90 protein-coding genes, 1 tRNA gene and 1 pseudogene are annotated in these 115343 nt (G+C 58.4%); 66 read left to right on the forward strand and 26 right to left on the reverse strand.

Annotation, left to right across the window (positions count from 1 at the left end):
• Nucleotides 1–288: 288 nt before the first annotated feature.
• From QP981_RS01465 to QP981_RS01475, 3 genes are all read right to left on the reverse strand, one after another.
• Entirely contained in the window at nt 289–3957 is a 3669-nt protein-coding gene (locus QP981_RS01465) for a multifunctional oxoglutarate decarboxylase/oxoglutarate dehydrogenase thiamine pyrophosphate-binding subunit/dihydrolipoyllysine-residue succinyltransferase subunit (RefSeq protein WP_284857366.1), read from the reverse strand.
• A gap of 103 nt (nt 3958–4060) precedes the next feature.
• Nucleotides 4061–7930: an ABC transporter ATP-binding protein gene (locus QP981_RS01470; RefSeq protein ID WP_284869998.1), complete on the reverse strand. Its 3870-nt coding sequence runs from the start codon at nt 7928–7930 to the stop codon at nt 4061–4063.
• A 58-nt stretch (nt 7931–7988) separates the two neighbouring features.
• Nucleotides 7989–8807, reverse strand: coding sequence for a hypothetical protein (locus QP981_RS01475; protein ID WP_284857363.1), 819 nt, complete (start codon nt 8805–8807; stop codon nt 7989–7991).
• A gap of 187 nt (nt 8808–8994) precedes the next feature.
• Here QP981_RS01475 and QP981_RS01480 point away from each other — a divergent pair, with 187 nt between their 5' ends.
• Nucleotides 8995–9807, forward strand: coding sequence for a (2Fe-2S)-binding protein (locus QP981_RS01480; protein ID WP_284857362.1), 813 nt, complete (start codon nt 8995–8997; stop codon nt 9805–9807).
• A 198-nt stretch (nt 9808–10005) separates the two neighbouring features.
• Nucleotides 10006–10836 carry a hypothetical protein gene (locus QP981_RS01485; RefSeq protein ID WP_070601567.1) on the forward strand — a complete coding sequence of 277 codons (831 nt, stop codon included), beginning with the start codon at nt 10006–10008 and terminating at the stop codon, nt 10834–10836.
• 28 nt (nt 10837–10864) lie between these two features.
• Here QP981_RS01485 and QP981_RS01490 read toward each other — a convergent pair whose 3' ends face one another.
• Entirely contained in the window at nt 10865–11419 is a 555-nt protein-coding gene (locus tag QP981_RS01490; RefSeq protein ID WP_284857360.1) for a hypothetical protein, read from the reverse strand.
• A gap of 277 nt (nt 11420–11696) precedes the next feature.
• Between QP981_RS01490 and QP981_RS01495 the strand changes: the two genes are divergently transcribed.
• The 5 genes from QP981_RS01495 to QP981_RS01515 all read left to right on the forward strand — a co-directional run bounded on the left by QP981_RS01495 (nt 11697) and on the right by QP981_RS01515 (nt 17815).
• Complete coding sequence (locus tag QP981_RS01495) at nt 11697–12779, forward strand: chymotrypsin family serine protease (protein WP_284857359.1); 1083 nt, start codon at nt 11697–11699, stop codon at nt 12777–12779.
• A gap of 255 nt (nt 12780–13034) precedes the next feature.
• Nucleotides 13035–14174 carry a trypsin-like serine protease gene (locus QP981_RS01500; protein ID WP_284857358.1) on the forward strand — a complete coding sequence of 380 codons (1140 nt, stop codon included), beginning with the start codon at nt 13035–13037 and terminating at the stop codon, nt 14172–14174.
• Nucleotides 14175–14284: 110 nt separating this feature from the next.
• Nucleotides 14285–15214 carry a NaeI family type II restriction endonuclease gene (locus QP981_RS01505; protein WP_284857357.1) on the forward strand — a complete coding sequence of 310 codons (930 nt, stop codon included), beginning with the start codon at nt 14285–14287 and terminating at the stop codon, nt 15212–15214.
• A 164-nt stretch (nt 15215–15378) separates the two neighbouring features.
• Entirely contained in the window at nt 15379–16380 is a 1002-nt protein-coding gene (locus QP981_RS01510; protein WP_284857356.1) for a DNA cytosine methyltransferase, read from the forward strand.
• A gap of 52 nt (nt 16381–16432) precedes the next feature.
• Nucleotides 16433–17815, forward strand: a complete 1383-nt coding sequence (locus tag QP981_RS01515) for an MFS transporter (RefSeq protein WP_502869548.1) — start codon at nt 16433–16435, stop codon at nt 17813–17815.
• On the opposite strand, the pseudogene QP981_RS01520 reads toward QP981_RS01515, so the two are convergent.
• Nucleotides 17812–18745: pseudogene (locus tag QP981_RS01520) on the reverse strand (bile acid:sodium symporter family protein). The gene QP981_RS01515 and the pseudogene QP981_RS01520 sit on opposite strands and share 4 nt — an antisense overlap.
• 712 nt (nt 18746–19457) lie before the next feature.
• Between QP981_RS01520 and QP981_RS01525 the strand changes: the two are divergent.
• Nucleotides 19458–21635 (forward strand): DEAD/DEAH box helicase, encoded by a 2178-nt coding sequence (locus QP981_RS01525; protein ID WP_284857354.1) that lies wholly within the window; start codon nt 19458–19460, stop codon nt 21633–21635.
• A gap of 174 nt (nt 21636–21809) precedes the next feature.
• Here QP981_RS01525 and QP981_RS01530 read toward each other — a convergent pair whose 3' ends face one another.
• The 3 genes from QP981_RS01530 to putP form a co-directional block, all read right to left on the reverse strand.
• Nucleotides 21810–22310, reverse strand: a complete 501-nt coding sequence (locus QP981_RS01530; protein ID WP_070643423.1) for a DUF2269 domain-containing protein — start codon at nt 22308–22310, stop codon at nt 21810–21812.
• Nucleotides 22311–22418: 108 nt separating this feature from the next.
• Nucleotides 22419–23060: an HNH endonuclease family protein gene (locus QP981_RS01535; protein WP_070643421.1), complete on the reverse strand. Its 642-nt coding sequence runs from the start codon at nt 23058–23060 to the stop codon at nt 22419–22421.
• A 97-nt stretch (nt 23061–23157) separates the two neighbouring features.
• Nucleotides 23158–24681 (reverse strand): sodium/proline symporter PutP, encoded by a 1524-nt coding sequence (gene putP, locus QP981_RS01540; protein WP_070603715.1) that lies wholly within the window; start codon nt 24679–24681, stop codon nt 23158–23160.
• A gap of 578 nt (nt 24682–25259) precedes the next feature.
• Between putP and QP981_RS01545 the strand changes: the two genes are divergently transcribed.
• From QP981_RS01545 to QP981_RS01590, 10 genes are all read left to right on the forward strand, one after another.
• Nucleotides 25260–28499, forward strand: a complete 3240-nt coding sequence (locus tag QP981_RS01545; RefSeq protein ID WP_284857352.1) for a DEAD/DEAH box helicase — start codon at nt 25260–25262, stop codon at nt 28497–28499.
• Complete coding sequence (locus QP981_RS01550; RefSeq protein ID WP_284857351.1) at nt 28499–29557, forward strand: hypothetical protein; 1059 nt, start codon at nt 28499–28501, stop codon at nt 29555–29557. Before QP981_RS01545 ends, QP981_RS01550 begins: the two co-directional genes overlap by 1 nt.
• Before the next feature lie 2 nt (nt 29558–29559).
• Nucleotides 29560–30735, forward strand: a complete 1176-nt coding sequence (locus QP981_RS01555) for a metallophosphoesterase family protein (RefSeq protein ID WP_284857350.1) — start codon at nt 29560–29562, stop codon at nt 30733–30735.
• Nucleotides 30736–30738: 3 nt separating this feature from the next.
• Nucleotides 30739–33396: an ATP-binding protein gene (locus tag QP981_RS01560; protein ID WP_284857349.1), complete on the forward strand. Its 2658-nt coding sequence runs from the start codon at nt 30739–30741 to the stop codon at nt 33394–33396.
• Between the two features lie 14 nt (nt 33397–33410).
• Nucleotides 33411–33902 (forward strand): MarR family winged helix-turn-helix transcriptional regulator, encoded by a 492-nt coding sequence (locus tag QP981_RS01565; RefSeq protein ID WP_284857348.1) that lies wholly within the window; start codon nt 33411–33413, stop codon nt 33900–33902.
• Between the two features lie 71 nt (nt 33903–33973).
• Complete coding sequence (locus QP981_RS01570) at nt 33974–34426, forward strand: MarR family winged helix-turn-helix transcriptional regulator (protein ID WP_016422437.1); 453 nt, start codon at nt 33974–33976, stop codon at nt 34424–34426.
• 171 nt (nt 34427–34597) lie between these two features.
• Entirely contained in the window at nt 34598–35800 is a 1203-nt protein-coding gene (locus tag QP981_RS01575; RefSeq protein WP_284857347.1) for an ABC transporter substrate-binding protein, read from the forward strand.
• Nucleotides 35801–35830: 30 nt separating this feature from the next.
• Nucleotides 35831–37006, forward strand: a complete 1176-nt coding sequence (locus tag QP981_RS01580; RefSeq protein ID WP_038628438.1) for a FecCD family ABC transporter permease — start codon at nt 35831–35833, stop codon at nt 37004–37006.
• The gene (locus QP981_RS01585) at nt 37006–37797 is read left to right on the forward strand and encodes an ABC transporter ATP-binding protein (RefSeq protein ID WP_284857346.1); all 792 of its coding nucleotides are present in this window, start codon (nt 37006–37008) and stop codon (nt 37795–37797) included. The genes QP981_RS01580 and QP981_RS01585 overlap by 1 nt, the downstream gene beginning before the upstream one ends.
• Before the next feature lie 93 nt (nt 37798–37890).
• Nucleotides 37891–37963, forward strand: a tRNA-Arg gene (locus QP981_RS01590).
• Between the two features lie 194 nt (nt 37964–38157).
• Here the strand turns inward: QP981_RS01590 and QP981_RS01595 are convergent.
• Nucleotides 38158–39180: a pirin family protein gene (locus QP981_RS01595; protein ID WP_284857345.1), complete on the reverse strand. Its 1023-nt coding sequence runs from the start codon at nt 39178–39180 to the stop codon at nt 38158–38160.
• Nucleotides 39181–39297: 117 nt separating this feature from the next.
• Between QP981_RS01595 and QP981_RS01600 the strand changes: the two genes are divergently transcribed.
• Entirely contained in the window at nt 39298–39702 is a 405-nt protein-coding gene (locus tag QP981_RS01600) for a hypothetical protein (protein WP_016422442.1), read from the forward strand.
• Nucleotides 39703–39718: 16 nt separating this feature from the next.
• On the opposite strand, the gene QP981_RS01605 is transcribed toward QP981_RS01600, so the two are convergent.
• From QP981_RS01605 to QP981_RS01615, 3 genes are read right to left on the reverse strand one after another with little or no spacing between them, the layout of a single operon-like run.
• Nucleotides 39719–40435: a LutC/YkgG family protein gene (locus tag QP981_RS01605; RefSeq protein WP_016422443.1), complete on the reverse strand. Its 717-nt coding sequence runs from the start codon at nt 40433–40435 to the stop codon at nt 39719–39721.
• A gap of 2 nt (nt 40436–40437) precedes the next feature.
• A complete protein-coding gene (locus QP981_RS01610; RefSeq protein ID WP_101687633.1) occupies nt 40438–41985 on the reverse strand; it encodes a LutB/LldF family L-lactate oxidation iron-sulfur protein in 1548 nt (515 codons plus the stop codon).
• The gene (locus QP981_RS01615; RefSeq protein WP_070595721.1) at nt 41985–42773 is read right to left on the reverse strand and encodes a (Fe-S)-binding protein; all 789 of its coding nucleotides are present in this window, start codon (nt 42771–42773) and stop codon (nt 41985–41987) included. Before QP981_RS01615 ends, QP981_RS01610 begins: the two co-directional genes overlap by 1 nt.
• 213 nt (nt 42774–42986) lie before the next feature.
• Here QP981_RS01615 and argS point away from each other — a divergent pair, with 213 nt between their 5' ends.
• The 4 genes from argS to thrB all read left to right on the forward strand — a co-directional run bounded on the left by argS (nt 42987) and on the right by thrB (nt 48381).
• Entirely contained in the window at nt 42987–44639 is a 1653-nt protein-coding gene (gene argS, locus QP981_RS01620; protein ID WP_069358828.1) for an arginine--tRNA ligase, read from the forward strand.
• Nucleotides 44640–44704: 65 nt separating this feature from the next.
• Nucleotides 44705–46123 (forward strand): diaminopimelate decarboxylase, encoded by a 1419-nt coding sequence (gene lysA / locus QP981_RS01625; RefSeq protein ID WP_284857344.1) that lies wholly within the window; start codon nt 44705–44707, stop codon nt 46121–46123.
• A complete protein-coding gene (locus QP981_RS01630; protein WP_070858445.1) occupies nt 46120–47454 on the forward strand; it encodes a homoserine dehydrogenase in 1335 nt (444 codons plus the stop codon). The genes lysA and QP981_RS01630 overlap by 4 nt, the downstream gene beginning before the upstream one ends.
• On the forward strand, nt 47455–48381 hold the full coding sequence (gene thrB, locus QP981_RS01635; RefSeq protein WP_005509404.1) for a homoserine kinase: 927 nt from the start codon (nt 47455–47457) through the stop codon (nt 48379–48381).
• 45 nt (nt 48382–48426) lie between these two features.
• Here the strand turns inward: thrB and QP981_RS01640 are convergent, their stop codons facing one another.
• Nucleotides 48427–50145: a long-chain fatty-acid--CoA ligase gene (locus QP981_RS01640; protein ID WP_284857343.1), complete on the reverse strand. Its 1719-nt coding sequence runs from the start codon at nt 50143–50145 to the stop codon at nt 48427–48429.
• A gap of 515 nt (nt 50146–50660) precedes the next feature.
• Between QP981_RS01640 and rho the strand changes: the two genes are divergently transcribed.
• The 17 genes from rho to QP981_RS11265 all read left to right on the forward strand — a co-directional run bounded on the left by rho (nt 50661) and on the right by QP981_RS11265 (nt 66547).
• On the forward strand, nt 50661–52613 hold the full coding sequence (gene rho, locus QP981_RS01645; protein WP_049172046.1) for a transcription termination factor Rho: 1953 nt from the start codon (nt 50661–50663) through the stop codon (nt 52611–52613).
• Between the two features lie 66 nt (nt 52614–52679).
• Nucleotides 52680–53753: a peptide chain release factor 1 gene (gene prfA / locus QP981_RS01650; protein ID WP_005509382.1), complete on the forward strand. Its 1074-nt coding sequence runs from the start codon at nt 52680–52682 to the stop codon at nt 53751–53753.
• Nucleotides 53740–54684 (forward strand): peptide chain release factor N(5)-glutamine methyltransferase, encoded by a 945-nt coding sequence (prmC, locus tag QP981_RS01655; protein WP_070429333.1) that lies wholly within the window; start codon nt 53740–53742, stop codon nt 54682–54684. The genes prfA and prmC overlap by 14 nt, the downstream gene beginning before the upstream one ends.
• Nucleotides 54685–54721: 37 nt before the next feature.
• Nucleotides 54722–55378 carry an L-threonylcarbamoyladenylate synthase gene (locus QP981_RS01660; protein WP_005509411.1) on the forward strand — a complete coding sequence of 219 codons (657 nt, stop codon included), beginning with the start codon at nt 54722–54724 and terminating at the stop codon, nt 55376–55378.
• Between the two features lie 82 nt (nt 55379–55460).
• The gene (locus QP981_RS01665; protein WP_284856910.1) at nt 55461–56693 is read left to right on the forward strand and encodes an MraY family glycosyltransferase; all 1233 of its coding nucleotides are present in this window, start codon (nt 55461–55463) and stop codon (nt 56691–56693) included.
• Complete coding sequence (locus QP981_RS01670; protein WP_005509564.1) at nt 56690–57139, forward strand: Cg1360 family ATP-synthase-associated protein; 450 nt, start codon at nt 56690–56692, stop codon at nt 57137–57139. Before QP981_RS01665 ends, QP981_RS01670 begins: the two co-directional genes overlap by 4 nt.
• Nucleotides 57140–57529: 390 nt before the next feature.
• Complete coding sequence (gene atpB, locus QP981_RS01675) at nt 57530–58324, forward strand: F0F1 ATP synthase subunit A (RefSeq protein ID WP_016422455.1); 795 nt, start codon at nt 57530–57532, stop codon at nt 58322–58324.
• 141 nt (nt 58325–58465) lie between these two features.
• Nucleotides 58466–58717, forward strand: coding sequence for an ATP synthase F0 subunit C (locus tag QP981_RS01680; RefSeq protein ID WP_016422456.1), 252 nt, complete (start codon nt 58466–58468; stop codon nt 58715–58717).
• Nucleotides 58718–58749: 32 nt separating this feature from the next.
• Nucleotides 58750–59313 carry a F0F1 ATP synthase subunit B gene (locus QP981_RS01685; protein ID WP_005509352.1) on the forward strand — a complete coding sequence of 188 codons (564 nt, stop codon included), beginning with the start codon at nt 58750–58752 and terminating at the stop codon, nt 59311–59313.
• 5 nt (nt 59314–59318) lie between these two features.
• Nucleotides 59319–60137, forward strand: coding sequence for a F0F1 ATP synthase subunit delta (locus tag QP981_RS01690; protein WP_070429330.1), 819 nt, complete (start codon nt 59319–59321; stop codon nt 60135–60137).
• A gap of 54 nt (nt 60138–60191) precedes the next feature.
• Nucleotides 60192–61835, forward strand: coding sequence for a F0F1 ATP synthase subunit alpha (gene atpA / locus QP981_RS01695; RefSeq protein ID WP_005509387.1), 1644 nt, complete (start codon nt 60192–60194; stop codon nt 61833–61835).
• Nucleotides 61836–61888: 53 nt separating this feature from the next.
• The gene (locus QP981_RS01700) at nt 61889–62869 is read left to right on the forward strand and encodes a F0F1 ATP synthase subunit gamma (RefSeq protein WP_005509705.1); all 981 of its coding nucleotides are present in this window, start codon (nt 61889–61891) and stop codon (nt 62867–62869) included.
• 2 nt (nt 62870–62871) lie between these two features.
• Nucleotides 62872–64311, forward strand: coding sequence for a F0F1 ATP synthase subunit beta (gene atpD / locus QP981_RS01705; protein ID WP_005509621.1), 1440 nt, complete (start codon nt 62872–62874; stop codon nt 64309–64311).
• A gap of 11 nt (nt 64312–64322) precedes the next feature.
• On the forward strand, nt 64323–64694 hold the full coding sequence (locus QP981_RS01710; RefSeq protein WP_016422459.1) for a F0F1 ATP synthase subunit epsilon: 372 nt from the start codon (nt 64323–64325) through the stop codon (nt 64692–64694).
• Between the two features lie 235 nt (nt 64695–64929).
• The gene (locus QP981_RS01715) at nt 64930–65415 is read left to right on the forward strand and encodes a DUF2550 domain-containing protein (protein WP_240593322.1); all 486 of its coding nucleotides are present in this window, start codon (nt 64930–64932) and stop codon (nt 65413–65415) included.
• A 77-nt stretch (nt 65416–65492) separates the two neighbouring features.
• Nucleotides 65493–66185, forward strand: a complete 693-nt coding sequence (nucS, locus tag QP981_RS01720; RefSeq protein WP_005509457.1) for an endonuclease NucS — start codon at nt 65493–65495, stop codon at nt 66183–66185.
• A 2-nt stretch (nt 66186–66187) separates the two neighbouring features.
• A complete protein-coding gene (locus QP981_RS11265) occupies nt 66188–66547 on the forward strand; it encodes an Rv1322 family protein (RefSeq protein ID WP_088611476.1) in 360 nt (119 codons plus the stop codon).
• 2 nt (nt 66548–66549) lie between these two features.
• Here QP981_RS11265 and mce read toward each other — a convergent pair whose 3' ends face one another.
• A complete protein-coding gene (gene mce, locus QP981_RS01730; RefSeq protein WP_005509354.1) occupies nt 66550–67002 on the reverse strand; it encodes a methylmalonyl-CoA epimerase in 453 nt (150 codons plus the stop codon).
• 31 nt (nt 67003–67033) lie between these two features.
• Between mce and QP981_RS01735 the strand changes: the two genes are divergently transcribed.
• Nucleotides 67034–67339, forward strand: coding sequence for a thiamine-binding protein (locus QP981_RS01735; RefSeq protein ID WP_049172056.1), 306 nt, complete (start codon nt 67034–67036; stop codon nt 67337–67339).
• Between the two features lie 83 nt (nt 67340–67422).
• Complete coding sequence (locus QP981_RS01740) at nt 67423–68472, forward strand: co-chaperone YbbN (RefSeq protein ID WP_070546753.1); 1050 nt, start codon at nt 67423–67425, stop codon at nt 68470–68472.
• 51 nt (nt 68473–68523) lie between these two features.
• Here the strand turns inward: QP981_RS01740 and QP981_RS01745 are convergent, their stop codons facing one another.
• On the reverse strand, nt 68524–68919 hold the full coding sequence (locus QP981_RS01745) for a TIGR02611 family protein (protein WP_016422463.1): 396 nt from the start codon (nt 68917–68919) through the stop codon (nt 68524–68526).
• A gap of 333 nt (nt 68920–69252) precedes the next feature.
• Here QP981_RS01745 and QP981_RS01750 point away from each other — a divergent pair, with 333 nt between their 5' ends.
• The gene (locus tag QP981_RS01750) at nt 69253–70425 is read left to right on the forward strand and encodes a serine hydrolase (RefSeq protein ID WP_049172060.1); all 1173 of its coding nucleotides are present in this window, start codon (nt 69253–69255) and stop codon (nt 70423–70425) included.
• A 128-nt stretch (nt 70426–70553) separates the two neighbouring features.
• On the opposite strand, the gene glgB is transcribed toward QP981_RS01750, so the two are convergent.
• Both glgB and QP981_RS01760 read right to left on the reverse strand, forming a co-directional pair.
• Nucleotides 70554–72749: a 1,4-alpha-glucan branching protein GlgB gene (gene glgB / locus QP981_RS01755; RefSeq protein WP_016422465.1), complete on the reverse strand. Its 2196-nt coding sequence runs from the start codon at nt 72747–72749 to the stop codon at nt 70554–70556.
• 180 nt (nt 72750–72929) lie between these two features.
• Nucleotides 72930–74960: an alpha-1,4-glucan--maltose-1-phosphate maltosyltransferase gene (locus QP981_RS01760; protein ID WP_070595729.1), complete on the reverse strand. Its 2031-nt coding sequence runs from the start codon at nt 74958–74960 to the stop codon at nt 72930–72932.
• A 140-nt stretch (nt 74961–75100) separates the two neighbouring features.
• On the opposite strand from QP981_RS01760, the gene QP981_RS01765 reads away from it, so the two are divergent.
• The 8 genes from QP981_RS01765 (at nt 75101) to QP981_RS01800 (ending at nt 83801) form a co-directional block, all read left to right on the forward strand.
• Nucleotides 75101–75937 (forward strand): ABC transporter ATP-binding protein, encoded by an 837-nt coding sequence (locus QP981_RS01765; protein WP_048735276.1) that lies wholly within the window; start codon nt 75101–75103, stop codon nt 75935–75937.
• A gap of 6 nt (nt 75938–75943) precedes the next feature.
• Nucleotides 75944–76783, forward strand: coding sequence for an NUDIX hydrolase (locus QP981_RS01770; protein ID WP_284857342.1), 840 nt, complete (start codon nt 75944–75946; stop codon nt 76781–76783).
• Nucleotides 76784–76837: 54 nt separating this feature from the next.
• Nucleotides 76838–78022: a THUMP-like domain-containing protein gene (locus QP981_RS01775; protein ID WP_284857341.1), complete on the forward strand. Its 1185-nt coding sequence runs from the start codon at nt 76838–76840 to the stop codon at nt 78020–78022.
• Nucleotides 78023–78359: 337 nt separating this feature from the next.
• Nucleotides 78360–79145: an electron transfer flavoprotein subunit beta/FixA family protein gene (locus tag QP981_RS01780; protein WP_016422470.1), complete on the forward strand. Its 786-nt coding sequence runs from the start codon at nt 78360–78362 to the stop codon at nt 79143–79145.
• A 54-nt stretch (nt 79146–79199) separates the two neighbouring features.
• A complete protein-coding gene (locus QP981_RS01785) occupies nt 79200–80144 on the forward strand; it encodes an electron transfer flavoprotein subunit alpha/FixB family protein (RefSeq protein WP_070549672.1) in 945 nt (314 codons plus the stop codon).
• A gap of 253 nt (nt 80145–80397) precedes the next feature.
• Nucleotides 80398–81549 carry a cysteine desulfurase family protein gene (locus QP981_RS01790; RefSeq protein ID WP_284857367.1) on the forward strand — a complete coding sequence of 384 codons (1152 nt, stop codon included), beginning with the start codon at nt 80398–80400 and terminating at the stop codon, nt 81547–81549.
• A 63-nt stretch (nt 81550–81612) separates the two neighbouring features.
• A complete protein-coding gene (mnmA, locus tag QP981_RS01795; protein ID WP_284857340.1) occupies nt 81613–82752 on the forward strand; it encodes a tRNA 2-thiouridine(34) synthase MnmA in 1140 nt (379 codons plus the stop codon).
• Entirely contained in the window at nt 82749–83801 is a 1053-nt protein-coding gene (locus QP981_RS01800; RefSeq protein WP_070652911.1) for a uroporphyrinogen decarboxylase/cobalamine-independent methonine synthase family protein, read from the forward strand. Before mnmA ends, QP981_RS01800 begins: the two co-directional genes overlap by 4 nt.
• Before the next feature lie 5 nt (nt 83802–83806).
• Here QP981_RS01800 and QP981_RS01805 read toward each other — a convergent pair whose 3' ends face one another.
• Nucleotides 83807–84967: an ATP-binding protein gene (locus QP981_RS01805; protein WP_048735292.1), complete on the reverse strand. Its 1161-nt coding sequence runs from the start codon at nt 84965–84967 to the stop codon at nt 83807–83809.
• Between the two features lie 139 nt (nt 84968–85106).
• Nucleotides 85107–85775 carry a 3'-5' exonuclease gene (locus QP981_RS01810; protein WP_069358819.1) on the reverse strand — a complete coding sequence of 223 codons (669 nt, stop codon included), beginning with the start codon at nt 85773–85775 and terminating at the stop codon, nt 85107–85109.
• Nucleotides 85776–85871: 96 nt separating this feature from the next.
• Between QP981_RS01810 and ligA the strand changes: the two genes are divergently transcribed.
• Complete coding sequence (gene ligA / locus QP981_RS01815; protein WP_101738712.1) at nt 85872–87992, forward strand: NAD-dependent DNA ligase LigA; 2121 nt, start codon at nt 85872–85874, stop codon at nt 87990–87992.
• A 38-nt stretch (nt 87993–88030) separates the two neighbouring features.
• Here the strand turns inward: ligA and QP981_RS01820 are convergent, their stop codons facing one another.
• Together QP981_RS01820 and QP981_RS01825 are read right to left on the reverse strand one after the other, a co-directional pair.
• The gene (locus tag QP981_RS01820; RefSeq protein ID WP_284857339.1) at nt 88031–90397 is read right to left on the reverse strand and encodes a glycogen/starch/alpha-glucan phosphorylase; all 2367 of its coding nucleotides are present in this window, start codon (nt 90395–90397) and stop codon (nt 88031–88033) included.
• A gap of 144 nt (nt 90398–90541) precedes the next feature.
• The gene (locus QP981_RS01825; protein WP_048735304.1) at nt 90542–91207 is read right to left on the reverse strand and encodes an ACT domain-containing protein; all 666 of its coding nucleotides are present in this window, start codon (nt 91205–91207) and stop codon (nt 90542–90544) included.
• Between the two features lie 227 nt (nt 91208–91434).
• On the opposite strand from QP981_RS01825, the gene gatC reads away from it, so the two are divergent.
• The 7 genes from gatC (at nt 91435) to QP981_RS01860 (ending at nt 99083) form a co-directional block, all read left to right on the forward strand.
• Nucleotides 91435–91728 carry an Asp-tRNA(Asn)/Glu-tRNA(Gln) amidotransferase subunit GatC gene (gatC, locus tag QP981_RS01830; RefSeq protein ID WP_070603746.1) on the forward strand — a complete coding sequence of 98 codons (294 nt, stop codon included), beginning with the start codon at nt 91435–91437 and terminating at the stop codon, nt 91726–91728.
• Between the two features lie 15 nt (nt 91729–91743).
• On the forward strand, nt 91744–93258 hold the full coding sequence (gatA, locus tag QP981_RS01835; RefSeq protein ID WP_016422480.1) for an Asp-tRNA(Asn)/Glu-tRNA(Gln) amidotransferase subunit GatA: 1515 nt from the start codon (nt 91744–91746) through the stop codon (nt 93256–93258).
• A gap of 115 nt (nt 93259–93373) precedes the next feature.
• Nucleotides 93374–94441 carry a FecCD family ABC transporter permease gene (locus QP981_RS01840; RefSeq protein WP_502869547.1) on the forward strand — a complete coding sequence of 356 codons (1068 nt, stop codon included), beginning with the start codon at nt 93374–93376 and terminating at the stop codon, nt 94439–94441.
• Complete coding sequence (locus QP981_RS01845) at nt 94442–95242, forward strand: ABC transporter ATP-binding protein (RefSeq protein WP_284857338.1); 801 nt, start codon at nt 94442–94444, stop codon at nt 95240–95242.
• Between the two features lie 10 nt (nt 95243–95252).
• Nucleotides 95253–96377, forward strand: a complete 1125-nt coding sequence (locus tag QP981_RS01850) for an ABC transporter substrate-binding protein (RefSeq protein ID WP_284857337.1) — start codon at nt 95253–95255, stop codon at nt 96375–96377.
• A 53-nt stretch (nt 96378–96430) separates the two neighbouring features.
• Nucleotides 96431–97462, forward strand: a complete 1032-nt coding sequence (locus QP981_RS01855) for an ATP-dependent 6-phosphofructokinase (RefSeq protein ID WP_038628534.1) — start codon at nt 96431–96433, stop codon at nt 97460–97462.
• A 157-nt stretch (nt 97463–97619) separates the two neighbouring features.
• Nucleotides 97620–99083 carry a YkvI family membrane protein gene (locus tag QP981_RS01860; RefSeq protein WP_147722646.1) on the forward strand — a complete coding sequence of 488 codons (1464 nt, stop codon included), beginning with the start codon at nt 97620–97622 and terminating at the stop codon, nt 99081–99083.
• A gap of 26 nt (nt 99084–99109) precedes the next feature.
• Here the strand turns inward: QP981_RS01860 and QP981_RS01865 are convergent, their stop codons facing one another.
• Nucleotides 99110–99943 carry a class I SAM-dependent methyltransferase gene (locus tag QP981_RS01865; protein ID WP_284857335.1) on the reverse strand — a complete coding sequence of 278 codons (834 nt, stop codon included), beginning with the start codon at nt 99941–99943 and terminating at the stop codon, nt 99110–99112.
• Between the two features lie 53 nt (nt 99944–99996).
• Here QP981_RS01865 and gatB point away from each other — a divergent pair, with 53 nt between their 5' ends.
• A complete protein-coding gene (gene gatB / locus QP981_RS01870; RefSeq protein ID WP_016422487.1) occupies nt 99997–101505 on the forward strand; it encodes an Asp-tRNA(Asn)/Glu-tRNA(Gln) amidotransferase subunit GatB in 1509 nt (502 codons plus the stop codon).
• Nucleotides 101506–101531: 26 nt separating this feature from the next.
• On the opposite strand, the gene QP981_RS01875 is transcribed toward gatB, so the two are convergent.
• Nucleotides 101532–102608 (reverse strand): glucose dehydrogenase, encoded by a 1077-nt coding sequence (locus tag QP981_RS01875; protein ID WP_240593323.1) that lies wholly within the window; start codon nt 102606–102608, stop codon nt 101532–101534.
• 76 nt (nt 102609–102684) lie between these two features.
• On the opposite strand from QP981_RS01875, the gene QP981_RS01880 reads away from it, so the two are divergent.
• Both QP981_RS01880 and QP981_RS01885 read left to right on the forward strand, forming a co-directional pair.
• Nucleotides 102685–104046: a DoxX family membrane protein gene (locus tag QP981_RS01880; RefSeq protein WP_284857334.1), complete on the forward strand. Its 1362-nt coding sequence runs from the start codon at nt 102685–102687 to the stop codon at nt 104044–104046.
• Between the two features lie 75 nt (nt 104047–104121).
• Nucleotides 104122–105006: a hypothetical protein gene (locus QP981_RS01885; protein ID WP_240593325.1), complete on the forward strand. Its 885-nt coding sequence runs from the start codon at nt 104122–104124 to the stop codon at nt 105004–105006.
• Between the two features lie 16 nt (nt 105007–105022).
• On the opposite strand, the gene ilvD is transcribed toward QP981_RS01885, so the two are convergent.
• From ilvD to QP981_RS01900, 3 genes are all read right to left on the reverse strand, one after another.
• A complete protein-coding gene (gene ilvD, locus QP981_RS01890) occupies nt 105023–106867 on the reverse strand; it encodes a dihydroxy-acid dehydratase (RefSeq protein WP_284857333.1) in 1845 nt (614 codons plus the stop codon).
• Nucleotides 106868–107000: 133 nt separating this feature from the next.
• On the reverse strand, nt 107001–107549 hold the full coding sequence (locus QP981_RS01895; RefSeq protein WP_284857332.1) for a PH domain-containing protein: 549 nt from the start codon (nt 107547–107549) through the stop codon (nt 107001–107003).
• A 57-nt stretch (nt 107550–107606) separates the two neighbouring features.
• Nucleotides 107607–109262 carry a mechanosensitive ion channel domain-containing protein gene (locus QP981_RS01900; protein WP_284857331.1) on the reverse strand — a complete coding sequence of 552 codons (1656 nt, stop codon included), beginning with the start codon at nt 109260–109262 and terminating at the stop codon, nt 107607–107609.
• A gap of 360 nt (nt 109263–109622) precedes the next feature.
• On the opposite strand from QP981_RS01900, the gene QP981_RS01905 reads away from it, so the two are divergent.
• From QP981_RS01905 to QP981_RS01920, 4 genes are all read left to right on the forward strand, one after another.
• Entirely contained in the window at nt 109623–111533 is a 1911-nt protein-coding gene (locus QP981_RS01905; protein ID WP_284857330.1) for an acetolactate synthase large subunit, read from the forward strand.
• Between the two features lie 34 nt (nt 111534–111567).
• Nucleotides 111568–112071: an acetolactate synthase small subunit gene (ilvN, locus tag QP981_RS01910; protein ID WP_048735338.1), complete on the forward strand. Its 504-nt coding sequence runs from the start codon at nt 111568–111570 to the stop codon at nt 112069–112071.
• A gap of 53 nt (nt 112072–112124) precedes the next feature.
• Entirely contained in the window at nt 112125–113141 is a 1017-nt protein-coding gene (gene ilvC / locus QP981_RS01915; RefSeq protein WP_038628558.1) for a ketol-acid reductoisomerase, read from the forward strand.
• A 281-nt stretch (nt 113142–113422) separates the two neighbouring features.
• Nucleotides 113423–115147 carry a hypothetical protein gene (locus QP981_RS01920; RefSeq protein ID WP_049190122.1) on the forward strand — a complete coding sequence of 575 codons (1725 nt, stop codon included), beginning with the start codon at nt 113423–113425 and terminating at the stop codon, nt 115145–115147.
• The last annotated feature ends 196 nt before the right edge of the window (nt 115148–115343 follow it).

Below are 115343 nucleotides of genomic sequence, written 5' to 3' on the forward strand. Positions count from 1 at the left end.
TATTTCGTTCGGCGGGTTTGCTTCACTACTTCTCCTGGTCGAAAGTGGTGATGCATTCACCGCCTGAACCTACCGGGACATTTTTGTCATAAACGTAGTCAGTAACTCGCATTGAGGACTAAGTAGTAAATGGTGCCGACCCGGTGGCACGCCGACCGGACACGCTTTTTGACTATTCGCCCTTGATGCCTGGCAACGATCGCCCAAGCAACAGGAAAGGGGCTCCAACCGAACGGTTGGAGCCCCTTAGCGTTCACACGCTAACTGGTGAAGACCAGTCAATGAGACCTACTTGAGAGCCTCTTCCAGCAGAGCCTTCTCCTCAATCTGGTGTACCTTAGCCACACCAGTTGCGGTGGAGGACTGTGCACGGCGGGAAACGCGGGTCAGCTTCGGCATATCCGGCAGAACCTCTGGGAGGTTCAGTGCCAGGAACGGCCATGGACCCTGGTTAGCCGGCTCATCCTGAACCCAGCGGACTTCCTCAAGATCCGGGTAGGACTCGAAGATGTCGCGGAGGCGGTTGTGCGGCAGCGGGTGCAGCATCTCCAGGCGAGCGATTGCAAGATCGTCGCGCTTGTCCTTCTTGCGCTTCTTCTCCAGCTCCCAGTAGATCTTGCCGGAGCAGAGCAGCAGGGTCTTGATGCCGGACTTGTCCTTGGACTCGAAGTTCGGGTCATCGATGACCGAGCGGAACTTGTTCGGGTTGGTGAAGTCCTCGACAGCAGACGCTGCCATCTTGTTGCGCAGCATTGACTTCGGCGAGAACACAACCAGCGGACGGTGCAGGTCGGACAGGACGTGGCGACGCAGCAGGTGGAAGTAGTTAGCCGGCTCGGACGGCTGAGCAACGGTGTAGGAGCCCTCGGCTGCGAGCTGCAGGAAGCGCTCGATACGTGCCGAAGAGTGGTCCGGGCCCATGCCCTCGTAGCCGTGCGGCAGCAGCAGGATCAGCTTGGAGGTCTGACCCCACTTGGCCTCGCCGGAGGAAACGTACTGGTCAATGGTGGTCTGAGCGCCGTTGGCGAAGTCACCGAACTGTGCTTCCCAGAACACTGCTGCGTCCGGGTTACCCAGGGTGTAGCCGTACTCGAAGCCCATGCCTGCGTACTCGGTCAGAGCCGAGTTGTAGATCATGAAGCGACCACCGTTCTTGGACTTACCGTAGGCGTCGATTGGGTTGTATTCCGAACCGTCCTCGGAGTCAATCAGAACTGCGTGGCGAGAGGTAAAGGTACCGCGGCGGACATCCTCACCTGCGAAGCGGACGTCGATGCCAGCACCGGTGAAGGAGCCGATTGCCAGCAGCTCGGCCATACCCCAGTCGATGCCACCTTCCTGAGTCATCTCCGCGCGCTTCTTAGCGACCGGCGCAACACGCGGGTGAATCTTGAAGCCCTCAGGGAGGTTGACGTAAGACTGACCAATCTCGACGATTTCAGCCTTCTCGATACCGGTCTTGAGGCCATGCGGCAGCGGCTGAGAACCGGCGATACCGGTCTGCTCGCCCGGCTTTGCGTCCTGAGCTGCGCGGACCTCGTTGAAGACAGCTTCCATCTGGTCATGGAAGTCTCGGCGTACTGCTTCGTACTCTTCCTCGGAAATATCACCGCGACCGATGAGGTCCTCGGTGTACTGAGCGCGAACGCTTTCCTTCTCGTCGATGATCTTGTACATCATCGGCTGAGTCATGGACGGGTCATCGGCCTCGTTGTGGCCGCGCTTGCGGTAGCAGACCAGGTCGATGAAGACGTCCTTGCCATAGCGGTTACGGTACTCAACAGCCAGCTGGCCGACCCAGACGACAGCCTCCGGGTCGTCACCGTTGACGTGGAAGACCGGGCAGCCGTATGCCTTGGCAATGTCGGTTGCGTAGTAGGAGGAGCGACCGGAGTCCGGCGAAGTGGTGAAGCCGATCTGGTTGTTCACCACGATGTGGACGGTACCGCCGACCTTGTAACCACGCAGGGACATGAGGTTCAGGGTCTCCTGGACAATGCCCAGGCCGGCGAAGGAAGCATCACCGTGCAGCAGCAGCGGCATGACGGAGTATCCCTCTTCGCCCTTGTTGATCTTGTCCTGGCGTGCACGAGCAAGACCCTCAACGACCGGGTTAACGGCCTCGAGGTGGGACGGGTTCGCAGTCAGAGTGACGTCAATCTCACCCTCGCCGAACATCTGGATGTGACGGCCAGTAGTACCCAGGTGGTACTTGACGTCACCAGAACCGCCGACCTGTGCCGGGTCGATGTTGCCCTCGAACTCGGTGAAGATCTGGCGCAGTGGCTTGCCGACGATGTTTGCGAGCACATTCAAGCGACCGCGGTGTGGCATACCGATGACGACCTCATCCAGACCAGCACCAGCAGCGGTGTCGATGGCGGAGTCCATCAGCGGAATCAGCGACTCTGCGCCCTCAAGGGAGAAGCGCTTCTGACCGACGTACTTGGTCTGCAGGAAGTTCTCGAAGGCCTCAGCGGCGTTCAGCTTCTGCAGGATGTACTTCTGCTCAGCGTGGGACGGCTTTGGCTGGCCGCCCTCAATGCGCTCTTCCAGCCACTCGCGCTCTTCGCGGTCGAGGATGTGAGCGTACTCGGAACCGACCTTGAGACAGTATGCGTTGCGTAGGCGAGAGAGGACCTCGCGCAGCGTCATCGTCTCCTTGCCACCGAAACCACCGACGTTGAAGGTACGGTCCAAATCCCACAGGGTCAGACCGTGCTCCTGGATATCCAGGTCGGCGTGGTTCGGAGCAGCAGTATTCGGCTGGTCGTAACGCAGCGGATCGATGTCAGCCAGCAAGTGACCGCGAGAGCGGTAGGCCTCAATCAGACGCATAACGCGAGTGTTCTTGTCGATACCCGTGTTTGGCAGGTCCTGTGCCCAACGAATTGGGGTGTAAGGAACGTGCATGGTCTCGAAGATGTGGTCCCAGAACTTGTCGTCGACGAGCAGGTTGCTCATCGTACGCAGGAACTCACCGGACTCTGCACCCTGGATAATGCGGTGATCGTACGTAGAGGTGATGGTCACCAGCTTGCCGATGCCCATCTCTGCCAGACGGTCCGCGGAAGCGCCGGCGAACTCAGCCGGGTAATCCATGGAACCGACACCGATAATCGCGCCCTGGCCCTTGGTCAGGCGCGGGACGGAGTGGCGAGTGCCGATACCGCCCGGGTTAGTCAGGGAAATGGTGACACCCTGGAAGTCCTTACCGGTCAGCTTGCCGTGGCGAGCACGAACGACGATGTCCTCGTAAGCGTCGACGAACTGCTTGAAGGTCAGGGTCTCACATTCGCGGATAGCGGCAACTACGAGCGAACGAGAGCCGTCCTTAGCTGGCATGTCAATGGCGAGGCCGAGGTTAATGTGCTCCGGGGTAACCAGAACTGGCTTGCCGTCAACAACCTTGTAGTTGTTGTTCATGTCCGGGTGGAGCATGACGGCCTTCACCATGGCGTAACCAATGATGTGAGTGAAGGAGATCTTGCCGCCGCGGGCGCGTGCCAGATGATTGTTAACCAGGGTGCGGTTTTCAAACATCAGACGTGCCGACATATCGCGAACCGACGTTGCAGTCGGCATCTCCAGGGAGACATCCATGTTCTTAGCGATAGCCCGTGCGACGCCCTTCAGAGGCTCCTCGCCGGATTCAACAGCCGAAACCTTGGCTGCTGCATCCATCGGGGACTTCTTCGGCTTCGGAGACGCCGGCTTGTTCGGGGTCTTAGTTGGTTCGACCCCCTTGGATTCACGACGTCCGGTTGCCTTAGCTTCCTCCTTCGTGGCTGCTGCGGGCTTTGCCATATCGGAAAGGTCCTCGCCCTTGTGGGACGGAGTGTGGGTTGCGAAGAATTCGCGCCATTCCTGACCCACAGATTGTGGATCCTTCTGGAATTGCTGGTACATCTCGTCGACCAGCCATTCGTTCTGGCCGAAGCTCATGTCGCTGCTCACGGCAGGTACTCGCCTCTTTTCGTCTTAGTTTTACTAACTCACGTTTATTCTAATTAGCGCAAGCGTCAAAGTGTCATTCAAGGATAACGAAAATTCTGAATTACTACACCGTCGCGCTCCCCATATGGTACTTGCTCCAGAGCTCTGCGTATTGGCCACCCGCCGCTAGAAGCTCATCATGGGAGCCGTCCTCGACAATACGCCCGTGGTCAAGTACCAAAATCCGGTTGGCCCGAGCCGCCGTAGCCAGGCGGTGGGCCACAATAATTGCCGAGCGTTGACGCGACGCACGGTCAGTGGCTTCAAGGATTGCCGACTCTGTTGCAGGGTCGAGTGTCGCGGTGGCTTCGTCGAGAAGCAGCAGTTCAGGATGCATCATTTCGGCACGAGCGAGTGCGATGAGCTGACGCTGTCCGGATGAGAGCCCTCGGCCATCTGGGCCGACGGGGTGGTGGAAGCCACCGGGCAGGCTGGCAATGGTGCTGAGGGCACCGACGTTTTTCGCGGCCTGCTGAATTTCAGCACGACTGCTGTCTGGCAAACCGTAGGAAATATTTGTTGCTACTGTCCCCGAAAACAGGTGTGATTCTTGGGGGACATAGCCGAGGGTGCGTCGCCAATCGTTAAGAGGGAAGTCGCGGATGTCAGTTTCGGAGGCTCGCACCACGCCGCCAACTGGGTCGTAGAAACGGGCAAACAACTTAATGATTGTTGATTTTCCGGCGCCGGTGGATCCGACAATTGCGACTGTTTCTCCGGCAGGAATCTGCAAATCGAGAGCATCGAGAACCTGCGGGCGTTCGTGCTCAGAGTCGGCGGCGGGGTAGGAGAAGGTCACCTTGTCTAAGCGCAGGTCGCCAGCAGCTGCGCGGGACGCGCCGTCAGTAGTGCCGTGATCTGGCATGGGGGCGGTCTGTAGGAGGTCACTAATGCGATTGAGGCCGACCTTCGCCTGCTGGTAGCCGTCGAAAACATGGGAAAGCTGTTGAATCGGGCCAAAGAGCATCCCCAGGTACAGCGTGAAGGCGACGAGTACGCCGGGCGTCGTGGTTCCCGAAGCAACCTGTTGGGCGCCGACAGCCAATACCGCGGCTGTAGCCAACTCAGAGACGAAGTTGATGCCGGGGAAGAATAGAGCCACGGCCAGCTGCGCTCGCTGACGAATTGCGCGGTATTTATCGGATTCCTCGGTAAAGGAAGATTCGATATCGGCGACGCGGTGGTACATCTGAATCTCGCGAAGCCCACCAATGGTCTCCTGAAAATCAGCGTTGACTGAGGAGAGCTGCTCGCGTGCAGCCTTGTATAGGCGCGAGGAGATTCGGCGGAATACCAGGGTGGCCACCACAATGATGGGAAGCGACGCCAACGCCACCGCGGCGAGTGACACCTGTGTGGCAAGCAACAGCGCCGTGACACCGAGCAGAGTAAACGCGGCGATAGCCCCTTCTGCCAGTCCCGTTTGCAGGAACGAGGAAAGCGCGTCGATGTCGGTTGTCATCCTGGTCATGATGACGCCCGAGCGATTGGCCTCGAAGTAGTTAATGCCAAGCGACTGCAGGTGACGGTAGCAGCGCACACGCAGGGCATAGAGCAGCCGCTCACCAGTGCGCGCAGTAATAACAGCATTTGTGGCTACGGCAAGCCAACTGATGAGGACCGTCGCCAAGCCACCTGCGGCGCAGGCCCACAGCACGGCCTCATTGTGCTCACTGATGCCGTGGTCAATGGCGTAGCGCACGAGCATGGGGAACGCCAGATCGGCAACGGCAATGAGGGCGAGCAGCGCAATGACACTTATAAATAGGCCGCGGACATAGGAGAGCAGCCGGCGCAGAGAAAAAAGCTCGGAGTTGTCGAGTGCCGCAGCGGGCACACGCGGTTTTTCGGTAGCGGGTGGGAGGTTTCGCACACGCTCGAGAAGCTCAGGCGTCGCAGGAGCATTGGCGAGAGCCGCCCCCATGCCACCACGACCGCCGCCGCGGCCACCGGGACCACCGGGACCACCTGGACCTCCTCCGGCTCGGCCTACCCCGCGGCTCATTTGAGAAGTGGCCCCTCTGGGAAGCCGCGAAGTAATGTCTGAAGTGGAGTCGTCAGGGGTTGGTGCGGATTCGTCGGGCCAGAGCTCCTCGGGGCTGGGGTCCTCACTGTCGATGGGGTCGAGAACGAGGTTTTCGATTTCGGGGTAGGCGCTCAGGTCGATGTCCATCAGCTCGGTGAAGCGCGGATGAGAAGTAATCAGTTCGGCCTTGGTTCCAATGCCGGTGATGGCACCATCTTCGAAAATGGCGATGTGGTCCGCCTGTTCGAGAGTGGAAGATCGATGCGCAACAATGACAATTGTCGTATCCGCCAGCTGTGAGGTCAGCGCGTTGAAGATTTCCAACTCTGTTACAGCATCGATTGCGGAGGTTGCGTCATCGAGAACCAAAACTCGAGGACGGGCAAGAAATGCCCGTGCTAACGCGACGCGTTGAGCTTGTCCGCCGGAGAGATTATGCCCCCGCTCGCCGATGGCTGTGTCCCACCCCTGAGGCAGGTCGTCGACGAAGTTGACCTGGGCGGCGGTCGCTGCGGCGTTAATCTCTTCCTGGGATGCCGCGGGGTTGGCGAATGCGATGTTCTCACGTAACGTGCCCGCAAATAGATAAGGAGTGTCCGGAACGACAGTAATAGCGTCATATACGTCGCTGGAAAGAATGCGTGCGGTATCTGTGGATGTGCCGTGGCTGGGCGCATCGATAGTGATAGTTCCCGAATCCGGCAGATAGTGACGGCCGAGTAGTTCTGTGGCGATAGTCTTTCCGGACCCCGGTGGGCCAATCAGCGCTAAGGTCGCACCTGGCGCGACGGAGAATGAGACATCGTCGATAAGCGTGTGTCCGCCACGGCTGTGAGTGACGTGGTTGAAGCTGATGCCAACAGGGCCGTCGGGGAGAGGAAGCGCGTCGGTGGGTTCGGGGTTGTCTGGTCGTGCGTCGATTACATCGGAAATGCGGTCGATGCTTGCCGACGTCAGCTGTATCGAGATGACCATGTTGGAGACCAGACGCGACAGGGCAGTCAGGCTGGTGAGATACGTGGCAAAAGCTACGAACGTGCCTAGAGTGATGTGCCCGTTAATCGCGAGCCAGCCACCGACCGCGATATTTCCGACGAGGGAGAGTTGAGGCAACGACTGCAGCGCCGGTTGGAATCGAGCGCTGAGTTTCGCCGCTCGCAGCCGGAGGGAATAGAGCAGCGACGAGTTACGCTCCATCTTCGCAACTTCGTTGTCACCTTGCGCAAACGCCTTGACAACGCGGATGCCGGAAACGGTTTCCTCGACTTGTCCGGCAATCTCGCCTGCTTGATGTTGGGCAGCCCAGGTTGCGGCATGGAGTTTGTCACGCGAATTCACTGCAATGTAGACAATCGCTGGCACCACGGCGAGGCCGACCAGTGTCAGGGGCAGCGAAAGGGCGAGCATGATGCCGATAGTGATGAACAGCTTGACGACGGATCCCAGCGTCAACGGCAACATCGCCAGTAGTCCGGACACTGCCTGGAGGTCGGAAATTGACCGCGATACAACCTGGCCAGTGTTGACTCGGTCTTGTGCCGGACCATCGAGGTTTTGTAGGGAGCGAAGGATCTTTAGTCGCAGGTCGTGCTGAACATCAATGGAGAGTTTGCCGGAGAAGAATCTGCGCCCCACCTGGGCGACGAAGCGTACTAACGCGATGGCCAGAAAGACGGAAATGACTGCCTGCAGGGGAGCTAGGGAAGGCAGTAGGCGCGCGGGGACACCGCCATCGGAAGAGCCCGTTGCCACATCAATGGCATCTCTAGTGAGAAGCGGAAGTACGGACTCCAGTCCGACAACGATTAGCGCTGCAACAACGACACCATAGAGCGGTAGTGGCCTGTGAAGAGACTGTTTCCACAAGAACTTCATGGGAGAGGTTCTGCGGGATTTGCTCTGGGTCATGGTGGGTACCGCTCTTCCATTGAAAAACGTCGCTGAAGGGTAATCGGAGTAAGAGGAACTACTTATTCTTCTCTTTCTTCGGCCACTTCAGTGCCGAGGGAATAGAGAACCTCGATGACTTTGAGTCCTTCTTCGAGTCCTCAGAGGTGTTGGATTTAGCCGGTAGCTTTCGTTCAAAGTCCGACCAATCCTGGGGAAGTGGGCCCAGAGATGCGCGAGTGGAGCTGATAAGAATGCCACCGAGCTTGCGGTTTGCGGAGGCCCCAACCACGGCGCCAATTCCGAATGGCAAAATCTTACCGATGATGGCCAGACGAGCGTTCTTCATCAAGCGCTTGCGTGCCTCGCGAATCAGCAGGCGGTTTGCTGCACCCAGCTGCGGAACGCCAAGCCGTGGCAGTAGAGAGTTCACGGAGGTTTTCGTCTGCTTCCGCAGTGATTCTTCGCCAAGCAGAGAAGCCATAATAGCTGTTCCCTCAGAACCACTCATGGCCGCAAGAATCAACGTGCGACGGCGTTGTGGATCGGTGATATCAATATTGCGCAGAGTTGCTGAGGCCAGTGTGTACCAGGCCGATGCTTCCAGGAACAGCAGTGATTCACCGGTAACTGCAGCTAGGCCCGTGATCATGCCGACGCCGGGAAGAACCGCGCTGCCGCCGGCAGCACCACCGGTGCCGGTGACCAGGTTGAGGTAGTGGGCATCAATACGTTCCTGCACTTGCGCCGGAGTTTCATCTTTTTTGCGCTTGTGCAGGGAACTCACGTAACCGGTGATGGCAGACGACTGCCAGCTCATAGTCTTATCCAGTGTTTGGATAAGAAGGGTTCCCAGTTTTCCGGCATCACGTTCGATGGCTTCGGGAGTTGAGTTCACTGCATCAGTTACTGTGCGAGTTGAATCCTTCTTCGTCTTTTTGAACAAAGTAGTAGACCTCCTAAACGGGTCCGTTGAGAGCCATATGCCCATATAAACACTACTGAGCTGTGGGGAAATTCCGTAGTTGGTGGAAAAATGGGCAGGTGTACGGCGACCACCAAAGTCGATAGATAGGGTGAGACTGGTGAACGATGTCACGCGGGGTGCCGCTTTGCCTCCCGAGTACTCCCAGCTATTGGCGGACTTTCCCCGGTTTTCCGCAGATGTCATTCCTCACGACGGTGCTGCGGATTGGCACCTTTCAACCGAAGCTGTAACTGCCGGAATTGAGGCCGGGAGAAAGCTGTTTCCCATGCCTGAGGTTGCGGGCGATACCCGTTTCCAAGCGCAGTTGTGGTGGTGGTCCATGTGCGGAGCATTGGTGGGGCCATCGCTGGCATGCGTGTTGGTTTCCGATCGAGTTCCAGTGTGGCAGTGGTCTTCTTGGTTCACATTTCTCCGAGATGACTATTGGGTTGGATTTCAAGCTCAACGGTTTGAAAGCATTTCCGCTGAGGATGCGGATGAGCTGAAGGATTCCGGCGAAGCACTGGCTCATTTCTTGGAGCCGTTGGCTCAGATCGTTGGAGAAGTCGGGGAAATCAAGCCTGCACCTCTTTGGGCCGTGGCTGCCGATGCCGTAGCTAACGCCGCAATATCCGCCGGTAATGAGCTGATGGAGCCCTGGCGCGGAGCGCTTATTGGCAAACATGTCGTTGAGGGAATACAGCGAGTACATCGGGTTCCTCTTCCTCGTTTCATGGATTCCTGTGGAGGCGAGGTGCGCCCCTGGGACGAAGCCGCCGCGGAATCGGGAGAAGAACCGGACTTCGATGTAGTTACTCACCTGGAGAGAGCTACTTGCTGCATGATTTATCACAGCCCAGACGCCGATCTGTGTGTCTCGTGTCCGAAACGTTCGCGTGAGGAACGTCATCAACTCTGGGCACGCTACTGAGCGCTCTGTTTTCGAGAATCGACAGCTGGCGGCCTGCCCCTCAACCGGCCGCGTTGGCGGCTTTGATGTAGCACGCGCACTGCCGGCGTGATCTTTCGCAGCAATTGCCGGGGGCATGAGCCGCCCCATGATTGCGCGTTTGTCGCTACGATTGGCTGCGGGTAGAGGCCAATTATCTTTCAAGGGAGGATTCCACCCATGAGCTTTTTCGAGCAGATTGCTGCGGCACTGGACCGCGAGGGCATTGAAAGTCGTGTCAACGATGACACCCTCTTCGTTCCCATTACCTCTGACCTGGAGGTTCAGTTCGTCACCATTGATGAGGACATCCCGGCTGCCGAAGTTTACGTAGCCGCTGCCGATGTGGATGATGAGGACGACGAGTTCGAAGCTGTTCTGGTCTCCGCTGTATTCTCCGTCGAAGACGCCGTCGCAGCAGTCGCTCACCATGTAGCTACTGACCAGGTTGTTGGCCTGCTTCGCACTCTGCTCGATGGCGACGATGACCGCATTGCTGACCTGGAGTTTGAACAGGACCCCGAAGAGGCAACTCTGGTTACCTCCGAAGTTGGTACCTCCTCGTTGGTACAGGTTTTGGTAACTGCCCACAACAACGAGCCCAGCGCACACGTCCGCTTCATCTCCCAGGACGCGAACTTGGACGACATCGTCGATCAGGCCATCGCGGAGTTCTGGGACTCGGACACCGAAACGGTTCTCACCGATGATGACCGTCGCAAAATGTTCGCTGACCTCTACTCTGACATCCAGACCTTGCGCAATGAGGTTCTGACACTGGGCACCTTCAAGGACTTTGACAAGCTGATGGATGTCCTTGCGCTCGTGGTGGACCGCGCAGAGGAATGGGAAGATCAGCTGGCACCCGTTGATGACGGGTATGCAGAGTACATCTACTCTGATCACGTTGCCTCCTTGGACGAGGATGATGACGACGAGGACGATGATGACCTCTACGACGATGGCGACTATGACGACGAGGACGACGAAGAAGGCGATGACAGCGAGTAGCCGTACTGCGGCAGTGCGGTGACCAGTGCTAAGCCGCTGATGGGCGAGAAGAAAAGAGCTCGCTAGGACACGGCAGTGGCCGCGCGTCCCTGGTGCCAATCCAGCTATAACGGCGCCCGGGGAGTGCGAGGTCAGTGCCGTTTTCGTGTATCTTGCTGCAGTCCTGCGCTCGATGGAGAGCCTCAGCCACAGCCCGAGTACGTCGGCGGTTTTCTTCCCGCGTCCGATTCGAACCGCCAATTCCGCGGAGGACTACCTCCGATGAGGATTCCACCTTGACGGAAACGGAGTACATGAACATGGGCTCATCCTTCAGGATGAAGTATTCCGCGTGCACGTCGGCAAGCTGAGAGACTAGTGCGCGAGGAAGCGCTATCCGCGACGCTCGGACGGTGACCACAGGCCCGTCGGGAAGCGAGAAGGTGTGATCCAGCGCGCCGGGCGAATGCCTTCGGCCGATGGTTGGGTGGCAGAGGATGGTGCGGATGAGGTCGAGGTCTTCAGAACATTCTGCACGGTAGGTGCCGGATAGCGGGGGAAGGGCGAGGCGGCGATGAATGGGAAACTCGTTTGTTGTACTCATGGCTCACAAGTTATCGAACACCCCGGACTTATTTTTTCGAACGCCTAGAACTCGTGTTCGAAATAAGATTAGTATCAGTGGGCTACCCAAGTGGGGGTAGTCAATTGGCTAGGTGTCTGGTGTTATTGCAGGGACGCGTGGGGTTGTGGAAACGATTCGATAACGACTTTTGTAAAAGCCCAAGAGTCTGAGAAAACACTATTTCCGGGGGTGGGGTGGTGGATTAGTGTGAGTAGTGGCCCTAAAGAAAAACTAAAAATCTGAAAGATTCGTCTCAATGAAGCACGCAAGAAGTCGACTGGCGGTAGCGGCTTTCGCAGCACTTTTGTCCTTGGTGGCCCCGGTCGCTGCACATGCTGTCGTGGTTGGTCCGGGTGACCCGATTCGAACACCCATGGAGGGAAGTCCGTGGGATGGGTATCGAAATATCAACTCGCCGATGTGTTCGGCGGGTGTTCCGGGGACGGTGACGGACCGCAACGGGGAGAAGCATCGGGTCATGTTGACCGCAGGGCACTGCCTGAATGATGCTCCGGATGTGGGTCTGCCAATCGTCACTGGTGAGGTGTATGTGCCAACCACTGAAGGTGATAAGCGCATTGGTACCGCAGGTGCCCATCGTTGGGAATTGCCGCAGGAAGATGCCGGACTGGAGTCGTTGCCGGCAGGCTTTAATGGCGCGGACTACGGAATAATCAACCTGGATCCGGACGTAGAGACTACCGGCGCAAGTTACTCCATTGATGAAAACGGTCAGAGCTACGGGGAGCCCGTAATGATGACTGGCATTCAGGACAATGAAGACCTGCCGCGTGGCGAAGTCTCCTTCGATAATTTTGGCAAGCCTATCTGTAAGGACGGTATGCGCACCGGACGTGCCTGCGGATACCAGGTATTCCGAGCTCGAAACGGTATCTGGACGGTTGGTATTGGCGTTGACCATGGCGATTCTGGCGGAAACGCCTATGATCCGACCACTAAAGAAGTTGTTGGTGTGAATTCGATGACCTTCGGTCCGGTCTCGCGTGTGATGCCCGCAGATATTGCCATTCAGGAGGCCTACGGTATTCCCGACGGTCAAGTAAACGACCACTTCGAGGTATCGGATTCCACGGCTCAGCGCGACTCCACCTATCGCACCCTCAACGAGGATATGGCGGCGGATCAGGAGTATGCCCGGGCGCAGGATTCACAGGATTCACAGGAAGGTTCTGTACCGCAGCTAGTCGATCTCGTGGACCAGTTGCCGCAGCTGCCGCAACTCCCTGAGCTGCCACAATCGCCCCAATTGTCACAATCGTCACAGCCTTTTGAGCTACCTCAGTTGGCAGAAATTCAGCTTCCAAGCTTTGAGGGCTAGCACCAGTCTGAGAATCTGACAAAAATCACCCCCGAAACGTTAAGAGAGCCAGAATCATCCTCGTTGGATGGTTCTGGCTCTTGCATTGCTGTTGAGCAAACTTTTTGATGTCTAATGAGTCTGAAATGAAGACGAATGAGCGGTTTCTCGGCTGAGGATTTCACCCTAGGTTTCATTTTTGGAGAGATTTGTAAAGGTGTCCCTAATACACTGAGTGGGACAAGTTTTCTGTACAGAAATGGAGTAGCGCACACTATGGCCAGTTCTAAGAAGGTCGCCACACTCACGGCTGCACTGTCGGTCGCTGCAGGTGGCTTTGTGCCCGGAATTACGGTAGCCGAGGCTGCGCCGGCGAACTCGGATGTTGTCATCGGCCCGGGCTCGCCGTTGCGAATGCCGTTCCCGAGCAGCAAGAACATCGACGGACGTCATGTCCAGTCCCCGATGTGCTCGCTGGGAGTTCCTGGCACCGTTGTGGATCAGAATGGTGTTTCGCATCGCGTCATCATGACTGCCGGCCACTGTGTTGTGGCGAAGGATACTGAAACCGGCGAAGAGGTCACCGGCCAGTTCTTCATCCCAACCAAGGATGGCGACAAGCTGGTCAACAAGGACTACATGGGCACCGACGTCATGCCAGAAGAGGATGACTTCGACGAAAACACCACTATGCCGGAGTTCTTCAACGAGCTCTTCAATAGCGGTGACTACGGCATCATTGAGGTCCAGGACGACATCAAGACCACCTCCATGTCCCACTCTGTGGATGAGTTCGGTAACGTCCACGGCGAGCCGGTTCAGATTGTCGGTATCGAGGACAAGCGCACTCTCGACCCGATGGAGATTTCCGTCGACAACTTCGGTGAGCCCGTGTGCACCGACGGTTCCCGTACTGGTCGCGGCTGCGGTTTCCAGGTCTTCCGCGTCCGCAACGGTGTCTGGGCCATCGCTCCGATTGACCACGGCGATTCGGGTGGAAACGCCTACAACCCGGAGACCCGCGAGGCCATTGGCGTCAACTCCATGGGTATTGGTCCGCTGAGCCGCTTCCAGCCGATTGACGTTGCTCTTGAAGAGCAGTACGACATCCCAGACGGCCAGGTTAACGAGCGCTTCAAGGTAGAGACCTCCACTGAACCGCAGTCTGAGTTCCGCACGATTGACGAGGACGTTCAGTACACCAACCAGCACGTCCCGCAGGAAGAGCCGGATTTGGGCCCGATTGGCGAGCTGCTTCCAGAGGGCGTCGAGGTCCCGCCGGAGATTGCCGACATCATCTCGGAGAGCCCAGCTCTCCCGGAGCTGCCCATTCCGGAGCTGTCGGGGTCGACCGCTCAGGCAACACAGGCTGTCAGCAACCTCTCCTCGCAGGCAGGTCTTCCGAGCCTGTTCTAATCAGGTCACTGCAGTCTCGTAGATAGAGCGTTCGCTTTACGACGCTCCGTTTAACCCCCTATTCCGGCACTGTGGCGGAGTAGGGGGTTTGTGGCTTAAGGTCCTTAACTATGCAAAAGATAACCAATGCTGCCGATTCAGAGGTTGAAAAGGTAAAGGCGCTAATTCGTGAAGCGGATCCAGAAGGGGATCGGTTTGCAAAGGTTTTTAGGGAAACCTATTACTTGCTCTATAACGGCCAGAAAACAGGGCGTTACCGCTGGGAACAGCTTTACAAGACTGAGAAGACTCATTTTGGAACATTGATTGAAATCGCTATCCGTCATGAGTTTGCGGAGATCATCGATGACGGCATACAGAAACATCTTGATTATCGGATCGCTGGAATTGACGTAGACTGCAAATTTTCCATGAATAAGGGATCATGGATGATCCCGGTGGAGGCTGAAAACGAGATTATTATTGGACTCCATTCCTCTGATGAGGATTCCTGTTTCAGCGTTTGTGTCGAGCGAGCTTCGTCGGACAAATTGACGAAAGGCGGGAATCGTGACCGGAAGCGGACGTTTACACAGGCGGCTCGATCTGGAATTGACTGGATTTTTGATGACGCTCCGTTGCCCGTAAATCGATTGCTTCATTTGTCGGGGAGCGCTCGCGAGAAGATCTTTGCCAATAAATCGGGACAAAAGCGAGTTAACGAGTTTTTCCGGCAGGCGCTCGGGTTGGTCATCAATCGAGAAGATATTGCAACGGTGGCGAAGCAGCGTGACTATATGAAGCGTGTACGCGGCAATGGTGGCGCGCGTACAGCTCTGGCTGCTGAGGGCATAATTATCTTGACCGGAAAGTATATGCGGCAGATGGAAATCGCGAAGCAGTTGGCTGGTGTGAAACTGCGTTCCGATGAGTTAATTGCGCTGAGAGTTGTGTCGGTTGGTGATTCTCATCGTGGTAGGGCTCCTGTGGAAATTGACGGTCAGTTTTGGCGAGTAGCCTCGAGCGCTGACCCAGTGGTGCAGGCACCAATTTCATTCTGATCAGGTATGTTGACCGTAAAATCTCTCTGGGTAGTAGGGTAGAAGGCGTTATCAAGCAAGGTATCGAATGGATGTTCGAATTGTGTTTCGTGGTGGATCCTGAGCATCGGATAGCTTCCAGTTCGAAGGACCATTGGTTGGCGATGTAGGAGGTGGCGTTTGAGATGAGTGGGTTCACATCGCTAGAGATTTGCGCCGGTGCTGGTGGCCAAGCTTTGGGGCTTGAGCAGGCTGGTTTCTATCACGTATGCACCGTAGAAAACGACCGAGATGCCTGTAATACGCTGCGTTTGAATAGGGACAATGATCTCGTTGCAGCAAAACAGCGTTGGAATGTTTGCGAGGACGATGTCCACAATTTAAACGGTGCAGATTTCAAAGGCGTAGATCTAGTGGCTGGTGGTGTGCCTTGCCCGCCGTTTTCAATTGCCGGAAAGCAACTCGGGGCTGATGACGAGCGAGATCTTTTCCCCAAAGCGCTTGAAATTATCGCTTTGGCTGATCCGAAAGCAGTGCTCTTGGAGAACGTGAAGGGGTTGTCACAACCGCGGTTTAAAAATTACCGAGAGTCTGTTCTTAACGAACTCTACCGGCTTGGATATGAACCACATTGGCGATTGATTTATGCTTCAGAACACGGTGTTCCGCAGCTTCGTCCTCGATTTGTGTTGGTAGCTGTGAAACAGGAGTATGCTCCATTTTTCCACTGGCCTGAACCGCAAGGTGAAGCCCCGACAGTAGGTGAAACGCTATATGCGGAGATGGCTTCGCAAGGGTGGCCAGGAGCGGAAAGCTGGGCAGCTCGTGCGAATAAAATTGCGCCGACTCTCGTTGGTGGATCTAAGAAGCATGGTGGCCCAGATGTCGGTCCTTCGCGTGCAAGAGAAGCATGGGCCAAGCTAGGGGTTAAGGGGTCGTCAATTGCGGAGTATCCGCCTGCCGCTGATGATCCAGTGGATCAACCCCCACGGCTTACAGTTGCCATGGGTGCTCTAATTCAAGGTTTTCCACCGGAGTGGAAAATTTCTGGAAAGAAAACTGCTGCCTGGAGACAGGTCGGAAACGCATTTCCGCCTCCCGTAGCAAGAGCATTGGGAACTTCGATTTCAAATGCACTAAATAAGAACGCAGCACAGGTGCCGATTCAAGAGGCCATGGTTGTATAAGAGTCGAATCTCTTATTGAAATCGGTCAACTGAGCAAGAAAGGACCGTTACCTTGTCAGCTTCCCGTTCGCGCGACCTGCTTCGTCGTAAAGCAAAGTGCGAATCTCAGCCGGATATCGCATCGGAGGTGGGAAGCAAACCACAAGGTCTGGATCCTCGGCAGGGTGAATTAGACGGGACTAAACAGCCGATTCCGCGAGAGATTTGGATTCTGGTCAGCGCTGCGTTCATCATTGCGCTGGGCTTTGGGCTAATCGCGCCAATCTTGCCGCAGTACGCGCGCAGTTTCGATGTGGGTGTGTTCGCGGCCAGCTTCGTGGTCAGTTCGTTCTCCATTTTCCGGCTTATCTTCGCACCGGCATCGGGCTCACTGGTAGAGAAGCTCGGATATCGGCGCACGTACCTAACCGGCATCAGCATCGTCGCAATCTCAACTTTGCTTGTCGGTGTCGCGCAGACATATTGGCAACTGCTGGCGTTCCGCGCGCTCGGAGGCATCGGTTCGACGATGTTCACGGTCTCGGCAATGGGGCTAATTGTGCGGATTTCACCGCCGGAGATCCGCGGTAAGAGCTCGGCCGCCTACGGTACAGCCTTCCTGTTGGGCAATGTCTTTGGCCCAATCATTGGTGCTGCAATGGGCGCATGGGGCATGCGGGTGCCGTTTTTCATCTACGGTGGGGCGCTGATCGTGGCAACGATTGTGGTCGGCATGTCGCTGAGTGCGGAGCATCTTCGCCACGTAGTGCCAAAGCGCACGACCCCGGTGCTGAGGTTCTCCGAGGCAATCCGTGACTCGGCATATCGAAGCGCACTAGTCGGAGCCTTCGCCAACGGTTGGTCGAACTTCGGTGTGCGCGTCGCGATTGTCCCGCTGTTCGCCGCGGCAACGTTTTCCCATGTTGGCACCCCAGAACCGGGCAGCGGTGGGGCAGTAGCCGCCACTGCCACAGCTGGTTTCGCGCTGACGGCCTTCGCGCTCGGCAATGTCACGGCACTGCAGTTTTCCGGCCGTCTCTCCGACCGCATCGGCCGTCGCCCTCTGCTCATCACGGGCCTGTTCATCAACGGCGTGTTCACGGGCGCTATCGGATTTAGCAGCGGTGCCATTCCGCTACTGATTCTCTCAGTCCTCGCCGGCTTCGGCGCTGGCATGATCAATCCATCGCAGCAGGCTGTGCTTGCCGACGTCATCGGCGCCAACCGCCAAGGTGGAAAGGTGCTCGCCAGTTTCCAGATGGCTCAGGACTTCGGAGCGATCTCTGGCCCGCTGATTGTCGGCGCAATTGTGGATGCCGCAGGGTTCAAGGCCGGTTTCTTTGTTTGCGGTGTCATTTCGCTGGTCGCAATGGTGGGCTGGATCTTCGGGCGAGAGACTCTACCAGCCCACTCGTCGAACAGCGGAGCCAAAGAAGCCAAAGCGAAAACAGCTTAAGCAGAAGCGGATTCGCTAGTTTCCTTGCCTTCATCGAGCTTTCGGCAAATAGCCACGTAGATTGCGCCAGTGATGTTGTGCACCACAGCGGCCACCGCGCCGGGAAGCGCTGCCTCCGGGGTAAAGAACTTCGCTGCCATACCGGAGGACAGACCCGCGGATTGCGTGCCGACCTCCACGGCCACCGTGCGCTTGCCCGCAGTTGGCATCCCGACCAGCTGGCCTGCAAAGAAGCCGAGCACGTAGCCCAGAACGTTGTGGATGATCACAGCCACAAACACAATCAGGCCAATGTTCGCTAGGCTCTCTGCGTTCTTGGCTACGGCACCGAAGACCACGCCACCGATACCGAGGATAGAAATCCACGGCAGAATCGGCAGGATCTTATTAATAAACGAGCCGGCCACAACGCGAATAACCAGGCCACCAACCACAGGCAGGAGGACTGTCTGGCAGAGGCTCCACGCCATCCCGAGGCCGTCGACCTCCGTGTGCGCGTCGGCAAGCACGAGCATGAGAAATGGCGTCATGATTGGCGAAACTAGCGTCGACACGCTGGTCATCGCGACGGACAGCGCGACGTCACCGCGTGCTAGGTAAGCGATGACGTTCGACGAGGTGCCGCCGGGGACGGATCCCAGCATCAGCAGGCCGACGGCGAGTGCCGGGTTGAGTCCGAGGACTTTAGCCACGGCAATCGCCAGCAGTGGCATGATGCGCAAACTGCGCAATGACGCCGAAGAGAATCGCCAACGGGCGCTTAGCGACCTGCTTAAAGTCCGGGATGGTCAGGGTGAGGCCCATCGCGAACATGATGATCATCAGGAAGTACGTGATGTAATCCGTCAGCGGAGTAAACGGGGCGGGGAAGAAGAATGCCAGCGCCGAACCCGCCAAAATAAAGCCCGGAAACCCGAGAACTTCAATCATTGCCGAGAGCTTCGACGGCTGTGTATCCGGCTGCCCGCCATTCCCAGAAAACTCGTCGGGATAATGTGGTTTTAGCGGGGACTGCCGGGGCGATGACGGCTGCGGTTCAGATGAATTACTATTGCTGGGCATTTTCGAGTGACCTTGGGTTTATACGTTGTGTAGTTGCAAAAGTCCGCCGAACGGTGGGTGTTCCACGGCGGAAAATAGCTGATATGTGTACAAACTTGTAGGGAAAATGTTAGCCACCTCACCCCAGGAAATTACAAAATAGGCACCCCGAAGTGGGTGCAATGCGCTCGCTTAACCACGGCCCAAGCGCCGAGCCTCATCCAAGAAACCGACCGCCTAGTGTCGTGACCTTGCGGACAGGAAATGGTTTTTTGACCGACGGTGGCGTAGTCTGGGCAATCGGTGTGAAATCCTGACGACAATGTCGCAGAGAATCTGGCAGCGGTATAAATTCGCTGGTGAAACGCTTGAAAGTGCATAGTGCATGATGGGCGCCCCTCCTCGGAAGTAAAAGCTGAATTGGGTTTGGGCGCAATTTTTCGAAGTATGTGCAAGAGAAGCGATGTCATCGCAATTCCGACGTGAGAGCACTGAAAAACAAGAACGTAAATTGGGCGGGTCATGTATGTGCGACCCAACTGTGAGTAATCAACTGTTGAATATTGAGTGTGCGGGCGAAAAGGCCCAGGAAGAGCCCCAAATGGCTAATAATGAAATGAATGGCAGCGTCGAGGAAAACCGCGAGGATCAGCGCGAAAACCGCGAGGACGCAATTGTGAAGGCCGAGGATGTAGTGGCCGAGGAAGCACCGGTGGTCGAAGAGAAGGCCGCTGAGGAAAAGACCGAAAAGGCCGAGGTCAAGGAAAAGTCCGAAAAGGCCGAGAAGAAGGCCGAAAAGAACAAAGACGACAACGGCGACGACACCGTCGGCTTCGATGAGCTTGAGCTGCCGGATGACATTGTCAATGCAGTTCGCAAGGTTGGGTTTGAGACTCCGTCCCCAATTCAGGCTGCAACTATCCCGACTCTGATGAGCGGCCGCGACGTCGTCGGCCTGGCTCAGACTGGTACCGGTAAGACCGCGGCGTTTGCGCTGCCGATTCTGGCTCGCATTGATCGCTCCGTCCGTGCACCACAGGCTCTGGTGCTCGCTCCGACCCGTGAGCTGGCGCTCCAGGTTGCGGATTCCTTCCAGTCGTTTGCTGATCACCTGGGCAAGATTCAGGTCCTGCCAATCTACGGTGGTCAGTCCTATGGAGTGCAGCTGTCGGGTCTGCGCCGAGGTGCGCAGATTATCGTCGGCACGCCTGGTCGTGTCATCGACCACCTGGAGAAGGGCTCGCTGGACATCTCCGACCTGCGCTTCCTGGTACTGGACGAGGCCGATGAGATGCTGCAGATGGGCTTCCAGGAGGATGTCGAGCGCATTCTTGCCGACACCCCGGATGACAAGCAGGTCGCGCTGTTCTCGGCTACCATGCCGGCTGCGATTCGTCGCCTGTCCAAGCAGTACCTGACGGAGCCGGAAGAGATTACCGTCAAGTCCCAGACTCGCACTGCGGACAACATTCGCCAGCGCTTCCTGATGGTCAGCCACCGCAACAAGCTGGACGCGCTGACCCGCATCCTCGAGGTCGAGGAATTCGAAGCGATGATCATGTTCGTGCGCACCAAGCACGAGACCGAGGAGCTCGCCGAGAAGCTGCGTGCCCGCGGATTCTCCGCTGCCGCCATCAACGGCGACATCCCGCAGACTCTCCGTGAGCGCACGATTGATCAGCTCAAGGACGGTCGCCTGGACATCCTGGTGGCAACCGATGTGGCTGCTCGTGGCCTGGACGTTGACCGCATTTCCCACGTGGTCAACTACGACATTCCGCACGACACCGAGTCCTACGTCCACCGCATCGGTCGTACCGGCCGCGCTGGCCGCTCCGGCGAGGCGCTGCTCTTTGTCACCCCGCGTGAGGGACGCCTGCTGCGCTCGATTGAGCGTGCAACCAAGTCGCAGCTGCACGAGATGAAGCTGCCGACCGTCGATGAGGTCAACGACTCTCGCAAGCAGAAGTTCGCTGATGACTTGACCGAGGCGCTTGCTGATTCGCAGGTTCCGGTCTTCCGTGAGCTCATCGAGGAGTACGCAGAAGAGCACGACACCCCACTGGTTGATATCGCCGCCGCTATCGCTGCGCAGGCACAGTCGGGCGACTTCCTAATGAAGGAACCGCCGCGTGGCCGTCGTAACGACCGTGACCGTGATCGTTTCGACCGCGACCGCAACCGTGGCCGCGATGGTCGCTCCCGCGGTGAGCGCGGTCAGGGCAAGCGTGCTGACCTGGTCGAGTTCGACCGCGAGGGCACCGCAACCTACCGCATCAGCGTCGGTCGTCGCCAGCACGTCCGCCCGGGTGCCATCGTCGGCGCCATCGCCAACGAGGGTGGCCTGTCCTCCAAGGACTTCGGACACATCGACATCCGTGGCGACCACACACTGGTCGAACTGCCGGCCAACCTGCCGCAAGAAGTCATCAACAACCTCTCCGATACCCGCATCTCCGGCCAGCTCATTGGGCTGAAGCTTGACGACGGCACCTCGGTCGACGACAGCGATAACTACCGCGGTGGCCGTGGTGGCTACCGTGGCGATCGTCGTGATGGCGGCCGCGGTCGCGGAGGATACCGTGGTGGTCGCGGTCGCGATGACCGTCGTGGTGGTGGCCGTGGCCGTGGTGGCTACCGTGGCAACTTCGATGACGGTGACGATTTCGGTGGCCGTGGTCGCGGTCGCGATGACCGTCGTGGTGGCGGTCGCGGTCGCGGTGGCTACCGTGGTGGCCGTGATGACCGTCGCGGTGGTTACCGAGGCGGACGCCGCTAAACCTGCTAGGTGAGGTGAGCTGGGGGGGGGGCGTCGTCAGGCGACGACCGACGACCGCCCTTGGCACTGACCTAGAAAATAAAAAACTGCCGGTACGCATGTACTTTCAAACCCGATTAGTCGGGCCGAAACGTACAGACGCACCGGCAGTTTTATTGTGTCTGAGCGTGAGCTCTAGATGAAGAACATCAGGATGCCGGCGACAACCCACAGCAGGGAGAAGATGCCGGAGAACATGGCCAGCTGGCTCTTCTGCTTGTCCCAGTCGAGCTCTTCAGCCTTCTTGCGACGTTCGATGAACTCCGGATCGTCAGCATCCTCGTCTTCGTCAGCGATGCCGAGGCCGGCCATCATCAGACGCTGACGCGGAATGACCAGGAAGAACAGCAGTGCCCAGGCGATGATAGCCAGCAGGATTGCGGCGTGCATTGCCCCGGACTTCATGTAGGTCGACACATCGGTGAACATGACACCGAAGCCGAGCAGCGGCACGAGCAGCGACCACATGCCGTAGGTGCGCGAAATGGCGTGCATGGTGCGCGCGGCGCCGACCGTTCCTGCCTCTCCGCCGCGGGCTGCAAGCGCGAGCTTCGGGAACATCGAAATTGCGACAGTCACCGGTCCTAGCAGCAGAATTGCCGCCAGGACGTGAACCATAAGAACTACGTTTTGCACGTATTACCTTTCCACGACTGAATGTAGGCCTCGCGTTCAAGCGAGGAGTGGCCTGGATATTTCTTTATTAAGACCAGTCCTTAACTTAACGTGCTCGCACTATTTTCTCTATTTCGTGCCTTTCCTCGCGCGGATTCCACACGCAGTGGCCATCGCCTTCCAGTCTGCCGACGATACGGGCAGGTCCCATTTAATGGCCACCGCTAAGTAACGATGCGAATAGTCACACGCTTTCGCATCCTCGGCAAGCCATTCCGCCGGGCTGGCATCTCCTTTATCCCGGTTGACCGCGCTTCGCGTGGGCACGAGGTTGGTCTCGATATCGTTGGCAAATTGCCGACGCCTCTCGGAATCCCAGGCGTAGGCTCCGAAATCCCACGCCGCTGCCAACGGATAAATGTGGTCGATATCGACCTCATGCGCACCAACTGGGTCACCCGTGTAAGGGTCGGGGATTTCGCGCGGGGAGCCGTCGTCAAGCGAACATGCAGAGCCCCCGAACCACGCCGCCAACACTTTATGGCGTGTATTGCAATCGGCAGAACCTGCCCAGACGTCGAAGCGCTCGCGCTTGTATCCGGTGACGGTGGGGCGGTCGGCGACGACGCGTACGGTGCGCAGTTGCTTGACGACGGCTTCCGTCTCCGACCTCGCGGGGGAGGAGGTGACGAGAACTCGCGTAAGCGCAAAGGATGAGACAAAGGCGGTAGTCAGGGAGGCGGCCAGGATGGCAAATAAAAAAGGGCGCATACCTAGTTGGGCGCGAAAAATACTTTTTCGGTTCCCTTGTAGGTATGCGCCGGGGCTAGCCTGCGGGGCTAGCGGAGGCCAAGCCTAGATCAAAGCGTTAGACCAGAGCCTGCTTTGCTGCGTGGTCGAACTCTTCCTTGATCTTCTCGTTCGGCTCCTTGGTAAGCAGCGTGACAATAATCATCACGACAGTTGCAGCGGCGAAGCCCGGGACGATCTCGTAGAGAGTGTCGCTGAGCGAGCTCATGCCCCATGCGAAGGAGACAACCGCACCGGTGATCATGCCGGCAGCAGCACCAGGGGTGTTCAGGCGCGACCAGTAGAGGGCGGCCAGCAGCACCGGGCCGAATGCCGAGCCGAAGCCAGCCCATGCGAAGCCAACCAGATCCAGAATGGAGCTGTTCGGGTTAGCAGCGATGATTGCGGCGATGATGGCGATCAGCGCGACGGCGACGCGGGAGAGCGTCATGTAGGTCTTCGGACGCAGGGACTTGTTGACCGTTGCCTTGAACAGGTCCTCGATCAGCGCGGAGGAAGACACCAGCAGCTGTGAAGAAATGGTGGACATGATTGCTGCCAGCACTGCAGTCAGAATCAGGCCTGCAATCAGCGGGTGGAACAGGATGCGGGTCATGTCCAGGAAGATGGTCTCGTAGGAAGACGCATCAGTGACCGAAGCATCTGGGTTCGTAGCGAAGAAAACAGTTGCGGTCAGGGCCACGAGGACCGAGCCGAGCATGCACAGTGCCTGCCAGCCAACGCCCCAGCGGCGACCCTCAGTTGCGTCCTTTGCACTGCGCAGAGCCATGAAGCGGACGATAATGTGCGGCTGGCCAAAGTAGCCCAGACCCCAGCCGAGGAGACCGATAATAGTGATTAGCGGAATGCCGGCGAACGGATCGAAGAAGGTCTCAACCGGCTGTCCCTCGCTGCCCGGGTACGGGTTGTTAGCAGCAAAGCTGAAGATGTCCGAGAAGGAGTTGCCGTTGTTAATCAGGTAGATGATGCCGACAGTCGGAACCGTCAGCAGCGCAATGAACATGATGATGCCCTGCACCGCGTCCGTGTAGGAGACAGCAAGGAAGCCGCCGAACAGGGTATATGCGACAGTGATCCCCGCAACCAGCAGCATGCCGACGAGGTAGCTGCCACCGAACGTCGACTCCCAGTAGCGGCCACCTGCGACCATGCCCGAGGAGACGTAGAAGGTGAAGAACAGCAGAATAATCAGGCCTGCGGAAACGCGCAGCACCTTCGACGTATCGTGCAGACGGTTCTCCAGGAACGACGGCACGGTAATCGAGTTACGAGCAATCTTGGTGTAGCTACGCAGGCGCGGTGCGGTGAACTTCCAGTTCAACCATGCGCCTGCGACCAGGCCGATTGCAATCCAGGTCTGATTCAGGCCTGAAAGGTAAATCGCGCCGGGCAGACCCATTAGCAGCCAGCCGGACATGTCCGATGCACCCGCTGACAGTGCTGCGACGAACGGATGCAGACCGCGACCGCCAATCATGTATTCGTCATACTCTGCGGTCTTTTTCCATCCGGTCCAACCGATGTAGACCATCAACAGCAGATAAATGACTAGTGCGATGATGAACCATGTTTGTTGGTCCACAGGGCAACTCCTCATTATATATTAGTCGTACAGTCGGACTCGCGCACTACCTAGCGCACCAAAAAGCATTTTCGGCGCACAACTCAGTTTCGCTTAATCAAGTCTGCTTGACGACGTTCACAGCGCCGCGGCAGCATCGAGCCAAAAAGTGGCCGACGTCCACGGTGGAACCTGCGGTTCGCGATTCAGCACAGCTTCAGCTTCCGGACTATCTTCGACAGTCAGCGGAGCCTACTGGCACATGCGAACCATGGCAGAACTATTGCACGAGTCACACATTTTTAATTCTTGTGGCCTATACGACGTTTTCATGTGATGCGCTGCATTGCAAGATAAGAAGCGTTGAAAAAGCTTTTAAAAATCGGTTAAGTGCGACAAATTACCTGGGAAAAGGGGTATTTGGGTAGAGGAGGAGTAATTTTTGCAAGATACATAATTCGAACATGCGTGCTAATGTTGTGGTGTGGTGGAAAAGCTGATCCGGGGTGCGTGGCAGAATCTTCATTGAACAAATATCTGGTGGCGAAGTCGCCGGGTGATTAGACGGTGATGACTGAGCAAGCAGTGGGGAGGAAGTAATGGACCAAGTTGCTAAGTCAGCGGTGCCGTTGCTGCTGCACGCGGTCTGGAAAGATGATTCGGGTCTTCACCTATGGGTGGAGCGGCCAGAGGGGCACCGGATTATTGCGGACGTGGATTTGCTGGAAGTCCCGGCGCATCAGCGTCGGCTTTTTGCAGTGCTGGACCAGGGGAGTCGAGCGCAACTGACGCTAAAACTGCGCACACCGAAGGGGCGGGCAGTAGAGAAAGCGGTACCCACATGGGTGTTCCCGCCATGGGCTGCGGTGACGGCACTGGTGCAATTGCAGGAGGAAGTTTCCTCGGCGGCGATGGCACCGGATCTTCGGTTCTTTGTGGATGTTGTACAGGGATTGGATGCTTTCGCACGCTCTGGGCGGGCATTGGTGGCGCTGACGTGGGAAGACAATGAGTGGTGGCCGACGTGGCGGATGTCGGAGGGGCTGAGTGAGATTGCTTGGCAGAGTCAGGTCATTTCTCGTACACCACCGGTATTGATTGATAACGGAGGCGCCACGGTGGCTGAGGATTTCATCAATCGGATGTTTCATTGGGTCACCAACGCGCTTCTGGCCGATCTGGATGAACCGGCAGAACAGCGGCAGAGTTTCGTGCGGTCGTTGTTGCAGTCTCAGTCCCTGGGGCGTGCGACGCCGGGGGTGGCGCAGTCACTGGCAAAGTGGAGGCTGTCGGCCGATGGTGAGGATGTTCGTCTGCAGCTAATGGTGCAGGAACCTGTTGGTTTTGAAGGCCAGCTGGAAGACTTGCCGGATGTGGATCTTCCGCAGCTGTTGGAGTTGCGGAATCGAGCGGATGAAGAAGGCGGCTCAGTAACTCGCTTCAATCCTCGTTCAGCTGCGGTGGAACATGAGACTCTATGGCCATTGCGGATGTACTACCGCATCGGCGTCGCAGCTCCGGAGCGCCTGAATCCAGAAATGTGTCGCCGGTCCGTGCTGTCGCTGCTTCGCCCGCAGCTATTGGCGGCACAGGAGGCATTCCCAACGCTCAAATATGCGAAAGCAGCGGGACACCCGGGCTTGGATCTGCTGCTGACCTCAGAGCAGCTGATAGAGCTTATGACTGATGGCATCTCGCAGCTGGCAAAGGTTGATATCGATGTGATGCTGCCGCCGAACTGGAAGTCAGTGGAGACCACCCTGCAGTTGCACACTGAAGTCGTCCAGTTAGATCCGACGGGGCCTGCTGGGCGCCGTTCGGAACCGAAACTCGGATTTGACCAACTGGTTGATTACGAGTGGAAGCTGGCCGTGGGGGATGCCGTACTGACGGAAGCGGAAATGCGTGAGCTCGCTGCATCGAGTACGGGGCTAGTGCATCTGCGAGACCATTGGGTGCACGCGAACCCAGAGGTAGCTAGGGAAGCCCTGAAGTTTTTGGTGGAGCAGACCAAGGCCGGGGAGGAAACCGGTAAGGGGCAAGCCACCCTGAAAGAGCTGGTCTTCGACGGTGGCTTAGAGTCGCAAGCTCCAGCAGCAGTGCCAGTCGCCCCCAGGGACCCCTCTTGGCTCAAGGCGTTGGTGTCGAAGTACTCAGACGGTTCCACGGCCCTCGCAGAGTCGGTCGAGGTGCCACCGAGTTTTGTCGGTGAGCTGCGGGAGTATCAACAGCGCGGTGTGGAGTGGCTGGCGGATATGTCCAACCGCGGCTTTGGTGTCATTCTCGCTGACGACATGGGGCTTGGTAAGACTGTGCAAATTCTGGCGCTGTTGGAGTATGAGCGCTGCCGTCGTCAAGCGGATGCGAAGGATCAAGAGCACAAGGCTTCGCTTCTGGTCGTTCCGACAGGTGTGCTGCGCAATTGGGCAGCAGAAGCGGCAAAGTTCACTCCAGAGCTCAAGGTTGGGCTACTGCATGGTTCACACCGCCCTCATGGTGAAGAACTACAGGAATTTATCGGGAAACACGATGTTGTTGTGACGACCTATGGTGTTGCTACCCGCGATGTGAACGAACTGTCCCAAGTGCAGTGGGATCATGTGATTGCTGACGAAGCGCAGGCAATTAAGAACCCCAACGCCCAGGTATCCAGAGCGCTGCGGAGCCTGGGCTCGCGACACAACATCGCCATGACTGGTACTCCGGTGGAAAACGACTTGGGCGAGCTGCGCACCATCATGGATTTCTGTAATCCAGGCATGCTGGGGTCGGCGAATGCATTTCGCAACAAGTTTGCGATTCCCATCGAGCGTGATGGGAATGCGGAAATGCTACTGCAATTGCAGTCGATTACAGCACCTTTTATCCTGCGCCGACTCAAGTCGGATCCAGCTATCGCGCCGGACCTGCCCAAGAAGAATGAGCAGGTGGAGATGGTTCCTCTCACGACGGAGCAGGCTTTCTTGTATCAGGAAGCTGTGAAGGACATCGAGGACAAGCTCAAGCGCTCGAAGCGGAACCGCTCTGGCAACTTCGGGCGAAAGAGCATCATCCTCGGCGGCATCATGAAGTTGAAGCAGATTTGCAATCACCCAGCGCACTACCAGCACGACGGCTCAGGGCTGCTTAATCATGGGCAGCATCGCTCGGGCAAGGTTGCACGGCTGGAAGAGCTCGTCGATGAGATTGTCCAAAACGGTGAACGCGCGCTTGTGTTCACGCAGTTCGTGGAGTTCGGCAAGATGCTCGTCCCTCATTTCAGCAAGCGCCTGGGCGTGGACATTCCGTTTATCCAAGGGGCAATGACTCCGGCGCAGCGCGAGAAAGTAGTGGCAGAGTTTAATGCCCCGGACGGCCCACCAATCATTTTGCTGTCGACTCTCGCGGCAGGTGTTGGCATCAACCTGGTTGCCGCCAACCACGTCATTCACATTGACAGGTGGTGGAATCCAGCAGTTGAAAACCAGGCCACGGACCGCTCTTACCGCATCGGTCAGCGTAAAGACGTACACGTGCACAAGCTGGTCAGTGTGGGAACGCTGGAAGAGCGTATCGACGAGCTGATTTTCGAGAAGGCAGAATTGGCGGATGCGGTTGTGCGCGCTGGTGAAACCAAGCTGACGGAGATGGACTTTCACCGTTTGCGGTCTCTGTGGCAATTGGACAAGGACAAGATTCAGTCACTGCGTGAATCGATGGACGCAGCGGAGTCAAAGTCCGGTGGGACGGTGACCGATGGGGTGAACTCGGAGGCCACGGCATCGGATTCCGCATCCTCGGATGACGATTCGATTCCCAACAATGTGACCCCGTTTAGAGTCCAGAAGAGGTGGTACTGATGGCCGGTGACGGAGACGTGACATGGGGCGACAATGTCATCTTTGCCGAGTTTGGCAAGGGCCCCTCTGGAAAGCGTGGTCGCAAAAGGACGACAGCGCGAAGCGCACCAGCAACCAGCTCGACGATTGAAAAGCTCCTGGCCACCCAGGACTGGGCCGGTGCATTTACCGGACAGCCGCGACGTGGAACCGCAGCGCGCGTGGCGGTCGAGCCACGTACTACTTTTGCCCGGTGGGTGTGGGAGTTCATCATCCGTGGCGCTGATTCGGGTCGTGTTCACAGAGGTGAGAAGTACAGGTTCGACGGCAATGTGCTGGGGCTTCGAATCGCGGATGGTTACATCATCGGTGAAGTGCAGGGCAGCCAGCCGGAACCATTTTCAGTCTTTATTCGGTTCCCACGGCGGGAGCAGAAACAAACTGACGACGTACTGCGGTGGTTGGTGAACAATCCGTCGGCCTTCACAGAGTTTGAGCACGGTGAATTGCCGTATGAGCAGATGGAAATGCTGTTGTGCGATGGTGAAGAGCACATTTACAGCGAATGCACCTGCCCGGACCCGGCACCTGTGTGTAAGCACACCGTTGCAGTTGCCGCTCAACTCGTTGCCGATATCGACCGCGATCCGCTGTCGCTACTGCAGCTGCGCGATTATCCGCAGCGCGAATTGCAACGCCGGCTTCAGGAACTAACACAGCTACGAAACCGGACTGCGCCGAAGCGCCTCGGGCTTGGCGGCGCGGTTCGGGAGGATCCCAATAAAACCGCCCAGAAGTCGGATGAAGCTGGTGGAAATGATGGCGGTGACAACGAGCAGAAAAAGGTTGCCGAGCTTTTCGCTGTCGAAGCCGACTACTGGGGCAATGATTTGGAACGAGTCAGCGTTCCTTCGCTCGAGGTTATTGACCCACTAACAGTTACCGACCGCAGTTTGCTGCATGAAGCATTGCAGCCAACCTGCGTAATTTCGAGAGAGACCATTCGTGCAGTCGCCGATTTGGAAGATTGTTGGCAACATCTGCAGGAATCGCTGAGCCTGGGACAAAAGGAGCGCTAGTCATGAAATTCATTCACACCTCAGATTGGCAACTGGGAATGACTCGGTGGTTCCTAGAGCTCGACGGCGGTGAAGCCCAAGCTAGGTTCCACGAAAGTCGCCTCAACGCCATCGACCGCATCGGCGAGTTGGCGACCAGCGAAGGCGCTGAGTTCATTGTCGTCGCTGGAGACGTGTTCGATTCCAACACATTGCCGGATAAGGTGTTCCTGCGGGCTCTTGAGCGAATCGCCAAGTTACCCGTGTCGGTGTATCTCCTACCCGGCAACCATGATGCGCTTGATGCTTCTTCCATTTATCGACGTAGCGCCTTCGAATCTTTGGAAGACCGAGGAGTTTACGTAATTCGCGACAGCGCGCCCATTGCCATCCGTGACGGGGTGGAAATCATCGGTGTGCCAGTGCGCGGCAAGTATTCGGCAGACGACATCGTGGCGGAAATAGCTACGGCGCTTGAGCCCGCCGATGGAATCCGAGTGATGGTCGCACACGGCCAAGTAGAAGGCTTTGGTGCTGATGCAGGAGCTACCATTGATCTGACCAGCTTGGAACAAGCTATTGACCGTGGGGCGTTGCACTATGTTGCGCTGGGGGATTCCCACTCCACGAGCCAATTCGATCATGCTGGCAGAGTTTATTTCTCCGGCGCACACGAAACCACAGCGTACGACGACAAAGAACGGGATTCCGGCAATGCGCTAGTCGTCGACATTGCAGAGAGCGGCCCCGAAAAAGGCTCAGTTACCGTGGCCTCCCACCGAGTGGGGCAGTGGGCTTTTCATGCCATAGACATGGATATCACTGGCGCGGAAGACCTCGATGAGTTCTTTGCTGAACTGGACGGTATCGAGGCGAAGACAGACACAGCGGTGAAGTATTCATTGCGAGGAACCGTGACACTGTCAGAGTCGACTACCTTTGAAAACCGACTTGAGCAGTATCAACAGCTTTTCGCTGCACTTTATCGCCGGGAAAGTGGCTCCGATTTGACGGTGGTTCCGTCCGAGGGGGATATCTCTAATCTCAATCTCACCGGTTATCCGCTCATAGCTGCAGAAAAACTAACGGTCTTGAGTAAGGGACGAACCGAGAGCGGTAGCCCCCTATCAGAATCTGAAACCACCGCAGCAGCCGATGCGCTTCGCTTGCTGGCGCGCCTGGCCGGAGAGAAGGAATAAATCATGCGTTTTCACGACATCGAATTACACAATGTACGTGCGATTGATTCACTCTCAATCACAGGGCTAGCCGAGCGGGGCGTGGTAGTGATTTCCGGTGAAAACGAGTCGGGTAAGACGACAATCGCCAAAGCTATTCACGTTGCGCTGACGACAAAATGGAAGTCCAGGTCAAGCGAAGCGCTTAGTCTGAACAGTCACTCCAGCCAGGAAAAGCCGCAGGTTAAGCTCCGGCTGGAGCTTGACGGCTACGAATTTACGCTGGACAAGATCTTTGGTAGCACCAAGGACACCGGCACAATCGTCACCGTCCACTCTCCGACAGCCGAGGTTCTTAAAGATGACCAGGCGGAAGAGTGGCTGGCCGCACGAATGCACAACGCGGACACCAAGAACCTGTGGCAGGTTTTCGTTGCTGAACAGGGGCAAGCGCAAAAGACACTCTCCTTGGGCGGTTATGCGCAGGTCACAAGCGCACTGCAGTCGGCATCGGGGCAGCGCGCGGAAACCGCAGAAGAGGTAGGTCTGTTTGAAGCCGTTGAAGCTGAATACGGCAACTATTTCCAAAAAAATGGCAAAGAGCGCAAGCAGCTTACCGACGTAGACAAGGAGCTGGCGGAAGCCCAGCAGGTGCGCGACGAAGCGGCGAAAAAGGTCCGAGAATTCGAAGCGCTCAATGAGGAAGCTGCTCGTAATGAAGAAAGCCAACACACGCAGCGGGCATCGTTGCCAGAAGCCAAAAACGAAGTCGAGCATTGGGCGCAGGCACTCGAAGAACTCGAAAAGTTCAGGGTTGCCGTGTCCCAGGCACAGGAGGTCTCTGCAGCGGCGAAGCAGCAGCTGGACTTAGCTAAACAGGCTCAGCAAGAGCGGGAAACCTTCATTCAGCAGGCACAAGATGCCAAGGACCAGCATTCCGTCGCAGAGAAGAGAGTTGCTGAACTTAAGGAAGCGTTCGATAAGGAGGTCGCAGCTTTAAAGAAGGCGCAGGAGGATCGCGATGCGGTTGTGACCGCGTACCGCGAAGCTCGAAAAGCAGAAGAGCTGGCTGCAGCTGAAGTCGCATTGGGGGAGAAGCGCGGCTTGGTTGAAGCCTTGTCGAAGCGAGTGGAGAAGCTCGATGCGCTCCGCGCGCAATTGGCAGAGCAAAAGGAGGTAATTGCTCGGAATTCCGTTACCGAGGAGGTAATGGAAAAACTGTTGACCTGCGAACGCGAAGTTGCAACAGCCACCGCTGTGCTGGAGGCGTCGAGCCCGAGTGTGCAGCTCTCGGCTAGTAGTGCGCAGGAGGTCACAGTCGACGGCGAGAAAGTGGGGCTAGCTCCGGAGGCTGAGACAGTTCAACGTGCGGTTACTAAGCCGTTGGCCATCGAAGTTGGCGACGTCACGGTTGCTATCCAGCCCGGAGACGGCTCAGATTCGCAGCAGCGCAAGCTAGAAAAAGCAGAGATATCGCTCAAGGAACAGCTTGAGGCGGCAGGCGCTGATTCTGTCGCGGAAGCACAAAAGGCATACGCACGACGTCGTGAAGCGGAAAAAGCAAAATTCCAGGTGGAGACATCCATAACTGCGGTGTCCGACGGTGTGGAGTATCACCAGCTGACCGCAGAGTTGGACGATGCGAAGGAAGAAGCACGAGTACAGGGCGAGCGGTATCGGGAACTTGCGGGCGAGGATGCGCCGACGGAGATTGACTTGGTGTCGGCAAAGTCGCGGCTGGAAAAAGCTGCAGGGGGGCGTAGGGATGCCGAGTCGGAGCGTGACAACGCCGATATACGCTTGTCGAAGCTGGAAAAGCGACCTGCACACGCCAACTATACGAAGGCCAGCAGCGAGCTTGAAGGGGCTCGGTCCGTCCTGAAGGTCCGCGAAGATTCGCTTACGACGGCGCGAGAAAAAGCCTCGGATGCCGAGATTTTTGCTGCGGTGGAAAACCGAGGCAAGGACTATGAGGCGGCAGAAGAGCAGCTGGCTGCGGCTCTGAAAGAGCTGGCGCAGCGGGATGCCGACGATGTGGAAGCATCGCTCGCGGGCGCTAAGCAGCGACGGGATGCAGTTGAGAATCGCCTGGCTGAGCTGGAAAAGCGCCGGCAAGAGATTCGGGTGCACTTGGACTATTTCGACAGCGCGAATGAGAAGCTGGCAGCTGCTGAGGGGGTAGTGGAGCGAACACAGCGAGATCGGGACTCGATGCGTCGCCGTGCAGCCGCCGCCAAGACTCTTATGGAGGTAATGACACAGGCACGTGCGGCATCGCGGAATGCGCTGGCTGACCCCTTGCTCCGCAAGCTCGAAGAGTACGGCGGCGGTGTGTTCGGTGCGGGAACCCAGTTCACGATGAATGAGGACTTGCAGATTGAGTCACGGTCCAATGCCGATGGCAAGTTCGATGTCGATGAACTATCTGGTGGAGCGCAAGAGCAGCTGGACATTCTGCTGCGCTTGGCCGTTGCCGGTGTCATGGAGGGCGGCCAAGGCGCCCCGGTGATTATTGATGATGCGTTAGGTTATTCAGACGAACACCGTTTGCGGCGGATGAATAATGCTCTTGCCAAAGCGGGGCGCGATATGCAGGTATTAGTCCTGACGTGCGATGAAGCCCGGTTTGATCGTGTGACAGGAGCGGAGTTTATGAAAATTCAGGATTTGGTTTCAAGATAGTAGGCTCTGTACATATGCAAGATGTTCCGTGGTTAAGTGATGAAGAGCAGCGGTTATGGCGCTCAATTCTGAACGCTAAACGGGCCGTTGATAGGTCAATCGATCTTCAGCTGCAAGATTCTCTCGATATTTCCACTGCAGATTATTCGGTTCTGGTTGCTCTCTCCGAGGCTGAAGACAATGTTGTCCGCATGCGCACCCTGTGTGAGTCCCTGGAATGGGACCGCAGCCGAATGTCGCACCAAATTACTCGCATGGAGCGACGCGGACTAGTAACTAAGGAACGCTGCGCCTGCGATAACCGTGGTATCGATGTCACGCTTACTGAACACGGTCGAACCGTGATTGAGAAGGCGGCGCCGAACCATGTGAAGCTTGTACGTCATGTCTTGTTTGACGTGCTCGGTGAAAATATCGACTATCAGGGGATTTCCGCTGTGCTCGATAAGATTGCAGCGACCGCCAATGCTGCGGTCACCGATTCCGTCGACGGAAAAGCAGAGTAGTCAAAAGTTTTTCTGTGAGTGTTTTCTCATTTGTCTCCGCTTCGAGGCTCTCACCATTAGCCTAGAGCAGTATGAACTCATTTGAATGGCTGAGTGATGATGAACAGCTCTTTTGGCAGTCGATGGTAGCTGCTTTTCGCGAGGTAGAGCGCAATATTGAGCGGAGCCTACGCACTCGAACCGGGCTGACGTTCGCGGACTTTACCCTGCTCATCGCTCTGCATGAGGTGGAGGATGGGATTCTGCATGTTGACAAGATTTGTGATCGACTGAAGTGGAACCATCCTCGCGCGCTGCTGCATACCAACAGGTTGGAAAAGCGCGGATTTATTCACACCGAAGATCACGGCGAAGACCCGGACTCGGATTATGTCGTCGTCCTAACAGGCGTTGGTCGACACGTGTTTGCCGAAGCGGCACCAGATTACGTAGACACGGTTCGCGAGGAAGTTATTTCGCCACTTGCGAATGAAGACCGCGAAGTGATGCTGAGGTGCTTCCAGGCGGTTCTCGAAAGGAAATAAGCCCCCCTACGCCCTGCTAGTAAAAACCACCACTAGCAGGGCGCTTTTTTCTCTCCGTTTCAAGCTGTAAGGTAAGGCGTGCCTAATGCAAAGGGATGAGTATTCACTTCTCTTTGTGCACCCTAAACATTAAAAACTACGCAGAAATAAATCAGGCAGAAACAAGAACGCATGAGAGTCAATATTTTCGCCAAGGCTAAAACCGCGCCAAAGACCAAAACTCTGGCCGCAATCGGGTGTGCAGCGCTGAGCTTCGTCGCTACAGCATGCGGTGCGGACGCAGAGTCGAACACGGCTGCCGACAACAAGGGAGAACTCACTGTCACTGATGTCGCAGGTCGCACTGTGACCTTCGACAAGCAGCCAGAACGAGTAGTGCTCGGTGAAGGCCGCGCCATGTTTGTCACCGCGATGCTTGACCAAGAAAACCCGGGTGACCATGTTGTCGCCATGGGCAGCGATCTGCATTCGGGCGCTCCATCGTTTGAAGCCAAGCTTTTCGAGACGAATCCAGAGCTGAAGGATATGCCGACCATCGGCAATATTGCCAAGGGCGATGTCACAGTTGAAAACCTCATCTCCCACGACCCAGACGTGGTCGTCATGACCCTTGACCACAAGAAGGCCGCGGAGGAGTCCGGCTTCCTCACCAAGCTCGATCAGGCAGGCCTGAAGTACGTATTCACCGACTTCCGTCAGAAGCCCCTGGAGAATACCGCCAAGTCCGTCGAGCTCCTCGGCCAGATCGTCGACGAGCAGGACAATGCCAAAAAGTTCACCGACTTCTACACTGAGCGCGTCAACGAGATCACCGAACGTGCCGCCAAGCTCGAAGACAAGCCAAAGACCTTTGTCTGGCGAGCAGCTGGTCTCAAGGATTGCTGCTCGACCGTCAACAAGTCCAACCTCGGTGACCTTGTCACAGCAGCCGGCGGTGAGAACCTCGGAGACAGCCTCCTCGACACCGAATCGGGCGACGTGACCGCAGAGAAGGTCCTGTCCGTCCAGCCGGAGAAGATCATCGCCACCGGTGGTTCTTGGGCGCTCGATCCGAAGAAGCCGGAAGTGCTGCCACACGTCGAACTCGGCTACACCGCCACCCCAGAGACCGCACAGCGCACTCTGGAAGGCCTGCTGAAGACTCCGGGTTTTGACACCCTGACCGCGCCGAAGAAGGGGGACCTGTACGCCGCCTTCCACCAGTTCTACGACTCGCCGTACAACGTCTTCGCGCTCGAGCAATTCGCCAAGTGGATTCACCCAGAGGAGTTCGCTGACCTCGACCCGGTCGCTGACTTCGCCAAGTTCCACAAGGACTACCTGCCCTTCGAACTCAGCGGCACCTTCTTCACCGCGCTGGAGCCGACCAAGTAACCCATCTTCCACCATCGAAGAAGGAATCCGATGACTTACACCAATCTGCACGCTCCCGCGTCAGGGCTTGACGACGAACCCCGCGAGTCCACCTCCACCAACGGCAGTGGAGGTCAAGAGTCGCAGCCCGCCACCGAACAGCACGAGTGTCCGTCGTCAAGCACGACCTACGACTCTGCGCGACAGTACCGACGACGCTCGGCACGGAAAATCGCCATCATTGCGGTGCTGGTGGGGCTGGCCGTGTGCGCGTTTGTGGTGGCGACGATTGTGGGGCCGATGGCACTGAGCGTGGGGGACGTCGTCCGTGGCATCGTGAGCCCGAATGATGTGGACGAAACCACTCGTACGGTGCTGTGGAAGCTGCGTCTGCCTGCATCGGTGATGGCAGTGCTGATTGGTGCAGCGCTGTCGCTTGCCGGTGCACAGATGCAGACAATCCTCGATAACCCTCTGGCGGAGCCGTTTACGCTCGGTATCTCGGCTGCAGCGGCGTTCGGTGGGGCGGCATCGATTGTACTGGGCTGGGTGATTATTCCGCATGCGCAGTTCAACCTGGCGGCCGTGGCCTGGGTATCATCCGTCGTCGCTGTGGCGATTGTGGCGGCGGCGTCGGTATGGCGCGGCTCGGGTAAGGAATCGATGATTCTGCTCGGCATTGGTCTGGTGTTTCTATTCCAAGCGCTGTTGGCGCTGTTGCAATACCGCGCGACTACCGAGGCGCTCCAGCAGATTGTGTTCTGGACGATGGGCTCGCTACAGCGCGCGAACTGGGTGGCCAACGGTATCATTGCGGCGGCGCTGCTAATCGCTATTCCGTTCACTATCCGCTATGCGTGGGCGCTGACGGTGTTGCGGCTTGGCGATGCCCGAGCAAAAGCCGTGGGCATCAATGTGGATAGGCTGCGCATTGCGACGCTGATTGTAGCCTCGCTGCTGGCAGCAACCGCAGTGGCCTTCGCCGGCATCATCGGCTTCATCGGACTGGTCGGCCCACACATTGCACGCATGCTGGTCGGTGAAGAACAGCGCTTCTTTGCCCCGGCATCGATGGCGGCGGGCGCGGCGCTGCTTGCGGCAGCTCATGCGGTATCCATCACGGTGGTGCCGGGTGTGGCAGTGCCGATTGGCATCATTACCGCAATCGTCGGTGTCCCATTCTTTGTCGGCTTGGTTTTTCTGCGTAAGAGGACGGTGTGGAACTAATGGGCGTATTTCTCGATGTCAATGACGTAGCTGCAGGCTATGGCAAGCGAAAGGTGCTGCGCGGGGCGTCAATACGCACGCTGAAGCCAGGTACGGTGACGGGTTTGCTCGGGCCAAACGCTGCGGGCAAGTCCACACTGATGACCACGCTGGCGGGGATTCGAAAGCCCATGTCCGGGGAGATTGTTCTGACCCGTGACAATGAACGGGTTATCGGTTCCGAACTGCGCGAAGTCGTCGGCTACGTACCGCAGGATCTACCGGCCAGCGCCTCGCTGACCGCATTCGAATCGGTACTGGTCTCTGGCCGGCGCGCCGGGCGTCTGCGCGTGCGCGGCTCCGAGATTGAGCATACTGCGGCGGTTCTCCGGAAGGTTGGTATTGAGCACCTTGCCGACCGCTTCGTCGGCGAGCTCTCCGGCGGTCAGCGTCAGCTCGTCGCCGTCGCGCAGATGTTTGTCCGCGATCCCGAGGTCATGCTTCTCGACGAACCCACCTCCGCCCTCGACCTGCGCCACCAGGTGGAACTCCTACAGCTCGTCCGCGCGGAGGTCGCCTCACGGAGCTCCTTGGCGCTCGTCGCAATCCACGATCTCAATCTCGCAGCCCGCTACTGCGATGAGCTTGTCATGCTTCACGACGGCCACGTGGTTGCCCAGGGGAGTCCTGCTGACGTTCTCACACCGGATCTTTTGGCCCGCGTCTATGGAATTCGAGCCCGCGTGCTTAATGATGGAGGCGTTCCTGTGGTGTGTCCTATTGAGGAAGACCAGGTTTCTGAGGCCGCATAGTGCGGATTTGGCTGGGGTGCGGGGCATTTCGCTAATCGCCCCAGCCAAGTGGTAACATCTTTTCTCGTTGCACTTGTTGTGCTTGTGCCACACGCCCCCGTAGCTCAGTGGATAGAGCGCCGGTTTCCGGTACCGAAGGTCGGAGGTTCGACTCCTCTCGGGGGCACGTCTTATCCCTTAAGCGGTTAGGTTCGATTAGATTCGCCTGGTTGCTTGAGGGATTTTTGTTTCGGGTGTACCTGGCGGAAGCGGACCAATCCGAGTTACTGACTGCGTTTATGACAAAAATGACCCAAAAAATGGCCTGAAAGTGTCATAAACTCACACAGTTTCACAAGTGCAGCCCGCCGGAGATCCCGGTTAGTTGGCCGGGCGACTGACCGTGCCGTCCGGATAGCGGGCAAAGCGCCCCTCTTCAAAGGGTGCAACCGGATCGTTGGAATCAAACCGCCATGCGCCGAACTCGCCACGCTGGTAGGCATCGAATGCCTCAACGAGCTCTTCGCGGCTATTCGCGACAAACGGGCCATGCTGATACACGGGAGCGCCAATTGATCGGCCTTGGAGGATGAGCGCGAAGGCTCCCTCGTCACCTGCAGAAATGTCCAGTGCCTCGGTTGAGCGCAGCACTGCGCCCTCTTGCACCAGCGTTTCGCCCTCGATAGTGAGGCTGCCGCGTAGAGAGTAGAGAGTCCGAATTGTCTCGGCATGTTTGGTTGGTGGCAACGTTAGCTGTGCGCCCGGCTGCAGGCGCAGCGCCCACACGGCTACATCGGAATCTGGTGCAGCGGCCCAGGATTCCGGTGGTGGAGCAAGCGGCTGAGTATCGCCGAATGCGCCAGCGATGACTTTTACGTCGTAACCGTGGCCATTGTCATCAGTGCCGGTGACGTGTGGAGTGTCCTCGGCCGAAAAAATCTGGAAGTGCGGCTTCGCCCGTTTGCCCGCCGGCGGCAGGTTCAGCCAAATCTGGAACATGTGGTGGGGATTGGGGCCATCGACATGCAAAAGCGGAAACATCTCTGCGTGCGCTGTACCTGCGCCGGTGGTCAGCCACTGCGTGTCGCCCTCGCCGTAACGAGCCTGTGCGCCCTCGGCGTCGGTGTGGTCAACAAAGCCTTCCTCGACGATCGAGATGGTTTCAAAGCCGCGGTGTGGGTGGGAGGGGAAGCCGGGGACGGTTGTGCCGTGGTACATGGACCAGCCGTCCTTGCCGGAAAAGTCCATGCCGATATTACGGCCGAGCAGAGAGGCATCGGGAGCCATAGTTTGGCCCTTGGCCTGTGGATATAGGTCATAGTGGTGGACGGCAAACAGGAAGGGATCCATGCCGGGGAGCTGTGGGTTGTCGGCTACTGAGAACTTTTGAATGATTGCGCTCATGGAAGGCTCCTTTAGCTAGGTTGTTTCATTTTCCATAACGCATTGTTGTCATGTCAATATTCCGAGGTTTGGTTGAAACCGCTGTGGAGCTTCGATTTGAGGTTTAGCCTGGAATCTATGACGGAAACCGAAGTTGCGCTGAAAAGACCCAAAAGCCCTAGTGCAGTATGGGGACAAGCAGTTATCTATGCTGCCATTTTCGGGTTCTTAATCGGAGTCATTGCATGGGCGGGATTGACAACTAAGTGGATTTTTCCCGGTGTGTTGCTACTAATCGCGGTTCAGTTCGTTTTTGATTACCGCAATAGGGAAGGGGTCTTTGACCCGGACTGGGAGGACAATGCCTTCAAATGGGATAAAAGGGCGCGACAAGGTTGGGCTGCAGTCCTTGCGCTGGTTATTGTGCTGGTAGTTGCATCAAATGTGCCGCGGCACCATGTTGGCGCTACCGCTGCGGTGACAATCGTGGCGGTAGCGGTGATGCTATTCGTGTCAGTCAAAAGGTACTGGCCAGGGCGATAACGGGGAGTATTCGCCCCTACCCAGCAATAATCACAATCAAGGTGCGCGGGCCGTGGACACCTTCGACGCGGGAAAGCTCGATATCCGAGGTCGCAGAAGGCCCGGAAATCATAGTGATTGGAGCCGTGGGGTCAACCTCTCGCAGGCGGGAAATGGCCTCCGGAATGCCAGAGACAATCGTTTCTGCTGGGACGACACAAATATGCTTATCCGGCACCAAGGTCAGGGCTCGGCGCCCGGAGGTAGCGGAGCCGTCCAGGAAAATGGTGCCGGTCTCCGCGCAGGTAACCGCAGAGCTGGTGACAATGGCATCGAGTTCGTCCAGTTCGCGGGCGTTGAAACCGGTATCGACGCGGATTTCGGTCGCCCCTTCAGCAGTCTCGCCAGAGCCAAGCCCCGCAACCCAGTCGCGGTCCAAGCCCTCGGGGATACCAATCAGCGAGGCCCCAACATCCGCAATAGCCTTCTTCACTGCGTCATTGATTTCAGTTGCCGAGCTGCCACAACGGCGCACATCGGCTTTGTAATCGGCGATGCGTTCGTCGGCAAGCGAAACGATGTCCTTGTGGGGCAGCTCCGAGCTTCGTTCATAGTCGCGTGGAACGGAGAAGTGCGCGCCGGGCTCGCCGGTGATAATGCCCACGTCAGAGGCTAAATCGCGGCCCTCAAAGGCAATCTTCTGCGCGTTGCGGATGCGGCCGAGAATGTCGTTTTTGGCGCCAGAGTTGGTCATCGCTAGGACTCCTTTTCGCTTTGGCCATTGATCTTGGTCGGTACCTGATGCGCCGATTCGCGCGCCAGCTGTGTCGAGAAATCCTCCGAACCCCACAGTGAGCGGAACGGCTTCTTCGGCGGAACTGGGGTATCACGCGCATCCGACCACCCGCTGAGGAAGAGTGGCAGAGCGTGAATCTCGCCGTCCTTCAAACCGAGTACGCGGGCGAGGGAGGCCATCTTTGCGCTCATGTTCCACAGCTTCTGATTGCCCATGATGAACCCGAGCGTGGCAAACAGCTTGCCCTCCACCGGCGGGCGGTGCTCCGTGACCTTACGGTGACGCAGCTCCAGCAGTGCCGCAGGGATGTCAATTCGCACCGGGCAGACCTCAAAGCAAGCCCCGCACAGCGAGGACGCATAGGGCAGCGAAGCATTCGGATCATCGTAGGAATCCATGCCAGTGAGCTGCGGGGACAAAATCGCACCAATCGGGCCCGGGTAGACCGAACCGTAAGCGTGCCCGCCCACGTGTTCATAAACAGGGCAGATATTCAGGCATGCCGAGCAGCGAATGCACTTCAGCGCTTCACGCCCAATCGGATCTGCAAGAGTGGCCGAGCGCCCATTGTCCAGCAACACAATGTGGAAATTCTTCGGGCCGTCGCCGTCGGTCGTTCCCGTCCACAGAGAGGTGTAGGGATTCATACGCTCGCCTGTCGACGACCGTGGCAGTAGCTGCAAGAACACTTCCAGATCCTGGAAGGTGGGAAGCAGCTTCTCAATACCCATCACCGAAATCAGTGTTTCCGGCAGCGTGAGACACATACGGCCGTTGCCCTCTGACTCGACGACGGCCACAGTACCGGTTTCGGCCACACCGAAGTTGGCGCCGGAAATCGCAACCTTGGCCTCCATAAACTGCTCGCGCAGAAACTTACGGGATGCCTCGGCCAGATCGGCCGGATTGGCTTTCAAATCCGGGTCGACTCCTGGGATTCCATTGAGGAAGATCTCGCGGATATCCTCGCGATTGCGGTGGATAGCAGGAACCAGGATGTGGCTCGGCATGTCGTCGGCAAGCTGAACGATGAGTTCCGCCAGGTCGGTTTCGCGGGCGGTGATGCCGGCATCGGCAAGCGCTTCGTTCAAGCCGATTTCCTGTGTGGCCATCGACTTAATCTTGACGACCTTTTCTTCGCCGGTCTCTTTCACCAAGTCCGTGATGATGCGGTTTGCCTCGGCGGCATCGCGCGCCCAGTGGACGTGACCGCCGGCGTTCGTAACTGACTCTTCAAACTGCTCCAGCAGTTCCGGCAGACGCGCCATAACATCGCGCTTGATGTGGCTGCCCGCGAGCCGCAGCTGCTCCCAGTCATTCTTCTCGGCTACGACATGCGCGCGCTTCTGACGAATCGAACGCGTGGCATGACCGACATTTTCGCGCATGCGAGTGTTCTTGAGCTCCTCGTGCGCTGCGGCCGTGAACCCGCGCGTACCGCGCAGATGCCCGACGTTGTGCGGCGCGCGGGGAGGAAGGGCTGGCATGCCGACGTTAACTGCGACCATTACTGTTCACCTCGCAGGGAAGCTTCTTGGCGGTTGTGCACATCAAACGGGGTCTCCTTGGTGGAGGCCAGAATCTCGGCCATATGGATGGCGTGCACGCCAGAGTCCTGGCGACGCAGCGCGCCACCGATATTGAGCAAGCAGGAAGCATCGCCAGCGGTGACGAACTCCGCTTCCGTAGCGCGGATATTGGCTGTCTTGTCGGCAACCATTGCAGCGGAAGTCTCCGCATTTTTCACCGCGAAGGTGCCGCCGAAACCGCAGCACTCCGCCGCGCCGGGCAGCTCGCGCAGATCGATTCCATCGACTGCGCTGAGCAGCCGCCACGGACGGTCACCCACCTTGAGTACCCGCAAGCTGTGACAGGTGGAGTGGTAGGTCACTGAGTGGGGGAAGTAAGCACCGACGTCAGTCACACCAGCGACATCGGTGATGAACTCGGAGAGATCCAGCGTCTTGTTCGCGCAGGCCTGTGCCGCGTGGACTTGGGCACGGGTACCGTAGCGGCCCGCAATCATCGGATGCTGGTGGCGAACGGCGCCGGCGCAGGAACCGGACGGGGCGACAACGTAATCAATCGAGGAATCTGCAAAAGCATCAGCGTAGGTGTCCAGCTGAGGAAGGACTTCCTTCTGGTACCCGGTGTTGACGTGCATTTGGCCGCAGCAGGTTTGTTGTGGTGGAAAGACCACATCGCATCCTAGGCGCGTGAGAACTCTGGCGGTCGCACTCACTGCATCTGGAAACATCATGTCCCCGATGCAGGTCGCGAAAAGTGCTACTTTCACGGTCGCTCCAAAAAGGGTTGAGGGGTAAGGCAATAATTTCCTACCTGAATGCTACGCCTAGCCCCGGATTAAATCTGTTCTCAACCTGAATTCGGCTGGACCGTGAAAGCGGTGTAGGACAGCCGGACGCGGTGGCCTGCAGATACCCCTCAAATCAATCTTTTGGTGGCTGATGTTTCCACGACTGCGATTGACCTAATAGGATAGGCAATCGTGAATCCTGCTGATCTTGCTGTACTAGTCCGAAAAGTCACCGTCGAGGTTTTGACTGCCCACGATGCCGATGTCTCTATCGTGCCGGAAAACCCGACCGTCGAGCGTCCGCGTAACCCTGAGCACGGCGACTATGCAACCAATATCGCCATGCAGCTGGGCAAGCGCGTCGGCATGGTGCCGCGTGACTTGGCAACTGAAATTGCCACAGCGCTCGGCGCTTCTGAGGGCATCGATGAAGCAACCATCGCAGGCCCGGGCTTTATTAACATCCGCCTGGCCTCCGATGCCCAGGGCAAGATCGTCGAGGACGTCCTGGCAGCGGGGGAGAAGTGGGGTCATGCCGACTTCAACTCCAACCTCGACGTGAACCTGGAGTTCGTCTCCGCGAATCCGACCGGGCCGATCCACCTGGGCGGTACTCGCTGGGCAGCAGTCGGTGACGCTCTCGGTCGTGTCCTGTCTGCCACCGGTGCCAAGGTCACTCGCGAGTACTACTTCAATGACCACGGTCGCCAGATTGACCGCTTCTCCGACTCCTTGGTTGCAGCCGCTCGCAACGAGCCGACTCCGGAAGATGGCTACGGCGGAGAGTACATCCAGGACATCGCCGCTGCTGTGCTGGAGAAGAACCCGCAGGCACTCGAGGGCTCTGAGGAAGAGGTCCAGGAGCACTTCCGCGCCATCGGCGTGGACATGATGTTCGAGCACATCAAGAAGTCTCTGCACGAGTTCGGCACCGATTTCGACGTTTACTTCCACGAAAACTCGCTGTTCGAGTCCGGTCAGGTAGAAGCAGCTGTCAATTCCCTGAAGGAAAACGGCAAGCTCTACGAAGCTGACGGCGCATGGTGGCTGAAGTCCACCGATTACGGTGACGACAAGGACCGCGTGGTCATCAAGTCCGACGGCGACGCAGCCTACATCGCAGGTGACATCGCATACGTTAAGAACAAGTTCGACCGCGGCCACAACCTGTGCATCTATATGCTGGGTGCCGATCACCACGGCTACATCGCGCGTCTGCGCGCGGCCGCTGCAGCGCTCGGCTACAACGCCGATGGCGTCGAGGTGCTCATCGGTCAGATGGTCAACTTGCTACGCGACGGCAAGGCTGTCCGGATGTCCAAGCGTGCGGGCACAGTGGTCACCTTGGACGACCTGGTTGAGGCAATCGGCGTCGATGCTGCTCGCTACTCGCTAATCCGTTCCTCCGTGGACTCCAGCCTGGATATCGACCTGGGGCTGTGGGCTTCGCAGTCCAGCGACAACCCGGTCTACTACGTCCAGTACGGTCACGCTCGTCTGTGCTCAATCGGTCGCCGTGCCGAAGAGGCCGGTGTGACCAGCGAAGGCGCTGACTTCTCCCTGCTGGTAGAGGACCGCGAAGGTGAGCTCATCCGCACTATCGGTGAGTTCCCGGCCATCATCAAGTCTGCTGCTGACCTGCGGGAACCACACCGCATTGCCCGTTACGCTGAGCAGCTTGCCGGTGTCTTCCACCGCTTCTACGACACCTGCCAGATCCTGCCAAAGGCAGACGAAGAGGTATCCGAGCTACACCGTGCTCGTCTCGGCCTGGCTGAGGCTACCCGCCAGACGCTGGCCAATGCTCTGCAGCTGCTCGGTGTTACTGCACCTGAGCGCATGTAGTCGAACGCGCCCGTAAAACTACACCCCGTTGCTCCGCCCGGGTAACGGAGAAAGAGAGCTGTTTCGTGCCTATCGACGGCAATGGTTTCGAACTGGGTGGCTACACCCGACCCGACTCCACCCAATTTAATGAACTACCAGCGCATGTCTGGCCAACTACCGCCCGTCGTCGGGGCGCTGACGAAGAGAATCCCGGCTCGGTGGAAATTGGTGGCGTGAGCCTGGTCGACATTGCCAAGGAGTTTGGCACTCCGGTTTTTGTCGTCGATGAGCAGGACTTCCGCTCTCGCTGCCGCTCGATGGCCAAGGCCTTCTGCGGCGCGGAGAATGTCCACTACGCATCCAAGGCTTTCCTGTCGAAGACCATTGCCCGCTGGGTAATGGAGGAGGGGCTGCATCTCGATGTCGCCTCGGGCAACGAGATGGCTATCGCTCTGGCGGCGGGTTTCCCAGCCAAGGACATGACCTTCCACGGCAACAACAAGTCCACCGCTGAGCTGCGTGATGCTATCTCCGCTGGCGTGGGCAAGATTGTGCTTGACTCCCGTTCGGAGCTGCGTCGCCTGTCCCAGGTGGCGGCTGAAGCAGGCGTGGTGCAGGACGTGCTCGTTCGCGTGAAGCCCGGTGTGGAAGCGCACACCCACGAGTTCATTGCTACTGCGCATGAAGATCAGAAGTTCGGCTTTTCCCTCGCGTCCGGTTCGGCGCTGGAAGCTGCCAACCTCGTAGAAGAGGACGACAATCTGCGCCTGGTTGGTCTGCACTGCCACATCGGCTCCCAGATTGTCGATTCCGACGGTTTCATTCTCGCCGCCGAGCGCGTGTTCTCACTGGTGGAAAAGCTGGTCGAACGCCACGGCACTGAAATCTCGGAACACTTCAACACCCTCGACCTCGGTGGCGGTTTCGGAATCGCCTACACCGCAGGCGAGCAGCCCCTCGACGTTGCTCCGCTTGCCGACGAGATCCTCACTGCCGTAGACAAGCTTGCGCAGCGTATCGGCATTGCGACTCCGACAGTGGCTGTTGAACCAGGTCGTGCCATCGTTGGCCCGTCCATGGTCACGGTGTACGAAGTGGGCACTTTGAAGGATGTGACCATCGATGACGGCATGACCCGTCGTTACGTATCGGTCGATGGCGGCATGAGCGACAATATTCGTCCGGCGCTTTACGGCTCGAACTATGATGGTCGCGTTGTTAATCGCGAGGTGTCCGGTTCCAGGATTCCCACCCGCGTCGTCGGAAAGCACTGTGAATCGGGAGACATTCTGATTAACGATGCGAACTACCCGAACGACATTGTCGAGGGTGATCTGTTCGCGCTCGCTGCTACTGGGGCATACTGTTACGCAATGGCCAGCCGCTACAACATGCTGACGCGACCACCAGTAGTGTCGGTATGCGATGGTCAAGTGACCCAAATATTAAGACGAGAAACCGTACAAGACTTACTAAGCCTGGAGTGTGAAACGCCACGATGACTGCCGCAACGAATAATCCTGGAAAGGGCGAGGGCCACAAAGTTGGTGTCGCTATTTTAGGTCTTGGCACAGTCGGTACTGAGGTTTACCGCCTGCTCAACGAGAAGGCTGAGGACTTCGAGCGCCGCATCGGCGGACCGGTCGAGGTCGTTGGTATTGCTGTGAGCGACAAGACCAAGCCGCGTCCGAATGTGGATCAGGATCTTCTTACCGACGATGCTTTTTCGCTGGTTCAGCGCGAGGACGTTGACCTGGTAGTCGAGGTCATCGGCGGCATTGATTACCCACGTCGCGTTGTGCTGGAGGCACTGCGTGCCGGCAAGTCGGTCGTGACCGCCAACAAGGCACTCGTCGCCGCACACGGTGAGGAGCTCTCTGAGGCTGCCGATTCCTCGGGTGTCGACCTGTTCTTTGAGGCAGCTGTGGCGGCAGCTATCCCGGTCGTCGGTCCGCTCCGTCGTTCGCTGGCCGGTGACACTGTCAATAAGGTCATGGGCATTGTCAACGGCACTACCAACTTCATCCTTGATGCGATGGACTCCACCGGTGCGGACTACGACGAGATGCTGGCAGAGGCCACCCGCCTGGGTTACGCCGAGGCCGACCCGACTGCAGACGTCGAGGGCCACGATGCCGCTTCCAAGGCAGCTATTCTGGCCAGCCTGGCATTCCACACTCGCGTGACTGCTGATGACGTTCACTGTGAGGGTATTACCGAGATCACCGCTGACGACATTGCAGCCGCCAAGAGTGCCGACTGCACCATTAAGCTGCTGGCTACCTGTGAGCGGGTTACGGACGAAAATGGCAAGGAGTCCATTTCCGCCCGCGTGTACCCAGCGCTGATTCCACGTCGTCACCCGCTGGCAACTGTGCGTGAGTCTTTCAACGCTGTCTTCATTGAGGCCGAGGCCGCTGGTCGCCTGATGTTCTACGGCAACGGCGCTGGTGGTAATCCGACCGCCTCCGCAGTGCTCGGTGACCTCGTTGCAGCTGCTCGCAACATTGTCCACGGTGGTCGCGCACCGGGAGATTCCACCTACGCTAACCTGCCGATTCTCGACTTCGGTGACGTTCGCACCCGCTACCACATCGACCTGCACGTCGATGATCGTGTCGGAGTGCTTGCCGATGTCGCTCGCACCTTCTCTGATCACAACATCTCCCTGCGCACCGTCCGCCAGGAAGAGGGCGCCAACGGCGCTCGCCTGGTCATCGTGACCCACAAGGCACTGGAGAAGGATTTGGAAGCAACGGTCGATGAATTGCGCGCCAACGACGCGGTTTTGGCCGTCAACAACGTCATTCGTATCGAAGGAATGGATATCTAAATGGCACAGGAGCTTTTCCCGGGTCAGAAGGTCACCGTCACGGTTGCAGGTTCGTCAGCGAACTTGGGCCCGGGCTTCGACACCCTGGGGTTAGCAGTTGCGCTCTACGACATCGTCGAGGTCGAGGTCATCGAGTCCGGTGTCGTCGTTGAAATTCACGGCGAGGGCGAAGTTGACCTGCCGCGCAACGAATCTAATCTGGTTGTGCGCGCGATTCGCGCGGGCCTTCGTGCCGCAGGTGTCGAGGCACCGGGGCTGAAGGTTATTTGCCACAACACCATTCCGCAGTCGCGCGGTCTGGGCTCTTCCGCAGCCGCCGCCGTCGCCGGTGTCGCTGCCGCTAACGGTCTGGCGGGCTTCCCGCTTACCGACGACCAGGTGATCCAGGAATCCTCGGTCTTCGAGGGCCACCCGGATAACGCTGGCGCATCCGTTCTCGGCGGGGCAGTGGTCAGCTGGACTGACAAGCCTGTCGATGGTCGCACCGCACCTCAGTACCGAGCAGTGAGCATTCCGGTGCATGAGTCCATTCAGGCGACCGCACTCGTACCGGCATTCCACGCCTCCACGAATGCAGTCCGTCAGGTGCTGCCGAGCGATGTTTCGCATGTCGACGCTCGTTTCAATGTCTCCCGTACTGCGGTTATGACCGCAGCGCTGCAGTCCCACCCGGAACTGCTGTGGGAGGGAACGCGAGATCGCCTGCACCAGCCGTACCGCTCCGACGTGCTGCCGGTGACCGCAGAGTGGGTCAACCGCCTGCGCAACCGTGGCTACGCGGCATTCCTCTCGGGTGCTGGCCCGACCTGTATGGTTCTGGGAACTACTGCAGTAGATGAGAAGATCTTGGACGATGCCCGCGAGGCTGGCATCAAGGTCATGGAGCTGGGAATCGGTGAGCCGGTTAAGGTCGTGGTCGACGGCTAAGCCGCCGCTGCGGCCAGGTGCCGAGCCAGTGGCTTAGCCTGCCACCTACTTTTCGCCCGGCCCCTTCAGTTTCACGATGCTGTACTGACCTGCGCTCAAGTGCGAGCGCAGGTCTTTCTTGTCGAACTTGCCCACTGAGGTCTTATCGATTGAGTCCACGAAGGCCCAGTACTCCGGCAGCATCCACTTTGGCAGCTTTGGCCGCAGCTCATCGCGGAGCATTTCAGCGGTCTCCTTGCTCGGTTCAACTTCCGGCATCAGCACCGTAATGGCCAGCGGGCGCTCACCCCACTTTTTATCTGGCATGCCGATAATCGCGCACTCGAGCACCTGTGGGCTTTCCATTACGAAGTTTTCCAGCTGAGCGGAGTAGATCCACTCGCCACCGGAACGAATGACATCGCGAGCACGGTCATGAATAGTCAGGTAGCCGTCGTGAGTAATCGAGCCGACATCGCCAGTGCGGAGCCACCCGTCCTCGGTGAACTGTTCGCTAGCCTCGTCGACCTCCGCACCGCGGAAGAAGTGCGCGGTGCCTCCATCTTGAGCCTCCGGAGAACTGTAGTAGCCTCCGGTGACCGTGTTGCCGCGCACCTGCAGCTCACCCTGGTTGCGGTCATGCAGGTCGAGCACGCGGTCGTTGTCATCAACAATGCGGAACTGCATGATGTCCGGGAAACGCCCTTGGCTGACACGGTAGCGTTCGCGGGCCTCACCGGAGGCGCCGTACGGAGGTCGTGCCACGGTACCGATAGGCGAAGTCTCGGTCATGCCCCAGAAGTGGATGACATCGACACCGTAGCGCTCTTCCCATAGCCGAATCAGTGCAGGTGGGACAGGGGAACCGCCCGAGAAAATCTCCTGCAGACTCATGCGCTTCGGAGGATTGCTGAGGTAGTGCGCCATGAGGTTAATCCACAGCGTCGGCACGCCCTGAGCTACGCGCGGCATTGAGGTTTCGATGATTTCTGCCAGACGCGGTGCGGACAGGTCCGCGCCGGGGAAGATCAGCGATGCCCCGCACATGAAGGAGGCCAGCGGCACGCCCCAGGACAGGACGTGGTAAATGGGCACACAGCAAAGCCACGGGTTTCCATGCGAAATGGCAAAGGAGTCAGTGGTGCGCATATTCAGGCTGTGCAAGTACAGCGAACGGTGGCTGTAGACGACACCTTTAGGTGCGCCCTCGGTGCCCGTCGAATAGCACATGGCTGCACCGGAGTTTTCATCGAGCTCAGGCCAGTCGAAGCGGCTGGGGCGTCCGTCGATGAGCGATTCGTAGGAGTACCACGGGATGCCATCTGGCAGTTGCTCAGCCACGTCGGACAGATCACCGATACCGATAATGATGACAGCGCGGACGCGCGGGCAGTGGGGAAGAACCTCGGCGAGCAGTTCGATCTCGGTCGGGTCCGCGATAATGACCTGGTCATCGGCGTGATTGATAATGTGCACAATCTGATCCGGCATGAGCTGCTTGTTCAGCGGCTGGAACACCGCGCCCATGGAGGCGACGCCGAGGAAGACCTCGAAGTGTTCGGCGCAGTTGTACATCAGGGTAGCGATGCGCTGATCCCCGTCGATGCCGAGCTCATCGCGAAGTGCATGTGCCAGCGCACTAGCGCGTGCGGCGATGGCGGCAAAAGTGGTGGTCTCGGGGCCGTCACTGTTCCAGGAGGTCACCGGAGTCCGACCGTGAATGGTGCGACCGTATTCCACAATCTGAGCGATATTGAGAGGAATATGAGGCATCGTACTGCGCATGAGCTCTACAGTACCGACTCACAGCCCCGCGACCTAGCGAAACGCAGGTGAGAACTAGTGTTGCTACCTGACTATTTGGTGACTATCCTTGGGCAATAGGTCGTTTTCAATACGCGGCTAGATACGTACTTCTTCATGTACTCCGCATGCCGTTGACCTTCGCAGTTGTTCACACAACGCGATGGCGCAACGTGACATTGAAAACACATAAATCAGTAGTGCGACTACATAGTCTTGCGGTGCTGTGGACCTAAAATTTCCTAACCATCTTCAGCCCGGACGCTCGGGTTTGAGATGCGGAAATAATGTAGGCAAGATGCCTCGGTTTAGTTTCAACGTCGAGGTCTTTTGCCTGGCTTTTTCGATAGTTTCCCGTCAGCTGCGGCTACTTTTCCGCACGTGGTAAAGGTTCGACGACGGAGCACACGCGGTGGCGGGCAGTAAGAGCGAAAAAGTGTCAATGACATAGCCCCCTGTAGAGAGTGACTGCAGGGAAGGTCGATGAAAGGACATCCGTGACCGATACGGACACCACTGCCACGGCAGGCGGCCCAGAGAATCTTGCGGCCCTCCGAATGGCAGAACTGCGTGAAATCGCTTCCAGCAAGGGCATTCGCGGCATCTCCGCCATGCGCAAGCATGAGCTGATTGAGGCCATTAAGAATGGTGCCCCGGCTGCTGGTTCCGCTCCAGCTCGGAAATCTCGCGCGAAGAAGGCTGCGGCTGGGGCTGCGGATACCGGCTCCAAGGCGAAGGATGCCAAGGAATCGCCGTCGGAAAGCGCGGATAAGGGTTCCAGTAAGAGCGCCGACAAGAGCGACAAGGGCAACGACAAGCGAGACGACGCCAACGCGGATGGTCGCGAGGAGATGTCCCGTTCTCAGCAGCGTCGAAATCGTCGTAACCGTGCTCGTCAGCGCGAGCAGGAGAATCAGGACGATCGCAGCAACGATAGCCGCGACGATTCCGATAACGGCAACGACCGCGGTGATCGCAACGACAATCGCAACGATCGTAATGATCGTAATGACCGCGGTGATCGCAACGACCGTAATAACCGCAACGATCGCAACAACCACGATCGAGACAACGACGATGAAGGCCGCGGCAACCGCAACAACCGCCGCGGTCGCAACAACAATCGCAATAACGACCGCAATAACCATGACGATGACGGTCGTGGCAACCGTAACCGCCGCAACCGTCGCAATCGCCGCGACCGTCGCGGACGCGATAACAACGGTGGGGGACACGGCGGTCAGGACGAGATCCGCGAGGATGACGTTCTCCAGCCGGTGGCTGGCATCGTCGATGTGCTAGATAACAAGACCGCATTCGTGCGCACGTCCGGATACCTGCCGGGCTCTAACGATGTGCTGGTGTCCGCGCAAATGGTTCGTAAATACGGTCTGCGCAAGGGCGACGCCGTCACTGGTCAGGTCCGCATGCCGCGTGAGAATGGCTCGGGCCAGGTCACTCATGGCAACGGCCGTAATCGCCGCAAGTACAACCCGCTGGTCAAGGTCGAAACTGTAAACGGCATCGATCCGGAGCAGGCAAAGCAGCGGCCGAACTTCGCTAAGCTCACCCCGCTGTACCCGAACCGTCGCCTGCGTCTGGAGACCGAGCAGAAGATCCTCACCACTCGCGTCATCGACCTGATTATGCCGATTGGTAAGGGTCAGCGTGCGCTCATCGTTTCGCCGCCGAAGGCCGGTAAGACCACGATCCTGCAGAACATCGCGAACGCTATCGCGACGAACAACCCCGAGTGCTACATGATGGTCGTGCTTGTCGACGAGCGCCCGGAGGAAGTCACCGACATGCAGCGCAGTGTCCGTGGCGAGGTTATTGCTTCTACCTTCGACCGCCCGCCGTCAGATCACACGGCAGTGGCCGAGTTGGCTATTGAGCGTGCAAAGCGTCTGGTGGAACAGGGGCAGGACGTCGTCGTACTGCTGGACTCCATTACCCGCCTTGGCCGTGCGTACAACAACTCTTCGCCGGCATCGGGACGAATCCTCTCCGGTGGTGTGGACTCCAACGCTCTGTACCCACCGAAGCGCTTCTTGGGTGCTGCCCGAAACATCGAAGAAGGCGGCAGCCTCACCATCATCGCCACCGCGATGGTGGAGACCGGCTCCGCAGGCGATACCGTCATCTTCGAGGAGTTCAAGGGCACCGGTAACGCCGAGCTGAAGCTCGACCGTAAAATCTCCGAGCGCCGCGTGTTCCCGGCAGTGGATGTCAACCCGTCGGGTACTCGTAAGGATGAGCTGCTGCTCAGCACGGAGGAGGCTCGCATTATGCACAAGCTGCGCCGCATCCTCTCCGCGCTGGAGTCGCAGGCTGCTATTGACCTGTTGATTAAGCAGCTGAAGAAGACCCGGAACAATAAGGAATTCCTGATGCAGGTGGCTTCTTCTGCACCAATGGCCGCCGACGTTGATGTGGACGACATGCTTTAGCTGGGGTTAGCCGCAAACCACAGCACCTACTAGCATTTCACCCATCACAATCTGAAGGAATATTCAATGGCTAATCAGGTTTCCGCAGTTGACGACATTCTCTCCGAATACCACGGGCTCGAGGCGCAGCTGGCTGACCCCGAGCTGCACAACGACCCGAAGGCTGCCCGTAAGGTCGGCAAGCGCTTCAATGAGTTGCAGCCGGTCATTCAGACTCACAAGAAGCTGACTGAGGTCCAGGATGACCTGGAAGCAGCTCGCGAGATGGCATACGAGGACTCCGAGTTCGCAGCTGAGGCTGAGCGTCTCGCTGCCGAGGCAGAGGAACTCGAGGAAAAGCTCGCCGACCTGCTGGCTCCGCGAGATCCGCACGACAGCGATGACATCGTTATGGAGCTCAAGTCCGGTGCCGGCGGTGAGGAGGCTGCGCTCTTCGCAGGTGAGCTCGCTCGCATGTACCAGCGCTATGCAGAAAAGCACGGCTTTACCACCGAGATTCTCGGTCTGTCCGAGTCTGATCTCGGCGGCGTGAAGGACATGACTATGTCCATCCGAGCTAAGACTCCGTCCCGCGACGGTGCGTGGAGCGTGTTCAAGTTTGAAGGTGGCGTCCACCGCGTGCAGCGCGTGCCGGTTACCGAATCTCAGGGCCGTATTCAGACGTCCGCCGCTGGTGTGCTGGTCTACCCGGAGCCCGACGAGGTCGAAGACATCCAGATTGATGAAAAGGATCTGCGTGTCGACGTCTACCGCTCCTCCGGTAAGGGCGGTCAGGGTGTTAACACCACTGACTCCGCCGTTCGCCTGACGCACCTGCCGACTGGTCTCGTTGTTACCTGTCAGAAGGAACGCTCGCAGATTCAGAACAAGGCCCGCGCTATGCAGGTCCTTGCTGCTCGACTGCAGCAGATGAAGGAGGAGGAGATCGCCGAGGCCGCCTCTGACCAGCGTAAGTCTCAGGTGCGCAACATGGATCGCTCCGAGCGCATCCGCACTTACAACTTCCCGGAGAACCGCGTTTCCGATCACCGCATCGGTTACAAGGCTCACAACCTGGACTCGGTGCTGGGCGGCGACATGGATGACCTGCTCAAGGCCCTCCACGACGCGGAGCGCGCTGAGCGTCTTGAAGCCGAGTAGCCCCACGCCCGCAGAAAATAGCTCGCCGACGTTACCGGATTCCGTCCGTACCCTCGGCGAGCTGTTTCGCTATGCGCGTCGCACGCTTGACGACGCGGCGCTGGCTTCTCCGGATGCCGACGCGCGGGCGCTAATTGCAGCTGCTATCAATGCGGGACCGGCAGACATCATCTTCCGCGGAGACGAACCGTACACCGATGAGGACGGTCGCAAGTATCTGGCCGAGGTACTGGCCCGCAGAGTGGCGCGTGAGCCACTGCAGCACATCCTCGGTACGGCGCCGATGATGAGCCTGGAACTACAGGTTGGGCCCGGTGTTTTTGTACCCCGTCCGGAGACGGAACTGCTTGCGCAGTGGGCAATCGATCGAGCCCGTGAACTGGTCGCAAGTGGCGTCGTCAAGCCGAAAATCGTTGACTTGTGTACTGGATCCGGTGCGTTGGCGTTGGCGATCGCCGATGCCGTACCCGAAGCGGACGTGGTGGCTGTGGAGCTCTCTGAGCGGGCACGGGCGTGGGCTGCGAAGAATATCGAGACGTACGGCGATGGGCGTGTGCGTCTGATTGCTGGCGATGTCACGGATGTTCAGCTGATTGATGATGGCGCTGAGCTCGCAGAATGGGTAGGCGAGACCGACATTGTTGTGTCCAACCCTCCATATGTGCCCGAAGACACCGAAGTTGACCCCGAAGTGAGAGCTGATCCGCACTCTGCGGTCTTCGGCGGCGACGATGGGCTAGATGTCATTCGACCTATGATGAACCTAGTGGATGCGCTGGTGCGGCCGGGTGGAGTCATCGGCATCGAGCACGATGACTCTTCAGGAGACGATGTCAGTTCACTGCTAAAGGACACCTGGGATTACGCTGATGTAGAGGTCCACCGTGACTTTGCGGGCCGTGACCGTTTTACGGTGGGACGCAAAAATTGATCTTAAAAGCAAACTTTGAAGCAGGAGCACAAATCTGATGAGCAGGATTATGGACTGCAGCACAGATGAAAACCGCGAACGCGCAATTGCAGCAGCAGTAGATGCAGTGAAGGCAGGACGGCTGGTCGTTATGCCTACCGATACCGTCTACGGCCTTGGCTGCGATGCCTTTGATAACCAGGCCGTTGCCTCCTTGCTGCGTGCCAAGCACCGCGGCCCGGATATGCCGGTACCGGTGCTCGTGGGTTCCTGGAACACGATTGAGGGGCTCGTCCGCGAATACTCGCCAGCTGCTCGCACGCTGGTGGAGGCTTTCTGGCCGGGCGGACTGTCGCTGGTTGTGAACCAGGCGCCGAGCTTGCCGTGGAACCTTGGTGATACCGCGGGTACGGTCATGCTGCGCATGCCGCTGCACCCAATTGCTATCGAGATTCTGCGCCGCACCGGTCCGATGGCCGTGTCCAGTGCGAACATCTCCGGCCAGGCACCGGCCACCAATGCCGTGCGTGCCAAGCAGATGTTGGGTGGGGAAGCGGCTGTCTACGTCGACGGCGGCGAAGCCACGATTGGCACCCCATCGACGATTGTCGATATCTCGACTCCAGTGCCGCGGATTCTGCGCGAAGGCGCTGTGTCAGCAGCGGCGGTTGCCGAGGTTTTGAGTACTACGCCCGAGCGACTGCTGGGGCAGTAGTCTTGTCTACCTAAGGCTTTTCCTGTTTAGTATCTGCAGCGATTGTGTGGGTGAGTAGTACCTAGTGGCGGACATGAGCTTATTGGCAGCCCAGTCGGGTGGGGCAGGTGTGCCCATCCGCGAGCTCGCCATGCTCGTTTTAGTTTCCGCTGCTGTCAGTTATTTGCTCACTGGAGTGGTGCGTTATGTGCTGGTCCGCTCGGGCTGGTTGGATGCGCCCCGCACGCGCGATGTCCACGATATTCCGAAGCCCAGGCTCGGAGGCGTGGCGATGTACTCCGGGGTGGTCGCAGCTATCGCCCTTGCCTCGGTGATGCCGGCTCTCAACCGTGGTTTTCCGCCCATGACTCCAGATATGAGGGCAGTTGTAGCGGCCGCGTCGCTCTTGCTAATCGTCGGTATTTGGGATGACCTCTTTGACTTAGATGCCCTCACGAAGTTGGTGGGGCAGGTCGCGGCGGCACTTTTGATGTCATTTATGGGCGTCAATTGGTATCTGCTCTATATCCCGTTCAGTGGCGGCGCCACGCTCATTCTCGATCCAATCATGTCCACAGTCTTGACTGTCCTATTTACTGTGGCATTGATTAACGCCTTCAACTTTGTTGACGGCATCGATGGCCTCGCAGCTGGACTCGGCATGATCGCCGCAGCTGCAATCCTTGTCTATTCGATGGTCATGCTCCATGACCAAGGCGGTACTGTCTCTGCCTATCCACCCGCGATGATTTCCGCGTGTCTCCTCGGCGCTTGTCTGGGCTTCTTGCCACACAACTTCGAACCCGCACGCATTTTCATGGGCGATTCCGGCGCCATGATGATCGGTTTGCTGCTCGCTGCTGCATCGGTGTCGGCGTCGGGACGCATCGCGCCCTCCATGTACGGCACCGCTGACGTCATCGCTCTAATCTCGCCGATTGTGGTCGTCATCGCAGCAATTAGCGTGCCAATGCTAGACCTACTTCTCGCTGTCGTTCGCCGCGTCAGTCAGGGCAAGTCACCTTTCTCACCCGACAAAATGCATATTCACCACCGCCTCTTGTCGATGGGGCACAGTCATCGCCGCGTGGTGCTAGTGCTTTACCTATGGGTGTCGGTCGTCGCGTACGCCGCCGTTGCCACCACCATTTTCCCCTTTGAATTCGTCGCTCTCACCTTCGGGGTCCTGCTTATCATCGCGGTTGTCTTCACCCTCCGTCGTCGCAATGCGCTTGCCGACGACCGTTCAAGGGGAGCGCGTCCCAGAAGTGGAAGTGGGGTCCGGCAGGTTATAAGACGTCGACGTGGACGCAGAAGGTACAATCTTCGACCGTGACTGAAAAAACAACTCCGGAGCCCGAGTCTAAATACGATGATTCGCGGCGACCGCTGCTGGCTGCTGCTCGCTCGGGCGCAATCGCGCTCGCTGTGATTACCGTGCTTTCGCTGCTGGTCTGGGGTGGCAAAAACGGTATGCCCGGTGTCTGGGGCGTACTCCTTGGAGCGGGCATTAGCGGAAGCTTCGTATTGCTTACCGTTCTAGGCATCCTCTTTACTGCTCGAACTTCGCCGTCCGTTACGCTTGCCGTTGTACTGGGTGGTTGGTTGTTGAAGATTGTCGTACTAATCGGTGTCCTGGTTGTTATTAGAAATCTTGAGTTTTATGACAACATGACTTTCTTCGTCACTGTTGTACTCACTCTGATGGTGACACTCGGTGCAGAAGTGTGGGGAATGTCGCAATCTAACCTCACTTATGTGCAACCAATGAAGGACGAATAGCTCGTTAATAACTTGTTGACCTGCTGAGAGGCTGCAATACGCTTCTAAAACCGCAGGTAATAAGCATATTGTCCAGTTTGTGCAGAAGATGCCACAAATAGAGGCCGAAACCCACAGCGGGGGTCGGCCTCTTTGTTGGATTCGGGGTCGGAAACGCGGGGGTGTACCGGGTGGGGAAAATGAGTCAGAACTGTTATCCTGAGTTTCGGGTAAGACGGCCTGTAGCGAAATAACTATCATTTCCACAGGTACGGTCCCCGTGAGCGCCGTGCTGATGAGCGAATGGAATCCGCGGCGCGACACGTTAAATGACGTCCTTCGCACCGCTTGACAATAGTTCTAGCGGCCCAATCACGGGAGAGAACGCTGAGCGTTACAACACTTGCCGAGATGCGGGGTGAGTTTCACTCACCCAACTTGCAGGAGGAGTATTTCCCGGGTGAACAATTTGGCGACTTCATTCTAGGTGGCAGTGGCGACTGGTACGCCATGGACCGCCTGATGATTGTTCGTCTTTTGATGGCCGTGATCGTCGCCGTGTTCTTCGTCGTCGCAATGCGTCGTCCGAAGCTCGTGCCGACTGGTCTGCAGAACGTTGCGGAGTTGATGCTGGACTTCGTCCGCATCCACATCGCGGAGGAGATTCTGGGTAAGAAGGAGGGGCGTCGTTTCCTTCCGGTTCTGGCCACCATCTTCTTCCTTGTTATCTCGATGAATATTGCGGCTATTATTCCTGGCCTCAATATTTCGCCGAACGCCCGAATCGGTATGCCACTGGTTCTGGCCCTGTTCGCATACGTTGCCTTCATTTACGCGGGCTCGAAGAAGATGGGCTTCTTCAAGTTTGTGAAGTCGGCAGTCGTTATTCCGAACTTGCCACCGGTACTCCACCTCATCGTGGTGCCGATCGAGATTTTCTCCAACTTCGTTCTCCGCCCAGTTACGCTGACCATCCGTCTGATGGCCAACATGCTGGCGGGCCACATGGTTCTAGTCCTGCTTTTCGGTGCCACGAACTTCTTCTTCTGGCAGCTGAATGGTTGGACCGCCCTGTCCGGGTTGACCCTTGTCGCTGCGGTAGCATTCACGCTGTTCGAGATGCTGGTGATTTTCCTGCAGGCATACATCTTTGCCCTGCTGAGCGCCGTCTACATCGAACTGTCGCTGCACGCAGACGAGCACTAACCCATAACTAATGAGGCCGCAACTTCGGCAACAAGGCCTCGCAAATTTAATAGCAAGACCCACTTGACCCACAAAAGCCCCGGGCCTACTTAGAACAATCTTTAATCCGGGGCCATCCTTTAAGAAAGGGAACGGTTCATAATGAACGACGTCATCCTCTCCGCCCAGGACGCTGTCCAGGCTGTCGACACCAACGCTGGCCTGAAGACCATCGGTTACGGTCTGTCCACCCTGGGCCCGGGCCTCGGTATCGGCATCGTCGCCGGCAAGACCGTTGAGGGTATGGCACGCCAGCCTGAGATGGCCGGCCAGCTGCGTACCACCATGTTCCTGGGTATCGCCTTCACTGAGGCTCTCGCCCTGATCGGCCTGGTCGCAGGCTTCGTTTTCTAAGTCCGGACCTTCAAGCGGAGAACACGTAAACCATGACAGATTTCACCTTTTTGCTAGCGGCGGGTGACCTCCCGATGGGAGAGTCCATTAACCCGCTGCTGCCAAAGACCTATGACATCGTCTGGTCCGTTGTCCCGCTGGTAGTTATCCTGGTTCTCTTCTGGAAGCTCGTTCTTCCGAAGTTCCAGGAGGTCCTGACCGAGCGGGAGGACCGGATTGAGGGCGGCATTGAACGCGCTGAAGCTGCACAGGCTGAAGCCAAAGCCGCTCTGGAAAAGTACAACAGTCAGCTCGCAGAGGCCCGTACTGAAGCAGCAAAGATTCGCGACGAAGCCCGTGCACAGGGTCAGCGCATCATTGCAGACGCTACGACCAAGGCTAATGACGAGAGCGCACGAATCATCGAGTCCGGTGAGAAGCAGCTCGCTGCCCAGCGTGAGCAGGTAGTCGCAGAGCTGCGCAAGGAAATGGGCCAGAACTCCATCAATCTCGCTGAGCGCCTTCTGGGCGAGCAGCTTTCCGACGACGTTCGTAACTCGTCGACGATTGACAACTTCTTGTCCAACCTTGACACCGTGGCCCCGGCCGGAAAGTAGGCGACATGCACGCAGCAAGCCGCGAATCCCTGGCAGCCCTTAGCCAGCGACTGGACGCCGCTATCAGTGGCGACAATGTCGCTGTTGCTCAGGCTGCTCAGACTGGTTCCGAGCTTTTCGACATCGTCGAGGTCCTGGACTCCGACCGCGGCCTGCGTGTCGCTGTCGCCGACACCTCGGCGACTGCGGAACAGCGTTCCGGCCTTGTCCGGAGCCTGTTCGCGGGCAAGGTATCTGAGACGACTCTTAACCTCGTCGTGGATGCTGCCGCGCAGGTATGGTCCACCCCGCGTGAAATGCGTGAGGGTTTGGTAGAGCTGGGCCGTCGAGCCCTCCTTCGCTCTGCCGAAGGCCAGGGACAGCTTGAGACTGTTGAGTCTGAGCTGTTCCAACTGGGACACATCCTGGCTGAGCAGTCGCAGCTTGAACAGCTGCTGGCCGACAAGGCCGCAACCCCCGAAGCCAAGCGTGGGCTCCTCGCCTCTGTGCTGTACGGCAAGGTCACTTCCGTGACCGAAACCCTCGCACTGCAGGCTGTTGGCCGCCCATCCAAGCGCCCCGCGGACGACATTGACTCCCTGTCCCGGCTAGCCGCCGGCCTGCGGAACCACGTCGTCGCTCGCGTGACCAGTGCCACGGCCGTCTCTGACGAGCAAGAGCGAGCACTGGCGGACAAGCTCGGCCGAGTCTACGGCAAGGCGATGTCCATCCACACCGTGATCGATAAGTCGATTCTCGGTGGACTGGTCATCCGGGTTGGCGACGAGGTCATCGACGGTAGCCTTTCAACAAAGCTTGAGAAGCTGCGCGTCGGCCTCGGCTGACGGATGGTTTAGACGATTAATCACTGGAAGAATATTACCGAGAGCAGGAAGAACATGGCGGAGCTGACGATCTCCTCCGACGAGATCCGTAGCGCGATTGCGAACTACACCTCGAGCTACTCCCCGGAGGCCTCCCGCGAGGAGGTTGGCGTTGTTATCAGTGCAGCTGATGGTATCGCCCAGGTTTCGGGAATGCCGTCGGTCATGACGAATGAGCTTCTGGAGTTCCCGGGCGGCGTTATTGGCGTCGCTCAGAACCTCGACACCGACAAGGTCGGCGTTGTGGTGCTGGGTAACTTCGAGTCGCTTAAAGAGGGTGACGAGGTAAAGCGGACGGGTGACGTCCTTTCGATTCCGGTCGGGGACAAGTTCCTCGGTCGCGTAATTAACCCCCTGGGCCAGCCGATTGACGGCCTGGGCGACATTGAGGCTGAAGAGGACCGCGTCCTCGAGCTGCAGGCACCGACCGTGCTGCAGCGTCAGCCGGTTGAAGAGCCGATGGCTACTGGTATTAAGGCCATCGACGCAATGACCCCAATTGGTCGTGGTCAGCGTCAGTTGATCATTGGTGACCGTAAGACCGGTAAGACCGCGGTCTGCCTGGACACCATCTTGAACCAGAAGGCTAACTGGGAGTCCGGTGACCCGAGCAAGCAGGTGCGATGCATCTACGTTGCTATCGGTCAGAAGGGCTCCACCATTGCTGGTGTGCGCCAGACCCTCGAGGAGCAGGGCGCACTCGAGTACACCACTATCGTTGCTGCCCCGGCGTCGGATGCCGCAGGCTTCAAGTGGCTTGCACCATTCGCAGGCGCCGCACTGGGTCAGCACTGGATGTACCAGGGCAAGCACGTCCTGGTCATTTACGATGATCTGACTAAGCAGGCAGAGGCATACCGTGCCATCTCGCTGCTGCTGCGTCGCCCGCCGGGACGCGAAGCTTACCCGGGTGACGTCTTCTACCTCCACTCCCGTCTGCTGGAGCGTGCTGCGAAGCTCTCCGACGACATGGGTGCAGGCTCGCTGACCGCACTGCCGATCATCGAGACCAAGGCAAACGACGTGTCGGCCTTCATTCCGACCAACGTCATTTCCATTACCGACGGCCAGGTCTTCCTCGAGTCCGACCTGTTCAACCAGGGTGTCCGCCCGGCTATTAACGTCGGTGTGTCGGTTTCCCGTGTTGGTGGTGCCGCACAGACCAAGGGCATGAAGAAGGTTTCCGGTAACCTGCGTCTGGACCTCGCGTCCTACCGCGACCTGGAAGCATTCGCAATGTTCGCATCCGACCTGGACGATGCCTCCAAGCGTCAGCTGGAGCGCGGTCAGCGTCTGGTTGAGCTGCTGAAGCAGAAGGAAAACCACCCGCAGCCGGTCGAGTACCAGATGACCTCCATCTACCTCGCTGGCGAGGGCGAATTCGACGATGTCCCGGTTGAGGACGTCCGTCGCTTCGAGGCCGAGCTGCTTGAGCACCTGCAGGACACTCAGCCTGCAGTCTTCGAGCAGATTGACGGCGGCGTCGCCTTCTCTGACGAGTCCAAGGCTGCTCTGAAGTCCGCTACCGCTAACTTCAAGAAGTCCTTCCAGACTTCTGAGGGCGCACCGCTGGCTTCCGAGGCTCCGGTCGAGGCACTCGACGAGGGCGAGCTCAAGAAGCAGCAGATTACGGTCTCCCGCAAGACTGCCCAGAACTAGGCAGGTTGAGCTATTCAATGACCGTTTTCGCAATTGAAGGGAGGGAATAGGACATGGCGAATCTTCGTGAACTTCGAGCCCGAATCAAGTCGGTGAACTCGACCAAGAAGATCACCAAGGCCCAGGAGCTTATCGCAACCTCGCGCATTACTAAGGCGCAGCGTCGCGTAGCAGACTCCCAGCCGTACGCCGACGAAATCGAGAAGGTCATCGGACGTCTCGCATCGGCTTCGTCGTTGGATCACCCGATGCTCGTAAAGCGTGAGGGTAACCAGCGTGTTGCAGTCCTGGTTGTCACCAGTGACCGCGGCATGTGTGGCGGCTACAACCACAACGTCCTGAAGAAGGCTGCAGAACTGCGTACCGCTCTGGAAGAGCAGGGGCATGAGGTCGTTCTCTACGTGACTGGCCGTAAGGGCACCGACTACTACGACTTCCGTGGTGTCGAGCTCGCCGGTACGTGGGAGGGCTTCTCCCAGGATCCGGACTACGCCGCAACCCACGACGTGCGTCGTCACCTCATTGATGGTTTCAACGCTACGGCCGAGGGCACTGCCAAGTACCGCGAAGGCCTGCGTGGCACCAACGGCGAGGCCGTTCAGGGCTTCGACCAGGTCCACGTTGTCTACACGGAATTCGTGTCCATGCTTTCTCAGATTCCGCGTGCACACCAGATGCTCCCGATTGAGCCTGTGTACGAGGATGTCGAGATTGCTCAGGGCGAGGACATGCTGTCCGATGGATCAGATGACCTCAAGCCGGACTATGAATTCGAGCCTGATGCAGACACCCTGTTGGCAGAGCTTCTGCCGCAGTACGTGTCCCGCACTCTGTTCGCAGTGATGCTCGAGGCCGCTGCCTCTGAGTCCGCTGCCCGTCGTAACGCTATGAAGTCCGCGACGGACAACGCTACCGAGCTGGTCAAGGACCTCTCGCGTGTTGCTAACCAGGCACGTCAGGCACAGATTACCCAGGAAATCACAGAAATCGTCGGTGGCGCCGGTGCGCTCGACGACAGCGGAGAAAGTGACTAGATATGAGCACAGCTCTAAGTGAGCAGAACACCACCACGGCTGTGGGCCGTGTTGTGCGTGTCATCGGTGCCGTCGTCGACGTGGAGTTCCCGCGTAACGAACTGCCGGCACTTTACAACGCGCTGACCGTGGAAGTTACCCTTCCTTCGGTCGCCAAGACCATTGTCCTCGAGACTGCACAGCACCTCGGTGACAACATGGTTCGTACCATTGCTATGGCTCCGACCGACGGCCTGGTCCGCGGTGCAGAGGTCAAGGACACCGGTAAGCCGATTTCGGTTCCGGTTGGTGACGTCGTCAAGGGTCACGTCTTTAACGCAATGGGCGACTGCCTGGATGAGCCGGGCCTGGGTCGCGATGGTGAGCAGTGGGGCATCCACCGTGAGCCGCCGGCCTTCGACCAGCTCGAGGGCAAGACCGAGATTCTGGAAACCGGTATTAAGGTCATCGACCTGCTGACCCCGTACGTTAAGGGCGGCAAGATTGGTCTGTTCGGTGGTGCCGGTGTCGGTAAGACCGTTCTGATCCAGGAGATGATTACTCGTATTGCACGCGAGTTCTCCGGTACTTCGGTCTTCGCCGGTGTTGGTGAGCGTACCCGTGAGGGCACCGACCTCTTCCTGGAAATGGAAGAGATGGGCGTTCTCCAGGACACCGCCCTCGTCTTCGGCCAGATGGACGAGCCTCCGGGAGTCCGTATGCGCGTCGCGCTGTCGGGTCTGACCATGGCAGAGTACTTCCGCGATGTTCAGCACCAGGACGTGCTGCTCTTCATTGACAACATCTTCCGTTTCACCCAGGCCGGTTCTGAGGTTTCGACCCTGCTGGGTCGTATGCCTTCCGCCGTGGGTTACCAGCCGACCCTGGCTGACGAGATGGGTGTTCTGCAGGAGCGCATTACGTCCACCAAGGGCCGTTCGATTACCTCTCTGCAGGCCGTCTACGTGCCTGCCGATGACTACACCGACCCGGCTCCGGCAACGACCTTCGCCCACCTCGATGCAACCACCGAGCTCGACCGCTCGATTGCATCGAAGGGTATTTACCCGGCAGTGAACCCGCTGACTTCGACTTCTCGTATCCTCGAGCCGTCGATCGTCGGTGAGGAGCACTACCGCGTTGCTCAGCAGGTTATTAACATCCTGCAGAAGAACAAGGAACTCCAGGACATCATCGCCATCCTCGGTATGGACGAGCTGTCTGAGGAGGACAAGGTGACCGTGCAGCGTGCACGTCGTATCCAGCGATTCTTGGGTCAGAACTTCTTCGTTGCTGAGAAGTTCACGGGTCTGCCTGGTTCGTACGTCCCGCTGAAGGACACCATTGTTGCCTTCGACCGCATCTGCAAGGGCGACTTCGACAACTACCCGGAGATGGCCTTCGACGGCCTGGGTGGCCTCGACGATGTCGAGAAGAAGTACGCTGAAATGCAGAAGAAGTAAGGGGCATCCTCATGGCTGAAATCACCGCTGAACTGGTTGCCGTTGAGCGACCGCTCTGGAAGGGCAAGGCCACCTTGGTCTCTGCCCAGACCACCGAGGGTGAGATCGGCGTGCTGCCCGGACACCAGCCGTTGCTTGGCCAGCTGGTCAACAACGGCACGGTGACCATCAAGACCGCAGACGGCAAGGTTCTTGTCGCTTCGGTACAGGGTGGGTTCATTTCCGTGTCTACCTCGAAGGTTTCGATCCTCGCGGATAAGGCAATCTGGGCTGACGAGGTTAACCTCTCCGAGGCCGAGTCCAACCTGACTTCGGATGACCCTGCAGTAAAGGCACAGGCTGAGTCGGAGGTCCGCGCGGCTCGTCGCGCTTCCACCAACTAGTCTTTTCGCCTGAACATCCGGTCGCACGACCGTATTCTTCCTGCTTCTTTAAACGGGGCGGGGAGCTCGCAAGAGAAATCTTGCCAGCTTCCCGCCCCGTTTTTCTTAGTTATTTTTCATGTCAGTGCAACAATCGGGTAGGGTTTGTAAAAAGCCTCTAAAGCGCTTTTGAACCAAGGTTCGTCGTCTATTCACCCGGATGCGAGGCTGGCAGATAGTGTTTTCAAGCGTAACCATGATGTCAATCATGTTCATGATTATCGGTGCGATGTTGATCGTCGGCGGGGTCCTTGCCCTGTGGCGTTTCGCCAGCCTGCATGCAAAAGGTACTCCTGTTATTGCTCGTCGCCTTCCTGCAGGTGATGGCAGTCATTGGCGCCATGGTGTCATTGTTTATTCAGAGTCGACGTTGAAGATGTACAAGCTACGTTCGCTGCGTCCTGGCTGTGATGCCGAATTTGCCCGTCACGATGTCACTATTGTGGATCGCCGAGATCCGACTGACATCGAGGCGGGTTTTTTCGCGCCCGGGCTTCGGGTAGTCAGGATTAAAACGGGGAAAAATACCGAATGGGAGTTTGCCGTGGACTCGTCCTCGGACACTGCGCTGGTGGCGTGGGTGGAGTCGAAGCCGTCGTCACGCCAGACTCGTGAGTTTCCTACAGATATTGAGCGACGTTTCCGTTCGGCTTATAACCGTGGCCGGGGAAGTCAGTACTAGTCTCTTACGACAGGCTATTGCTAAGGCTCTAGTGGGTATTGTTTTCTCCCGCGCGGCAGTCACGTTAGGGTAGGGGAATGCGCCTTGTGATTGCTGAATGCACTGTTGACTATGTCGGTCGCTTGAATGCCCATCTGCCTCATGCCCCGCGCTTGCTGTTGGTGAAAGCAGATGGGTCAGTTTCTGTGCATGCCGACGACCGTGCATATAAGCCTCTGAACTGGATGACACCGCCGTGCACGCTGACGGAGAAGGATATTCTCGACGAGTCGGGGGAAGACACTGGTGAAAAGCTCTGGGTCGTTGAGAATAAGAAGGGCGAGCAACTTCGTATCACTATCGGCAAGGTGCTGGCTGATAGCACGTACGAACTGGGAGAGGACCCTGGCCTGGAGAAGGACGGGGTAGAAGCGCATCTACAGGAACTGCTTGCAGATCAGTTCACAACGTTTGGCGAGGGCTACACCCTGATTAGGCGCGAATACCCAACCCCGATTGGGCCGGTGGATCTGCTTGGCCGCGATGAAAACGGCGCCACTGTTGCAGTAGAGGTTAAGCGTCGGGGTGGTATCGATGGTGTTGAGCAGCTAACCCGTTACTTGGAGATGCTGAACCGCGATGAGCTGCTGGCACCGGTGGAAGGGATTTTTGCTGCCCAGGAGATTAAGCCACAGGCCAAGACTCTGGCTGAGGATCGTGGGATTCGCTGTGTGACCGTGGATTACGACGCCCTGCGTGGCCTGGAGTCCAATGAATTGCGGTTGTTCTAGCCATGCCTAGGCGAAACCACAAGCGGCGCGGTAATCAACGAGGCAACCAACGCGGCGGGCGTAATAACCACGGCCAGAATCGCGGCAGCCTGCCCGCATTTGGCAGTTCTTTCCAAAACACCCGCACTGAATCTGGGCCTGCCGGTTGGCAGGACGTGGACTTTGCGGTGCGTAACATCAGCGCTGGACAGTCGAACAAGGTTTATCGCTGTCCAGGGTGCGACCAGGAAATCATGCCCGGGACCTCGCACATCGTGGCATGGCCGCAGGATTATGGCGCAGGCGCCGATGACCGGCGCCATTGGCACACCAACTGCTGGCGCAATAGAGCTCACCGCACTATCACGCGCCGCTGGGGATAGATTTACTTAGCCGGCTCAACGAGCTCCAGCAGGACGCCGCCGGCATCCTTCGGGTGGATGAAGTTGATGCGCGAACCTGCGGTACCGATCTTCGGCTCCGGGTACAGCACCCGGGTGCCCTGCTCCTTCAGGTGCGCCATCAGCGCCTCCAGATCAGTGACGCGAACTGCGTACTGCTGGATTCCTGGACCCTTCTTGTCCAGGTACTTTGCAATCGTGGACTGGTCATTCAGTGGCGCGAGAATCTGAACCAGAGTGCCACCTTCAACCTTGTCGGCCGGGCCGACCATGGCCTCGTGGACGCCCTGCTCTTCATTGACTTCATCGTGGTAGTTGATGAAACCAAGGTTTGCGCGGTACCACTCAATAGCGGCATCAAAATCCGGGACTGCGACGCCGACGTGATCGACAGCGACTACGTACTTATGGGGAACGGGAATCTGTGTCTCACTCATAGTTTCCAGGGTACTCGCTATTATCGGCGCCATGATTGTCGCATTTTCTGTTGCCCCCACTTTCTCCGATCCTGAGCAGGGAATGGCTGAGGCCGTTGCTGAAGCCGTGCGTGTTGTGCGCGAATCTGGCCTGCCCAACGAGACCAATGCCATGTTCACCCTTGTTGAAGGCGAATGGGATGAGGTGATGGATGTCATTAAGCGAGCCACGGAAGCAGTCAGCCGTGTCAGTCCGCGCACTTCTCTGGTCATCAAGGCGGACATTCGCAACGGATATACCGGGCAGCTGCGTGCGAAAGTGGATGCGGTCGAGGATGCGCTGAAAGCCACCGACTAGTCTCTTGTTCGGATTGGACACGTAGGCTCTACATAGGTCTTCACATAGGCTTTACGACGACACTGGAGAGGAACCCTTTTACGATGCCAGCTGGACATGGTCACGCCCATGGCCATTCTCATGGTCACTCGCATGGAGCACACGGTCACCGCGAGTGCTCGACTCCGCCACCACCGCCCGGCACGGTTGATTTGGAGCAGCTCCACCAGCGCGCCGAAGCCGAACGTAAACGCCGAGAGGAGATCGAGCGGGCAACCAGTGATCAGGGAAATGGGCTTCCTCCTGTAGTTGAGATTGCCCCGCAGACTCTTGAGGCAGAAGTCGTTCTGCGCTCGGAGCAGGTACCGGTAATTGTCTTGATCGGCATGGCTGGAGCAGCTGATTCGCTGCGTCTTCGGGCTGAGCTAGAAGGCATGGCTCGTGAGGCCAATTTGAACTGGATCCTGGCGTGGGCAGATGCTGAGGAGCATCCACAGCTGGCCCAGGCATTCGGTGTGCAGGCAGTGCCGACAGTCACGGCTGTGGCTATGGGCAGTCCCATTGGCATGTTTGTGGGTGAGAAAACCAGGGATTGGCTGGAGCAGTGGCTGGCGCAGGTTATGGAGGCCACTCGGGGGCGTCTCAAGGGGTTGCCGGCGGGAACTCGTATGGCTGGGGAGGGCAGCGGGCCGGAGGCTCCGGAGCCTACTGACTTCTTCGGCAATCCCGTACCCACCGATGACCCGCGTTTGGAGCAGGCCGAAGAGTTGCTCGAGGAGGGCAATTTCGACGGAGCGTTGGAGCTGTATGACGCTATGCTGCAGTCCGAGCCCGCAAATCAGGGGCTGAAGCGCGCTCACGCGAATGTGTCCTTCTTCGCCCGCGCTGCCAAAATCGATCGCAGCGCAGATCCAATTGCAAAGGCCGACGCTGCGCCGAAGGACGTCGCGCTCGCCCTCGATGCCGCGGATGTCACGATGCTTGTCGACGATCCAGCGAAGGCGCTCGATCGTTTGTTGAAGTTGCTCCCGCAGGTGTTTGGCGATGACCGTGAGGCCATCAAGTCGCGTCTACTAGAGCTGCTTGTGCTATTCGATACCGCAGATCCAGTGGCATTGGATGCACGCCGGAGGATGGCTAGCGCACTGTACTAGGAGTACTGGACTAGGGGCACTGTACTAGGAGCCTGGAAAGCGCTCAGGCTCCTAGCTTGAAGCGTCGGTGTATGGCCAGTCATCCGGAGCCATGAAGTAGTAGACGCTGCCCATTACAGCGGCCATAAACGCCATTAGCAACAGGAAAAGTGTTGCTTTCATTGCCACATGACGCTCCGCATACCAGGCGTAAAAGGCGTCCAATTTTGCTGCCAACCAGATGTTCAGGCGACGTGTCGGCGGATGCACCAACGAGAGAATTCCCAGTGCAACAAAGATGCAGAGCCATCCGGGAGCAGGAGTTGGCAAAATGATAATGCCAACAATGAGCAATACGAAGCCTGCGACGAGAAGAACCGGGGAGAGTACCGGCCCATACCAGGTGTTGCGCATATGGGCATGGCGAATCTGCATGCGGTCCATCAAGCGATGTACCTTTTCCTTCATTGCGATTCACTTCCTCCGATTTTCGGTGCCGTGCGCTATTTCTAGCAGCGGTCTCGGACGAGGCATCGTTGAAGCATTAAGCATCAAATGTGCAGCTCAACTGCCTGGGTGCACCGTTGGACATTGATTCTTTTAATCATGTCTATATTTAATCCATTGTTGCACAAAAGCTGCGCCCCAGTGCAACGAGATTTTTCGGAAGGTGGTAATCTTCCAACAGTTCTCAGTGGTTTACAGCAGTTACCACTGCATCTCATCCACCTGTTCACCTCAGACAGTTCATACTGCGCTAGGTGCCTTTGGTCTTCAGTTTTCTGCAGCCAGGAGTTTTGCATGCGACTTCGCCCCAAAGCCCTTCGCGCTACTTCCGCCTCGGTCATTGTTGCGCTTTCGGCCTCGACTCTGTTGGCGGGGTGCACCATCGATGTCCCAAGCACCACCGGGTCCAAGGCCACCACTGCTACCACAAAACCTAATGCTCCAGATAACGGTTGGGATGCTTCCGAGGAAGTCACCTGGTCTGATGCACAGGACGTCCTCGATACTGCGGCTAAGAGTTTCTCCGACAACTATGGCATTGATTTAGGTGTCTATTTGCGTGTCATTGACGGTCCATACAAAGGGCTCACGGCGTCGGTAGGCGAGGATACGAAGGAGTACTCCGCATCGACCATCAAGGCTCCGTTAGTGGTTACTGCGCTGAAGAAATTCGGCGATGACCTAGACAAGACGGTGACGGTCGATTGGGACAATGGTGTTGGCGGAAGCGTGATTGGCCCTGGCCAATACACGCTCGACGGGCTGTTGCAGTACGTGATGCGGTATTCGGACAACACCGCGGCGAATGGGTTGATTGACGCTGTCGCTGGTTTCGACGAGGTCAACAAAACCATCAAGGAAGCCGGTGTTGATGACAAGCGCTACCACCTGGGCAACAAGTTCAACATCCCCAATCCCAGCGGTGATCGGTCCTGGTTTACTCCCTCTCAAGCTGCGCTGTTCATGGCACGTCTCCAGGAAGTGGCCGATGGCACCTCAAAGCACAACTTCATTACCAAGGACACGGCACAAACTGCATTGACCTACCTCACTTACGGTGGTTCGCAGAAGTTTGTGATGTACGTCGGCTCCGCAGTCCAGAAGACCGGTGACACTGCCGAGGGCGTTAATGACCACGGTATTTTGTACACCGCAGCCGGACCCATCGCTTACGCCATTACGACGCGCTTTGATGAGGTGCCGCTCAATGAGCTTACCGACGGCCTGCTCGGCCAGCTGGGTTCCCAAATAGCCCCGCTTCTGCCGGATTACAATCGCCTTGGTAAGGATGGCAAGCCACTGACTGCCAAGCAGGCTGCGACGTGGAGCGCGGATGAGGATGGCGACGGCATTCCGGATCGCATCGGAACCGACAGCATGGATGGATCCGCGTACACCGATGATTCAGATTCTGCGAATTACAACGAATCTTTGGAACCTGACTGGTTCAATCCGTTCCGAGGATAAAACCTGGATACGCTCCCCAAAACAAAATTGCCCGTGTGTCAGGTTTTCAGGAGGAAACTCAGATCACTGAAAACCGTGCAGCACGGGCAATTCCTATGTGATTGTCTTTTGTTTGGCTGGATTCGGGACTAGCCCTGCCACTTCAGCCAAACGGCGGTGTTGGCCGGCAGCACCAAATCAATCGAGTGAGCCTGGCCGTTCCAACCGTGCTCAACCGCGGTCACAGTACCGTTTTCACCGTAGCCGGAGCCCTCGTAACGCGATGCGTTTGTGTTCAGGATCTCCGTCCATTGACCACCGCGCGGTACGCCAATCTTGTAGATTTCCTGCGTGGTTCCCGACAGGTTATAGACACAGGCGACGACCGATCCATCGGTGCCGTAACGGACAAAGGACACAACATTGTTTGTGGAATCATCCGCGTTAATCCACTGGAAGCCCTCTGGGCGGTCATCCTGGGTGTAGAACGCCGGGTTTTCCTTGTAGATGGCGTTGATGTCCTTAACCAGCAGCTGAATGCCGCGGTGGAATTCGCCGCTCCAACCTTCGAGGTTGTCCCAAGCCACGGACTCATCGTGGTTCCACTCGTGGTTCTGGCCAAGATCCTGACCCTGGAATAGAAGCTGCTTGCCCGGGTGTGCCCACATGAAGGTCAGGAAAGTACGTAGGCCTGCGGCCTTATCCCAATCGCCGCCCGGCATGCGCTCCCACAGCGAGCCCTTGCCGTGCACGACCTCGTCGTGGCTAATCGGCAGAATGAACTCTTCCGAGTAGGCGTAGACCATAGCGAAAGTGAGCTCATGGTGGTGGTAGGAGCGGTAAATCGGCTCCTTGCTGAAGTACTCCAGCGTGTCATTCATCCAGCCCATGTTCCACTTCATAGAGAAGCCCAAGCCACCGTGCTCGGTAGGTGCGGTCACACCCGGCCAAGAAGTGGATTCTTCGGCCACGGTGAGGAAGCCCGGGTTGTGCTTGTGTACCGTGGCGTTGAATTCCTGCAGGAACTGAACAGCATCGAGGTTTTCACGGCCACCGTACTGGTTCGGCAGCCACTCGCCTTCATTGCGGGAGTAGTCCAGGTACAGCATGGAAGCCACTGCGTCGACGCGCAGACCGTCGATGTGGAACTCTTCCGCCCAGTACAGTGCGTTGGCGTAGAGGAAGTTGCGTACCTCGTTGCGGCCGAAGTCGAAAACGTAGGTGCCCCAGTCGCGCTGCTCGCCGCGGCGCCAGTCCGGGTGCTCGTAGCAAGCCGTGCCATCGAAGCGGGCAAGTGCGAACTCGTCCTTCGGGAAGTGCCCCGGAACCCAGTCCATGATGACACCGATGCCAGCGGCGTGGAAGGCATCAACTAGACCGCGGAACTGATCTGGGGTGCCGAAGCGGCTGGTCGGAGCGTAGTAGCCGGAAACCTGATAACCCCAGGAACCGGTGAACGGGTGCTCACATACCGGCATGAACTCCACGTGGGTGTAGCCCATGTCGACCACGTAGCGCACCAGCTTCTCCGCCATAACTTCGTAGCTCAGGCCCTGCTTCCAGGAACCCAAGTGGACCTCGTAGATAGAGATGGGCTCTTCGGTCCAGTCAGTGTTGGCGCGCTTTTCCATCCACGCTTGGTCACCCCAGGCGTAGTCAGAGGTCGCAACAATCGACCCGGTAGCCGGTGGGAGCTCAGCAGCACGCGCCATAGGGTCGGCCTTATCGCGGCGCTGTCCCTCCGGTGTCGTGATCGCGAACTTGTAGACTTCGCCCTCACCCACACCCGGGATGAACAGCTCCCAGATACCTGCGCCACCCATAGAGCGCATTGGGTACTGCGCGCCGTTCCACATACAGAAGTCACCGACCACGGCGACGCCGCGTGCGTTCGGAGCCCAGACCGTAAACGAGGTGCCTTCGACCGTACCCAGCTCTGTGTCGTAACTGCGAAGGTGAGCACCGAGAACCTTCCACAGTTCCTCATGACGTCCCTCGCCGATTAGGTGTAGGTCACCAGCGCCGATAGTGGGGAGGAAACGGTAGCCGTCGGCACGCTCTACGGTCTCGCCGGAGTCCCACGTAATGCGCAGACGGTAGTCGAAGTCATCGCCGCCGGGGACGAGGGCGGTGAAGAAACCGTCGCCCAGGTTCTCCGCTTCAAACTCGCCGCGCGTGCTGACGACAGTAACTGCCTGAGCGCCGAAGACCCTCGTGCGAATAACCGTGTCACCGTCCACGACGTGTGCGCCGTAGATGCTGTGCGGATCGTGATGGGTGCAGTAGCGCAGGCGATCCATATCGCCGGAATCAATTGCGAGGCGGGGATCTGTGTGGGCTCCCATGGAAGGTCCTTCCGAAGCGTTTCTAGGTAGGTGAATGTGAAGTTGTTGAGTTCAGTTCTAAAGAATTAGAGGGAGGTAGGGGACAGTGGGCTGCTAACTCACCCGCCAGCCTAACGACGAATCGTTGCGACAGTAGTCAGGTCAGCGGCCCACTAACCCCGAAAGTTCCCAGCAAGCGTTCTAGCCCTCGTAGTCGGGTACGTCGCGCCAAGCCAACTTGTGGCGGAGCTTGACGTCGATTTCCGGCAGCTTGATGATGTGCGCAACGTTTTCCCACGGTGCCAGGCGGACGTAGTTGTCCTTGCCCCAGTTGAACTGGTTGCCGGTAATCAGGTCAGTGACATCCATGCGGTCGTGGTTGCGGAGCCCGATGCAATCCATGTCGAGGTGCACGGTAGCTTCCTGGGCATTCCACGGATCGAGGTTGAGAACAACGAGGATGGCATCGCCGGTGACCGGATCGAGCTTCGAGTAAGCCAGCAGGTTGTCATTGTCGATGTCGTGGAAGTGCAGGTTGCGCAGCTGCTGCAGAGCAGGGTGCTCCCGACGAATCTTGTTCAGCGTCGCAATGAACGGCTCCAGCGAGTTGCCGGTGGCCAGTGCCTGGTCGTAATCGCGGCTGCGGAGCTGGTACTTCTCGCTGTCGAGGTACTCCTCGGAGCCCTCCTTGACCGGAACGTTTTCAAACAGCTCGAAGCCGGAGTACATGCCCCACAGCGGAGACAGGGTTGAAGCCAGCGCGGCGCGGATGGCGAAGGCGCCACGGCCGCCCTTGACCAGGAAGTCATGCAGAATATCGGGGGTATTGACCCATAGGGATGGGCGAGCGATGTCCGCATGGCGGGTAATCTCCTTGCCGAATTCGGTCAGCTCTTCCTTCGTAGTCTTCCACGGGAAGTAGATGTAGGACTGAGTGAAGCCAGCCTTGGCCAGGCCGTAGAGGCGGGCCGGGGCGGTGAAGGCCTCGGCGAGGAAGATGACCTCCGGGTTGGTTTCGTGAACGGTTTCAATCAGCCATTCCCAGAAGTTGCCCGGCTTGGTGTGGGGGTTATCCACGCGGAAGACCTTGACTCCACGCTTGACCCAAAACTTCACTACACGCAGAACCTCTGCGTACAGGCCCTTGGCATCGTTGTCGAAGTTCAGCGGGTAGATGTCCTGGTACTTCTTCGGCGGATTCTCGGCGTAGGCAATGGTGCCGTCCGGCAGCACGGTGAACCACTCCGGGTGAGCCTTAGCCCAGGGGTGGTCCGGTGCACACTGGAGCGCTAGGTCGATAGCGACCTCGAGGTCGCGCTCCTTAGCAGCCTTGATGAATTCCTTGAAGTCCTTTTCGTCACCGAGGCTCGGGTGGATGGCGTCGTGGCCACCTTCTGCGGAGCCGATAGCCCACGGAGATCCGACATCGCCCGGTTCCGGGGTCAGGGTGTTGTTGCGACCCTTGCGATTGATTTCACCGATTGGGTGAATCGGGGGCAGATAGACCGTGTCGAAGCCCATGCGCTGAGCGCGATCAAGCTGTGCAACCGCAGTCTTGAATGTGCCGTGCAGCAGCTCGCCATTTTCGCCGTAACCACCGTTGGAACGGGGGAAGAACTCATACCAAGAGGAGTACAGGGCTTCGCGGCGGTCAACCTTGATCTTGCGGGTCTTTCCGCGGGTCAAAAGGTCGCGCACCGGGTGCGCCTGCAAAATGGCGCGGGTCTCGTCGGAAAGCGCGGCTGCAATGCGGGCGCGAAGATCGCCGTCGCCGCGCAGACCTGCGGCGATGGAGCGTAGGTGGTTGCGGTGGATAGCAGCGGCACCAGCGGCGGCGCGGTCGAAGAGAGCGGCGCCAATTTCTAGATCATTAGCGAGTTCAGCTTCGCTCTGACCGGCCTCGAACTTCTTGGTGATAGCGTTGCGCCACGTTGCCATCGGGTCGGACCAGGCATCAATGCGAATGGTCCACAGCCCCGGAACGTCTGGGACGAAGGTGGCATTGACCTGATTTGGATCATGGTCAGAAAAGTGCATTGGAATGCGCTGTGAGCGGGAAGCAAAAGCTGATTCCTTCGGCCCCTTGACGTTGAGCGTGGCGTTCATCGCGTCATGGCCTTCTCGCCAAATGACGGCAAAGGTTGGGACGACTTCACCCACTACGGCCTTCGATGGAGTTGCACCACCGTTGATTTGAGGACGGATGTCATCAATACCGATTCGACCAGTCATAAAAGACGTTCTCCTAATTGTCGGCGAGCTAGGTGAAAATCGAAGCAAAACCATCTCGAGTGAACTCGATTTGCTCTCTACCGAGGATAGATGAGAATGTCCAAGCGCACATTTGGGCAAAGTTAGGGCACCATGGATGTGTGGCTGAATTGGAAGAAGACTTTAACGAAGATTTGCTACTCGACTTTCGCGACGTAAACCTCATCCGTGGTGGCCGTACGCTGGTCGGGCCGGTCGATTGGCAAGTAGAACTTGACGAACGCTGGGTCATCATGGGGCCGAACGGTGCAGGCAAAACTTCTTTGATGCGCATTGCTGCAGCGGAGGAGTTCCCGTCTTCAGGGGTGGCCCATGTGATGGGCGAGCAGATTGGGCGCACCGACATGCGTGATCTGCGCACCATGATTGGTTTGACATCATCGTCGATTGCTCACCGCATTCCCAATGACGAAAAGGTCGCGGACCTTGTTATTTCCGCCAGTTACTCCGTCCTGGGGCGCTGGCGTGAGACCTACGAAGAGATGGATTTCGAACAGCTCTCCGAGATTCTCGAGCGCATGGGTGCTGAGCATCTTGCAGACCGCACCTGGGGCACTCTCAGTGAGGGAGAGCGCAAGCGCGTACTCATCGCACGAGCCATGATGGTCAACCCCGAATTGCTGCTTCTCGACGAGCCGGGAGCCGGACTCGACCTCGGCGGCCGTGAGGACCTGGTCGGTTACTTAGGCGAACTCGCACTCGACCCGGATGCGCCGGCGATGGTGATGATTACGCACCACCCGGAAGAAATTCCGTACGGCTTCACCCATGCGATGCTCCTCGACGAAGGCAATGTCATCGCACAAGGGCTTATTGACGACGTCCTGACCAGTGAGAACCTGACCAAGGCTTTCCACCAGGAAATCGTCGTCGATCGCATCGATGATCGTTACTTTGCGCGCCGGGCACGGCCTGCTGGAAAGCACCGGAAGAAGTAGACGCTCATGGCGGTTCCGACACCTGAAACCCCGAATACGCCCGCGTCGCCGAAACTGGCAGCGACCGTGTTGCTGCTCCGCGACACCCACTGCGGGCTCGAGGTCTACGTTCAAGAACGCGTATCCTCTATGCGCTTTGCGGCCAACATGACCGTGTTTCCTGGCGGTGGAGTAGACCGGCGTGATTTCCCCGCGGTCGCGAATGAGGGCATTGCCATGACCGAGCCGTCGGAAGCCGACCCCGAGTCGCGAATCGCGCAGGCTTTTAACGTCGACCGCGCGCGGGCGCACGCGCTCACCTGCGCGGCCGTGCGTGAGACCTTTGAGGAAACAGGCACTCTGTTGGTTCGCGATGCTGGCGGTGAGATTGTCGCAGATGGCCACCGCTTCCACCGTCAGCGACGACAGTTGGAAGCCCACGAGTTGTCATTGACGGATTTTCTTAGCAATGAAAATCTGGCGCTCGATGCCGAACTCGTCAGTCCTTGGGCTAACTGGGTGACACCCGAATCCAACCCCATTCGTTACGACACCTATTTCTTCCTCGCCGCGCTTCCCGACGGTCAAAGAGCCGACGGTGACACCTCTGAGGCATCATCTTCAGGTTGGTTCCGACCGACTACGATTTTGGATGGATGGCGCCGTGGGCTACTTGGCCTCATGCCTCCGACCTGGGCGCAACTGACTCGCTTGGACGGTGTCAGTACTGTGGCGGAGGCTCTCGAGGCGGCCAGAAACACTCCGGTGCGCCGCACCAGTAGTGACTTCCTCGGGGAACCTTTTATGGATGAGTACTTTGCCGTTGCCACCCACATGGGGCATTTGCGCAAAGGTATGAACCGTTAGCCGACTACTCAACCCCCGTTAACCGGCTGATCCCTAGTTGGAAGGAGATAACGAGTGTCCCTGTCCGCTGCAGAGGTGGCCGCTGTTGCTGCTCACCCGGAGTGGCTAGATGAGGCCGACCAGCTCGCGCTCACTAAAAAGTCTCTGATTGCAGACTCCGCGCATCTACGCCAACACTGTGGCGAGTTTGGTCGCGCGGTCATTGAAGTCGCGGCAGCTCGGCGTTCGGCGGTCAGCAAACTGCCAGGGGACTGGATCTTCTCTTCCGAAGCAGCGCAACAGGCCACGCCCTTTGTCGTCGCGCTGGCTCGCGCTCGTAGGCTTGCGCATCTCGGTGTCGAAGCAGTGGCCGATGTGACCTGCTCCATTGGTACTGAGGTGGCAGCAATTGACCACGAGGGCCTGACCGTTGTCGGGTCTGATCTCGACCTTGCGCGGCTGGCCATGGCGCGGCATAACGTCGGCAAGAGCATTTTCGCGCAGGCCGATGCTTTGCAACCGGCCTTTGACGCACCCGTCATTGTCGCTGACCCTGCACGTCGCTCCGGTGGTCGCAGGATCACCAACCCGGAGGACTTGCTCCCGTCGCTCCCGGCGCTCATAGCCGCCTGGCCCGACAAAGAACTAGCTATCAAATGTGCGCCGGGCCTCGACTTCAGCGAGTGGAGCGGGGAAGTGGCTGTCACTTCGGTGGACGGTGCGGTCAAGGAGGCATGTCTATATACGCCGGGGTTGGCCGGAGTTACCGATGGGCAATCCGTAACGCGATCGGCGATGGTTATCCGGACCGTCGATAAGCACAGGCCGTTAGAGTTGTCGGCGGTGGACGTGCAGACCTACGACGACACCATGCCTGACGACGTCGATGTGCGCGCTGCCGGTCGGTACATCATTGATCCGGATGGGGCGATTGTGCGCGCCGGGCTGGTGCGGCATTTTGCGGCGGCGCATGGGCTGTGGCAGCTCGATGAGCGGATTGCGCACGTCAGTGGCGATGTTTTGCCGCAGGGGATTGCCGGGTTCGAAGTTATTGAGCAAGTGGGGTTGAAGCAGGTTCGCAAGGCACTGGCAGCGTTGGATTGCGGATCGGTGGAGATTCTCGTGCGCGGCGTAGACGTCAACCCCGACGCGTTGCGCAAGCAGTGGAAGCTTAAGGGCTCCAGGGCATTGGCGGTGGTGGTCACGCGCATCGGAAGGAGCGCGACGGCGTTTATCTGTCAGCCCCGGGAGATCGGTTAAGAACCGCTTTACGACGGAAAACTGGTGGGGGTAGCCCGTTGGGGATCGGTGTTTGCTGTCGGCGAATACTGCGGAGACAGCTGCAGTTGATTGCGTACTATTAACGTCTGACATGCGGAAATAGCATGTTGGCGGGCGTGGTGCGCCCGTGGTGTAGAAAAAAATTTAAAAAAATAACGACATTGTTATCTGGATCACCTTCGCATTGGCGACAGGTTCTGTTATCTTCAACACAGACGACCTAGAGCGTGGCCTGGTTCACTTTATTGTGAGGCGGCTTGCGAAGTAAGGTCAGATAAACGTTCACCAGTAATCAACCAGTAAGGACGACAGAAAAATGCCGAACATCGTGGTTCTGGTCAAGCAGGTTCCGGACACCTGGTCCGAGCGTAAGCTCACCGATGACAAGTTTGTCCTCGATCGTGAGTCTGCAGACGCAGTTCTCGACGAAATTAATGAGAACGCTGTTGAGGCTGCCCTGCAGCTGAAGGAAGAGCACGGCGGAAACGTTACCGTCGCAACTGTTGGCCCGGATCGTGCCGTCGAGGCACTGCGCAAGGCTCTGTCCATGGGTGCAGACGACGCTGTCATTCTTTCGGACGACGCACTTGAAGGTTCCGACGCTGTTCAGACCGCATGGGCTCTGTCCAACGTCATCGACACTCTCGAGGATGTTGACCTCATCGTCACCGGCAATGCCTCCACTGACGGTGGCACCGGCTCCGTCCCGGCTATCCTCGGTGTCTACCGCGACCTGCCGGTTCTGACTCACCTGCGCTCTGTCGCTATCGAAGGTGACTCCATCACCGGTGAGCGCGAGGTCGAAGACGGCATCTACCAGCTCAAGGCATCCCTGCCGGCAGTCGTCTCCGTCACTGAGAAGGCTAATAGCCCGCGCTTCGCATCCTTCAAGGGCATCATGGCCGCTAAGAAGAAGCCGGTCACCGAGCTGACTCTGGACGATGTTGCTGCTGAGGCAGAGCAGGTTGGTCTCGAAAACGCTGCTACCGGTGTCACTGGCTCCACCCCGAAGCCGGCTAAGACCGCTGGTGAGCGCATTAACGATGAGGGAGACGGCGGCGCCAAGCTGGCCGAGTACCTCAAGGCCCAGAAGTTCATCTAAGGCGCTTGACGCGAATAGAAGACAAATAGAGATACAAGTAGGAGAAAGATCACTATGACCGACGTCCTCGTTCTCGTCGAGCACGCAAATGGCGAGCTGAAGAACACCACCGCTGAACTGCTGACCGCTGCTTCCGCATTCGGCACCCCGGCCGCAGTTGTCGTGGGTACCCCGGGTACCGCTGCTAGCTTCGCAGACACCCTGGCCTCCTACGGCGCTGGCGAGATTCTCGCTGCTGAGTCCGACGATGCCGACAAGTACCTGATCACCCCTGAGGTTGACGTTCTCGTCGGCCTGGCCTCCGAGCGTGAGGTTCCGGTGCTGGTTTCCGCTTCCGCAACCGGCAAGGAAATCGCTGGCCGCGTCGCTGCGCTGACCGGTTCCGGTCTGCTGTCCGACGTTGTTGCTATCAACGATGACGCTTCCGTTAAGTACTCCATCTTCGGTGGCGAGTACATCGTTGACGGTGTCGGCTACGGCGCATCCCCGGTCTACGCTCTGCGTCCGGGCTCCGTTGACCCGGAGGAGAAGTCCGGTTCCGCTGACGTTACCGAGATCGCATTCCCAGAGATCGGCAACAACGCTGTCGAGATCGTTTCCTTCGCACCGGCTGAGGGCGGCGACCGTCCGGAGCTGACCGAGGCTAAGCTGGTTGTTTCCGGTGGCCGCGGTGTCGCATCCGAGGATGGCTTCAAGAACGTTGTTGAGCCGCTGGCAGACGTTCTCGGCGCAGCTGTTGGTGCTTCCCGTGCTGCTGTTGACGCTGGCTACTACCCGGGTCAGTTCCAGGTTGGCCAGACCGGTAAGACCGTTTCCCCGGACCTCTACGTTGCTCTGGGTATTTCCGGTGCTATCCAGCACAAGGCAGGTATGCAGACCTCCAAGACCATCGTTGTGGTCAACAAGGACGAAGAGGCTCCGCTGTTCGAGATTGCTGACTTCGGTGTCGTCGGTGACCTGTTCGACGTTGTCCCGCAGGCTATCGAGAACCTGAAGTAATACGCACTTGCCTTAAGTCTGCTAGTTGCGTAAGGCTGCTGGTCGAGAGCCAACTCGGCTAGCAACTACCCGCTCGGGGTGGGCACAGATTTCCTGTCTGTTCCCGCCCCGAGCATTTTTTTGGTCCTACTCATCTGTTCGTGCAGATAGTGAGGTTTAACTATGGCGGATAGTGAGCATAAGGCGCACGCAGCGTTATACTGCCTGCATGCTTAATGACCACATCGTTGCCGCTCCGGACGAGAAGAGTGAAATGAAGTCTGCTGCGAAGACCCGTCACTTTGTGGATCATGCCGCGACTACACCATTACGCCCAGAAGCGCGCACGGCAATGGTCGAGAACCTAGGTCTGGCCAACCCCTCGGGGCAGTACGCCACCGCACGCATTGCGAAAAAGGTTCTGGAAGAGTCCCGAGAAGAAATTGCAGAGCTGCTCGGTGCCGATCCCATCGAGGTAGTTTTTACTTCCGGTGGAACTGAGGCCGACAATCTAGCGATTTCAGGCCTGTACTTCAAGGCCTCTGGCTCGGACATTGTGGTTCCACCAATCGAGCACGATGCAGTGTTGAAGACATGCCACCATCTGGAAAAGGAACACTGGGCCAAGATTGTTGAGGCTCCTGTAGGTGCTGATGGTCGCGTTGACATGGTGCAGTTCCCGGAGATTAGTCGGCAGAACACCGCGCTGGTGACGTGCATGTGGGCGAACAATGAGACCGGCACCATCCAGCCGGTGGAGGAGATTGCCAAGCGGGCGAAGGAGGCTCGCGTGCCTTTCCATATCGATGCTGTGCAGGCAGCCGGACATCTGCCAATTGATTTCCACGCAAGTGGCGCCACTACAATGGCCATCTCCGCGCACAAGTTCGGCGGTCCCCGTGGGATTGGGGCGCTGCTTGTTCGTCGTGAAGCGAAACTTACCCCGCATAACAACGGCGGCGGGCAGGAACGCGGACTGCGTTCGGGCACGCAGGACGTGGCGTCGGCGGCGGGCATGGCGGCAGGACTGCGCGCGGCGGTGGACGCGATGGCGGCGGACAATGAGCGAATCCGCGGTCTGACGCAGCAGCTCATCAGGGCAATCGTGCACATCGACGGTGCGATTATCCACACTAGCGAGCTCGCTTTGCCGGGGCACGTCTACGCCAGCTTCCCGGGCGCGGAGGCCGATAGTTTGATCATGCTGTTCGATGCGGCGGGAATTGACTGCTCTACGGGATCGGCATGTAGCGCGGGCGTTAACCGTCCCTCGCACGTGCTGATGGCGATGGGCGTTTCGGAGCCGGAAGCGCGGTCGTCGATTCGTTTTACGCTGGGGTACACCTCGACGCAGGCGGATGTCGACGCCGTCATTTCGGCGCTGCCGGAAACGGTCGAGCGGGCGCGGCGTGCGGGCATGGCTTAGTTTTTGCCCCGTGGTGGTACGGTGACACGTGCACAAAATCTAGAGGGGAAAGGTTGCAACGCAATGCGAGTTCTTGCAGCAATGAGCGGTGGTGTGGATTCTTCCGTGGCTGCGGCGCGTGCATTGGCCGCAGGTCACGAGGTCGTCGGCGTGCACTTGGCGCTGTCGAAAGATCCGCAGTCCGTTCGCGCCGGATCCCGCGGCTGCTGTTCGCTAGAGGACTCCGGCGATGCCCGCCGCGTCTGCGATGAGCTGGGCATTCCTTTCTACGTCTGGGATTTCTCCGAGCGCTTCAAGGAAGAGGTCATGGATGACTTCTACGACTCCTACGAGCGCGGCGAGACGCCGAACCCATGCCTGCGCTGCAATGAACGCATCAAGTTCGCCGCTCTACTAGAGCGCGGCATCGCGCTCGGCTTCGACGCTGTGGTCACGGGGCATTACGCTTTGCTTGGCGACGACGGCCTGTTGCGCCGCGGCCGCGATGCGAAGAAGGACCAGTCCTATGTCCTGGGCGTGCTGGATCGCGAGCAGCTGCAGCGCTCGATGTTCCCGGTAGGAAACACCGAGAAGCCAGAGATTCGTGAAGAAGCCCGCGGGATGGGACTAGGCACTGCCAACAAGCCGGACTCTTACGACATCTGCTTCATCCCGGATGGCAATACCAAGGCGTTCCTGGGCGCGAAGATTGGCTGTCGCCCGGGCACCATTGTGGATAAGGAAACTGGCGACACCGTCGCTGAGCACGACGGTGTCTACGGTTTCACCATCGGTCAGCGCAAGGGGATTGGCCTGGCGGGGCCGATGCCGGATGGCAAGCCGCGCTATGTCACCGGCATTGATGCAGAGACCGGCACGGTGACAATCGGCACGGCTGCGGACTTGAATGTCAACGTGCTCGAGGCCGACCGTGCCATCTGGCTGGCCAACCCGGATGAGGTACTCGCTGCCTCGGAGGCCGGCAAGCTGCAGGTGCAGGTGCGTGCGCACGGTCGCCCCATCGACTGCCGCATTGAAGTGCTGGCAGGACCTGACGATGACGTCACCGGACGCGGTGGCGCCTTCCGGCTGCACCTGAGCGATCCGCTTCGTGGTGTCGCGCCTGGTCAGGCCGCTGTTTTGTACCACACTGACACTGCGGGCGACTACGTGCTGGGCTCCGGCACGATTGTCTCGACCGCCCGTGAAGAGGACTTGTCGTGACCTCCTTTGTCGGCCTTGGCCCGATGCCGGGCCGCAATCCACACGAGGCGGCAGAGATTGTCATTGGCGAATGCCTGGAAGGTCACCTCACGCTACCGACGTTGCCCGCCCGTGGGTTCGGCGCCGATGCCGTCGGTCGCACGGCCGCCCTCATGGCTGACCTCGTCGTCGACAGGGGAGCGCGCTCCTGGAAAGTCGCCGACCGTCGTGGTCGCGCGAGTGCCTTGGCCACTGATTATCTCCACCGAGACATCGACGCGTGCGAGGAAGCGTGGGGACGCACCCCGCAGAAAATTCGCCTGACCGCTCTCGGCCCATGGACGATGGCGACTTCGGTGGAAAATGCCGCAGGCCATCTCATCGCCGTTGACCGCGGCGCCGTGAAGTACTTCGCGCAGTCGTTGGCCGCGGGATTGGCTTCCCACATCGCCGATGTCCGTCGGCGTTTCGACAGCGACATCGAAGTACTTCTGGCAGAACCCGCACTCGGCGCAGTCGTACAGGGCAAAATCAAGGCCCCGTCCATGCTGATGGGCAACGCGGGTTATCTCCCCGCCCAGGGGCACCGCGAGATCGCGGAGATCTTCCTCGAAGTCACAGGGCCGCTGCGTGACGACGACATCGAAGTGACCATCGCGCTGTCGAGCCCCGATGGCCTGGCTGTTCAGGCCTTGGCGGATTCCGGTGCGGCCGGAGTGTGGCTACCTCGCAAAGAACTGACCACCACGCAGCAACTGGATTTTGCGGCTGCCGTGGTCGGTGCCGATATGTCCCTGGAGCTGGGTATTGTGCCAGTGACGGTCACGGAGCGAGAAGAGCACACGGGCGTCCCGGTGGCGACACCGGCTCGAGCACTCGCTGAGCAAGCAGCGCTGTTCTGGGATGAGCTGGGCTATTCGCGCCTACAGATTGCTGAGAGCCTGAATCTGGCGCCGATGGGCGGCTTTGCTGCCAGCTCCAATGAAGAAGCACAGGCGCAACTCGGCGCAGGCCGCAATGCCACGGAGCTTCTTCGTCGGGCAGCCGGTGACTTGGCTCGCGACGAATAGCGACCTTATTCCACCAGCGTATTGAGGTAGTCCGCGAAGTAGGGAAGTGTGAATTCCACGTATCCCGTCGACGCTGACACAATCAGCTCACGGTAAATCAGGTCATGGCGAAGCTGTGAGATGCCAGAGAGTTTGCGTCCCATGGTCTCTGCGATGACGCTCGTGGCCACGGGCTTTCCATTGGGGGAGAGGCGCGCCATCGCTTTGAGAAAATCAATCTGGCGAGGTGACACTTTCCGCAGGCTGGGCGCATGAACTTGCAGCCCGATGCGGCGGATTGATTCCGCTGCGGCATCCGAGACATGCTGAGCGGTAATGGTGTCCGAGTGGGCCAACCTGGCCTTCGCCCAAGCGACTGAGCCAATGGTCTGTATGAGATACGGGTAGCCGTGGCTGAGTTCAGCGGCCAGCTCGACGGCATCCTCGGTCATCGCGCGTTCGCCGAGTTCTGCAGTTCTGCGAATGATGTCCTTGGTGGTCTCCACGTCCAATCGGCCCAGAGACACGCGTTCGGCACGGCGTAAGAATGTTGCGCCCTCTAGCTGGAGCAAGTCTTCGATACCGCTGGGCAGCCCGGCTGCGACAAAGGCAATCTCCGCATCGTCGCGATTTAGGTCCTGGATTGCATGGGCAATTTCGTTGAGCTGTGCGGGTTCTGCACTTTGCACCTCGTCGAGAGTGAGCAAGATGCCGGATCCCTGTGGCATGAGGAGAGCCGAGAGATCCTGAAGTTGGCTGAGCAGATTCCTGCCGGGCTCGGGCTGAGAAGTGCTGACTTCCGTCTTAAACCCGCCAATGCCGGCGATGGACAGGCCGGTGAGGTGACGGCCCTTGCCCGTCGGTGCACTGTCAATGGCACTGAAAGCGCGCGGAATGGTGACATCGGTGAGCTCAGAAATCATTTCAGAGCCGATGTGAGCACGCAGCACAATCCATCCCAGTTGCTTTGCTGCGGCTTCAAACTCGTTGAGAAGTACCGTCTTGCCGATTCCGCGGGTACCGGAAATTAGCGCGGTTCGCCAGGGATTACCGGGGCCTTCCGCCAGAGCCAGCTCAAACGAGTCCAGCTCGACATCGCGCCCACCGATGATGGCCGGGGATCGGCCGAATGTGGGGTGGAAAGGATTGCGTGGGATGGAGATGGCCTTGTCGCTGCGAGTGGTCACGCATCAATCATAGCAATGGATAATCCACATCGACTTGGATAACTTGGATATCCCGCCGAAATTTGGATATTCGGTTTCCGTTGGATAATCACAAAACTCTGGATATTGGGAGAGCCGGGGAGGGTGAAGGGGCCGCTGCTCAGTCCATCGGCCACCCGAAGGTGAAGTCCGACGTATCCTTACCCTTTTCGGTCAGGTACTGCTGCAGGTTCTTCTTGTACTGGTAGTACGCGACGGCCTGCAGCTCCATCAGCTCTTCCCCTGATTTTTCGGTTAGCTCCCGGTAGTGGCGCGCCATCACCCATGCGATGCGCGCAGCCGCCAGAGCATCTTCGGTGGCATCATGTGCCCCGTCCAGGCGCACCTGATAATGGCGGGAGACATCAGTCAAAGTGCGTTTTTCACGACGTTCTGGGTCGACGTAATTATCCAGCACAAAGGGGTCGACGACGAGGCCGTCAACAGTAAAACTGGGATCCTGCGAGCGCAGTACCGTCAGATCATAAGCCGCGTTATAGGCCACTACGGTCAGACCATCGCGCCAGGCAGCTCGAAGGCCGGCAATGGTATCCGCTAGCACTTCATCGTGCGGGCGCCCCTCCGCGCGAGCTTTTTCAGTGGTGATGCCATGCACATCAGACGCAGCTTGTGGAATTTCGACACCGGGATTAGCGAGCATGATGGTGGAATCTTTGCCCTGCTCAGTCAGTCGGACCAGTGCGGAAGTGACAATCTTGCAGGTGCGAGGATCCGTGCCGGTAGTCTCCAGATCAAACGCGAGCATGCGTCGCGGATCGAAATTATGCATGTCTCAACTGTAGCGGAGAGTGCGGATTCGCTGAGGGGCAGGAACAAGGTCAAGAGAATTTCCGTGTCCTCCGGCGCATCCGGGCAATGACATAGAATGAGCGACGTGACTTCCTCGACCGATGAGAACTCCGACCTGTCAACCTCCGATTTGTCTTCGTTTTCCAGCGCCCCCGCCTCCGAGCCAGCGCCGGCGGACGTCCGGGAGAAGTGGCAAGATCTAGCAACTCGCATTCGTGAAAACGCTGCGCTGTACTACACCGCGCAGCCGGTTATCTCCGATGCTGAATACGACGAGATGTTCCGTCAACTGCAGCGGTTAGAGGAGCAGTGGCCCGATCTGGTGGTGCCGGACAGCCCCACGCAGCAGGTCGGTGCGCAGGTCGACACGCCTGCCGACGGGGAAGTGTTCGAGCCTGTTGAGCACCTCGAACGCCTTTACAGCTTGGACAATGTTTTCGATGAGCAGGAGTTGCGCGGCTGGCTGGCCCGCACCCCGGCCAGCACGTATCTGACCGAGCTGAAAATCGATGGCCTGTCTATCGATCTGGTCTATGAGAATGGCCGCCTTGTCCGGGCGGCCACCCGCGGAGACGGCCGCGTGGGGGAGAACGTCACCGCCAATGCGCGCACTATCGAAGATATTCCGCATGAAATCAGCGGCGAGAACATCCCCGACGTGCTCGAGGTGCGTGGTGAAGTCTTTATCTCGTTGGAAGAGTTCGAACGCATCAACGCCGATCGCGTCGAAGCGGGTCAGAAGCCGTTTGCCAACCCCCGTAACGCCGCCGCCGGTTCCCTGCGACAGAAGGATGTTGCAGAAGTGGCCAAGCGCCGGTTGTCCATGATTTGCCATGGAATTGGTCATATCGAGGGCTGGCGTCCACAGTCCCAGCACGAGGCATATCGTGCCTTGGACGAGTGGGGTTTCCACGTGTCGCCGTATACAAAGCAGGTTCATTCCGCGGATGACGTCGTTAAGCAGATGCAGTACTGGGGCGAGCACCGCCACGACGCCATCCACGAGATGGACGGGCTTGTGGTCAAGGTTGACTCCCTTTCCGAGCAGCGCGCGTTGGGCGCGACCTCGCGGGCGCCGCGCTGGGCGATTGCCTACAAGTATCCGCCAGAAGAGGTCACCACGGACCTGCTGGACATTCGAGTCTCCATCGGCCGAACTGGTCGTGCGACGCCATATGCCGTGATGAAGCCGGTCTTCGTGGCCGGGTCAACTGTCGAGATGGCGACGCTACACAACCCTTCCGAGGTGCACCGAAAGGGTGTGCTCATCGGGGACCGTGTGACCATCCGCAAGGCCGGTGACGTGATTCCAGAGGTACTCGGCCCCGTAGCCGATCTCCGAGATGGTAGCGAGCGAAAGTACATTTACCCGACTCTCTGCCCCGAGTGCGGTACTCGTTTGGCTCCGGCAAAGGACAGCGATGCCGATTGGCGTTGCCCCAATACCCGCTACTGTCCAGGTCAGCTGCGGCGTCGAATTGAATTCCTCGCCTCCCGCTCCGGGTTCGATATCGAAAACCTGGGGGAGAGGGGCGCTGCCGATTTGATTCATCGCGGCGTGCTTGCCGACGAGTCCCGCCTCTTCGACCTCACCGAGGAAGATTTGCTCGGCACTGAGGTCTACACTACGGCTTCGCGGAAAACCCTGAACGCCAATGGTAAGAAACTGTTGGCCAACATCGAGGCAGCTAAGGATAAAGAGCTGTGGCGCGTATTGGTCAGCCTGTCCATTCGTCATGTGGGTCCAACAGTGGCGCGGACCTTGGCACAGAAGTTCGGCTCGATGGAGGCGCTGCGCGCTGCGAGCCGCGAGGAGATTTCGGCCATCGATGGCATTGGCGAGATCATCGGCGATTCCGTGGCTGACTGGTTCGAGGTGGACTGGCACCGCGAGGTTGTCGAGCGCTGGGAAGCTGCCGGTGTGCGTATGGCCGATGAGGTCGCCGATCGTCCAGATCAGGTGCTAGAGGGATTGACCGTGGTAGTCACCGGCTCTTTGGAGGACTTCACTCGCGACAGCGCGAAGGAAGCCGTTATCTCCCGTGGCGGTAAGGCCGCAGGGTCGGTGTCGAAGAAGACCGACTACGTGGTGGTTGGCGAAAACGCCGGTTCCAAGGCCACAAAGGCCGAGGAGCTGGGCTTGCCCATCCTCGACGAGGATGGGTTCAAGCGATTGCTGGAAACTGGTCAGGCCTAGCTGGGGCTTGGCCCAGCCAGGATTTGACCCAGCCGGGCCTAAATCTTGGTCTCTTCCAGCTTCCAGACCTCATTGGCGTAATCGCGGATGGTGCGGTCGGAGGAGAAGCGGCCCGAACGGATGATGTTCAGGAAGCACTTCTTGGCCCATGCCAGCTCGTCGCGGTAGTCTTCCGCCATGCGGTCGCGGGTCTCGCGGTAGTCAGCGAAGTCGCCGAGGACGTAGTAAACATCGGCCGGCTCGTACCCGTTGGACTCCAGCAGCGAGAAGTGCAGGTCGTGGAACATTCCGCTGCCACCGTCAGCAAAAGTGCCGTCGACAAGCGAATCGACCGCGCGTTTGAGGCCCGGCACCGTTTCGTAAGTGCCACGCGGGCTGTAGGTGCGGCGCAGCTCCGGCAGTTCCTCTTCCAGCGCACCGAAGATGTAGGCGTTTTCTTCGCCGGCGGCGTCGACGATTTCGACGTTTGCGCCGTCCATGGTGCCCAGCGTCAGTGCGCCGTTCATCATGAACTTCATGTTCGAGGTACCCGAAGCCTCCTTACCGGCAGTGGAAATCTGCTCGGAGATGTCGGTGGCCGGGATGATGTGCTCTGCCGGGGTGACGTTGTAATTCTCAACGAAGGCGACCTGCAGGCGGCCGTCCATGTCCGGATCGTTGTTGACCTTGTCCGCGATAGCATTGATGAACTTAATGATGGCCTTCGCGCGAACGTAGCCTGGGGCGGCTTTGGCACCGAAGATGAATACGCGTGGTGGCACGTCCAGCGTTGGGTCTTCCTTGATGCGGTAGTAGAGATCCAGGATGTAGAGCGCGTTGAGAAGCTGGCGCTTGTACTCGTGCAGACGCTTAATCTGGGTATCGAAGATGGCGTCCGGGTTCACCGAAATACCCTGGCGGTGCTCCAGCCAGGTGGCGAAGTCCTTCTTGTTCTCGTGCTTGATCTCGAGAATCTCACGCAACACGGCCTCGTCGTCAGCAAACTTTTCGAGCTCAGCGAGCTTGTCCAGGTCAGTGACCCAGGCGTCCGAACCCGACAGGCGAGTCAGCAGTGCCGACAGGCGCGGGTTGCACTGGTTGAGCCAGCGGCGCGGGGTGACTCCGTTGGTCTTGTTGTTGAAGCGCTCCGGCCAGATATCGTGCCAGTCCTTCAGCGTTTCGCGCTTAATGATTTCCGTGTGCAGAGCGGCAACACCGTTGATGGAGTACGCGGCGTAGCAGGCAATCCACGCCATGTGGATGCGGCCGTGGGAAATCGGCGCCATGTAATCAATCTTGCCCTGGTCGAAGCCGCGCTCCGCCAGGTCTTCGCGGAAGCGGCGGTCGATCTCACGGGTGATCTCCAGAACGCGGCCGAAGAGACGGTCAAAAATGGAGTATTCCCAGGTCTCCAACGCTTCTGCCAGAACGGTGTGGTTGGTGTAGGCGAAGGTGTTGGACACGACGTTCCAGGCGTCGTCCCAGCTCATATCGTGCTCATCCAGGAGCAGACGCATCAGCTCTGGGATAGCGAGCACCGGGTGGGTGTCATTGAGCTGAATGGAGTTGTACTTGTGGAAATCACGCAGGTCCTCGCCGTGATTCTCGATGTAAGAATCGATCATCGTCTGCAGCGAAGCGGAGACGAAGAAGTACTGCTGGCGGACACGCAGGACCTTGCCGTCATAGGTCGAGTCATTCGGGTAGAGCACGCGGCACAGGTCATGGACGCGTTCACGCTCGACAATGGCGTCGGTGAAGCGCTGCGAGTTGAAGGCGTCATAGTCGAATTCACGCATCGGCTCCGAGTGCCACAGGCGCAGCGTGCCGACATTATCGGTGCCGTAGCCGGTAATTGGCATGTCATATGGAACAGCGCGCACCACCAAGTCATCAAAGGTGACAATCTTGGACAGTTCCTCGCGACGAATGACGAAGGGGTAGCCCTCTTCCATCCACGGGTCCGGGTGCTCATCCTGGAAGCCATCTTCGAAGGTCTGCTTGAACAGACCGTAGCGGTAGAGGATGCCATAACCGGTCACCGGCAGATTCTGCGTGGCACAGGAATCCAGGAAGCAGGCGGCCAGACGACCCAGGCCACCGTTACCGAGAGCGGCGTCATGTTCGGCCTCGAGCACGTCTGTCAGATTCTTGCCGTACTTTTCCACGGCAGCAGAGGCCTCATCCACCAGACCTGTATTGAGCAGGTTGTTCAGCAGGGCGCGACCCATGAGGAACTCGGCGGAGAAGTAGTGCTGCTGGCGGGTAGCAGCGTATGCCTCCGTGGTGCGCTGCCAGTTGTCCGCTAGGTCATCGACAACAACCCGTGACAGACCGGACCAGAATTCCATCTCAGTGGACGACTGGGGGACACGGCCGGACTCGGCACGAATGTGGGATCCGACGAGGTCACTCAAGTTCGACATCAAAGAAGCTCCTTATTGACTGGTATCATTTCCAGACTTTACCGCTAAGCGTGAATCACTGCGCTCCATAGGGGAGGAGCCTTAGGGTAAGAGCTTCGAGCGGAAGGGAGCTGCCCTCAGAAGAGGGCAGCCCATTAGCCGCTGCTAGTCGATAATCGCGCCGACAATCGTGCCAATCCGTCCCAAGTGCTCAACCTCACTTGGTAGGAAGTCCGGCCCGCCGGGCCGGCCAATAACGAGAACGAGGCCCTTGCCCATCGGAGTGGCGGCAATGGAGGAGTCCATAACTGTCCAGTCCTCCGGCAGCCACGTTTCTTCGTCCGGATCGAGGTTTCGCGGCGAGTCAATTGGGGCTTCCGGCAGAGTCCGGCCGTTATCCTCTGGAGCAGCGGTAGAGGAAGCGCGACGTACCCAGCGGCCATCGCTCTGTTCGCCGAGGACGATAGCCCAGCCGGCAGTCATAGTCTGAGGCAGGCCGTCGACGACATCTCCGAGGGCACGATCTAAGTTTTTCGTGTGCTGCGAGAACTTGGCCAGCAGTGCAATCTGTCCGCGGCGGTCGACCGAGCCGGAGAAAGGCCTAATTGAATCGACTTCCACTCCGCTAATGGACTGAGCCGCTGTAATCAGTGTGTCTGGTAGCAGGCCCATGGGCAGGTCAACCACGATGTCGTCAACAACAACGCCATTAGCGCCGTAATCTACGACATCGACACTGCGAATATCACCTTCTACTTCGCCCAGGGCAGCCGCGACGTAGCCAAGTGCGCCTGGTTCGTCGGGAAGCTGGATGCGAAGGAGGTAACTCATGGCTGTGTGCACAACCTTTCGAATAATTGATAGTGATGCTTGCGGTGTAACTATAGAAGTAGTGATTTAGGCTACAGGGTAAACCTTTGAAATGTAAGACCCTGCGGACAACTGCTTGGCGACAACGACTACTGTTGGCAAGTACAGCCCGCTCGCGCGGTTCAAAATCAGTTTCAACTAAACTTCTGTGCACTAGCTTCGTACGAAGAAATGAAAGGGGTACTAGCGTGCCAGCTATCTCACGCGATGAGGTCGCCCACCTAGCGCGATTGTCCCGTCTGGCTCTGACTGACGCGGAACTCGACGAGTTCGCCGGTCAGATCGACGGCATTATTAACCACGTCCAGGCCGTTCAAAAGGTGGCTACGGATGATGTTGAACCGATGAGTCACCCCTCTTCGCTGTCCGGTGTGATGCGCGAGGACGTCGTCAAGCCGACGCTGACTGCGGAGCAGGCGCTGGACCAGGCGCCGTCGCAGGACCGCCAGCGCTTCGAAGTTCCCCAGATTCTCGGCGAGTAGGAGTACGTGGAAGAAATGACTGCAGCTAACCCGAACCTGCATGCCGCTGTTGCTGAGGACCCGATTCTGGGGCTGAGCGCTTTTGAGCTCGCACAGAAGATTCACGCTCGTGAGCTGACCTCGGTAGAGGTCACCCAGGCGTTCCTCGACCGTATCGCGGCAATTGATGAGGACATTCACGCATTCCTGCACGTCGGTGCCGAAGAGGCCCTGGCTGCAGCTCGCAAGGTCGATGAGTCGCTGGATGCTGGCGAGGAGCCGGCCTCCGCACTGGCCGGTGTTCCGCTGGCGCTGAAGGATGTCTTCACTACCACCGATGCGCCGACCACCTGCGCTTCCAAGATGCTCGAGGGCTACATGAGCCCTTACGACGCAACGGTTACTGCCAAGTTGCGTGCAGCTGGCATCCCAATCCTGGGTAAGACCAACATGGATGAGTTCGCGATGGGCTCGTCGACTGAGAACTCCGCTTACGGCCCGACTCACAACCCGTGGGATGTTGAGCGCACCGCAGGCGGTTCCGGTGGTGGCTCTTCCGCGGCGCTGGCCTCCGGTATGGCTCCGCTGGCTATCGGTACTGACACCGGTGGCTCGATTCGTCAGCCAGCAGCTCTGACCGCAACGGTCGGTGTGAAGCCGACCTATGGCACGGTATCCCGCTACGGCCTGGTCGCTTGTGCCTCCTCGTTGGACCAGGGTGGCCCGACCGCGCGTACCGTTCTGGACACCGCGCTGTTGCACGAAATCATTGCTGGCCACGACGAGAACGACTCGACTTCCACGGAGCAGCCGATTGCCGATGTGGTTGCTGCTGCCAAGGAAGGTGCTACCGGTGACCTCACGGGGGTTAAGGTCGGCATCGTCAAGCAGTTTGACCGCACCGAGGGGTACCAGGCCGGTGTACTGGACAGCTTCCACGAGGCCGTCGACAAGCTTAAGGAAGCTGGCGCGGAGGTTGTCGAGGTCGATTGCCCGAACTTCGACCACGCACTGAGCGCGTACTACCTGATTCTGCCGTGTGAGGTCAGCTCCAACCTGGCTCGTTTCGACGGCATGCGTTACGGCCAGCGTGTTGGTGATGACGGTACGCACTCCGCCGATGAGGTCATGGCTATGACCCGTGCCGCTGGTTTCGGCGATGAGGTTAAGCGACGCATCATCATCGGTACCTACGCGCTATCGGTCGGCTACTACGACGCCTACTACATCCAGGCACAGCGTGTCCGTACCTTGATTCAGCAGGACTTCGAGCGGGCCTTCGAACAGGTGGATGTCCTGATCTCGCCGACCACTCCGACCACTGCGTTCAAACTGGGCGAGAAGGTTGACGACCCGCTGAGCATGTACATGTTCGACCTGTGTACTCTGCCGCTCAACCTGGCCGGCATGTGTGGCATGTCCGTGCCGTCGGGCCTGGCTGAAGACACCGGCCTGCCGGTGGGCCTGCAGATTATGGCTCCGCGCCACGGTGATGATCGTCTGTACAAGGTCGGCGCGGCCTACGAAAAGGTTCGTGGCCCGATTGCATAAAAGCGCTCAATAAGCGTTAGTCGGTTTTCTTCAACCGTCGTTTTCTCACCGAAGTGGGAGAGCGGCGGTTGTTGTCGTGCCGGGGGAAATTTCATACATGCGCAGGAACGCAAACATGAAGAGAGTCAGAATTAAAAGCCCGCCGCGGTTTATGCCGTGGATTTATGGGCTGGTCATTGTCATAGCCATTGCCGTCAGTCTGGTCGCTGCGGTGGTCTTCGGCTCGGCGGATATCACCTGGTCCACCACGACACAGGTCATTTCGCATCACCTCTTCGGCACTGAGCTCGATGAGTCTGTGCCCGCCAGTTCGGACACCATCATCTGGAATCTCCGCGCTCCCCGGGGAATTCTCGCAGCGATTGTAGGGGCGGGGCTAGCTGTCTCCGGTGTGGCTATGCAGACATTGGTCCGTAACCCGTTGGCAGACCCGTATCTGCTAGGTATTTCCGCGGGTGCCGGCGCCGGTGCGACCGCGGTGATCATCTTTGGTGCTTTCTCCGGTAGCCCCATCGCGCCGCTGACATTCGGCGCACTCCTCGGTGCAGTCATGGCCACCCTCGCAGTCGGCGCCTTCGCTACGGCCGGGGGAGGACTAACCCCGCTGCGTTTGGTGCTCTCTGGCGTTGTGCTCTCCGCTGCGTTTTCCGCGCTGAGTAGCTTCATGGTCTTCGCTGGGCCAGACCCGAGGGCCGCGCAGTCTGTGATGTTTTGGATGCTGGGCTCGGTTGCCGGTGCGACATGGGTGAAGACACTCTTCCCGCTCATCGTCCTCATCGCAGTACTGTTGTTTTTCCTGTTCAAGGCCCGTCATCTCGATGCGCTGGCAACTGGTGAGAGCACCGCAGCGGCCGTAGGTATTGACGTTTCTCGGCTACGCACGCAGGTATTTGTGCTCCAGGCTGTCCTCGTCGGCACGCTCGTGGCGGTATCGGGCGGTATCGGGTTTGTCGGCCTGGTGATTCCGCACTTGACCCGCATCTTGGTAGGTGCCACGCACCGCGTTGTCCTACCGGTTGCTGCACTCATGGGTGGGCTGTTTCTCATCTGGGTGGACATCATCGCGCGCGTAGTGGGCGGAAGCCAGGAAATGCCGCTGGGCGTGGTCACGGGACTGGTTGGCGCACCGCTCTTCCTCTACCTCATGAGCCGCTCGCACTACAGCTACGGAGGTGCCGAGTAAATGAGCGCCCCACAAAAATCTGTCCTCTCCGCGAAAGATGTGCGCTGTGACATCGCCGGACGCACCATCGTCAGCGGAGTCAACCTCAGCTTCGGCGCGGAGCCCATGACCGCCATCATCGGTGTTAACGGCGCGGGCAAATCCACGTTGCTGCGTGCGCTCGGCGGAATCACGAAACCGGCCGCGGGCGAGGTCGAGATTAACGGCACATCGATGAGTTCAATCAGCTCGAAGCACCGCGCTCGTGATCTCGCTTTCGTCGCACAAAACGAGGTCCCACCCGCCGAAATGCGCGTGCGCGACTTTGTCTCCCTCGGTCGGTTGCCCTACCAGCGCCTTTTGGGTGGCAACACTGCCGAGGACAACTCCCACGTCGACCGTGCGCTGGCGCTCGTAGGTCTGGAAACAGTCGCGCAACGCCTGTGTGGGCAGCTCTCGGGCGGGCAACGTCGTCGCGTATGTTTGGCGCGCGCCATCGCCCAGGACTCGCCGATTATGCTTCTCGACGAGCCCACCAACCACCTCGACGTGCGCCATCAACAATCCGTCCTCCGGCTGGCCCGCTCCAGCGGAGCGTGTGTCATTGCCGCCATCCACGACTTGGACCTGGTGATGAACCACTTCGACCGCGTCATCGTGGTCGCGGACGGCGGTATCGCGGCCGACGGCATCCCCGTAGACGTGCTGACCCGCGACTTCGTCGCCAAAATCTTTCAGGCTGAATCCTGTCAGCTCAATTCTCCCTCTGGCCGCCGTCATCTCGCAATCGATAGCGAGCTGGATGCTGCCACCATCAACTAGGAGTACTCCCTTGAATAACGCACATGCTTTCCGACGTCCCCTGCGTGCCTCAGCAGCTGGTATCGCAGTGGCTGCACTGGTATTCGGAGCCGCCGCCTGTGGCTCTGATGAGGGAACGCAGGCTTCGTCGTCAGGCCTTACCCTCACCAACTGCGGTGAAGAAGTCAGCTACCCGGGTGTAGCTAAAAAGCTGCTCATCAACGACGGTAATATCGCCTCGCTGGCGCTAGCTGTGGGGGCCGCGGATGAGATCACTGCAGTGAGCTCTATGGCCTCGCACCTGCCGGTGTTGACCGCAGCTTACGGCGATGAAATTGCGCAGAAGCCAGAAGTTGCGAAGGAATACCCGAATCTGGAGCAGGTTATTGCGGCCGAGCCGGATCTGATGCTGGCGGGCTGGGGCTATGGATTTAGCGAGGATAAGGGTATTACCCCGGAATCGCTTTCCGAGCACGGTATCGGTGCCTACACCCTGACGGAATCTTGCCGCACTGGTGACGCAGCCTCGGCGGGCAAGGAAGGCAGTGGCGACCCGGGACACACTCGTGGTCTGGTGGACCCGTGGGAAGCCGTCAAAATCGATTTGAAGAACATCGCTACTTTGACCGGACACGACGGTGAGGGCGACAAGGTTATTGCAGATATTGATAACCGTCTGCAAGCCCTGGATGCCGCGCCGAAGGGCGTCAAGAAGCCGGTGGGCTTCCTCTTTGACTCTGCCGGCGACGCACCGTTTACCTCGGGTTCCTTTGGCGCACCGCAGGGCATCCTGGAAAAGGCCGGCGCGACGAATGCAGCCGAGTCTATTAAGGACACCTGGACCACGATGTCCTGGGAACATGTCGCGGAAACGGAACCCGACTTCATCGCGCTTGTGGACTACCCAGGTCAGACCTTCGAAGAGAAAATCAAGGTTTTGCGCACGAATCCGGCAACGAAGGATCTCGAGGCGGTCAAGGAGAACCGCTTTATTAACCTGCCGATTGCATTGTGGACGGAGTCTCCGCTGAACGTCGATGCCGCAGAGTACGTGCGCAAGGCGCTCGAGGAATATGGTCTTGTGCCGGCGTCGGAGGTGACGACGAAGATGGCGCTACCGTCCGAGCTACCAGGGCAGGAGTACCTGCGGAAGTAGTTTCGACCAAGGCCGTCAAGCACGAACTGACTAACGCGACTAAGGTGGGCATCATGCGAATTGCGACCCTTACCTCCGGTGGAGATTGTCCCGGTCTGAATGCCGTTATCCGTGCAATTGTCCGTACCAGCTCGAGCGAGTACGGCTCAACCGTCGTCGGTTTTGAGGACGGTTGGATTGGTCTTATGGAAGACCGTAGGGTCCAGCTTTACGACGATGAGCGGATTGACCGTATGCTGCTGCGTGGCGGCACGATGCTGGGCACCGGCCGCGTGCATCCGGACATTCTCATGTCTAACCTCGACCGCATCAAGGAAAATCTCTCTGATGCGGGCATCGATGCCCTGATCCCAATCGGTGGCGAAGGTACGCTGAAGGCCGGCAAGTGGCTTTCGGACAATGGGGTGCCGGTCGTCGGTGTTCCGAAGACTATTGATAATGACGTCAACGGTACGGACTACACCTTCGGTTTCGACACGGCTGTGGCTGTTGCCACCGACGCGGTTGACCGTCTGCACACCACTGCGGAATCCCACCAGCGCGTCATGATTGTTGAGGTCATGGGTCGACACGTGGGCTGGATCGCTTTGCATGCGGGTATGGCCGGCGGTGCTCACCACATTGTCATTCCGGAAAAGCCATTCGACATCAACGAGATTGTGAAGTCGATGGAGCGCCGTTTCCAGATGGGTGAGAAGTACGGCATTATCGTCGTCGCTGAGGGCGCCACCCCGAAGCCGGGCACCATGGAGTACGAAGAGGGCGGTGTCGACCAGTTCGGCCACCAAACCTTCAACGGCATTGGTCAGGTTATTGGTGCGGAGATTAAGAAGCGCACCGGGTACGACGTTCGCACCACGGTGCTGGGTCACATTCAGCGTGGCGGTACGCCGACTGCGTACGACCGCGTGCTTGCTACCCGCTACGGTGTCCACGCCACCCGAGCAGTACACGAGGGGGACTTCGGCAAGATCGTCGCTCTGCACGGTGAGAACATCGAGCGTATCGACATCGACGATGCGGTTGCTGAGTTGAAGGTTGTGCCGGATGGCCGTTACCGCGCAGCTGCTGCGCTGTTTGGTTAAACGCGTCGGTTAAGCACGCGTTGCTAAACATTTAGGCACATCTTCGTAACAAAATAGGCATACTGCCCGAGCTGGTGTATCAATCACCAGTCCGGGCAGTATGTTTTATAAGGTTCCGGTTTTTGAAAAATAGACTTATATTTAGGATTTTCTCGTTATGTGGAAAAGAGCCACAACAATCGCGATGGCCTTTGTCGGCCTAACTGTCGGTGCCGGATTCGCATCCGGCCAGGAAATGATGCAGTACTTCGTGGCATTTGGCACTAACGGCTTGTGGGGCGTGGTACTTGCCTCCGTCGTGATGATTGCCAGTGGCCTGGCAGTGCTGTCAATTGCCAGCTACTTGCAGGCTGATGAGCACTCCGAGGTCTTCGACGTAATCACCCGCAGTTGGGTTTCGAAGATTTTGGATATCGCCGTGATGATCACGCTGTTCTGTACCGGCTTCGTCATGTTCGCCGGTGCCGGTGCGAACTTGAACCAGCAGTTCGGACTTGAGGTGTGGATCGGCGCCGTCATCATGGTTGCCCTGACTTTGGGTGTAGGCATGCTGGATGCCGACAAGGTCAGCCGCGTGATTGGCATGATCACTCCATTCATTATCGTGTTCCTGCTTGGAGCCGGTATCTACACTTTGTTCACCACCGACACGTCGATGTCGGAGGCCGCGCAGTACACCAATGAACTGTCGACATCGCTGCCACACTGGTCTATTTCTGCCCTGAACTATGTCGGTTTCTGTGTGATGGTGGCCGTATCGATGTCGATTGTCATCGGCGGTAGCTACCTGAACCCGCGTGAAGCTGGCATCGGTGGTCTCATGGGCGGGAGCATCTATGCAGGTCTGCTGACGCTGGTGACCTTTGCCCTCTTCTTCAAGGTCAAGGATGTTGGCCACGAAGATATGCCGACCCTGGCAATCGTCAATGACATCCACCCGGTCCTGGGTACCGTGATGGCAATCATCATCTACGCCATGATTTTTAACACGGCCATTGGCATGTTCTACGCGCTGGGCCGCCGCCTAACACGCAATACCCCGCACCGTTTCCGCCTGGTATTCATCGTGACCGTGCTGATTGGCTTTGGCCTAAGTTTCTTTGGGTTCAAGGCTCTGGTTGGCTCCATTTACCCGGCACTAGGCTATGTCGGTATCGCCCTAATCGTGATTCTGTGCGGTGCGTACCTGGCAGGACGCAACAAGCTGATGGAGGAGTCGAAGCGTCGCGGTCGTATCCGTAAGCTCGCACGCCGAAAGATGCACCCGAACAAGAAGTTCACCACCGCCGATCAGAAGAAGCTCGATCGCGCTTTGGCTAACTCCAACATTTCCAACGTCGACCTTCAGGAAAGCGTTCGCGATGACATCGTCGAGGAACTGGTCAGCGACGATAACGTGAACTTCACTGAGGATGACGCCGAGCGCATCGTAGAAAAGGATAATGAGCGCCTGGAGAAGCTGTCCGAAATTGAAGAAGCTTCCGATGAAGAAAACCCTCGCGAGACCGCGAAGGACTCCTTCCCAGGCGAGACCACAGCTACTGCGCCGAAGAAGCTGGCCGGTCAGACTAAGAACGCATTCAAGCGCGTGGCTCACCCTAAGCCGAAGAAAGAAAACTAACTAGCGCGACTGGGCAGCTCGAAAATCTAGGCAGCTCGAAAATAGAAGGCATCGCACCGGTAGGGAAGGGCGATGCCTTCTTCGTATGTGTGCTCCAAGTGCTCGTTGAGATACCAGTGCAAGTTCGCCTCCACCTTGACGCGTGTGGCGGGCTTGGAACGAAGCCAATAGGAACGGGTCCGTGCCAGCAACACGATGTCCTCGATGGTCAGTGTCTGCTCCCAGGCCAGGCGTACCTCATCGACTAACTCCAACTCCGGACCAACTTCAGGGTAGAAGCCGGGGCGCAACACGTCACCGGCGTGCATGATGCGGCTGAGCCGATGCACCCACGGTACGGAGACATCCAAGGTGTTCCACACCAACATAGCCACGCCATCGATGCGTAACACCCGAGCGAGTTCTTTACTTGCAGCTGTCGGGTCCACCCAGTGCCAGGTCTGCGCACATGTTGCTACATCGACGCTGTCGGACTCCAGTCTCGTGCGCTCCGCAGTACCTTCCAGGCATTCCGCCGCTGGCACATTGTGCATCAGTGCTTGCCGCATCGCGGTGGAGGGATCGAGTGCCAGCAGGGTGGCATCGCGGTAGACGTCGGCAAGCGAGGCGGTGAGCTTCCCAGTGCCGGCGCCGATATCGGCGACTACCTGTGGGCGCGGTGCAAGGCGGGTAAGCGCTTCGATGACGGTTGGAGGATATCCGGGGCGCACGCGGTGGTAGCCCGAGGCGCCGTCGGCGCTTTCCTGCAGGTCGTCGTCGAAAGTAGCGCCTGCGCGGTGGCGGTCAGCGGCATCGCGGAACGTTGGCGTATCGCGTGCTGACGTCGGTGGAATCGGTGGGTGTTCGTTAACTCCGGGCACGACTTATACCCTAGGGCACGCACGCGGGGCCATCGCTAGTAGACTCTACAAACATGACCGCTGCATACGCTGATGACTTGATGGACTTTGATGAGGTCCTCGAACGTTTTGACCCGGTAATGGGCATGGAGGTTCACGTCGAGCTCTCGACGAATACCAAGATGTTCTCCTCCTCCTCGGCGCACTTTGGTGCCGAGCCGAATAGCAACGTCGATCCCTGCAGCCTCGGCCTGCCGGGCGCGCTGCCCGTGGTTAACCGTCAGGGCGTTGAGTGGGCTATCAAGATTGGCCTCGCGCTGAACTGCGAGATTGCTGAGTCCTCCCGCTTCGCGCGCAAGAATTACTTCTACCCGGACCAGCCGAAGAACTACCAGATTTCGCAGTACGACGAGCCAATCGCCTACGACGGATATCTTGACGTTCAGCTTGACGACGGCACGGAGTTCCGTGTCGAAATCGAGCGCGCTCACATGGAAGAAGACACCGGCAAGCTGACGCACCTGGGCGGTGCCGATGGTCGTATTCACGGCGCCACGCGTTCGCTGGTGGACTGCAACCGCGCAGGTATTCCGCTGATTGAGATTGTGACTAAGCCGATTCTCGGTGCAGGGGAGCGAGCCCCAGAGGTTGCTCGTGCGTACGTTTCTGCACTGCGTGACCTGGTGAAGTCCCTCGGTGTCTCCGATGCCCGCATGGACCAGGGCTCGATGCGTGTGGACTCCAACGTTTCCCTGCGCCCAATTGGCCAGGAGGAGTTCGGTACTCGTACCGAGACTAAGAACATCAACTCCCTGAAGTCGGTTGAACAGGCTGTTCGCTACGAGATGCAGCGCCAGGCTGCTGCGATTACCAATGGCGAGGAGATCGTTCAGGAAACCCGCCACTACCAGGAGACCGACGGTACGACTTCTAAGGGTCGCCCGAAGGAGTCGCAGTCGGACTACCGCTACTTCAACGACCCGGATTTGCCACCGGTTATCGCTCCGCGTGAGTGGGTGGAGGAAATCCGCGCAACTCTGCCGGAGCTGCCGTGGGTTCGCCGCGCTCGCATCCAGGAAGAGTGGGGTCTGAAGGACGAGGAAATGCGCGACCTGGTTAACGCCGGCGCACTCGACCTGATTGTCGACACCGTTGAGGCTGGTGCCGGCCCAGCTGAGGCTCGTTCCTGGTGGGTCGCTTACCTCGCTCAGAAGGCCAACGAGGCAGGCGTGGAGCTGGCTGAGCTCGCAATTACTCCGGCACAGGTCGCCCGCGTGATTGCTCTGATTGAAGAGGGCAAGCTTACCAACAAGCTGGCCCGTAAGGCCGTCGACGGCGTGCTCGCAGGCGAGGGCGATGTTGATGAGGTCGTTGCTGCCCGTGGCCTGGAGGTCGTTCGCGACGACGGTGCTATTGAGAAGGCCGTCGACGATGCACTGGCTGCTAATCCGGACATCGTGGAGAAGTACCGAGCTGGCAACAAGAAGGTTGTCGGTGCCATCGTGGGGCAGGTCATGAAGGCCACCCGTGGCAAGGCGGACCCGGCTCAGGTTAACCAGCTGATCGCGAAGAAGCTGAGCTAGCAACACCGAGCTAGCCTCCCTGAAAGCTAATCCGGGGAACCGCCGGCGGCACCATCGCTCGGCAGTCTGACGACGCGCTCGTCAGACTCCGACGGTTGTGCCCCGGCGGTTTTGTTTGTCGTGGCACCCCAAACTTCAATACCCTGATTCGCTGCGACAGCTGCTACATGCGAGATGTGGCCGAAGTCGCCGTCGACAAGCACTTCAGGGGACCCCTTGACCTCCCACGCCGCGTCGGGCCCACTGTACTGTGGCCCCACCGGCATGGAGATGACTTTCTGCGCGTCTGGGATAGCAATGACCACGCGGTCACCCATCACTGCGCATCCACCGATGGAATCGTTCAGGTCCACACCGCCGAGGGGGTTAATCACAGGGCCGGTGAGCTGAACCAGCTGTGGGGTGCCGTCGAGAATGGCGGTTGCCAACGGCGGCATTCCATCAGGACCATGGCAGAACTGCTGAAACTCGATGCCTGGATCCCCCACGAGCAATTTGCGCGGGGACAGGGCGCCCGAATTTCGGTCAAAATAGATACCGAGAATGCCCGGCTCGCTGAGGTCCGGAAGTTCGCGCACGTCAGCGGTGCTGCCCTCCACGAGGGTGACGCGCGCGATGGTGTCGTCGTTACGCAAAACAAAGACCTGGCGGTCCTCTTCAACCGAGGGACTGGGCAGCAACTGTTTTGCAGGGGCGCCGAGCCGTGCGACCTCACGCGGTGTCTTACCCGGTGCGACAACGGTGAGCGCACCGTCATCGGTGGCGACGAGGGCCTCCCCAGGGGCGGTTGAGGCTAGCGCGGTGGTAAGCGGTAGGCAGGCGGCGAGAGTGACATCGTCGAGGTCACAGGGGCCTTTGTCTTTGGCTTTGCTTTCCGTGGTCGGTACCGGGGTAGAGGGCAAATCAGGGGAGGAAAACTTTGGCATGGCAATGCCCGTTGGCTCTGACTTGTCTTCCGTAAACGGCAACTCAAGCGCGTTCGAGGCACTCATGCAGCCGGAAAGAGAGACCATCCCGATGACACCAGCGGCGAGCGCAGCACGACGACGCCGCCCGCGAGCGCGAGCCTGTGCACTGCTGGTGTGGACGAGGTGGAATCCCATAGGCATACACAATACAGCCTCGTTTCACGGCCACGCCTGCGACCAAAAGTGAGGCAGTAGATTTAATGTGGACGATGTGAGCGACTCAGAGAAGTACCCGAACGACCGCGCCCTCGAGAATGTGGAGGACGGATTCGATGACGATCTCGACGTCCCGACCTACCGCAAGCTCGCTGAGCCAATGAACGAAGAAACCAACCGTGATGACAGCGACAACACCGCAACGCAGGTTTTTCCGGGTGTGCCGGAAAAGCGCGTAGCGGAGGAGTCGGAGGCAGACCAGGAAAACCTGCCGCCGGAATCCACCGCTGCATCAGAGACAGTGGCAGTGGCAGAGACAGAGGTCGAGCCGAGCTCGGAACCGGAGCCTGAAGTTCAGGATGAGCCGAAGAAGCGCTACGACGCCTACGCCGCTGCAGGCCGCACGGCACCTCAGGTGATTAGCCCTGCCGGTAGGCCTTCGCCGCGGGATGAACAGGCTGAAACTGAATCAGCGCCCGCGGCCGATAAAGAGTCGGAGGCAACCGAAATCTTTGAGCAGCCGGCTCGTAGTGAGCACGTTGATTCAGACGAGGATTTCAGCCAGCCGACGCAGGCCTTCTCGGCTTCTGAAGCGGCAGCAGCGTCCGCAGCGGGAGCTACTGCAAATAAGTCGGAAGCACAGCCAGCATTCGACGATGAGGCGGAGCCGACCTATGACTCTTCACGCAATTCCGCAGCTGAGACTCAGTATTTCGACGAATCGGATTTCGCTGAACCGGCTGCGTCCCGCGATACCGCTGGTGCAGCTGGCGCAGCTGGTGTTGCAGGAGCAGGCGTAGGAGCCGCCGGGGCAACTGCTGCTACGACTACCGCCGCTGCTGACGACGATGAAGACACGGACTTCTACGACGACAACGAACCGGAGTTCCGTCGCGGTACCACTGACTTCGGCCTCCTGCTGCTGCGTCTTGGATTGGGTGCGCTACTGCTGGTCCATGGTCTGACAACGCTGCTCGGCTGGGGCAACTCCGGTGGCACCACTGCGCTGGAGACACAGTTTAGCCAGAACAACTTTGCCCTCGGCCCTGTAATGGCCACTGCCATCCCAACGGTTCAGCTTATCGCGGGTGCCCTGCTTATCTTGGGTCTCGCGACACCGCTGGCCGCGGCGTTGGCGCTGGCATTGTCCGCCTACCTCAGCATGTTTGATGTGGCTACCTCTGCCAATGGTGTGAATATCGTTGGCCAGGATTCCAGTAACCTCCAACTACAGCTGTTGATGACCGCCATGGCGCTTGGCTTGCAGTTCACCGGCCCGGGCCGTATCGGCATCGACTTCGGACGCGGCTGGGCTCGTCGACCACTGGCATCGTCTTGGATTTTCGGAATTCTGTCCATCGCCGCAGCAATTGGCCTGTGGTGGCTGACGACCGGCACGCTGCCGTTTGTTGGCTAAGGCGGCTCGCAGCTACACAAACAGTCGAGCGACCTAAACTAGGTTCTCGGTTAGGGCCGGGGTACAATGCCCCCTATGCCAAAGTCGAGACACGCACTAAAGACCACCCTCGCGGTGGTCTTTTTCATGTCTTCGATAGGCGCTACAACGTCGATTCACTCACCATCGACAGCCGCTGCCGGCGAGCACAATGAGGTTGCAGCCTCCGTCTCGTCGGCAAGCGTGTGGCCGACTCATGAGGTGAGTCTGCCGCGCATGAACCTCAACGCCGAAGGGTTGATTGAGACTGTCCCGCGCACGCAAATGGCGGTGAGCTACGAGCCGGTGGGCGTGGGGTACAGCAGCCAGGCATCGCAACGCCCGCTGCCGGCGCTATCCCTGATTAAGTTGTATATCGGTCAGTATGTGCTCGAACACGGCACTGCCGACGATGCCGAGCGCGTCGAAAAGATGATTTCGCGTTCCGACGACGATTTGGCCGCCGACTTTTACCGGAAGTATCCGGAATCGGTCGATTCCATTGCGACCGAGTACGGCCTGTTCAACACTTCCGGCGGAGAAAAGTGGGGAGTATCGAGGACCACCGCGGAAGATGTGGTGTCTTTTATTTCCCAGCTTCGTCTGAAGCATCCTAATTCAGAGGTGCTCGAGGCGATGCGACACTGGTCGCCGATTGCTGCCGATGGCTATCGACAGAATTTTGGTCTTGCCGGGCTGCCCGGCTCTGAAGGCGCGAAAATGGGCTGGTCCAACCGGCGTTCGTGGCACTCTTCCGTTGTTTTTGGCCCCGGATATGTAATGGCGGCCATTACCGAGGGCGGCAAATATGCACACACCGAGGACGTCGCTGAGGGGATTGCCGACGTCGAGTACCGGGATTTGGTGAAGCCCACGCAGAAGACTGGGCGCAAAGCCACTCTAGAAACGCCAAAGGCCCGTGCGGTAAGCACAGGCCTTTAAACGGGGTTGGATTTAGCTAGTCGACAATGCGGATCGCGCCCTTATCCGCACTGGACGCCATTTTGGCGTATGCGCGCAGCGCCTTGGACACCTTGCGCGGACGCGGCTTGTGCGGAGTAAATGGCTTGTCGCGCTTGAGCTCCTCATCGCGGCGAGCGGCCAGCTCCTCGTCGGACACCTGAATCTCGAGCCGTCGTTCAGCGACATCGATGTACACCGGGTCGCCGTTGCGGACGAGACCGATTGCGCCGCCGGCAGCGGCCTCCGGGGAAACGTGGCCGATAGACAGTCCGGAGGAACCCCCGGAGAAGCGACCATCGGTGACCAGTGCACAGACCTTACCCAGGCCAGCGCCCTTGATGAATGCGGTCGGGTGCAGCATCTCCTGCATGCCCGGGCCGCCGGAAGGACCCTCGTAGATGACAAAGAGAACTTCGCCCGGCTGCAAGGTGCGGTTCAAGATGACCGAGACAGCCTCTTCCTGGCTTTCTACGACGCGAGCGGTGCCCTCGAAGTGGAACTGATCCTCGCCGATACCGGCGGTCTTCAGGATAGCGCCGTCCTCGGCGATGTTGCCGCGCAGGACACACAGACCGCCTTCCTTCGTGTAGGCGTGGTCGAAGTCGCGGATGCAGCCATTTTCGGAGTCCGTATCCAGGCTCTCCCAGCGGTTGGATGTGGAGAACGGCTCGGTGGTGCGCACGCCGCCAGGGGCTGCGTGGAACAGTTCAATCGCTTCGTCAGTGGCCTTGCCGCCGCGGATATCCCAGTTGTCCAGGTGCTCCTCCAGAGATGGGGAGTGAACGGAGCGGACATTCATTTGCAGCAGGCCCGCGCGGCGCAGTTCGCCGAGGATGGCTGGAATACCACCGGCGCGGTGGACGTCCTCCATGTAGTAGTCCGAGTTCGGTGCCACCTTGGACAGACAAGGCACGCGGCGGGAAATCGCGTCGATGTCGGAGAGGTCGAAGTCGATCTCGCCCTCCTGGGCGGCAGCGAGAATATGCAGCACGGTGTTGGTGGAACCACCCATGGCAACGTCGAGCGTCATTGCATTGACAAAAGCGTCGCGGTTGGCGATGTTGCGCGGCAGCACGGACTCGTCACCATCGTGGTAGTAGCTCTTCGCCAGGTCCACAATCAGTTCACCGGCGCGCGTGAACAAATCGCGACGCGCCTGCTGAGTTGCCAGGGTAGAACCGTTACCCGGCAGGGACAGACCGAGGGCCTCGGTCAGGCAGTTCATCGAGTTTGCAGTGAACATGCCCGAGCACGATCCGCAGGTCGGGCATGCCGAGCGCTCGATGTCGAGCAGGTTCTTGTCATCGACCTTGTCGTTCGCGGATGCAGAAATAGCCGAGACGAGGTCAGAGCCGGGCTTGACGACGCCATCGATAACAACCGATGATCCCGATTCCATCGGCCCGCCGGAAACGAAGACCACCGGGATATTCAGACGCAGGGCCGCATTGAGCATGCCTGGCGTGATCTTGTCGCAGTTGGAAATACAGACCAATGCGTCAGCGGTGTGAGCGTTGACCATGTACTCCACAGAGTCAGCAATAATCTCACGGGACGGCAGCGAGTAGAGCATGCCGTCGTGGCCCATCGCAATTCCGTCATCGACAGCAATGGTGTTGAACTCACGGGGGACACCACCGGCTGCGGTTACAGCTTCTGCGACGATGTCGCCAACGTCCTTCAGGTGCACGTGACCCGGAACGAACTGAGTGTAAGAGTTGGCAATTGCGATAATTGGCTTGCCGAAGTCGTTATCGGTCATGCCAGTTGCGCGCCATAGGGAACGCGCACCAGCGGCATTACGGCCGGCAGTAGTGACTTTAGAGCGAAGGGGAATCATGGGGCTGCCCTTCCTAGATAGGGTGCAAGGTAATTAATTATCCATATTAATCACAAAAAGCCCCTAATGTCTCATTTCGTGGTCACTAGTGTCCGCATAATGAGATTTAGGGGCTTTGTGGACTGCTTATATGTTACTCGGCAGAGGCATCACCTTTAGCCTTGGCACCTTTGGCTTTAGCACCTTTAGCCTTGGCATCAGCCTCAACCTCACTGACCTTCTTCATTACGGAGTAGCCATCGCGGTCGAAAACCTCGACCTTGTCATTTTCCGCCATACGAGCCGAAGCGATCGGATCTGGAATCAGACCGCCAGTGGCTTCCTTCAACTCCGGCAGCGAATTAAAAGAGATGGCCGGCAGGGCGATGCGCTCATCTGACTTGGTTACCGCAAAGGCGCGGCCGCCCTTGTTGAAGAAGATGCCCGCAAAATCGCTCCAGGGCACCGAACGGCGCTTGGGCAATAGGTACACCGCAGTGATGCCGCGTGGCCCCACGGTGGTGCGTACTCGGAAAATCCAAAGCGTATAAATCAACGGTGCCAGGAAGGTAATGGCCAGCCACGGGGCAAAACCGGTGGCAATTACACACAGCACGAGCATGAACGCAACGATGAACAGATGTGTCTTCTGTGGGCGAAATCGCTGCGTCGCAATTTTTAGCTGTGGAGTCGAGTCAGTCATGGCCTTTGATTGTAGCGGGTGTTTCGGATTGGCTAATGCGCGGTAGGCAGTTGCGGGTTATTGCGTCCCTGCCGAGTTTGGTTCTGCGTTGTTAGTGGAGTCTGTCGACTGTGATCCGCCAGTGTTCTCGTTGTCGGTGTTGCTCTGAGTAGAGTCTGGCTCGGTGGAGGTGGCGGTCGAAGGTGCGCGGTTCTGCGTGCTCTGAGGCTGCTGTGAAGTCTCGGACGGCTGATTCTGTGATGTCTGAGTCTGCTGTGAAGTCTCGGTGGGCTGCACACTCTGTGTGGTGCTAGTCGGCTGCTTCGATGGCTGCGGAGCTGACGACTCTTCCGAGTCCTCTTCCTGTGTCGTTACCCGATCGCTCCACCTGCTCGGTGCTAGCCATCCGGATGGGCCGCCCTCGGTCTCGACCGTCATGAGATTCAAAACGCCGAGGACAATTAGGGTTGCCAAGAGCACAATCGTCGAAACGCGAGCGCGTCCACCTGCGGAGAGGATTCGACGAACCTTCTGGCGCGTCGTGAGTGTCTTCCAGTCCGGGTGGCTAGCCAGTTTGCGGATGACATTGTTGCTTCCGCTGTCCTCCTGCTCGCGTCGAGCATCATCGAGGTCAGCACCCGCATGCGGCAGGTCGGATCGCTCGTTCCCGTCTTGCTTATCGACGGTCTGAGTTTCCATCAGTTTGGTTTCTGCGGTATCCGGCTGGGCAGTAGCGTCCGCTACCGCTTCGACAACTTCGGTTGGAGCGCTGTCGCCGTCGTCAAGCTGTTGTTTTTGCCCCTGCTTGGCATCGGCCTGCCTGAGCTGTTCGATCATCGTGTCATCGCGGACATGACCGGTGATTTCTTCGGCGGGAGCAAACGGGGTCTGTTGGGCGCGCTCGCCGTAGTCATCCCACCAAGTGTCGATGACGGCGGCGCGGATGGCGCGTTCGATGAGCCATTGGTCGCCCGGTTTGCAATCGACAATCAGGCGCATAGTGACGGTCCACGGCAGTCCCATAACCGTTGGCGGATTGAGTTCTGTGGAGGACTGCAATTTGATCTCAGAGAGAACTGCGTCCTTGACGGAGTTCAGTGCGATGGCACGCTTGGCGGCGGCGACAGTGCGCTCTTCCAAATCCTTAATGGAGCCACCGGCGGTCATCGGTACGGGAACTTCAACAACAGCACGGGACCACTGTGAGGAGTAGTTGATACACATGCGTGCCTCGGAGTTCGGCACGATGATTTCCTCGCCGTTTAGGGTTCGGATGGTGGTGGCGCGCAATGTCATATTGACCACGTCACCCTGCACGGTGCCCGAAGGGGCATGGAACTCAACCCAGTCGCCAATGCCGTACTGCTTCTCGGCGATGATGAACAGTCCGCCAAGGAAGTCGGCGATGACTCCCTGTGCGCCAAAACCAACAGCGGCGGAAACAACCGTCGCGGGGATAGCGGCGGCGGTCAGTGAGATTCCGAATTTCGACAGAATCGCGATGATTAAGACGAAGTATGCAATGACTTCGACGATGTAAACCACAGCGCCAATCAGTGCGCGCCGTCCCTTGGACTGCTCCTCTGAAGAGGAGATGTTTCCGTCCGCAATTGCCAGAACGAAACGTCGGATACGGGGAACAAGAATTAGCAGAATGGCCAGACATGCGATGGCAAGGCCGTTATTGGCCACCCATTGCCATGTCCGTAACAACATGTATTGCAAGAATTCCATGCCATCCACCGTAGGTCGTTCGCCTTAATATGCGCTGAGTTTAAAGGTAAAGAATTATGCATAAAGACGAGCTTTGGACTTGGGGCTTGCGGGGCTCGGGCGTGTAGGGCTCGGGTGTGCAGGCTTGGGTGTCCCCGGGGTCGTGGTCGGGGAGTTTCTGGGTAGAGTGATTCCCAAAGTTGGGGCGGGGTTCTCGTTGGAATCGGGTGGGTGCTCGGGGTGTGATACGGATGGCGTGTCCAATTGACGGGATTGACTTCTCACTATGTGGACGTTAGGGTTGTAGCCAACGCCACATTCGTAGCTTCTTTGCGTGAATGTGTGTTGAGTAGTTGCCCACCATGATCCAGGAGCGAAATCGTGAACGCGCACGAGCAGCACACCCCATCGCCCGCCCAATTCGCGGCTAAGGCGCGCACCAGCGCCCCCGAGCGAATTTCTGGTGCACAAGCCATTGTCCGGTCCCTTGAAGAGCTCGGCGTCGAGGTAGCCTTCGGTATTCCCGGTGGTGCAGTGCTTCCGCTCTACGATCCGATTTATGACTCGGAGAAGCTTCGCCACGTCCTGGTGCGCCACGAGCAGGGTGCTGGTCACGCAGCCACCGGCTATGCGCAGGTTTCCGGCAAGGTCGGCGTGTGTATTGCCACCTCCGGTCCGGGTGCTACTAACCTGGTCACTCCACTTGCGGATGCTCAGATGGACTCGGTACCGGTCGTTGCCATCACCGGCCAGGTCGGTCGCCCGCTGCTGGGAACCGATGCGTTCCAGGAGGCTGACATTCGCGGCGTGACCATGCCGATTACGAAGCACAACTTCATGGTCACCGAGGCGGAGGACATCCCGCGCGCGCTTGCCGAGGCCTTCCATTTGGCATCCTCTGGTCGTCCGGGGCCGGTTCTGGTGGACGTCCCGAAGGACCTCCAGAACATGATGATTGACTTCACCTGGCCGCCGGAGATTAACCTGCCGGGTTACCGCCCGGTGACAACTCCGCACCAGCGTCAGATTGACGAAGCCGCTGAGATGATTGCTGCGGCAAAGCGTCCGGTGCTCTACATCGGTGGTGGCGTCATCAAAGCCGATGCTTCCAAGGAGCTGGTCGAGTTCGCCGAGCAGACTGGGGTTCCGGTCGTGACCACGCTGATGGCTCGCGGCGCATTCCCGGACTCGCACCCGCTGCACATGGGTATGCCGGGCATGCACGGCAAGGTGTCAGCCGTCGCTGCTCTGCAGAAGTCCGACCTGCTCATCACTATTGGCGCGCGTTTCGACGACCGTGTTACCGGTGATCTGAATTCCTTCGCGCCGAACGCGAAGGTAATCCACGCCGACATTGACCCGGCAGAGATTGGCAAGCTCCGCGAAGTTGATGTTCCCATCGTCGGCGATGCCCGCGAGGTCCTTGCCGCACTTAGCGAGTCCTACACCAAGCTCGGTCTTAGTCGCCCGCAGATTGCCGACTGGCTGAAGCTTCTCGACGGTCTCCGCGACGAGTTCCCCCTCGGGTGGGAAGAGCCCGCTGATGGTGCAATCGCTCCGCAGTTTGTACTTCAGACTCTGTCCGACATCGTTGGTCCAGAGGCCATCTATGCCGCTGGCGTCGGCCAGCACCAGATGTGGGCAGCGCAGTTCGTCCAGTACGAGAACCCGCGCACCTGGCTTAACTCCGGTGGTGCCGGCACGATGGGCTACTCAATCCCGGCTGCGATGGGTGCCAAGGCGGCTGCTCCAGAAAAGGAAGTCTGGGCCATCGACGGTGATGGTTGCTTCCAGATGACCAATCAAGAGCTGACCACCTGTGCAATGGAAGGTTTTCCCATCAAGGTTGCCTTGATTAACAACGGTAATCTGGGCATGGTTCGTCAGTGGCAGACGCTGTTCTACGATCAGCGCTACTCCAACACCAAGCTGCGCCCGGAGGATAACTCCTACCTGCCGGACTTCGTCCAGCTCTCCGAGGGGCTTGGCTGCGTGGCGATCCGCGTGACCAAGAAGGAAGATGTCGCGGCGGCGATTAAGAAGGCACGCGAGATTAATGACCGACCGGTGGTTATTGACTTCATTGTCGGTGAGGATGCTCAGGTGTGGCCGATGGTGGCAGCTGGCAAGTCCAATGATGAGGTCGAATACGCCCGCGGTCTGCGCCCGCTGTTCAACGATGAGAATTCAGCAGCTGAGGCCCCGGCTGACATCCACGGCACTGTTGTGGACAACGCCGAGGACGCCGCGAAGCAGCCCGACGCTAACCACCCGTCCATGAAGACCCGCTAATCGGGATCCGAAGCAACAGGAAGTGAGTCCCAAAATGGCTGAACTGCACACTCTATCCGTGTTGACCCTCGATGAGCCGGGTATTCTGGTCCGCATTGCGGGCATGTTCACCCGCCGAGGTTTCAGCATCCAGTCGATTACCTCGGGTGAAACTGAGACCGAGGGAGTCAACCGAATCACCGTCGTGGTTGAGACGGAGACGCTGCCGATCGAACAGATCACTAAGCAGCTGAACAAGCTGGTGCCCGTGCTGAAAGTGGTCCGCCAGCCCCCAGAGACCATGGTGTCGCGCGGACTGCTGATGGTGAAGGTTTCCTGCGACAACACCAATCGTCCGCAGGTAGTCGATGCCGCCAATCTCTTCCGTGCCCGTGTGGTGGACGTTTCTCAAGAGTCTGTCATCATTGAGGCGACGGGTGAGCGCTCGAAGCTTGTAGCCCTGCTGGAGGTCCTCGAGCCGTTTGGTATCCGTGAGCTCATTCAGTCCGGTACCGTCGCAATGGCACGTGGGCCGAAGCCGATGCTCCAGGCCCGCTAACAACTAAACGCTAAGATTTTTAACGAATCCGATTCGAAAAGAGGCTAACTTTAATGGCTATTGAACTGCTGTACGACGACGATGCTGATCTGTCCATCATCCAGGGACGTAAGGTCGCAATCCTGGGCTACGGTTCCCAGGGCCACGCTCACGCTCAGAACCTGCGCGAGTCCGGTGTCGAGGTTGTTATCGGTCTGCGTGAAGGTTCCAAGTCCGCTGTGAAAGCCCAGGAAGCTGGCTTCGAGGTTAAGTCCAACGCAGATGCCGCTGCATGGGCAGACGTCATTATGGTGCTGGTTCCGGACACCACCCAGGCAAAGGTTTACAGCGAGGACATCGAGCCGAACCTGAAGGACGGCGACGCGCTGTTCTTCGGCCACGGTCTGAACATCCACTTCGACCTCATCAAGCCGGCTGACAACATCACCGTCGGTATGGTTGCTCCGAAGGGCCCGGGTCACCTGGTTCGTCGTCAGTTTGTCGATGGCAAGGGCGTTCCGTGCCTGATTGCTGTTGACCAGGATCCGAAGGGCGAGGGCCGCGACCTGGCTCTGTCCTACGCTGCAGCTATCGGTGGCGCCCGCGCTGGCGTTATCCCGACCACCTTCGAGGCAGAGACTGTGACTGACCTCTTCGGTGAGCAGGCTGTTCTTTGTGGCGGCACCGAGGAACTGGTCAAGGTCGGTTTCGAAGTTCTGGTTGAAGCTGGCTACGAGCCGGAGATGGCATACTTCGAGTGCCTGCACGAGCTGAAGCTGATTGTTGACCTGATGTTCGAGGGCGGTATTGCCAACATGAACTACTCGGTCTCCGACACCGCTGAGTTCGGTGGCTACCTGTCTGGCCCGCGCGTTATTACCGCTGATACCAAGCAGCACATGCGCGAGATTCTGTCTGACATTCAGGACGGCACCTTCACCAAGCGCCTGATTGCCAACGTCGAGGGCGGCAACAAGGAGCTCGAGGACCTGCGCGCTTCCTACAACAACCACCAGATTGAAGAGGTCGGCTCCAAGCTGCGCGACCTGATGAGCTGGGTTAAGGTCGACGCTCGCGCTGAGACTGCCTAAGTTTGTTGCTTAAGCGAATCCCTCGCTTGTTCGCGAAGTAGGGCTTCATCACTGAGCTTCACCGCCGTGATGAGGCCCTTTTCGTATCTCTCTTACTAGTTTTCTTTCACTGAACCGTGTGGGGTAGACGTGTGGAATAAACGTCTGAGCTAAAAGCAACTACTGCCAAACGGGTGTAGCCCCAGTCCTATCCGGGGTTCTAATCTGGGTTGAAAGGTCTCCCTCAACAAAGACGTTCGATAGTCTAATCGTTGAAATCAAATCATTTCACGGAGGTAAATGTGCGAGTATCCGCAATGACGCGGCGCGTGACGGCAACCGTTGCCCTGACGGTCAGCCTGGCGTTGGGGTCAAGCGCCTTGGTCGCGTGTGGAAATTCCGACAGCGCTGTTTCCACGAAGAAGGTGGACGCTGAATCGACGGTGCTTAGCGACGACATCGCAGCGTCGGAAAGTCTGATCGACAGTTCGGAAGCGGTTGTCGTTTCCTCGGCTGGCTCTGCTGAGCAGCGTAGGGCGGCAGGCATCGCGGTTGCTGCTGGTCTGCCGATGCTAGTGGCTGGTTCTGCCGAAGATGCGGAAGATGACACTACTGCCAAGAGCCCGAAGAAGGATGCTCGTGGCCGTGATACTGGCGCCGATATCGCCGATGTGGAAAAAGAGATTGACCGCCTGGGCGCAAAGACAGTCCTTACTGTGGGGGCAGTTGACCTGACTGGCGAAGAGGGCCGTCAGATCATTGCCGATCCGGGTACGACCGATGGCCTTAAGGAGCTCGTCGGTACCGAGTTTAAGGTTCTCAAGGAGACGGAGTCGAAGCCGACTCGCGCTGTCGTTGAGATGGATCCGGAGAAGCCAACTGTCGTCGAGGGCGATGCAACGAAGGATGGGGCAGCCAACCAGGAGGCTCAGGATCGCGCCAGCGATGGGCAGGACGACAAGGGACAGGAGAGCGTCACCCTGCCGAAGGGATCTCCGAAGGAGGTCAAGGACAAATTGGCACTGGCCGCACCGGGTACCGGTTTGGCCTCCATTGCTACGGCCCGTGCCGCTGGCCTGAAGGTCAGTTGGTTGCCGGTGGGCGACGCGCGTGCTACCTCTGAGTCGATTTCCGCTGCTCGCGACGGCGAGTCCCTGATTGCTCTGGGTAAGGTTTTCGGCGATAAGGACAAGTTTGATCAGTCCATCGAGCTTGCCAAAGATGACAAGGTCAAGGAGCTGCCAGGTGGAGGCACACTGCTGTTCCCCGGCCGTCATCTGATTGCAACGTATGGTCACCCAGGTGTCGCTCCATTGGGCGTGATGGGCGAGGATGATCCGGAGGATGCCGTCGCACGTGCGAAGGACTACGTCAAGCAGTACGAGAAGTTCGCTGATGACCCGGTACTGCCGGCCTTCGAGATTATCGCTTCGGTCGCGCAGGCTGACCCAGGTCCACGCGGTGACTACTCCGAGCCAGCTCCGGTTGAGACTCTGAAGCCGTACGTCGAGGCAATGACCAAGGCCGGCGGCTACGTCATCATCGACCTGCAGCCGGGTAGTGCGGACTTCCTGGACCAGGCCAAGTTCTACGAAGAACTGCTGAAGATGCCAAACGTCGGTCTGGCGCTGGATCCGGAGTGGAAGATGGAACCGGGGCAGGTTCCGGCGACCCAGGTTGGTCACGTTAAGGCTGAAGAAGTCAACCGCGTTGCTGATTGGCTGGCTGAGCTGACTCGTAAGAACAACCTTCCGCAGAAGATGCTGATGCTGCACCAGTTCCAGCTACAGATGATTCGCGACCGCGAGACGCTGGATCTGTCGCACCCGGAGCTCGCATTCGTTCTGCATGCCGACGGCCATGGCACCGCGCAGGAGAAGTTTGAGACCTGGAACGTCATGCTGCAGGATTTGCAGCCGGAGATTTTCGAGGCGTGGAAGAACTTCATCGACGAGGATCAGCCGATGTTTACTCCTGAGGAGACCATGAACATCGAGCCGCGTCCGTGGTTGGTTACGTACCAGTAGGTTATAGACCAGCAGAAATAAAAATATAACGCGAAATATTTGCCGACTTGAATGTCGGGGGCAACGGCGCTTACTCCCTAAACAAAGGGTAGTAAGCGCCGTTTTGCTTAGGTAAGTCCCCCCGTGTCTCACCCCCAGAGTTTATGATGAGACGTAATGCGCGTGCACGCTTTAGTAGTTTTCTTAAGTGACACCG

Origin of the sequence: Corynebacterium sp. MSK047 (genome assembly GCF_030232285.1) — a bacterium.
Taxonomy (GTDB): Bacteria; Actinomycetota; Actinomycetes; order Mycobacteriales; family Mycobacteriaceae; genus Corynebacterium; species Corynebacterium jeikeium_D.

Coding starts and splice junctions, on each gene's coding strand:
- QP981_RS01470 (WP_284869998.1), bottom strand. CDS start 7,930: ATGACCCAGAGCAAATCCCGCAGAACCTCTCCCATGAAGTTCTTGTGG.
- QP981_RS01485 (WP_070601567.1), top strand. CDS start 10,006: ATGAGCTTTTTCGAGCAGATTGCTGCGGCACTGGACCGCGAGGGCATT.
- QP981_RS01490 (WP_284857360.1), bottom strand. CDS start 11,419: ATGAGTACAACAAACGAGTTTCCCATTCATCGCCGCCTCGCCCTTCCC.
- QP981_RS01495 (WP_284857359.1), top strand. CDS start 11,697: ATGAAGCACGCAAGAAGTCGACTGGCGGTAGCGGCTTTCGCAGCACTT.
- QP981_RS01500 (WP_284857358.1), top strand. CDS start 13,035: ATGGCCAGTTCTAAGAAGGTCGCCACACTCACGGCTGCACTGTCGGTC.
- QP981_RS01505 (WP_284857357.1), top strand. CDS start 14,285: ATGCAAAAGATAACCAATGCTGCCGATTCAGAGGTTGAAAAGGTAAAG.
- QP981_RS01510 (WP_284857356.1), top strand. CDS start 15,379: ATGAGTGGGTTCACATCGCTAGAGATTTGCGCCGGTGCTGGTGGCCAA.
- QP981_RS01525 (WP_284857354.1), top strand. CDS start 19,458: ATGGCTAATAATGAAATGAATGGCAGCGTCGAGGAAAACCGCGAGGAT.
- QP981_RS01535 (WP_070643421.1), bottom strand. CDS start 23,060: ATGCGCCCTTTTTTATTTGCCATCCTGGCCGCCTCCCTGACTACCGCC.
- QP981_RS01545 (WP_284857352.1), top strand. CDS start 25,260: ATGGACCAAGTTGCTAAGTCAGCGGTGCCGTTGCTGCTGCACGCGGTC.
- QP981_RS01550 (WP_284857351.1), top strand. CDS start 28,499: ATGGCCGGTGACGGAGACGTGACATGGGGCGACAATGTCATCTTTGCC.
- QP981_RS01555 (WP_284857350.1), top strand. CDS start 29,560: ATGAAATTCATTCACACCTCAGATTGGCAACTGGGAATGACTCGGTGG.
- QP981_RS01560 (WP_284857349.1), top strand. CDS start 30,739: ATGCGTTTTCACGACATCGAATTACACAATGTACGTGCGATTGATTCA.
- QP981_RS01565 (WP_284857348.1), top strand. CDS start 33,411: ATGCAAGATGTTCCGTGGTTAAGTGATGAAGAGCAGCGGTTATGGCGC.
- QP981_RS01570 (WP_016422437.1), top strand. CDS start 33,974: ATGAACTCATTTGAATGGCTGAGTGATGATGAACAGCTCTTTTGGCAG.
- QP981_RS01575 (WP_284857347.1), top strand. CDS start 34,598: ATGAGAGTCAATATTTTCGCCAAGGCTAAAACCGCGCCAAAGACCAAA.
- QP981_RS01580 (WP_038628438.1), top strand. CDS start 35,831: ATGACTTACACCAATCTGCACGCTCCCGCGTCAGGGCTTGACGACGAA.
- QP981_RS01585 (WP_284857346.1), top strand. CDS start 37,006: ATGGGCGTATTTCTCGATGTCAATGACGTAGCTGCAGGCTATGGCAAG.
- QP981_RS01595 (WP_284857345.1), bottom strand. CDS start 39,180: ATGAGCGCAATCATTCAAAAGTTCTCAGTAGCCGACAACCCACAGCTC.
- QP981_RS01600 (WP_016422442.1), top strand. CDS start 39,298: ATGACGGAAACCGAAGTTGCGCTGAAAAGACCCAAAAGCCCTAGTGCA.
- QP981_RS01605 (WP_016422443.1), bottom strand. CDS start 40,435: ATGACCAACTCTGGCGCCAAAAACGACATTCTCGGCCGCATCCGCAAC.
- QP981_RS01610 (WP_101687633.1), bottom strand. CDS start 41,985: ATGGTCGCAGTTAACGTCGGCATGCCAGCCCTTCCTCCCCGCGCGCCG.
- QP981_RS01630 (WP_070858445.1), top strand. CDS start 46,120: ATGACTGCCGCAACGAATAATCCTGGAAAGGGCGAGGGCCACAAAGTT.
- thrB (WP_005509404.1), top strand. CDS start 47,455: ATGGCACAGGAGCTTTTCCCGGGTCAGAAGGTCACCGTCACGGTTGCA.
- QP981_RS01640 (WP_284857343.1), bottom strand. CDS start 50,145: ATGCGCAGTACGATGCCTCATATTCCTCTCAATATCGCTCAGATTGTG.
- prfA (WP_005509382.1), top strand. CDS start 52,680: ATGGCTAATCAGGTTTCCGCAGTTGACGACATTCTCTCCGAATACCAC.
- QP981_RS01660 (WP_005509411.1), top strand. CDS start 54,722: ATGAGCAGGATTATGGACTGCAGCACAGATGAAAACCGCGAACGCGCA.
- atpB (WP_016422455.1), top strand. CDS start 57,530: ATGCGGGGTGAGTTTCACTCACCCAACTTGCAGGAGGAGTATTTCCCG.
- QP981_RS01680 (WP_016422456.1), top strand. CDS start 58,466: ATGAACGACGTCATCCTCTCCGCCCAGGACGCTGTCCAGGCTGTCGAC.
- QP981_RS01685 (WP_005509352.1), top strand. CDS start 58,750: ATGACAGATTTCACCTTTTTGCTAGCGGCGGGTGACCTCCCGATGGGA.
- QP981_RS01690 (WP_070429330.1), top strand. CDS start 59,319: ATGCACGCAGCAAGCCGCGAATCCCTGGCAGCCCTTAGCCAGCGACTG.
- atpA (WP_005509387.1), top strand. CDS start 60,192: ATGGCGGAGCTGACGATCTCCTCCGACGAGATCCGTAGCGCGATTGCG.
- QP981_RS01700 (WP_005509705.1), top strand. CDS start 61,889: ATGGCGAATCTTCGTGAACTTCGAGCCCGAATCAAGTCGGTGAACTCG.
- atpD (WP_005509621.1), top strand. CDS start 62,872: ATGAGCACAGCTCTAAGTGAGCAGAACACCACCACGGCTGTGGGCCGT.
- QP981_RS01710 (WP_016422459.1), top strand. CDS start 64,323: ATGGCTGAAATCACCGCTGAACTGGTTGCCGTTGAGCGACCGCTCTGG.
- QP981_RS01715 (WP_240593322.1), top strand. CDS start 64,930: ATGATGTCAATCATGTTCATGATTATCGGTGCGATGTTGATCGTCGGC.
- nucS (WP_005509457.1), top strand. CDS start 65,493: ATGCGCCTTGTGATTGCTGAATGCACTGTTGACTATGTCGGTCGCTTG.
- QP981_RS11265 (WP_088611476.1), top strand. CDS start 66,188: ATGCCTAGGCGAAACCACAAGCGGCGCGGTAATCAACGAGGCAACCAA.
- mce (WP_005509354.1), bottom strand. CDS start 67,002: ATGAGTGAGACACAGATTCCCGTTCCCCATAAGTACGTAGTCGCTGTC.
- QP981_RS01735 (WP_049172056.1), top strand. CDS start 67,034: ATGATTGTCGCATTTTCTGTTGCCCCCACTTTCTCCGATCCTGAGCAG.
- QP981_RS01740 (WP_070546753.1), top strand. CDS start 67,423: ATGCCAGCTGGACATGGTCACGCCCATGGCCATTCTCATGGTCACTCG.
- QP981_RS01745 (WP_016422463.1), bottom strand. CDS start 68,919: ATGAAGGAAAAGGTACATCGCTTGATGGACCGCATGCAGATTCGCCAT.
- QP981_RS01750 (WP_049172060.1), top strand. CDS start 69,253: ATGCGACTTCGCCCCAAAGCCCTTCGCGCTACTTCCGCCTCGGTCATT.
- glgB (WP_016422465.1), bottom strand. CDS start 72,749: ATGGGAGCCCACACAGATCCCCGCCTCGCAATTGATTCCGGCGATATG.
- QP981_RS01760 (WP_070595729.1), bottom strand. CDS start 74,960: ATGACTGGTCGAATCGGTATTGATGACATCCGTCCTCAAATCAACGGT.
- QP981_RS01770 (WP_284857342.1), top strand. CDS start 75,944: ATGGCGGTTCCGACACCTGAAACCCCGAATACGCCCGCGTCGCCGAAA.
- QP981_RS01780 (WP_016422470.1), top strand. CDS start 78,360: ATGCCGAACATCGTGGTTCTGGTCAAGCAGGTTCCGGACACCTGGTCC.
- QP981_RS01785 (WP_070549672.1), top strand. CDS start 79,200: ATGACCGACGTCCTCGTTCTCGTCGAGCACGCAAATGGCGAGCTGAAG.
- QP981_RS01790 (WP_284857367.1), top strand. CDS start 80,398: ATGAAGTCTGCTGCGAAGACCCGTCACTTTGTGGATCATGCCGCGACT.
- mnmA (WP_284857340.1), top strand. CDS start 81,613: ATGCGAGTTCTTGCAGCAATGAGCGGTGGTGTGGATTCTTCCGTGGCT.
- QP981_RS01810 (WP_069358819.1), bottom strand. CDS start 85,775: ATGCATAATTTCGATCCGCGACGCATGCTCGCGTTTGATCTGGAGACT.
- ligA (WP_101738712.1), top strand. CDS start 85,872: ATGAGCGACGTGACTTCCTCGACCGATGAGAACTCCGACCTGTCAACC.
- QP981_RS01820 (WP_284857339.1), bottom strand. CDS start 90,397: ATGTCGAACTTGAGTGACCTCGTCGGATCCCACATTCGTGCCGAGTCC.
- QP981_RS01825 (WP_048735304.1), bottom strand. CDS start 91,207: ATGAGTTACCTCCTTCGCATCCAGCTTCCCGACGAACCAGGCGCACTT.
- gatA (WP_016422480.1), top strand. CDS start 91,744: ATGACTGCAGCTAACCCGAACCTGCATGCCGCTGTTGCTGAGGACCCG.
- QP981_RS01840 (WP_502869547.1), top strand. CDS start 93,374: ATGAAGAGAGTCAGAATTAAAAGCCCGCCGCGGTTTATGCCGTGGATT.
- QP981_RS01845 (WP_284857338.1), top strand. CDS start 94,442: ATGAGCGCCCCACAAAAATCTGTCCTCTCCGCGAAAGATGTGCGCTGT.
- QP981_RS01855 (WP_038628534.1), top strand. CDS start 96,431: ATGCGAATTGCGACCCTTACCTCCGGTGGAGATTGTCCCGGTCTGAAT.
- QP981_RS01860 (WP_147722646.1), top strand. CDS start 97,620: ATGTGGAAAAGAGCCACAACAATCGCGATGGCCTTTGTCGGCCTAACT.
- gatB (WP_016422487.1), top strand. CDS start 99,997: ATGACCGCTGCATACGCTGATGACTTGATGGACTTTGATGAGGTCCTC.
- QP981_RS01875 (WP_240593323.1), bottom strand. CDS start 102,608: ATGGGATTCCACCTCGTCCACACCAGCAGTGCACAGGCTCGCGCTCGC.
- QP981_RS01885 (WP_240593325.1), top strand. CDS start 104,122: ATGCCAAAGTCGAGACACGCACTAAAGACCACCCTCGCGGTGGTCTTT.
- ilvD (WP_284857333.1), bottom strand. CDS start 106,867: ATGATTCCCCTTCGCTCTAAAGTCACTACTGCCGGCCGTAATGCCGCT.
- QP981_RS01895 (WP_284857332.1), bottom strand. CDS start 107,549: ATGACTGACTCGACTCCACAGCTAAAAATTGCGACGCAGCGATTTCGC.
- QP981_RS01900 (WP_284857331.1), bottom strand. CDS start 109,262: ATGGAATTCTTGCAATACATGTTGTTACGGACATGGCAATGGGTGGCC.
- ilvN (WP_048735338.1), top strand. CDS start 111,568: ATGGCTGAACTGCACACTCTATCCGTGTTGACCCTCGATGAGCCGGGT.
- ilvC (WP_038628558.1), top strand. CDS start 112,125: ATGGCTATTGAACTGCTGTACGACGACGATGCTGATCTGTCCATCATC.